At 66.0% G+C, this 107,371-nt stretch carries 113 protein-coding genes, 1 tRNA gene and 1 pseudogene (1 of these 115 cut by a window edge); 64 read left to right on the top strand and 51 right to left on the bottom strand.

The features are described from left to right. The 6 genes from mnmA to AC5Y4D_RS14465 form a co-directional block, all read right to left on the bottom strand. Nucleotides 1–1,017 carry the 5' portion of a tRNA 2-thiouridine(34) synthase MnmA gene (gene mnmA, locus AC5Y4D_RS14440; protein WP_500037504.1) on the bottom strand. Its footprint begins 57 nt before the window's first position, so only the first 1,017 of its 1,074 coding nucleotides appear in the window; its start codon is at nt 1,015–1,017; the stop codon falls past the left edge of the window. Beyond that, a complete protein-coding gene (locus tag AC5Y4D_RS14445) occupies nt 1,017–2,195 on the bottom strand; it encodes a cysteine desulfurase family protein (protein WP_500037505.1) in 1,179 nt (392 codons plus the stop codon). Before AC5Y4D_RS14445 ends, mnmA begins: the two co-directional genes overlap by 1 nt. 136 nt (nt 2,196–2,331) lie before the next feature. After that, nucleotides 2,332–3,180: a lysophospholipid acyltransferase family protein gene (locus tag AC5Y4D_RS14450; RefSeq protein WP_500037506.1), complete on the bottom strand. Its 849-nt coding sequence runs from the start codon at nt 3,178–3,180 to the stop codon at nt 2,332–2,334. Continuing rightward, nucleotides 3,177–4,016, bottom strand: coding sequence for a GNAT family N-acetyltransferase (locus AC5Y4D_RS14455; protein ID WP_500037507.1), 840 nt, complete (start codon nt 4,014–4,016; stop codon nt 3,177–3,179). Before AC5Y4D_RS14455 ends, AC5Y4D_RS14450 begins: the two co-directional genes overlap by 4 nt. 148 nt (nt 4,017–4,164) lie before the next feature. Next, complete coding sequence (locus tag AC5Y4D_RS14460) at nt 4,165–5,121, bottom strand: electron transfer flavoprotein subunit alpha/FixB family protein (protein WP_500037508.1); 957 nt, start codon at nt 5,119–5,121, stop codon at nt 4,165–4,167. Nucleotides 5,122–5,154: 33 nt separating this feature from the next. Further along, nucleotides 5,155–5,946, bottom strand: a complete 792-nt coding sequence (locus AC5Y4D_RS14465) for an electron transfer flavoprotein subunit beta/FixA family protein (protein WP_499941970.1) — start codon at nt 5,944–5,946, stop codon at nt 5,155–5,157. A 200-nt stretch (nt 5,947–6,146) separates the two neighbouring features. On the opposite strand from AC5Y4D_RS14465, the gene AC5Y4D_RS14470 reads away from it, so the two are divergent. From AC5Y4D_RS14470 to AC5Y4D_RS14480, 3 genes are all read left to right on the top strand, one after another. Further along, on the top strand, nt 6,147–6,956 hold the full coding sequence (locus tag AC5Y4D_RS14470; RefSeq protein ID WP_500037509.1) for a class I SAM-dependent methyltransferase: 810 nt from the start codon (nt 6,147–6,149) through the stop codon (nt 6,954–6,956). 26 nt (nt 6,957–6,982) lie between these two features. Beyond that, a complete protein-coding gene (locus tag AC5Y4D_RS14475; RefSeq protein WP_500037539.1) occupies nt 6,983–8,533 on the top strand; it encodes a 1,4-alpha-glucan branching protein domain-containing protein in 1,551 nt (516 codons plus the stop codon). A 94-nt stretch (nt 8,534–8,627) separates the two neighbouring features. Then, nucleotides 8,628–9,872, top strand: coding sequence for a glycosyltransferase family 4 protein (locus AC5Y4D_RS14480; RefSeq protein WP_500037510.1), 1,245 nt, complete (start codon nt 8,628–8,630; stop codon nt 9,870–9,872). A 60-nt stretch (nt 9,873–9,932) separates the two neighbouring features. On the opposite strand, the gene AC5Y4D_RS14485 is transcribed toward AC5Y4D_RS14480, so the two are convergent. Next, on the bottom strand, nt 9,933–10,910 hold the full coding sequence (locus AC5Y4D_RS14485; protein ID WP_500037511.1) for an SDR family NAD(P)-dependent oxidoreductase: 978 nt from the start codon (nt 10,908–10,910) through the stop codon (nt 9,933–9,935). Nucleotides 10,911–10,970: 60 nt separating this feature from the next. Between AC5Y4D_RS14485 and AC5Y4D_RS14490 the strand changes: the two genes are divergently transcribed. Next, nucleotides 10,971–12,323 (top strand): TIGR01777 family oxidoreductase, encoded by a 1,353-nt coding sequence (locus AC5Y4D_RS14490; RefSeq protein WP_500037512.1) that lies wholly within the window; start codon nt 10,971–10,973, stop codon nt 12,321–12,323. 20 nt (nt 12,324–12,343) lie between these two features. Here AC5Y4D_RS14490 and AC5Y4D_RS14495 read toward each other — a convergent pair whose 3' ends face one another. After that, nucleotides 12,344–13,063, bottom strand: coding sequence for an Rv1815 family serine proteinase (locus tag AC5Y4D_RS14495; RefSeq protein ID WP_500037513.1), 720 nt, complete (start codon nt 13,061–13,063; stop codon nt 12,344–12,346). A gap of 608 nt (nt 13,064–13,671) precedes the next feature. Here AC5Y4D_RS14495 and mbp1 point away from each other — a divergent pair. Further along, nucleotides 13,672–13,902, top strand: coding sequence for a microaggregate-binding protein 1 (mbp1, locus tag AC5Y4D_RS14500; RefSeq protein ID WP_499941960.1), 231 nt, complete (start codon nt 13,672–13,674; stop codon nt 13,900–13,902). A 57-nt stretch (nt 13,903–13,959) separates the two neighbouring features. On the opposite strand, the gene AC5Y4D_RS14505 is transcribed toward mbp1, so the two are convergent. Then, the gene (locus AC5Y4D_RS14505) at nt 13,960–14,640 is read right to left on the bottom strand and encodes a phosphodiesterase (protein WP_500037514.1); all 681 of its coding nucleotides are present in this window, start codon (nt 14,638–14,640) and stop codon (nt 13,960–13,962) included. A 98-nt stretch (nt 14,641–14,738) separates the two neighbouring features. Here AC5Y4D_RS14505 and AC5Y4D_RS14510 point away from each other — a divergent pair, with 98 nt between their 5' ends. From AC5Y4D_RS14510 to AC5Y4D_RS14570, 13 genes are all read left to right on the top strand, one after another. Beyond that, nucleotides 14,739–15,176, top strand: coding sequence for a hypothetical protein (locus tag AC5Y4D_RS14510; RefSeq protein ID WP_499941956.1), 438 nt, complete (start codon nt 14,739–14,741; stop codon nt 15,174–15,176). 264 nt (nt 15,177–15,440) lie between these two features. Continuing rightward, entirely contained in the window at nt 15,441–16,550 is a 1,110-nt protein-coding gene (locus tag AC5Y4D_RS14515) for a polyprenyl synthetase family protein (protein WP_500037540.1), read from the top strand. A gap of 16 nt (nt 16,551–16,566) precedes the next feature. Continuing rightward, nucleotides 16,567–18,084 (top strand): phytoene desaturase family protein, encoded by a 1,518-nt coding sequence (gene crtI, locus AC5Y4D_RS14520; RefSeq protein ID WP_500037515.1) that lies wholly within the window; start codon nt 16,567–16,569, stop codon nt 18,082–18,084. Then, nucleotides 18,081–19,043 carry a phytoene/squalene synthase family protein gene (locus AC5Y4D_RS14525; protein WP_499941952.1) on the top strand — a complete coding sequence of 321 codons (963 nt, stop codon included), beginning with the start codon at nt 18,081–18,083 and terminating at the stop codon, nt 19,041–19,043. The genes crtI and AC5Y4D_RS14525 overlap by 4 nt, the downstream gene beginning before the upstream one ends. After that, nucleotides 19,040–19,363 (top strand): lycopene cyclase domain-containing protein, encoded by a 324-nt coding sequence (locus AC5Y4D_RS14530; protein WP_499941951.1) that lies wholly within the window; start codon nt 19,040–19,042, stop codon nt 19,361–19,363. The genes AC5Y4D_RS14525 and AC5Y4D_RS14530 overlap by 4 nt, the downstream gene beginning before the upstream one ends. Continuing rightward, complete coding sequence (locus AC5Y4D_RS14535; RefSeq protein WP_499942342.1) at nt 19,360–19,680, top strand: lycopene cyclase domain-containing protein; 321 nt, start codon at nt 19,360–19,362, stop codon at nt 19,678–19,680. The genes AC5Y4D_RS14530 and AC5Y4D_RS14535 overlap by 4 nt, the downstream gene beginning before the upstream one ends. After that, on the top strand, nt 19,673–20,392 hold the full coding sequence (locus tag AC5Y4D_RS14540) for a class I SAM-dependent methyltransferase (RefSeq protein WP_499941949.1): 720 nt from the start codon (nt 19,673–19,675) through the stop codon (nt 20,390–20,392). Before AC5Y4D_RS14535 ends, AC5Y4D_RS14540 begins: the two co-directional genes overlap by 8 nt. Beyond that, nucleotides 20,389–21,912 (top strand): hydroxysqualene dehydroxylase, encoded by a 1,524-nt coding sequence (locus tag AC5Y4D_RS14545; protein ID WP_500037516.1) that lies wholly within the window; start codon nt 20,389–20,391, stop codon nt 21,910–21,912. The genes AC5Y4D_RS14540 and AC5Y4D_RS14545 overlap by 4 nt, the downstream gene beginning before the upstream one ends. After that, nucleotides 21,909–22,910 (top strand): Rieske (2Fe-2S) protein, encoded by a 1,002-nt coding sequence (locus AC5Y4D_RS14550; protein WP_499941945.1) that lies wholly within the window; start codon nt 21,909–21,911, stop codon nt 22,908–22,910. Before AC5Y4D_RS14545 ends, AC5Y4D_RS14550 begins: the two co-directional genes overlap by 4 nt. Before the next feature lie 52 nt (nt 22,911–22,962). Further along, entirely contained in the window at nt 22,963–23,328 is a 366-nt protein-coding gene (locus AC5Y4D_RS14555; protein WP_499941943.1) for a DUF2784 domain-containing protein, read from the top strand. Between the two features lie 69 nt (nt 23,329–23,397). Then, nucleotides 23,398–23,616: a hypervirulence associated TUDOR domain-containing protein gene (locus AC5Y4D_RS14560; protein WP_499941941.1), complete on the top strand. Its 219-nt coding sequence runs from the start codon at nt 23,398–23,400 to the stop codon at nt 23,614–23,616. Between the two features lie 13 nt (nt 23,617–23,629). Continuing rightward, nucleotides 23,630–23,965: a DUF3140 domain-containing protein gene (locus AC5Y4D_RS14565; RefSeq protein WP_499941939.1), complete on the top strand. Its 336-nt coding sequence runs from the start codon at nt 23,630–23,632 to the stop codon at nt 23,963–23,965. Nucleotides 23,966–24,111: 146 nt separating this feature from the next. After that, entirely contained in the window at nt 24,112–24,627 is a 516-nt protein-coding gene (locus AC5Y4D_RS14570) for a MarR family winged helix-turn-helix transcriptional regulator (protein ID WP_499942340.1), read from the top strand. Here AC5Y4D_RS14570 and AC5Y4D_RS14575 read toward each other — a convergent pair. Together AC5Y4D_RS14575 and fni are read right to left on the bottom strand one after the other, a co-directional pair. Continuing rightward, nucleotides 24,530–25,846 carry a glycosyltransferase gene (locus AC5Y4D_RS14575; protein WP_499941937.1) on the bottom strand — a complete coding sequence of 439 codons (1,317 nt, stop codon included), beginning with the start codon at nt 25,844–25,846 and terminating at the stop codon, nt 24,530–24,532. The genes AC5Y4D_RS14570 and AC5Y4D_RS14575 overlap by 98 nt on opposite strands. 4 nt (nt 25,847–25,850) lie before the next feature. After that, on the bottom strand, nt 25,851–26,897 hold the full coding sequence (gene fni / locus AC5Y4D_RS14580; RefSeq protein ID WP_499941935.1) for a type 2 isopentenyl-diphosphate Delta-isomerase: 1,047 nt from the start codon (nt 26,895–26,897) through the stop codon (nt 25,851–25,853). Nucleotides 26,898–27,487: 590 nt separating this feature from the next. On the opposite strand from fni, the gene AC5Y4D_RS14585 reads away from it, so the two are divergent. Continuing rightward, on the top strand, nt 27,488–27,925 hold the full coding sequence (locus tag AC5Y4D_RS14585; RefSeq protein ID WP_499941933.1) for an STAS domain-containing protein: 438 nt from the start codon (nt 27,488–27,490) through the stop codon (nt 27,923–27,925). A 161-nt stretch (nt 27,926–28,086) separates the two neighbouring features. Here the strand turns inward: AC5Y4D_RS14585 and AC5Y4D_RS14590 are convergent, their stop codons facing one another. Next, nucleotides 28,087–28,596, bottom strand: a complete 510-nt coding sequence (locus AC5Y4D_RS14590) for a MarR family winged helix-turn-helix transcriptional regulator (protein WP_499941932.1) — start codon at nt 28,594–28,596, stop codon at nt 28,087–28,089. 143 nt (nt 28,597–28,739) lie between these two features. Here AC5Y4D_RS14590 and AC5Y4D_RS14595 point away from each other — a divergent pair, with 143 nt between their 5' ends. From AC5Y4D_RS14595 to AC5Y4D_RS14605, 3 genes are read left to right on the top strand one after another with little or no spacing between them, the layout of a single operon-like run. Next, the gene (locus AC5Y4D_RS14595) at nt 28,740–30,740 is read left to right on the top strand and encodes an MMPL family transporter (RefSeq protein WP_500037517.1); all 2,001 of its coding nucleotides are present in this window, start codon (nt 28,740–28,742) and stop codon (nt 30,738–30,740) included. Continuing rightward, the gene (locus AC5Y4D_RS14600) at nt 30,737–31,216 is read left to right on the top strand and encodes a TspO/MBR family protein (protein ID WP_499992524.1); all 480 of its coding nucleotides are present in this window, start codon (nt 30,737–30,739) and stop codon (nt 31,214–31,216) included. The genes AC5Y4D_RS14595 and AC5Y4D_RS14600 overlap by 4 nt, the downstream gene beginning before the upstream one ends. Nucleotides 31,217–31,225: 9 nt before the next feature. Continuing rightward, the gene (locus AC5Y4D_RS14605) at nt 31,226–32,560 is read left to right on the top strand and encodes a cryptochrome/photolyase family protein (protein ID WP_499992525.1); all 1,335 of its coding nucleotides are present in this window, start codon (nt 31,226–31,228) and stop codon (nt 32,558–32,560) included. A 51-nt stretch (nt 32,561–32,611) separates the two neighbouring features. Here the strand turns inward: AC5Y4D_RS14605 and AC5Y4D_RS14610 are convergent, their stop codons facing one another. Further along, complete coding sequence (locus AC5Y4D_RS14610; protein WP_499992526.1) at nt 32,612–33,364, bottom strand: acyltransferase; 753 nt, start codon at nt 33,362–33,364, stop codon at nt 32,612–32,614. A 124-nt stretch (nt 33,365–33,488) separates the two neighbouring features. Here AC5Y4D_RS14610 and AC5Y4D_RS14615 point away from each other — a divergent pair, with 124 nt between their 5' ends. Beyond that, nucleotides 33,489–34,778, top strand: a complete 1,290-nt coding sequence (locus tag AC5Y4D_RS14615; protein ID WP_499992527.1) for an outer membrane protein assembly factor BamB family protein — start codon at nt 33,489–33,491, stop codon at nt 34,776–34,778. Between the two features lie 6 nt (nt 34,779–34,784). On the opposite strand, the gene AC5Y4D_RS14620 is transcribed toward AC5Y4D_RS14615, so the two are convergent. The 8 genes from AC5Y4D_RS14620 to ctaD form a co-directional block, all read right to left on the bottom strand. Continuing rightward, on the bottom strand, nt 34,785–35,477 hold the full coding sequence (locus tag AC5Y4D_RS14620) for an esterase (RefSeq protein WP_499992528.1): 693 nt from the start codon (nt 35,475–35,477) through the stop codon (nt 34,785–34,787). A gap of 69 nt (nt 35,478–35,546) precedes the next feature. Further along, nucleotides 35,547–36,719 (bottom strand): class I SAM-dependent methyltransferase, encoded by a 1,173-nt coding sequence (locus AC5Y4D_RS14625; RefSeq protein ID WP_499941859.1) that lies wholly within the window; start codon nt 36,717–36,719, stop codon nt 35,547–35,549. A gap of 2 nt (nt 36,720–36,721) precedes the next feature. Then, on the bottom strand, nt 36,722–37,705 hold the full coding sequence (locus tag AC5Y4D_RS14630) for a class I SAM-dependent methyltransferase (protein WP_499941858.1): 984 nt from the start codon (nt 37,703–37,705) through the stop codon (nt 36,722–36,724). Between the two features lie 10 nt (nt 37,706–37,715). Continuing rightward, nucleotides 37,716–38,483: an enoyl-CoA hydratase gene (locus AC5Y4D_RS14635; RefSeq protein ID WP_499941856.1), complete on the bottom strand. Its 768-nt coding sequence runs from the start codon at nt 38,481–38,483 to the stop codon at nt 37,716–37,718. Beyond that, nucleotides 38,480–39,298 carry an NUDIX hydrolase gene (locus tag AC5Y4D_RS14640; RefSeq protein WP_499941854.1) on the bottom strand — a complete coding sequence of 273 codons (819 nt, stop codon included), beginning with the start codon at nt 39,296–39,298 and terminating at the stop codon, nt 38,480–38,482. The genes AC5Y4D_RS14635 and AC5Y4D_RS14640 overlap by 4 nt, the downstream gene beginning before the upstream one ends. Further along, on the bottom strand, nt 39,295–40,146 hold the full coding sequence (locus tag AC5Y4D_RS14645) for an ABC transporter ATP-binding protein (RefSeq protein ID WP_499941853.1): 852 nt from the start codon (nt 40,144–40,146) through the stop codon (nt 39,295–39,297). The genes AC5Y4D_RS14640 and AC5Y4D_RS14645 overlap by 4 nt, the downstream gene beginning before the upstream one ends. 126 nt (nt 40,147–40,272) lie before the next feature. Next, a complete protein-coding gene (gene serB, locus AC5Y4D_RS14650) occupies nt 40,273–41,502 on the bottom strand; it encodes a phosphoserine phosphatase SerB (RefSeq protein WP_499992533.1) in 1,230 nt (409 codons plus the stop codon). A gap of 15 nt (nt 41,503–41,517) precedes the next feature. Further along, nucleotides 41,518–43,278 carry an aa3-type cytochrome oxidase subunit I gene (ctaD, locus tag AC5Y4D_RS14655; RefSeq protein ID WP_499946148.1) on the bottom strand — a complete coding sequence of 587 codons (1,761 nt, stop codon included), beginning with the start codon at nt 43,276–43,278 and terminating at the stop codon, nt 41,518–41,520. A 197-nt stretch (nt 43,279–43,475) separates the two neighbouring features. Between ctaD and AC5Y4D_RS14660 the strand changes: the two genes are divergently transcribed. The 3 genes from AC5Y4D_RS14660 (at nt 43,476) to AC5Y4D_RS14670 (ending at nt 46,213) form a co-directional block, all read left to right on the top strand. Further along, nucleotides 43,476–44,552, top strand: coding sequence for an iron-siderophore ABC transporter substrate-binding protein (locus AC5Y4D_RS14660; protein WP_499946147.1), 1,077 nt, complete (start codon nt 43,476–43,478; stop codon nt 44,550–44,552). A gap of 283 nt (nt 44,553–44,835) precedes the next feature. Beyond that, nucleotides 44,836–45,876, top strand: a complete 1,041-nt coding sequence (locus tag AC5Y4D_RS14665) for an NAD(P)-dependent alcohol dehydrogenase (protein WP_499946146.1) — start codon at nt 44,836–44,838, stop codon at nt 45,874–45,876. A gap of 112 nt (nt 45,877–45,988) precedes the next feature. Continuing rightward, entirely contained in the window at nt 45,989–46,213 is a 225-nt protein-coding gene (locus AC5Y4D_RS14670) for a hypothetical protein (protein ID WP_499946145.1), read from the top strand. Here AC5Y4D_RS14670 and AC5Y4D_RS14675 read toward each other — a convergent pair whose 3' ends face one another. Then, on the bottom strand, nt 46,214–46,618 hold the full coding sequence (locus tag AC5Y4D_RS14675; protein ID WP_499946144.1) for a hypothetical protein: 405 nt from the start codon (nt 46,616–46,618) through the stop codon (nt 46,214–46,216). Between the two features lie 72 nt (nt 46,619–46,690). Further along, nucleotides 46,691–47,023, bottom strand: a complete 333-nt coding sequence (locus tag AC5Y4D_RS14680) for a hypothetical protein (protein ID WP_499946143.1) — start codon at nt 47,021–47,023, stop codon at nt 46,691–46,693. A gap of 683 nt (nt 47,024–47,706) precedes the next feature. Here AC5Y4D_RS14680 and AC5Y4D_RS14685 point away from each other — a divergent pair. Together AC5Y4D_RS14685 and AC5Y4D_RS14690 are read left to right on the top strand one after the other, a co-directional pair. Continuing rightward, nucleotides 47,707–48,123 carry a hypothetical protein gene (locus AC5Y4D_RS14685; RefSeq protein WP_499946142.1) on the top strand — a complete coding sequence of 139 codons (417 nt, stop codon included), beginning with the start codon at nt 47,707–47,709 and terminating at the stop codon, nt 48,121–48,123. Between the two features lie 116 nt (nt 48,124–48,239). Continuing rightward, nucleotides 48,240–49,001 carry a DUF1684 domain-containing protein gene (locus tag AC5Y4D_RS14690; RefSeq protein WP_499946141.1) on the top strand — a complete coding sequence of 254 codons (762 nt, stop codon included), beginning with the start codon at nt 48,240–48,242 and terminating at the stop codon, nt 48,999–49,001. A 46-nt stretch (nt 49,002–49,047) separates the two neighbouring features. Here AC5Y4D_RS14690 and AC5Y4D_RS14695 read toward each other — a convergent pair whose 3' ends face one another. The 4 genes from AC5Y4D_RS14695 to AC5Y4D_RS14710 form a co-directional block, all read right to left on the bottom strand. Continuing rightward, on the bottom strand, nt 49,048–49,398 hold the full coding sequence (locus AC5Y4D_RS14695; protein ID WP_499946140.1) for a DUF732 domain-containing protein: 351 nt from the start codon (nt 49,396–49,398) through the stop codon (nt 49,048–49,050). A 345-nt stretch (nt 49,399–49,743) separates the two neighbouring features. Then, complete coding sequence (gene nrdF, locus AC5Y4D_RS14700; protein ID WP_499946139.1) at nt 49,744–50,718, bottom strand: class 1b ribonucleoside-diphosphate reductase subunit beta; 975 nt, start codon at nt 50,716–50,718, stop codon at nt 49,744–49,746. 109 nt (nt 50,719–50,827) lie between these two features. Further along, nucleotides 50,828–51,601, bottom strand: coding sequence for an alpha/beta fold hydrolase (locus tag AC5Y4D_RS14705; protein ID WP_499946138.1), 774 nt, complete (start codon nt 51,599–51,601; stop codon nt 50,828–50,830). Between the two features lie 50 nt (nt 51,602–51,651). Next, on the bottom strand, nt 51,652–52,716 hold the full coding sequence (locus AC5Y4D_RS14710; RefSeq protein ID WP_499946137.1) for a YncE family protein: 1,065 nt from the start codon (nt 52,714–52,716) through the stop codon (nt 51,652–51,654). Nucleotides 52,717–52,796: 80 nt separating this feature from the next. On the opposite strand from AC5Y4D_RS14710, the gene AC5Y4D_RS14715 reads away from it, so the two are divergent. Together AC5Y4D_RS14715 and AC5Y4D_RS14720 are read left to right on the top strand one after the other, a co-directional pair. Further along, nucleotides 52,797–53,243 carry an SRPBCC family protein gene (locus tag AC5Y4D_RS14715; RefSeq protein ID WP_499946136.1) on the top strand — a complete coding sequence of 149 codons (447 nt, stop codon included), beginning with the start codon at nt 52,797–52,799 and terminating at the stop codon, nt 53,241–53,243. After that, nucleotides 53,227–53,766, top strand: coding sequence for a TetR/AcrR family transcriptional regulator (locus tag AC5Y4D_RS14720; RefSeq protein ID WP_499946135.1), 540 nt, complete (start codon nt 53,227–53,229; stop codon nt 53,764–53,766). Before AC5Y4D_RS14715 ends, AC5Y4D_RS14720 begins: the two co-directional genes overlap by 17 nt. Here AC5Y4D_RS14720 and AC5Y4D_RS14725 read toward each other — a convergent pair. The 6 genes from AC5Y4D_RS14725 to AC5Y4D_RS14750 form a co-directional block, all read right to left on the bottom strand. Beyond that, entirely contained in the window at nt 53,756–55,312 is a 1,557-nt protein-coding gene (locus tag AC5Y4D_RS14725) for a flavin-containing monooxygenase (RefSeq protein WP_499946134.1), read from the bottom strand. The genes AC5Y4D_RS14720 and AC5Y4D_RS14725 overlap by 11 nt on opposite strands. 147 nt (nt 55,313–55,459) lie before the next feature. Next, a complete protein-coding gene (locus AC5Y4D_RS14730; RefSeq protein ID WP_499946133.1) occupies nt 55,460–56,203 on the bottom strand; it encodes a TetR/AcrR family transcriptional regulator in 744 nt (247 codons plus the stop codon). A 116-nt stretch (nt 56,204–56,319) separates the two neighbouring features. Further along, nucleotides 56,320–58,485, bottom strand: a complete 2,166-nt coding sequence (gene nrdE / locus AC5Y4D_RS14735) for a class 1b ribonucleoside-diphosphate reductase subunit alpha (protein ID WP_500037518.1) — start codon at nt 58,483–58,485, stop codon at nt 56,320–56,322. Next, complete coding sequence (nrdI, locus tag AC5Y4D_RS14740; protein WP_499946131.1) at nt 58,455–58,916, bottom strand: class Ib ribonucleoside-diphosphate reductase assembly flavoprotein NrdI; 462 nt, start codon at nt 58,914–58,916, stop codon at nt 58,455–58,457. Before nrdI ends, nrdE begins: the two co-directional genes overlap by 31 nt. A gap of 40 nt (nt 58,917–58,956) precedes the next feature. Continuing rightward, entirely contained in the window at nt 58,957–59,196 is a 240-nt protein-coding gene (gene nrdH / locus AC5Y4D_RS14745; protein WP_499946130.1) for a glutaredoxin-like protein NrdH, read from the bottom strand. A gap of 513 nt (nt 59,197–59,709) precedes the next feature. Next, nucleotides 59,710–60,267 carry an NAD(P)H-dependent oxidoreductase gene (locus tag AC5Y4D_RS14750; protein ID WP_500037519.1) on the bottom strand — a complete coding sequence of 186 codons (558 nt, stop codon included), beginning with the start codon at nt 60,265–60,267 and terminating at the stop codon, nt 59,710–59,712. Nucleotides 60,268–60,358: 91 nt separating this feature from the next. Here AC5Y4D_RS14750 and AC5Y4D_RS14755 point away from each other — a divergent pair, with 91 nt between their 5' ends. Both AC5Y4D_RS14755 and AC5Y4D_RS14760 read left to right on the top strand, forming a co-directional pair. Next, complete coding sequence (locus AC5Y4D_RS14755) at nt 60,359–60,973, top strand: TetR/AcrR family transcriptional regulator (protein WP_499946128.1); 615 nt, start codon at nt 60,359–60,361, stop codon at nt 60,971–60,973. Next, nucleotides 60,970–62,013: a DNA polymerase IV gene (locus tag AC5Y4D_RS14760; protein WP_500037520.1), complete on the top strand. Its 1,044-nt coding sequence runs from the start codon at nt 60,970–60,972 to the stop codon at nt 62,011–62,013. The genes AC5Y4D_RS14755 and AC5Y4D_RS14760 overlap by 4 nt, the downstream gene beginning before the upstream one ends. Here the strand turns inward: AC5Y4D_RS14760 and AC5Y4D_RS14765 are convergent. Together AC5Y4D_RS14765 and AC5Y4D_RS14770 are read right to left on the bottom strand one after the other, a co-directional pair. Then, on the bottom strand, nt 62,010–62,906 hold the full coding sequence (locus AC5Y4D_RS14765) for an SDR family oxidoreductase (RefSeq protein WP_499946126.1): 897 nt from the start codon (nt 62,904–62,906) through the stop codon (nt 62,010–62,012). The genes AC5Y4D_RS14760 and AC5Y4D_RS14765 overlap by 4 nt on opposite strands. Nucleotides 62,907–62,932: 26 nt before the next feature. Then, nucleotides 62,933–63,577 carry a TetR/AcrR family transcriptional regulator gene (locus tag AC5Y4D_RS14770; protein ID WP_499946125.1) on the bottom strand — a complete coding sequence of 215 codons (645 nt, stop codon included), beginning with the start codon at nt 63,575–63,577 and terminating at the stop codon, nt 62,933–62,935. 117 nt (nt 63,578–63,694) lie between these two features. On the opposite strand from AC5Y4D_RS14770, the gene AC5Y4D_RS14775 reads away from it, so the two are divergent. Further along, nucleotides 63,695–65,173: a cytochrome P450 gene (locus AC5Y4D_RS14775; RefSeq protein WP_499946124.1), complete on the top strand. Its 1,479-nt coding sequence runs from the start codon at nt 63,695–63,697 to the stop codon at nt 65,171–65,173. Between the two features lie 15 nt (nt 65,174–65,188). On the opposite strand, the gene AC5Y4D_RS14780 is transcribed toward AC5Y4D_RS14775, so the two are convergent. Both AC5Y4D_RS14780 and AC5Y4D_RS14785 read right to left on the bottom strand, forming a co-directional pair. Next, nucleotides 65,189–65,680, bottom strand: coding sequence for a homocitrate synthase (locus AC5Y4D_RS14780; RefSeq protein WP_500037521.1), 492 nt, complete (start codon nt 65,678–65,680; stop codon nt 65,189–65,191). Nucleotides 65,681–66,154: 474 nt separating this feature from the next. After that, nucleotides 66,155–67,345, bottom strand: coding sequence for a thiolase family protein (locus AC5Y4D_RS14785; RefSeq protein WP_500037522.1), 1,191 nt, complete (start codon nt 67,343–67,345; stop codon nt 66,155–66,157). 71 nt (nt 67,346–67,416) lie between these two features. On the opposite strand from AC5Y4D_RS14785, the gene AC5Y4D_RS14790 reads away from it, so the two are divergent. From AC5Y4D_RS14790 to AC5Y4D_RS14805, 4 genes and pseudogenes are all read left to right on the top strand, one after another. Then, the gene (locus AC5Y4D_RS14790) at nt 67,417–67,764 is read left to right on the top strand and encodes a Zn-ribbon domain-containing OB-fold protein (protein WP_499946121.1); all 348 of its coding nucleotides are present in this window, start codon (nt 67,417–67,419) and stop codon (nt 67,762–67,764) included. Nucleotides 67,765–67,893: 129 nt separating this feature from the next. Beyond that, nucleotides 67,894–68,873: pseudogene (cysD, locus tag AC5Y4D_RS14795) on the top strand (sulfate adenylyltransferase subunit CysD). Then, the gene (gene cysC, locus AC5Y4D_RS14800; protein ID WP_500037523.1) at nt 68,873–70,717 is read left to right on the top strand and encodes an adenylyl-sulfate kinase; all 1,845 of its coding nucleotides are present in this window, start codon (nt 68,873–68,875) and stop codon (nt 70,715–70,717) included. The pseudogene cysD and the gene cysC overlap by 1 nt, the downstream one beginning before the upstream one ends. A 38-nt stretch (nt 70,718–70,755) precedes the next feature. Next, nucleotides 70,756–71,235, top strand: a complete 480-nt coding sequence (locus AC5Y4D_RS14805) for an Rrf2 family transcriptional regulator (RefSeq protein WP_499941117.1) — start codon at nt 70,756–70,758, stop codon at nt 71,233–71,235. On the opposite strand, the gene AC5Y4D_RS14810 is transcribed toward AC5Y4D_RS14805, so the two are convergent. Both AC5Y4D_RS14810 and AC5Y4D_RS14815 read right to left on the bottom strand, forming a co-directional pair. Beyond that, a complete protein-coding gene (locus tag AC5Y4D_RS14810) occupies nt 71,232–71,618 on the bottom strand; it encodes a VOC family protein (RefSeq protein WP_499941116.1) in 387 nt (128 codons plus the stop codon). The two genes, AC5Y4D_RS14805 and AC5Y4D_RS14810, sit on opposite strands and share 4 nt — an antisense overlap. 54 nt (nt 71,619–71,672) lie before the next feature. After that, nucleotides 71,673–72,086 (bottom strand): VOC family protein, encoded by a 414-nt coding sequence (locus tag AC5Y4D_RS14815; protein ID WP_499941115.1) that lies wholly within the window; start codon nt 72,084–72,086, stop codon nt 71,673–71,675. A 38-nt stretch (nt 72,087–72,124) separates the two neighbouring features. Here AC5Y4D_RS14815 and AC5Y4D_RS14820 point away from each other — a divergent pair, with 38 nt between their 5' ends. Continuing rightward, nucleotides 72,125–73,003, top strand: a complete 879-nt coding sequence (locus tag AC5Y4D_RS14820; protein ID WP_499941401.1) for an LLM class flavin-dependent oxidoreductase — start codon at nt 72,125–72,127, stop codon at nt 73,001–73,003. Nucleotide 73,004: 1 nt separating this feature from the next. Here the strand turns inward: AC5Y4D_RS14820 and AC5Y4D_RS14825 are convergent, their stop codons facing one another. Then, entirely contained in the window at nt 73,005–74,738 is a 1,734-nt protein-coding gene (locus tag AC5Y4D_RS14825; RefSeq protein WP_499941113.1) for an NAD-binding protein, read from the bottom strand. A 245-nt stretch (nt 74,739–74,983) separates the two neighbouring features. Here AC5Y4D_RS14825 and AC5Y4D_RS14830 point away from each other — a divergent pair, with 245 nt between their 5' ends. Together AC5Y4D_RS14830 and AC5Y4D_RS14835 are read left to right on the top strand one after the other, a co-directional pair. Beyond that, nucleotides 74,984–75,520, top strand: a complete 537-nt coding sequence (locus AC5Y4D_RS14830) for an NUDIX domain-containing protein (RefSeq protein ID WP_499941111.1) — start codon at nt 74,984–74,986, stop codon at nt 75,518–75,520. 69 nt (nt 75,521–75,589) lie between these two features. Next, nucleotides 75,590–76,057 carry an Rv2253 family sensor-like surface protein gene (locus tag AC5Y4D_RS14835; RefSeq protein WP_500037541.1) on the top strand — a complete coding sequence of 156 codons (468 nt, stop codon included), beginning with the start codon at nt 75,590–75,592 and terminating at the stop codon, nt 76,055–76,057. A 54-nt stretch (nt 76,058–76,111) separates the two neighbouring features. Here the strand turns inward: AC5Y4D_RS14835 and AC5Y4D_RS14840 are convergent, their stop codons facing one another. From AC5Y4D_RS14840 to AC5Y4D_RS14870, 7 genes are all read right to left on the bottom strand, one after another. After that, a complete protein-coding gene (locus tag AC5Y4D_RS14840) occupies nt 76,112–76,447 on the bottom strand; it encodes a DUF732 domain-containing protein (RefSeq protein WP_499941109.1) in 336 nt (111 codons plus the stop codon). A 202-nt stretch (nt 76,448–76,649) separates the two neighbouring features. Beyond that, nucleotides 76,650–77,198, bottom strand: coding sequence for a M15 family metallopeptidase (locus AC5Y4D_RS14845; protein WP_500037524.1), 549 nt, complete (start codon nt 77,196–77,198; stop codon nt 76,650–76,652). A 33-nt stretch (nt 77,199–77,231) separates the two neighbouring features. Then, nucleotides 77,232–77,915 (bottom strand): thioesterase II family protein, encoded by a 684-nt coding sequence (locus AC5Y4D_RS14850; RefSeq protein ID WP_499941105.1) that lies wholly within the window; start codon nt 77,913–77,915, stop codon nt 77,232–77,234. A 108-nt stretch (nt 77,916–78,023) separates the two neighbouring features. Further along, entirely contained in the window at nt 78,024–79,010 is a 987-nt protein-coding gene (locus AC5Y4D_RS14855; RefSeq protein ID WP_500037525.1) for an alpha/beta fold hydrolase, read from the bottom strand. 182 nt (nt 79,011–79,192) lie between these two features. Beyond that, the gene (locus AC5Y4D_RS14860) at nt 79,193–80,083 is read right to left on the bottom strand and encodes an alpha/beta fold hydrolase (protein ID WP_500037526.1); all 891 of its coding nucleotides are present in this window, start codon (nt 80,081–80,083) and stop codon (nt 79,193–79,195) included. Next, complete coding sequence (locus AC5Y4D_RS14865; protein WP_499941100.1) at nt 80,080–80,808, bottom strand: DUF998 domain-containing protein; 729 nt, start codon at nt 80,806–80,808, stop codon at nt 80,080–80,082. The genes AC5Y4D_RS14860 and AC5Y4D_RS14865 overlap by 4 nt, the downstream gene beginning before the upstream one ends. Before the next feature lie 82 nt (nt 80,809–80,890). Next, on the bottom strand, nt 80,891–81,337 hold the full coding sequence (locus tag AC5Y4D_RS14870; RefSeq protein WP_499941098.1) for a hypothetical protein: 447 nt from the start codon (nt 81,335–81,337) through the stop codon (nt 80,891–80,893). A 242-nt stretch (nt 81,338–81,579) separates the two neighbouring features. Here AC5Y4D_RS14870 and AC5Y4D_RS14875 point away from each other — a divergent pair, with 242 nt between their 5' ends. After that, nucleotides 81,580–82,521, top strand: a complete 942-nt coding sequence (locus AC5Y4D_RS14875; RefSeq protein WP_499941096.1) for an alcohol dehydrogenase catalytic domain-containing protein — start codon at nt 81,580–81,582, stop codon at nt 82,519–82,521. Between the two features lie 2 nt (nt 82,522–82,523). Here the strand turns inward: AC5Y4D_RS14875 and AC5Y4D_RS14880 are convergent, their stop codons facing one another. Then, entirely contained in the window at nt 82,524–83,048 is a 525-nt protein-coding gene (locus tag AC5Y4D_RS14880) for an Rv2253/PknI dimerization domain-containing protein (RefSeq protein WP_499941095.1), read from the bottom strand. A gap of 152 nt (nt 83,049–83,200) precedes the next feature. On the opposite strand from AC5Y4D_RS14880, the gene AC5Y4D_RS14885 reads away from it, so the two are divergent. Next, a complete protein-coding gene (locus tag AC5Y4D_RS14885; protein WP_499941093.1) occupies nt 83,201–83,506 on the top strand; it encodes a hypothetical protein in 306 nt (101 codons plus the stop codon). A gap of 44 nt (nt 83,507–83,550) precedes the next feature. Here the strand turns inward: AC5Y4D_RS14885 and AC5Y4D_RS14890 are convergent, their stop codons facing one another. After that, nucleotides 83,551–84,057 carry a hypothetical protein gene (locus AC5Y4D_RS14890; RefSeq protein WP_499941092.1) on the bottom strand — a complete coding sequence of 169 codons (507 nt, stop codon included), beginning with the start codon at nt 84,055–84,057 and terminating at the stop codon, nt 83,551–83,553. Nucleotides 84,058–84,544: 487 nt separating this feature from the next. Beyond that, a complete protein-coding gene (locus AC5Y4D_RS14895; protein WP_499941091.1) occupies nt 84,545–85,033 on the bottom strand; it encodes a hypothetical protein in 489 nt (162 codons plus the stop codon). A gap of 248 nt (nt 85,034–85,281) precedes the next feature. On the opposite strand from AC5Y4D_RS14895, the gene AC5Y4D_RS14900 reads away from it, so the two are divergent. Continuing rightward, on the top strand, nt 85,282–85,494 hold the full coding sequence (locus AC5Y4D_RS14900) for a hypothetical protein (RefSeq protein ID WP_499941089.1): 213 nt from the start codon (nt 85,282–85,284) through the stop codon (nt 85,492–85,494). An 86-nt stretch (nt 85,495–85,580) separates the two neighbouring features. Here AC5Y4D_RS14900 and AC5Y4D_RS14905 read toward each other — a convergent pair. After that, nucleotides 85,581–85,653 (bottom strand) — tRNA-Arg (locus AC5Y4D_RS14905). A gap of 125 nt (nt 85,654–85,778) precedes the next feature. Between AC5Y4D_RS14905 and argS the strand changes: the two genes are divergently transcribed. From argS to AC5Y4D_RS15010, 21 genes are all read left to right on the top strand, one after another. Further along, a complete protein-coding gene (argS, locus tag AC5Y4D_RS14910) occupies nt 85,779–87,431 on the top strand; it encodes an arginine--tRNA ligase (protein ID WP_500037527.1) in 1,653 nt (550 codons plus the stop codon). Nucleotides 87,432–87,511: 80 nt separating this feature from the next. Next, nucleotides 87,512–88,846, top strand: a complete 1,335-nt coding sequence (gene lysA / locus AC5Y4D_RS14915; RefSeq protein ID WP_500037542.1) for a diaminopimelate decarboxylase — start codon at nt 87,512–87,514, stop codon at nt 88,844–88,846. A gap of 2 nt (nt 88,847–88,848) precedes the next feature. Beyond that, nucleotides 88,849–90,174: a homoserine dehydrogenase gene (locus AC5Y4D_RS14920; RefSeq protein ID WP_500037543.1), complete on the top strand. Its 1,326-nt coding sequence runs from the start codon at nt 88,849–88,851 to the stop codon at nt 90,172–90,174. After that, on the top strand, nt 90,171–91,247 hold the full coding sequence (gene thrC, locus AC5Y4D_RS14925) for a threonine synthase (protein WP_499941086.1): 1,077 nt from the start codon (nt 90,171–90,173) through the stop codon (nt 91,245–91,247). Before AC5Y4D_RS14920 ends, thrC begins: the two co-directional genes overlap by 4 nt. A gap of 2 nt (nt 91,248–91,249) precedes the next feature. Then, nucleotides 91,250–92,194 carry a homoserine kinase gene (thrB, locus tag AC5Y4D_RS14930; protein WP_500037528.1) on the top strand — a complete coding sequence of 315 codons (945 nt, stop codon included), beginning with the start codon at nt 91,250–91,252 and terminating at the stop codon, nt 92,192–92,194. A 255-nt stretch (nt 92,195–92,449) separates the two neighbouring features. Beyond that, on the top strand, nt 92,450–94,273 hold the full coding sequence (gene rho, locus AC5Y4D_RS14935) for a transcription termination factor Rho (protein WP_500037529.1): 1,824 nt from the start codon (nt 92,450–92,452) through the stop codon (nt 94,271–94,273). Nucleotides 94,274–94,363: 90 nt separating this feature from the next. Continuing rightward, the gene (gene rpmE / locus AC5Y4D_RS14940; protein WP_499941082.1) at nt 94,364–94,594 is read left to right on the top strand and encodes a 50S ribosomal protein L31; all 231 of its coding nucleotides are present in this window, start codon (nt 94,364–94,366) and stop codon (nt 94,592–94,594) included. An 87-nt stretch (nt 94,595–94,681) separates the two neighbouring features. Then, nucleotides 94,682–95,758: a peptide chain release factor 1 gene (prfA, locus tag AC5Y4D_RS14945; protein WP_499941080.1), complete on the top strand. Its 1,077-nt coding sequence runs from the start codon at nt 94,682–94,684 to the stop codon at nt 95,756–95,758. After that, on the top strand, nt 95,755–96,597 hold the full coding sequence (prmC, locus tag AC5Y4D_RS14950; protein ID WP_500037530.1) for a peptide chain release factor N(5)-glutamine methyltransferase: 843 nt from the start codon (nt 95,755–95,757) through the stop codon (nt 96,595–96,597). The genes prfA and prmC overlap by 4 nt, the downstream gene beginning before the upstream one ends. Continuing rightward, nucleotides 96,594–97,262 carry an L-threonylcarbamoyladenylate synthase gene (locus AC5Y4D_RS14955; protein ID WP_500037531.1) on the top strand — a complete coding sequence of 223 codons (669 nt, stop codon included), beginning with the start codon at nt 96,594–96,596 and terminating at the stop codon, nt 97,260–97,262. Before prmC ends, AC5Y4D_RS14955 begins: the two co-directional genes overlap by 4 nt. Before the next feature lie 134 nt (nt 97,263–97,396). Continuing rightward, nucleotides 97,397–98,590: a UDP-N-acetylglucosamine--decaprenyl-phosphate N-acetylglucosaminephosphotransferase gene (gene rfe, locus AC5Y4D_RS14960; protein WP_499941074.1), complete on the top strand. Its 1,194-nt coding sequence runs from the start codon at nt 97,397–97,399 to the stop codon at nt 98,588–98,590. 249 nt (nt 98,591–98,839) lie between these two features. Continuing rightward, nucleotides 98,840–99,334 (top strand): ATP synthase subunit I, encoded by a 495-nt coding sequence (locus tag AC5Y4D_RS14965; protein ID WP_500037532.1) that lies wholly within the window; start codon nt 98,840–98,842, stop codon nt 99,332–99,334. Further along, nucleotides 99,327–100,079 carry a F0F1 ATP synthase subunit A gene (gene atpB, locus AC5Y4D_RS14970; RefSeq protein ID WP_499941071.1) on the top strand — a complete coding sequence of 251 codons (753 nt, stop codon included), beginning with the start codon at nt 99,327–99,329 and terminating at the stop codon, nt 100,077–100,079. Before AC5Y4D_RS14965 ends, atpB begins: the two co-directional genes overlap by 8 nt. Nucleotides 100,080–100,123: 44 nt before the next feature. Beyond that, nucleotides 100,124–100,378, top strand: coding sequence for a F0F1 ATP synthase subunit C (locus AC5Y4D_RS14975; protein WP_463826618.1), 255 nt, complete (start codon nt 100,124–100,126; stop codon nt 100,376–100,378). Nucleotides 100,379–100,386: 8 nt separating this feature from the next. Further along, entirely contained in the window at nt 100,387–100,914 is a 528-nt protein-coding gene (locus AC5Y4D_RS14980) for a F0F1 ATP synthase subunit B (RefSeq protein ID WP_499941069.1), read from the top strand. Nucleotides 100,915–100,921: 7 nt separating this feature from the next. After that, nucleotides 100,922–102,262, top strand: coding sequence for a F0F1 ATP synthase subunit B/delta (locus AC5Y4D_RS14985; RefSeq protein WP_500037533.1), 1,341 nt, complete (start codon nt 100,922–100,924; stop codon nt 102,260–102,262). A 59-nt stretch (nt 102,263–102,321) separates the two neighbouring features. Next, nucleotides 102,322–104,040 carry a F0F1 ATP synthase subunit alpha gene (atpA, locus tag AC5Y4D_RS14990; RefSeq protein ID WP_499941065.1) on the top strand — a complete coding sequence of 573 codons (1,719 nt, stop codon included), beginning with the start codon at nt 102,322–102,324 and terminating at the stop codon, nt 104,038–104,040. A 6-nt stretch (nt 104,041–104,046) separates the two neighbouring features. Then, a complete protein-coding gene (locus tag AC5Y4D_RS14995; RefSeq protein ID WP_499941064.1) occupies nt 104,047–104,985 on the top strand; it encodes a F0F1 ATP synthase subunit gamma in 939 nt (312 codons plus the stop codon). 24 nt (nt 104,986–105,009) lie between these two features. Further along, entirely contained in the window at nt 105,010–106,473 is a 1,464-nt protein-coding gene (atpD, locus tag AC5Y4D_RS15000; protein WP_500037534.1) for a F0F1 ATP synthase subunit beta, read from the top strand. A 42-nt stretch (nt 106,474–106,515) separates the two neighbouring features. Then, nucleotides 106,516–106,881, top strand: coding sequence for a F0F1 ATP synthase subunit epsilon (locus AC5Y4D_RS15005; protein ID WP_499941060.1), 366 nt, complete (start codon nt 106,516–106,518; stop codon nt 106,879–106,881). 8 nt (nt 106,882–106,889) lie between these two features. Then, nucleotides 106,890–107,333, top strand: coding sequence for a DUF2550 domain-containing protein (locus tag AC5Y4D_RS15010; protein WP_500037535.1), 444 nt, complete (start codon nt 106,890–106,892; stop codon nt 107,331–107,333). Nucleotides 107,334–107,371 lie beyond the last annotated feature (38 nt).

Here is a 107,371-nt window from a genome sequence, read left to right on the forward strand (position 1 = left end):
GCGGTAGAGCACCAGCGTCTGACCGCGCGCCACGCCCCGCAGCGGGGAGCGCAACTGCACGGAGAGCTCGTCGCCGACCAATTCGGCTATCGCACTGGTGGTTTCGCCGTGCGCACGAACCTGGACTTCGCACTCGATCGGTCCGGACGGTGCCGCGCCGGCGGTGAAGATCGGCTGCCGGCCGGTCAGGGCGTGCACGTCGAGGTCGGCCAGGTCGCCGACGTGCACGGTCGCGGTATCGGCATCGATCGCCGTCACGTAACGCGGTCGACCGTCTGGCCCGGGCCCGGGGATACCCAATCCCTTGCGCTGGCCGATGGTGAAACCGTGGACGCCGTCGTGTTCGGCCAGTACCGCGCCGTCCTGGTCCACCACGCTGCCCGGACGAACGCCGATGTGAGCGCCCAGGAACGCCTGGGTATTCCCCGAGGGGATAAAGCAGATGTCGTGGCTGTCCGGTTTGTCGGCGACCGCCAGGCCGCGCCGGGCCGCCTCCGCGCGGATCTGCTCCTTGGCGGTGTCCCCGATCGGGAAAGCGGCGTGGCGTAACTGGGCGGCGCTCAGCACGGCCAGCACGTAGGACTGATCCTTGCCGCGGTCAACGGCCCGGCGCAGCCGGCCGTCGCAGAGCCGCGCGTAGTGGCCGGTGACCACCGTGTCGAAGCCCAGTGCCAGCGCGCGCGCCGACAGGGCCGAGAACTTGATCTGCTGATTGCAGCGCACGCACGGGTTCGGGGTTTCCCCGCGCGCATAGGACGACACGAAATCGTCGATCACGTCTGCTTTGAACTTCTCCGCGAAATCCCAGACGTAGAACGGTATTCCGAGGACGTCGGCCACCCGCCGCGCATCCGCGGCGTCTTCTTTCGAGCAGCATCCTCGGGAACCGGTGCGCAGTGTGCCCGGCGCGGTTGACAGTGCCAGATGCACACCGACCACGTCGTGTCCGGCATCGACCATGCGGGCGGCGGCGACGGAGGAATCGACACCGCCGCTCATCGCGGCCAGGACCTTCACTACGAAAGCCCCGCTGCGGCCAGGGCGGCGCGCCGCGCACGCGCCACGGCGGCGGGCAGCACCTGCAACGCCGAGTCGACGTCGGCGTCGACGCTGCTGTGCCCCAACGACAGTCGCAACGATCCGCGCGCGCTGGCGGGATCGGCGCCCATGGCCAGCAGCACATGCGACGGCTGCGCGACACCGGCGGTACAAGCCGACCCGGTCGAGCACTCGATCCCGTTGGCGTCCAACAACATCAACAATGCGTCGCCTTCGCAACCGCGAAAAGTGAAGTGCGCGTTGCCCGGAAGCCGTAACGGGCCACGAGCACCGTTGAGGTGGACATCGTCGATTTCGGTGAGCACACCGTCGACCAGGCGGTCACGCAAGGCGCGCAGCCTGGCGCTGTTGGCGTCCAACCCGTCGACGGCCAGTCGAGCCGCTGTGGCCATGCCGACGGTGCCGGCGACATACGGTGTGCCGGAACGGATATCGCGTTCCTGCCCGCCGCCGTGCAAGAGCGGCACACAAGCCGCGTCGCGGCGCAGCAGCAGCGCACCCATCCCCGGCGGGCCGCCGAACTTGTGCGCGGCCACGCTCATCGCCGACAAGTTGCTCGCCGCGAAGTCCACCGGCAGCTGACCGATCGCCTGCACGCCGTCGCTGTGCATGGGAACCCCGAACTCCGCGGCCACCGCGGCCAGCTCGGCGACCGGCATCACGGTGCCGACCTCGTTGTTGGCCCACATCACCGATACCAGCGCCACGTCGTCGTGAGCCGCCAGCACCTCGCGCAGGTCCGCCGCGGACACCGAGCCGTCGGATGCGGTGGGCAACCAACTCACCTCGGCACCTTCGTGCTCGACGAGCCAGTTCACCGAGTCCAGCACCGCGTGGTGTTCGACCTGGGTGGTGACGATGCGCCGCCGGGTCGGTTCGGCGTCGCGGCGGGCCCAGTAGATGCCCTTGACAGCCAGGTTGTCGCTTTCGGTGCCGCCTGCGGTGAACAACACCTCCGACGGACGCGCGCCCAGCTTGTCGGCGATCAATTCCCGGGACTCCTCAACCCGACGACGTGCCGCGCGACCCGTGGTGTGCAGGGAAGCCGCGTTGCCGACGGTGCCCAGGACGGCCGTCATCGCCTCGATGGCAACGGGGTGCATCGGGGTGGTGGCAGCGTGATCGAGGTAGACCATGACCCGCTTTACGATACCGGCACCCTCGAGCGACGATGCAGCCCGGAAACTGGGCCGACGCGAATGCGCCACCGCACGGAACAGTTGTGGCCACTGTGACAGGTCACGGGCAGGACGCCTGGTTCTCAGACCAGGGTTATGCGGTCAGCTCGAATGCGTGACCCGTCAAGTGCCCCGTCGACGGCGTCCCTATCCGCACGGCGGTCTGGCACCGGCTGGCCAGCTCCCGACGGTCCGCACCCGGCAACACCAGGGACTCGACGTGCACCTTGGCCACGGTGCGGCGCACCCGGACCACGCGGCACACCGAGCGCAGCAACGTGTCCCCGCCGACGTAGGCCGGCGCCGTCGACACGCTGCCGTCGACGTGGTGGTAGGTGAGCCGCAGCGGCTGCACCGGCCGGGCGGCGTCGATCGCGGCCTGGAACATTGCCGGGTAGAAGTTCCCGTAGGCCAGACCGCACCAGGTGGTGCCCTCCGGGAACGCCACCACCGTGTGGCCGGCGCGTAACCGGCGCGCGACGGCGTCCACCACTGCGGGCAGGCGCCGCAGACTCGTCCGTTCGATCGGGATGATTCGCAGCAGGCGTGCCACGAGCCCGGTCGCCGGTCCGGTGAACATGTCGGCACGGGCGACGAACGATCCGGGCAGGACGGCGCCGACGGCGAAGATGTCCAGCCAGGACATGTGACTGCTGACCACCAGCACCCCACGCAGATTACGAATGGGGTTGCCTGACACGATGATTCGCACCCCGAGGCTGCGCAGCGCCAACCGGCAGTAGGTGCGCTGGAGCTGGGTCCGGCCGGGCAGCGGCATTGCGAGCAGCGGTAGCCCGGGGGCCAGCAGCATCAATAACGTGAGCCGTAGCGTGACCCGCAGCAGCACTCGCGTCGACCGCAGCGCAACCGCGCCGTCTGGACCCGTGCAGCTGACGTCGCACGATGTGCGCGGCAACCAGGCGTGGCCGGCCAATGCGGTCACCTGCCGGTCTCACTGCCGATCTGCGCGACGGCCGAAACCGAGCGCAGACGCTTGAGATAGCGGGTATCAGCGTTGCTCTTGCTCAACAGCACGCAGAAATCCCCGACACCGAAGTCGGGGTCGTGGGCGGGTTCCCCGCAAACGCGCGCACCAAGGCGCAGGTAACCCCGCAGCAACGGCGGGACCGACGGCCGCGCCGGTGGCGCGATGTCGTCGAGGCCTCTGCCGTCGACGCGCACCGGCCGGTAGGGCCGGACCCGCCGACCGGCGGCGTGGCGCTGCAGCACGAAGTCGCGTATGCCGCGCAGCTGGCTACCGGGTGCGTCGCCGTCGGTTTGAACCGGCACCGACACGCAGCCAGTCACGTGGTCGTAGTCGAAGCGATCCAGGTAGGCCAGAATGCCCGCCCACATCAGCAGCACTACCGCGCCGTTGCGGTGACCGTCGCGCACCGCGGCACGGCCCATCTCGACCAGCGAAGGCCGCAGCGGGTCGAAGGCGCGAACGTCGAATTCCGTTGCGGTGTACAGACCTCCGGCCGCGATCGCACCGGCCGGCGGCAGCATGCGGTAGCAACCCACCAGCTGCCCGGTGGCGTCGTCGCGGACCAGCAGGTGGTCGCAGTACTCGTCGAAGCGGTCGGTGTCGCGGCCATCGCCGTCCGAAGGCAGGGTGAATCCGGGTGTGCCGCTGAAGACGTCGTAGCGCAGCCGCTGGGCGGCCTCGATCAGGGCGGGGTCACTGGAGAGCAGCAGGGAGTAGTGCGGTCCAACGGACGACTGTGTCGAGGGACCACGCGGTTTGTCGCTGGGTATGAGGACAGAAGCGATGCTCATGCCCCCAACGTGGCGCAGCCGGTCAGCTAATCGGCATCAACGCCCTGACATGTCGGTGCACGCCAGGTGACCAGTTGGCCGAGCAGACGCAAAAGCCCCTCATTTCCGCAGGAAATGGGGGCTTTTGCGTCTGCTCGCGCAGACAAACTCAGCCTTTGCGGGCCTTGATCCCCTCGGTCAGCTGCGGAGCCACCTTGAACAGGTCGCCCACCACGCCGTAGTCGGCGATCTCGAAAATCGGCGCCTCTTCGTCCTTGTTCACCGCGACGATGGTCTTGGACGTCTGCATGCCGGCCCGGTGCTGGATCGCGCCGGAGATACCCAGGGCGATGTACAGCTGCGGCGAGACCGTCTTGCCGGTCTGGCCCACCTGGAACTGGCCCGGGTAGTAGCCGGAGTCGACCGCGGCGCGCGAAGCACCCACGGCAGCACCGAGTGAGTCGGCCAGCTCCTCGACGACCTTGAAGTTCTCTTCGCTGCCGACACCACGTCCACCGGACACCACCACGCTGGCCTCGGTGAGTTCGGGCCGGTCGCCGGCCACCGCGGGCTCGCGTGAGGTGATCTTGGTGGCGTTCTCGGCGGGTTCGGGCACGTCGACGTTCACCACTTCACCGGCGCCGTCGGACGGCTCGGCGTCGATGGAACCGGCGCGCACCGAGATCACCGGGGTGTCGCCGTTGGCCTGCGACTCGACGGTGTAGGCGCCACCGAAGATCGAGTGCACCCCCTTGCCGCCCTCCTGCACGCCCACCACGTCGACCAGCAGACCCGACCCGATCCGCGCCGCGAGCCGTCCGGCGATCTCCTTGCCGTCGGCGTTGGAGGACACCAGCACCGCGGCCGGCGCCGAGGACTCGGCCAGCGCAGCCAGCACGTCGACATAGGGGGTGATCAGGTAGTTGTCGACCACATCGGACTCGGCAACGTAGATCTTGGCCGCACCGGCGGACTTCAGTCCCTCGATGAGCGGCTCGGCGGTGCCGGGCGCACCGATGACGACGGCGGCCGGCTCGCCCAATGCACGTGCGGCGGTGATCAATTCGGAGGTGACCTTCTTCAGCGCACCCTCGGCTTGCTCGACAAGCACCAATACTTCAGCCATGAGTTATTTCGCTCTCTCGTCTCTTCGAAGTGCTCAGATGATCTTCTGACCGACCAGGTACTTGACGATCTCGTTGCCGCCCTCGCCCTCGTCGGTGACCTTCTCGCCGGCGGTTTTCGGCGGCTTCGGGGTCGAGGACAGCACGGTCGACCCGGCGTTCTCCAGGCCTACCTCGTCGCCCTCGACGCCGATCTCGCCCAGCGTCAGCACGGTGACTTCCTTCTTCTTGGCGGCCATGATGCCTTTGAAGGACGGGAAGCGGGGTTCGTTGATCTTCTCGTTGACGCTCACCACTGCCGGCAGTGTGGCCTCGAGGGCGAACACGCCGTCGTCGGTCTCGCGCTCGGCGGTCACCTTGCCGTCCTCGACGGACAGCTTGCGCACGTGGGTGAGCTGCGGCAGACCCAGGTACTCGGCGATGACGGCGGGCACCGCACCACCGGTGCCGTCGGTGGCTTCGTTGCCGGCGATCACCAGCTCGGTGCCTTCGATGGTGCCCAGCGCACGGGCCAGCGCCCACGCGGTCTGCACGACGCAGGATCCCTTGAGGCCGTCGTCCTTGAGGTGGACGGCCTTGTCGGCGCCCATGGACAACGCCTTGCGGATCGCTTCGGTGGCGCGTTCGGGACCGGCGGTCAGCACGGTCACCGTTCCTTCGCCGCCCTCGCGCTCGCGGATCTGCAGGGCTTCTTCCACGGCACGCTCGTTGATCTCGTCCAGGACCGCGTCGGCGGCCTCGCGGTCCAGCGTGTAATCGCTGTCGGACAGCTTGCGCTCCGACCAGGTGTCTGGGACCTGCTTGATCAGGACCACGATGTTCGTCATGAGTGTGGTTTGTCCTCCTAGAAGGAGTCCGCAGCGGTCGACTGCAGGACTTTGCGTTATTGCGACCGCACAGGCATGTTACTCGGCGGTAACTTTTTGCGGTCTGCTCAAACACCATAGCGGGTAGTGCTGGGCATTCTTTCGCCTGGATCCGGTACATGGTTCGCGAATCGGCTGCTAGGCATTAGCCTGCCTTAGCAATGAGCGCATTCGTCCCCGGCGGACCCCCGCAGACGCACGCCGACGACCCGGCGGCGCTGGACGCCGTGTTGACCCTGACCGGCGAGCGAACCATCCCCGACCTGGACATTGAGAACTATTGGTTCCGTCGCCACGAGGTGGTCTACGAGCGGCTGGCCGCCCGCTGCGCCGGCCGCGACGTTCTGGAAGCGGGATGTGGCGAAGGTTACGGTGCGGATTTGATCGCACGTGTCGCCCGGCGGGTGGTGGCGGTGGATTACGACGAGGCCGCGGTGGCCCACGTCCGCACTCGCTACCCCCGGGTCGAGGTGCTGCAGGCCAACCTGACCGAGTTGCCGCTACCCGACGATTCGGTTGATGTCGTGGTCAATTTTCAGGTCATCGAGCATCTGTGGGACCAGGGCCAGTTCGTGCGCGAGTGCGCGAGGGTGCTGCGGCCATCCGGACTGCTGATGATGTCGACGCCGAACCGGATCACCTTCTCCCCCGGCCGCGACACCCCGGTCAACCCGTTCCACACCCGCGAACTCAACGCCGACGAGCTCACCGAGTTGCTCATGGACGGCGGGTTCGAAGAGGTGGCTCTGCTGGGCCTGTTTCATGGCCCGCGGCTGCGCGCGATGGATGCACGTCACGGCGGATCCATCATCGACGCGCAGATCGAGCGGGCGGTGGCCGACGCCCCCTGGTCCCCCGAGCTGGTGGCCGACGTCGCCGCCGTAACGACAACTGACTTCGAGCTCGTCGACCGACAGCAACGCGACATCGACGCAAGCCTGGACCTGATCGCAATCGCGGTGCGCCCTTGACGGGGCCGCAGCACCGGGTGCCGGGCATGTTCACCCTGGTGCTGCACACCCACCTGCCGTGGTTGGCGCACCACGGGCGTTGGCCGGTCGGCGAGGAGTGGCTCTACCAGTCGTGGTCGGCGGCCTACCTGCCGCTGTTCCGGGTGCTGCGCGCGCTGGCCGACGAGGACCGGCGCGGCCTGATCACGCTCGGTATGACGCCGGTGGTCAACGCACAGCTCGACGACCCGTACTGCCTGGACGGGATGTACCACTGGCTGGCCAACTGGCAGCTGCGCGCCGCCGAGGCCGCCAGCGTGCGGACCATCCCGGCGTCTAAGTCGGCCAACTACCAGTCGTGCACGCCAGAAGCGTTGCGCGCCTTCGGCATTCGCGAGTCAGCGGAGGCCGACCAGGCTCTGGAGGATTTCGCGTCACTGTGGCGGCACGGTGGCAGCCCGCTGCTGCGCGGCCTGATCGACGCGGGCACGGTGGAGCTGCTCGGCGGTCCGCTGGCCCACCCGTTCCAGCCGCTGCTGGCGCCACGACTGCGCGAGTTCGCGCTGCGCGAAGGCCTGGCCGACGCGCGACTGCGACTGCAGCACAACCCGACCGGGATCTGGGCGCCCGAATGCGCCTACGCCCCGGGCATGGAAGACGACTACGCGGCCGCCGGGGTCAGTCATTTCATGGTCGACGGGCCGTCGCTGCACGGCGACACCGCGCTGGGCCGGCCGGTCGGGCACAGCGACGTGGTGGCGTTCGGCCGGGATCTGCAGGTCAGCTACCGGGTCTGGTCGCCCAAGTCCGGCTACCCGGGCCACGCCGCATACCGCGATTTCCACACCTACGACCACCTCACCGGCCTCAAACCGGCCCGGGTCACCGGCCGTCACGTCGGCTCGCAGGACAAGGCGCCCTACGACCCGGAGCGCGCCGACCGCGCCGTCGACGTCCATGTCGCCGACTTCGTCGAGGTGGTGCGCAACCGGTTGCAGACCGAGTCGCAGCGCATCGGCCGGCCCGCCCACGTCATCGCCGCCTTCGACACCGAGTTGTTCGGCCACTGGTGGTACGAGGGCCCGACCTGGTTGGCGCGGGTGCTGCGCGCGTTGCCGGACGCCGGTGTGCGGGTGGGCACGCTGCGCGACGCCATCAACGGTGGATTCGTCGGCGGGCCGGTCGAATTGCCGCCCAGCTCTTGGGGTTCCGGCAAAGACTGGCAGGTGTGGAACGGCGAGCAGGTGGCCGATCTGGTCCAGCTCAACGCCGAGGTCGTCGACACCGCTCTGACCACGGTGGACAAGGCGCTGGCGCAGACAGCGTCGCTGGACGGGCCGATCCCTCGCGATCAGGTGGCAGACCAGATCCTGCGGGAGACGCTGCTGACCGTGTCCAGCGACTGGCCGTTCATGGTCAGCAAGGACTCCGCCGCCGACTACGCCCGCTACCGCGCCCACCTGCATGCCCACGCCACCCGGGAGATCGCCGGGGCGTTGGCGTCGGGCCGTCGGGACGCCGCGCAGCGCCTGGCCGACGGCTGGAACCTCGCCGACGGCCTGTTCGGCGCGCTGGACGCCCGCAGGCTGCCGCGATGAGCTCCCGCCGGCCGCGCGAGCGGCCCCATATGGACGGCGACACGCCGCTTCAGGTGTCATTTTCCGGACGCTCGCGCCGGTACGGACGCTTCGCATGAAGATCCTGATGATCTCCTGGGAGTACCCGCCGGTGGTGATCGGCGGCCTGGGCCGGCACGTCCATCACCTGTCGACGACGCTGGCCGCCGCGGGCCACGAGGTCGTCGTACTGTCCCGCCGACCCACCGGCACCGATCCCAGCACCCACCCGTCCTCGGACGAGATCAGCGAGGGTGTGCGGGTGATCGCCGCCGCGCACGACCCACACGAGTTCAGCTTCAGCACCGACATGATGGCTTGGACGCTGGCGATGGGCCACGCCATGATCCGCGCCGGGCTGTCGCTGAAGCGATACGGCACCGACCGCCCCTGGCGTCCCGACGTGGTGCACGCGCACGACTGGCTGGTGGCGCACCCGGCCATCGCACTCGCCCAATTCTATGACGTGCCAGTCGTTTCCACGATGCACGCGACCGAAGCGGGGCGGCACTCCGGCTGGGTCAGCGGATCCATCAGCCGCCAGGTGCATGCCGTGGAGTCGTGGCTGGTGCGCGAATCCGATTCGCTCATCACCTGTTCGGCGTCGATGAGTGAGGAGATCACCGAGCTGTTCGGGCCCGGGCTGGCCGAGATCTCGGTCATCCCCAACGGGATCGACGCGGCGCGTTGGCCGTTCGCGGCGCGGCGCCCGCGCACCGGTCCGGCCGAACTGCTCTACGTCGGACGCCTGGAATACGAAAAGGGTGTGCACGACGCCATTGCCGCGCTGCCCCGGATCAGACGTACCCACCCCGGTACCACGCTGACCATCGCCGGGGACGGCACCCAGCAGGACTGGCTAATCGAGCAGGCGCGAAAGCACAAGGTGCGCAAGGCCGTCCACTTCGCCGGGCACTGCGAGCACACCGAGCTGATGGAGCTGTTGCATCGCGCCGACGCGGCGGTGCTGCCCAGCCACTACGAACCGTTCGGGCTGGCTGCGCTGGAGGCGGCGGCGGCCGGCACCCCGTTGGTGACGTCGAATATCGGCGGGCTGGGTGAAGCGGTGATCGACGGTGTCACGGGGGTGTCGTGTCCGCCCCGCGACGTCGCCGGGTTGGCCACGGCGGTGCGCACCGTGCTCGACGATCCCGCTGCCGCGCAACGACGTGCCCGCGCCGCGCGCGAACGCCTCACTTCCGACTTCGATTGGCAGACCGTGGCCACCCGGACCGCCCAGGTCTACATGGCTGCCAAGCGTGCCGAACGACAACCGCAGCCCCGGCTACCCATCGTCGAGCACGCTCTGCCGGACCGGTAGCGCTGGCCGACCGCCGAGATTGAAATCTGCCGGCCAGCCAGGATCCAGTCCCGGTGTTCGCTATCCCGCTTCTTTCGCCCGCAAGCCGATGGCTTCAGAGCAGTAGTCCCACAACCGTTCTCGCGCGCCGTCCGGATAGCGGGTCGCCAGCAGATAGTGCTGCGGCCGGGACCGCCGGTCATGCCAGAAGCGTCCGGTCGGCGGTGCCGGCCGGGTCGCTGCCAGCCACACGGCCGTATCGGCGCCCTGCTGCGGTGACCTCAGCAGCGGGCCGGTGACCCGTCGGAAGCCCGGTAGCGCCTCGGCCACTCCGGGAGTGTCGGCCCAGCCGGGATGCATTGCGTAGACACGGATTCCGGCCCACCGGCGAGCCAGGATGGGGGTGAGCGCGACCTGCATCCGCTTGGTCCGGGCATACGCGATCGCACCGCGGTATCTGCCGTGCAGGTATTCGGGGTCATCGGCGGCCAGCGGCTGGGTGTACATCCCACCCGAGGACATCAGGATCACCCGCGGGTCGCCGGACGCGGCAAGCGCCGGACCCAGGCACTCGGTGAGCAGCACCGGGCCCAGCACATGGGTTGCCAGGGTGAGCTCGTGCCCATCGGAGGTTTCGGTGCGCGTCGCGGGCAGCACCCCGGCATTGTGGACCAGCACATCCAGCGCGGAGCCGCGCTCAGCCAGTTTGGCGGCAAAGGCGTGCACCGCCGTCAGGTCGGACACGTCGCACACCTCGACCGCGATGTCGGCCCCGGGATGGTCCTCGAGGATTTCGGCGCGGGCCCGCTCACCGCGTTCTCGGTCACGCACGGTCAGCAAGACGGTGGCGCCCAGCGCCGCCAGGCCCGACGAGATTGCCTTGCCGATACCGCGATTCGCTCCGGTCACCAACGCGGTCCGCCCCCGCAGCGCCTGCGGCTGAGGGTCGTCCGCCCAATGCAGGTTGCGCAGGCGATACCCGACATTGGTGTAGCCCGGGACGACCGTCCGGTCCATGGCGGTGTCCAACATGCCCCGCACACCACCGAGAACGTCCATGCAGTTCTGTTCCCGCAAACGGCTTCCTCATACCGGCAAACTCACGGGTAGCTTCGTGAGATGGGCCTCACTTATTCGAGTGTGATCAACGTGCCGCGCGACGAGGTGTTCGCCTGGCACACCCGACCCGGTGCGTTCACCCGACTTTCGCCGCCCTGGTCGCCGATGCGGCTGATCGCCGAGGCCGACTCGGTCGAGGACGGGCGCGCCATCCTCGGGCTGCCCGGCGGGCTGCGGTGGATCGCCCAGCACAGGGGCGAGTCCTACGATCCGCCAAGACGTTTCGTCGACGAGTTGACCAGCGACGGCCCCGCCTCGTTGCCGCCGCGCATCATCGGGCGGTGGCGGCACACCCATGACTTCGAAGAGGTCGACGCGTCCGCGACCCGGGTTGTCGACACGGTGGACACCCCGGTCCCGGCCCCGTTGTTGCGTTCGATGTTCGTCTACCGGCACCGCCAGTTGGCCGACGACCTCGCCGCCCATACGCGGGCGGCCGAGCAGAATCTGGGCTCGGTGACCGTGGCCGTCACCGGCGCGTCCGGGTTGGTCGGCACCGCGTTGGCGGCGTTGCTCAGCACCGGTGGCCATCGCGTCATTCGGCTGGTCCGCGGCAGTGCACAAGGTCCCGGCGAGCGACGGTGGAACCCCGAAGAACCCGATGCGGACCTGTTGACCGGGGTGGACGCCGTCATCCACCTGGCCGGCGCTTCGATCGCCGGAAGGTTCTCTGCGAAGCACCGAAAAGCCGTCTACGACAGCAGAATCGGGCCGACACGCCGGTTGGCGGAGCTGATGGCGCGCGCCACCGACGGTCCGAAGGTGCTGATTTCGGCCTCGGCGATCGGCTACTACGGCTACGACCGCGGCGACGAGTTCCTCACCGAGGACAGCGAGCGTGGCGACGGGTTCCTGGCCGATGTGGTCGCCGACTGGGAGGACGCCACAAAGCCCGCCGAGCAGGACGGCGCGCGGGTGGTGCTCGTCCGCACCGGCATCGTGCAATCACCGCGCGGCGGCACGTTGCGATTGATGCGCCCGTTGTTCAGCGCCGGACTGGGCGGCCGGCTCGGGAACGGTCGGCAATGGCTGTCCTGGATCGGTATCGACGATCTGGTCGACATCTACCACCGCTCGCTCTGGGACACGGGTCTGTCCGGCGCGGTGAACGCTGTTGCGCCACAACCGGTTCAAAACGAGGAATACACCCGCACCCTTGCCGAGGTGTTGCACCGGCCCGCACTGTTACCGGTGCCGCCGCTAGGTCCCCGGGTACTGCTCGGCGCCCAGGGGGCCCGCGAGCTCGCGCTGGCCAGCCAACGGGTGACCCCCACCCGCCTACTTCAGGCCGGTCACGCATTTCGTCAGCCCGGCCTCGATGCCGCGTTGCGGCATCTGCTGGGACGTTCTTGAGCCGAAGGCCACGGCGGGCGTCAGCGGACCACGACACTGGACTGCGTCGCACGACCGATCATGCGCACGCCGACAGTCGACTCGGTCGAGTCCGGCGCACGGCTTTCCAGATAGAGCTGTCGCATGATCGCTTGCCACGACTCCACCTGCGGCGTCGACCCGGCCATGCCCCCGAGCAACCCCACGATCACCGCGTGGTTGTCGGTCAGCGTGTAGACGGGCCCACCGAGATCGCGCCGGTCCGCTTTGACATCGCTTATGTCGAAACCGTTTTCGGCCAGGTTGGCGACATGCCCGCAGGACTGTCCGGTCGATGTTCCGAAAAGGCAGACCGGTAAGCCCGGTTGGGCCCGTAGCTGCGGCGTCGCCTGCAGTCGACGTCCACCGGGTAGCAACTCGCTGGCGGTCGCCTGATCGGCGAGCTTGATGACTTTGAACTGCGGCCCGGACGATCCGTCGGCGGGTCGGACCGAGTTGCGGCGGACCAGGACGACGGTGCCTACCAGCTGGCCGCGGGTGTCGGTGACCAGCGGGGTGTCGTCGCACTGCACGCCGGTCAACGCGATGCGCAGCTGAGGCTCGACGAACCCAATCACGCAAGCGCTGTCACCTTGGCGAACCTGCATACCCGGGTGCACGGTCACCCCCGGGTCGCCCGCTGCGGTGACCGGTGACTGAAAAGTGCACAGCGCCAAAAAGATTGCGATTGCAAACCCGCCAGTGCGTCTTGCCAATCCCATTGGGCCACCAACCCGAATTCGTTCAGTGGCGGCTTCGCGGAGAGTTTCTCTCAGCGCAGCTGCCGTCCGATGAGCCGCGGTTACCCGCTCGCAACCGGACCAAACAATGCTTTTCGGGTCAGTTCAGTTGCCCGACACCGGATGATGGGTCGACTCGGTCTGGTACCTCGACAGGGGTGTTCGGCGGCGCTTGGTCACTCGGACGGCCCTGCCTAGCTCTGCGCTGCCACAGCGACCATGCCGTTGCAACCGCCGCAATCGCGACGACGAGGGTGGTGGGCCAGAACAGCAGCTGCGCCAGCCACAGGCGCCGCTGCAGACGCACCACTTGTTGCTCCCCGCTTCGGATGCGTCGCAAGGTTGAGTTCACAGACACCCCTATACCCTCACCAAGCCGGTCGAAACACCGCCAGTCGCTCGCAGGCACGTTGCCGATACTGAGATTTCGGTCACTCCGCAACTGCGTTCAAACTGCTCACGGCCTTGTAGCGGTGTCCGCATCAAGCATCGACCTGTTTGCCGTGGTTGCTCGACGGCGGCATCGGGAACTCTTCTTCCAACGCGGTAAGTGCCGCGCAGTATGTACCCGAAAACACCGAGGGGTGGACATGGCTAAGAGTGGACCGATGGAAGCTTTCAGTGGCGTCGTCGAGGGCGTCAAGGGCCTGATCAAGCAGGTCATCGGCTTGGTCTTCGGTAACGAGAGGCTCGCCAAGGAGGCCAAGGCTCAGCAGGACAAGGCTGATGCTCAGCGCGAAGCGGCCAAGAAGGAAGCCGCTGCCGAAAGCGCGCGCGGCGGCGCCAAGGCCGCGGAAAGCCGGCAAAAGGCCAACCAGTAGCACGATCAACGAAAAAGACCCAGCCAAGCGGCTGGGTCTTTTGTCGTGCATCAGGTTTCAGTCAGCGTCTCGGCCTTCCCGGCTGCGGGCGTAGGCGCTTTTGCGCAGACCCGCCAACCACCCGGGATACAGGGCGACGCCGGGTGCGGTGTTGCGCACCGGGTCGAACGAGAAGTCGCGCTCCGATTCGGTCTCGAGGATCGCGTTCAACACCAGGCGACCAAGTGGAGCGAAATCTCCCGTCCCGCGCGCTTGATCGAGTCGCAGTTCGATCCCGCCGCTGCGGATCGTGTCGCGCACGTCTTCGAGTGACAATCCTTTTCCGGTGATTTCGGTGTCGATGCATGCCCGCAACCACCAGTTCGTGCCGTGATAGCGCAGCGGCATCAGACTGGTCATCGTCTGTGCCGACCACGAGGTGACGGGCCGCAGTCCCACGATGCGCGTCAGCGCGCCGGATCCGGCGGACACGAGCAGCACGTCCCACGCCCGGTCGGATTCGAGTTGCGGCGGGATCCGCAACGCCAGACCGATGGCGTCCGGCACCGAACCGGGCATCCCCACCGCTTTGGAGAACCGTGCGATCACCGGCGAGGTCGGCACCGGCAGTCCCTGATCCGCCGGAGCGACACGCTCGAGCGAGCCTTCGGCCAGCACCCCGGTGGGGTGGAAAACCTTGCGACCCCGCAAAGCGGCCCCCCATTGAAACGGCACGGAGAGGCGATCTGAGATGTCCATCCGCGCAGGGTTCCCCGCCCCTCTCCGGTGAAACCGACAGTTGCGGCGGCCGACTCGGCAATTACTGTCGATCTAAAGCCGCGACGGGGAGGTAACCGATGAGTCTGTGTGATCGCCGGCCGCCGGGTACCGACGATGCCGCCGTGGAGGCCGCAGGAAAGGTATCCGAAGCGCTCGAGACCATCGAGCGGGCGCGCGGTCACTTGTACTCGTTCCATCAACTGACCGGGCATGCTGATCTGCAACTCGACACCGCCGTGGAGCTGCTACGCGAGAACGGGCACGCTGAGCTGGCCGATTCCATCAGCAGGGAACTGATCGGGCGAAATGTGTTGCCCGGCAGATGGAGCTTCCAGGTCATCGAAGACTATGACGACGGCTACTACCGCTGTTTCCAGGACATGGAGAAGCTGGTGCGGCACCAGCTGACCGGCGGCAACCGGCATGTGTTCGAAGCCGAGATGAAGGAGAGCCGACGCACCTCCGGAAGCCCGGACCACGCCGCCGAACCCCGAGAAACCTCCAGCGAGGACTGAAAGACGCAGTCTGACAGCCGCACCCGCGGGATCGTCGTAATCGCTTCCACTCAGGACTGGCGCGCCGGTCGATCATTCATTAAATTAACGATTAAACTAATGAAGATAGTCGCCGGCCGACCGCACCGCCGGTAAGTCTGGGGCCGGACACCGGTTTGTTTTCTCGGTCAGGGGGTACCACGCGTGAATCTGAGCCGTTCTGGTCAGCGACTCGTCGACGTTGCAAAGGAGGCTTCGGTGGGAGGTGTGCATGAATTTCCGCGGGTGCGTCTCGCCGAAGTAGCTTCAGCGAGCGCGGCGAGCCTGCCCACGGTGGACCAATTCGACGTCTGGCGAACGGATCTGCGCCGGCAGGTCCTCGACGAGGTTGCCGCGTTCGTCGGCGCGCGTTGCGCCCAGGAGTTGGGTGACTGCGGAGTCGACGTCGCCGGCAACATCCTGCTCGAGTTCGTCAAGGGCGGGAAATGTCTGCGGTCGACGTTCATGTACCTGGGCTGGCTGTGCGGGGCACCGCCCAGCGAAGCTGCTCTATCGGCTACGGCGAGCCTGGAACTGCTGCACGCATTCGCTCTGCTGCAGGACGACGTGATGGACGACTCGCCTGCCCGTCGAGGCCGACCCGCTGCGCATGTGCAGTTCTCCGACTGGCATCGCAAGCGGGGAATGTCCGGTTCGTCGCGCCGGTTCGGCGAGTCGGCCGCGACGCTGCTCGGCGACATGTGCCTGATCTGGGCGGAGCAGATGTTACGCGACTCCGGTCTTGACCAGCATCATCTGCAGCGTGCCTGGCCCCGTTACGATGCCATGCGAACCGAGCTCGCAGTCGGTCAATTTGCTGATCTGGCAATGGATTTGCGTAAAATCCCGAACATCGACTCGGTGCTGGGAGTGGCCCGGCGCAAATCCGGCAACTACACGGTGCGCCGCCCGCTGGAGATCGGCGCGGCAATGGCCGGCTGTGACGACCAGACCCTGACCAGGCTCGGTCAATACGGATACGCCGTCGGCGAAGCCTTTCAACTGCGCGACGACATACTCGGCATCTTCGGATCCCCCGCCAGCACCGGCAAACCCAATGGCGGAGATCTGTTGGAGCGCAAGGCCACCAGCGTCGTCGTCGCGGCTTACGAGATGGCCGACATCTCCACCCGCCGAGAATTCGGCGAATTGATGAACGTCGATCAGCTCGACGAAGCCGCGGTCGACTACTGGCGCAACCTGATCTCTGCCACCGGAGCGGTGAAATGGGTCGAGGAGTTGATTGCCAAGCGGGTCAGAGATGCACTGGACTCGTTGGATCGCAGCGGAATCGACGGCTTACTCAAGGTCGCCTTGACCGACATGGCCGGCGTGTGCACGCAGCGCGCCGCATGATCTCCCGGGAGCGCTGATGCACACGGTCCGAGGACGGACGGAACGCGTTGTCGTCATTGGGGCGGGGTTTGCCGGATTGTCCGCGGCGCTGCACCTGGCCGGCCGCGGTCGGGAAGTCACGGTCGTGGAACGCGAGCCGTGGCCCGGCGGGCGCGCGGGCCGCCGCGACATCGACGGTTACTCGATCGACACCGGCCCGACCGTGCTCACCATGCCCGACATCATCGACGAGGTGTTCGCCGCGGTCGGTGAAACGAGCGCGCGGCACGTGGAGCTGATGCCGGTCGAGCCCTGCTACCGGGCGATGTTCGCCGACGGCAGCACCATCGACGTGCACAGCGACGCAGACCGGATGGCCGCCGCGGTCGAAGAATTCGGCGGCCCCCGCGAAGCGGCGGGCTACCGCGCGTTGCGCGACTGGCTGGAAGGCTTGTACCGGACCGAGTTCGCCGGCTTCATCGACGCGAATTTCGACTCACCGCTGTCCATGCTGACTCCCCAATTGGCCAAGCTGGCTGCCATCGGCGGGTTCCGGCGGTGGGAGACGATGGTCAAGCGGCACATCAGCAACCCCCTGCTGCGAAGGGTATTCACCTTCCAGTCGCTTTACGCCGGGGTCGCCCCGCAGCACGCGCTGGCGGTGTATGCGGTGATCGCCTACATGGACACCGTCTCCGGGGTGTTCTTCCCTCGCGGCGGCGTGCGTGCGCTCCCGGACGCACTGGCAGCGGTAGCCGAACAAGCCGGCGTCCAATTCCTTTACAGCTCAACGGTTACCGATCTCGAACGCAGCGGCGACCGGGTCACCTCGGTGCTCACCGAGGGCGGCGAACGCATCCCTTGTGACGCGGTGGTGTTGACCACCGAACTGCCACTCACCTACCGACTGCTGGGTCGGAAGCCGAGACGGCTACTGCCACTGCGCGCGGCACCCTCGGCGGTGGTCATGCATGCGGGCTGCCGCGCCACACCCGCCCAGACGGCACACCACACCATCCTTTTCGGTGACGCCTGGGAGCACACCTTCACCGACATCATCCGCGACGGCCAACTGATGCGGGATCCTTCGCTGCTGGTGACCCGCCCGACCGCCAGCGACGCCAGTCTGGCGCCGGCCGGGCGAGATCTGCTGTATGTGCTGGCTCCGGCGCCCAACCTGTCCCGGCGCCGGGTCGACTGGTCCACGGCGGCGAAGCCCTATGCGGAGAACATGCTGGACGCGGTCGCAGAGCGACTGTTGCCGGAGGTGGGCGACGGGGCCGAATTGTTGCATCTCGACACCCCCGCCGACTGGGCCCGCCAAGGGATGACGGCCGGGACGCCGTTCGCCCTCGCCCACACCTTTGCCCAGACCGGCCCGTTCCGTCCGGCCAACCTGGTGCGCGGAATCGAGAACGCGGTGCTGGCCGGATCGTCGACCGTACCTGGTGTGGGTGTGCCGACGACCCTGATCAGTGGACGGCTTGCCGCCGACCGCATCACCGGGGTCCTCGACCGCTCCCCCACATCCATTGTGAGAGCCCGATTGCCGTGATTCGCACCGAATTAGACGCCGCCGGTATCGACAGCCCTGCGCTGCGCGCCGCGTATCGCCTGTGCCGGCAGATCGCCGCCGCGCATGGTCGCACCTATTTTCTAGCCACCCGGTTGCTTGCTCCCGACCAGCGACCGGCTGTTCATGCGCTCTATGCCTTTGCCCGCCACGCCGATGACATCCTCGACGAGTTCAATCCGGATCTCGACGTCTGCGCCCGCGCCGACCGCTTGCAGTGCCTGTCCGACAAGTTCTTCGCCGGTGGAGCCCGCCCGGACGAACCGATTCTTGCCGCCGTCGACGACACCGTCCGCCGCTACCGCATTCCGGCGGATCTGTTCGAGGACTTCCTCGCGTCGATGCGGATGGACCTCACCGTCACCGACTATCCCGACCGGCCCGCGCTCAACCGCTACATGCGCGGCTCGGCGGAAGTCATTGGGCTGCAGATGCTTCCGGTACTGGGCACCCGCGACACCGACGAGGCCACACCGTACGCCGCCGCACTGGGGCAGGCGTTCCAGTTGACGAACTTCCTGCGCGACGTCGACGAAGATCTGATGCGTGACCGGATCTATCTGCCGGCCGACGAACTCGCCGCACACGGGGTGGATCGCGAGTTGTTGATGTGGTGCCACCATCATCGTCGCACCGATGAACGGGTGCGCAGCGCGTTGCAGGCCCAACACGAAATCACCCGGGAGATCTATCGATTCGCCGCCGGCGGGATCCCGATGCTGGCGCGGCGGTCACAGCCCTGCGTGGCGACGGCCTTGACGTTGTACTCCGAAATCCTGGATTGCATTGAGGACAGCGACTTCTCCGTCTTCAGTCACCGCGCCACGGTTGGTACCACCCGCCGGATACAGGTCGCCGGTGGTGCCCTGCTGCAGTCGTGGCGGGTTCGTTTCTCGCATCCCGCCGGAGGGGCCCAGCACCGAAAGCCTGGTGCGGCGTGAGCGATCGCTGGCAGTATTTGATTGTGCTCGGCTTGTGCCTGCTGATCACAGCGCCACTGGAATTGTTCGGCAGCGGCGTCTACCGTCAAGCCCGCCGTCTCGTCCGCGCGGTGGCGCCGGTCGCGGCGGTGTTCCTGGTGTGGGATGCGGTGGCCATAGCGGCTGGGGTGTGGTGGTACGACGGCAAGTACCTCACCGGCATCGAGATCCCGCCGCGCATCCCGATCGAGGAAGTGCTGTTCTTCCTGGTGATTCCGTTGTGCGGATTGCTGACGTATAACGCGGTGTCCACGATTCTGGCGTGGAGCAGGCGCCGATGACCGGTCTGGGCTACACACTGCCGGCCGTGGTCGCGGTGTTGGGCGTGTGCGCGCTGGAGCTGATGTTGTTGCGCACCGGCCTGTTTCGCCGGCCCGCCTACTGGCTGTCGATGGTGATCGTGCTGGGCTTTCAGGTTCCGGTGGACGGCTGGTTGACCAAGCTCAGTGCACCGATCGTCAGCTACGACGAGCGGCACACCAGTGGGCTGCGGTTTCCGTTCGACATTCCGGTCGAGGACTTCCTGTTCGGCTTCGCGCTGGTGACCGGGGTGCTGTTGTTGTGGGAGTTCCAACCAGAGCGTGGCAGCCATGAATAGGACGGGCTTGGCGCGCGGCGACGTTCCAGCGGCATTCGACGAGGGCGCAGCGGCCTATGACCGGCTGGTGGGCGCCAACCCCGGCTATCACAGCAACCTGCGACGGTCGGCGCGCCGGATGGGCCTGCCGGACCGCGGACGGGGGTTGCGGCTACTCGATGCGGGTTGCGGCACGGGCGCCTCGACGGCCGCACTGCTCAGCGCGGCGCCGGAGGCCGAGATCGTCGCTGTCGACGCGTCGCGCGGCATGCTGGATGCGGCACTGGCCAAGTCGTGGCCCGCCACGGTCCGGTTCGTGCACTCGCGCATCGAAGACCTCGGCGAGCACGGCATCACCGGACCGTTCGATGCCATCTTCGCCGCCTATTTGTTGCGCAATCTGACCGATCCGGACAGCCAGCTGCGCACCTTCGCGACGTTGTTGCGGCCCGGTGCAACCCTGGCGCTGCACGAGTATTCGGTGCGGGACTCGGCCGCGGCCACCCGCATCTGGCACGCGGTCTGCTGGGGCATCATCATTCCCGCCGGGTGGTGGCGGACCCGCAACACCACGCTTTACCGCCACCTGTGGCGCAGCGTGCTGACCTTCGACGGCGCGGCGGGGTTGCGGCAACGGATGTCCGACGCCGGCTTGCGCGGCGTACGCAGTGAAACCATGCCGGGGTGGGAACGCGACATCGTCCACACCTTCCTGGGGACGGCGCCGCAATGACCGACCGCCGCCAGCACATCCATCCCGCGTCGCCCGGGTTGCCCGACGCCGGCGCGCTGTCGTCGCAGCCGCGCGCGGTGGTCGTCGGTGCCGGCATCGCCGGGCTCACCGCCGCCACCGGGCTGGCCGAGCGCGGCATCGCCGTCGAGGTGGTGGAAAAAGAGCACTACCTCGGCGGGCGCGTCGGGGGGTGGACCGAACCGCATGACGGCACCGACTTCGCGCTGAATCGTGGCTTCCACGCCTTCTTCCGCCAGTACTACAACTTGCGGGAGTTGTTGCGTCGTGTCGATCCCCAGTTGCGGATGCTGACGCCGGTCGAGGACTACCCGCTGATCGACGGCGCCGGCCGGCGCGACAGCTTCCGGGGGTTGCCCCGCACGCCACCGTGGAATGCGTTGTTGTTCGCGCTGCGCAGTCCCACGTTCCGGCTCGCCGACCTGGTGCGCATCGACGCGCGCGCGGCGGCGCCGCTGGCAGCCGTGTCGGTGCCCGACATCTACCACCAGCTGGATCACATCGACGCCGAAACCTTCTTGAAGAGCATCAATTTCCCCGAATCGGCGCGCCACCTCGCGTTCGAGGTCTTCTCCCGCAGCTTCTTCGCCGAACCATCGCAGCTCTCGGCCGGTGAGTTGGCGACCATGTTCCATATCTACTTCCTGGGCTCCAGTGAGGGGCTGATCTTCGACGTCGCGAACGCGAACTTCGATGCGGCGCTGTGGAATCCGATGCGTGACTATCTGGACGAACGTGGAGTGCGGTTCCGAACCGGCACACAGGTGCACCGCATCGACACCGACGGCCCGAATGCATTTCGCGTGCATGTCGATTCGGGTGACCCGCTCGACGCGGACGCCGTGGTGCTGGCCGTCGACGTAGGCGGGCTGCAACACATCGTTGCCGAATCGAGCGGTCTGGGCAGCGACCTGTGGCGCAGCCAGATCCGGCGGCTGCGCACCGCTCCCCCGTTCGTCGTCCATCGCCTTTGGCTGGACCGGCCGGTCAACGCCGAGCGACCGCCCTTCCTGGGCACCGCCGGACACCCGCCGCTCGACAACATCAGCGTGCTCGAGCGTTATGAAAGCGAAGCGGCTGACTGGGCGACGCGGCACGGCGGATCCGTCGTCGAATTGCATTGCTATGCAATGGATTCCGCGTTCGGCGTGGAGGATGCCATCCGGCAACTGCACCAGCTTTACCCGGAAACCGCGTCGGCGAACGTGGTGCATCAACGCGTACTGCGCCGCGCCGATTGCCCGCTGTTCACCCCCGGCACTTACACGCGGCGCCCGACGGTTGCGACTCCACAGCCCGGACTGGCGCTGGCCGGTGACGGGATCCGGGTAGACCTGCCGGTGGCGTTGATGGAGCGCGCGGCCACCACCGGCTGGATGGCTGCCAACCTCTTGCTGGCCCAGTGGGGTCTGCACGGCCACGAGCTACGCACCGTTCCCGTCCGCGGACGATCCGCGCTACTGCGTTCGCTGGCGCTTCGACAGAGGCGCAATCTGCCATGAGCGCCGGTGACCGGCTCCGCCGTCGATGGCCGAAAGACTGGCCGCTGCAAGTTGTTCCACCCGTGCCGTGGACGCGGCAACGCCCGACCTACGGCCAGGCCCAGCCGAGCATCATCGATGAAGCGCTGGCCCGGTCGCAGCGCCGGCCCACCGGCAACTGGTACGCCTTCGCCGCCAGTCGTGCCGTGCGCGGCGGACGTCCTTTCGGCACGCGCGTCGCCGGCGTCGAACTCGTCGCCTGGCGCGACCGGCTCGGTCTGCTACGCGTCGGCCCGGGCAGTTGCCCGCACCTCGGTGCCGATCTGGCCACCGGGACCGTTTCCGATGGCGTGTTGTTCTGCCGCTGGCATGGACTGGCGCTCGACGGCACCGGTTGCAAGCTCGGTTGGGCGCCCCTGCCCAGCTACGACGACGGTGTGCTGGCCTGGGTGCGACTCGATCAGGTCGGCGGGGAGCCGCCGCTGGACATGCCGGTGCTGGCCGAGCGACCAACCGGAGACACGTTGCCGGCCGTCACCCGGCTGGTCGGCGTCTGCGAGCCGTGCGACATCCTCGCCAACCGTCTGGACCCCTGGCATGGCAACTGGTTTCACCCGTATTCCTTCACCCGCCTCGAGGTACTCACCACACCGACCGAAGATGATGACCGGTTCCTGGTCTCGGTCACCTTCCGGATCGGCCGCTTGGGGGTACCGACGATCGCGGAGTTCACCTGTCCGGACGCACGCACCATCGTGATGCGCATCGTGGAGGGCGAGGGCGCCGGCAGCGTCGTCGAAACCCATGCCACCCCAATCGGTCCGGGTCCGGACGGCAGGCCGACGGTCGCGGTGATCGAAGCCATCGTCGCGCAGTCTCAGCGTCCCGGGTTCAAGGCGGCGCTCAACGTCGCGCCTCTGATCGCGCCGTTGATGCGCCATGCCGCGAACCGGTTGTGGCGCGACGACCTGGCCTACGCCGAACGACGCTATAAGTTGCGCCACGGAAGCGGGACGTGATCAACAGCCGGCCGGTGCGCCGTCGAAGCACATCTTCTACGCTGAATCTGCGATGAGGAAACCATGTTTCGCCGTCGTCGTCGCCAGCGTGGTCGCTCATCTGGCGTATCTGGTCTACCTGCCGAGCGGCGGCTTTCTGGCGCTGCGGTGGCGGCGCACATTGTGGCTGCACGTGCCGACCGTGTGCTGGGGAATCGGCGTCGTCACCCTGAAGCTGCCGTGCCCGCTGACCAGTCTGGAAGCGTGGGCCCGCGCGCGAGCCGGGATGGAACCTCTGCCGAACGACGGTTTCGTCGGCCGTTATGTCGCCGGCGTGGTGTACCCGGCCGACCGTACCGGCACCGCGCAACTTCTCGCCTTCATCGCCGCCGCAGTGTCGTGGGTTGCGCTGGCTGTCCAGCGAATTCGGGACCGGTAGGTGTTTTGCGCTGGACCGCAGCCGGGTCCCCGACCCTGGGGCCGGATGTCACGAGGAAGGTGAACCGAATTGAGCGACAAGGAATTACGTAAAGGCGACAGCGTGGAGTGGAAGAGCCACGGCCAAACCGTGAAAGGGAAGGTCGAGAAGAAGATCACCTCCGACACCGAGACGGCCGGTCGAAAGGTCAAGGCATCCAAAGACGAACCGCAGTACAAGGTGCGAAGCGACAAGACCGGGAAAGACGCGGTACACAAACCGAGCGCGTTGAAGCGCACCGGCAAGTGAAGAGGACTGATAGATGCCCAAGACCGACAGCGACGCGACCTGGAGAGAATTCAAGAACACGGTCAACATGACCGCGCGCGAACTCGAGAAGTGGCTCGCGACAGACGAATCGCGAGGCGTCGGCCAAAAGCGCGGCGGCAAGGAATCGACGGGACACGCCAGCGGTCGGCGCATTGTCGATATCCTCAGAACCAAACGGGCGGACCTGGACGACGACGACTACAAGCACATGCGCAAGGTGCTCGGCTACGCCAAACGGCACCTCGCTCAGCGCCCCGAAGGCGACATCGAGAACACCTCGTGGCGCTATTCGCTGATGAACTGGGGTCACGACCCGGCCAAGGCGTAAAGCGTTGCCGAAACCGGACGTTGCGCTCGCGCCCCCTTTCTGAACGCGTACCCTGCATCTGATGGAGGTACCGGGTAGTGAGCAGACGCCGCGCTAGTGAACCCGCGCATGGACGGGCAGAGCTGGAAAAGCTGCTGTCGGCCGATATGCGCGCGATCACGGCGAGATCGGATCGGATCGGACGGCATTTCGCGCGCGTGAACAAGGTGAGCAGCAGCGACTTTCACGCCCTGCTGCACATCATGGTGGCCGAAACGGCCGGAGGACCTCTGACGTTGGCCCAATTGCGCCATCGCATGGACGTTTCGCCGCCGGCCATCACCTATCTCGTCGACCGGATGATCGAGGCCGGCCATATACGCCGCGAGCCCGACCCCGAAGATCGACGCAAGTGGCTGTTGCGTTACGAGGATCAGGGCATGGACTTGGCGCATTCGTTCTTCAGCCCACTCGGAACCCATCTGAGCGACGCGATGGCCAGCCTGACCGATAAAGATCTCGCGGCCGCGCACCGGGTTTTTCAAACCATGATCGGGGCCATGTCGACCTTCGAAGAGGAGTTGGTCAACCGTCCTTCGGCTGCGTCGGCGAAGCCGGAGCGAGGCGCACAGGCGCCGCGACGGCGTCAGGGATCATCTCGGTCGAACGCCTCGCGAAGTTGACGACGCGGGCTTCGATCAGTTCCGCCCCTCGCGTCACCCCACCGGTAGCGGCGAAACCGGCGGCCACCCGGCGGGCTGCCGGCACCTTGGTCGCTGCTTCAAGCACACATCGGCGCAACCGTGCCGGGTTCAGCTTGCGGGACGGTAGCCGAACCCCGCAGTCGGCGACCTGCACCCGGCGCGCCACTTCGGCTTGATCGCGGGCAAACGGCACGACGCACACCGGGACACCGCGGTCGAGAGCCTTGACCGTCGTTCCCATTCCGCCGTGGGTGATGACACAGACCGCGCGATCGAGCACCGGTCCGTGCGGCAGAAACCGGCACACCGTCGCGTTGGAAGTCCGCGGCAAACCGGCAGGCACACCGGCCGGGAAGGTCGCGACGACGTGTACCGGTTCATCGGCCAACGCGCGCAACGCCATCTCTCCCAGCTTGGCGTCGCCTTGCGCGATAGAGGACGTGTTGACCAGCACCACCGGCCGGTCGATTTCGTCCAGCCAGTGCGGGGCTCGCGTGTCGGGCCGCTCGAAGACACACGCTCCGATGAAGTGCACCACATCGCTCCAGTCCGGGTGCGGGTACTCGAAGGGCTCGCCGCCGACCGCCAACAACAGCGGCGCCCGGCGCATCAACTCATCCACGGAGTTGACGGCGGGTACGCCGAGTTCTGCGCGAAGGGCGTTGACGCGGGGCAACATCGGGCGGTCGAACAGATAGCGAACCACGGCTCGCAGCCCGGCGTCACGCACCGCGCCCGCGACACCCGGAAGCGGCCGCATACCCGGGCCGAACGGCGGCGTCCCGCGGGAGCGCAGGTACGGGGTGAACGGCGAAAACACCGACCAGCCAATGCCGTCCGCCTCAGCGGCCGAGATCGCGCCCCAACAATTCGCGTCGACGATGATTGCGTCGGGCTGTACCTGGGCGACCGCGCGCCGCAGGTCGTCGACCTCGATCACCGCCCGGCGGCACAGTACGTCTATCGACCTGTTCAGTACACCGAAAGCCCCACGCGCAGAACAGTCGTCACCGACGATGGCCTCGATGCGCGGGTCGACCGCCTCGGCGGTGACACCGACCTGCCGCATGGTGTCGACCTCGCTCGCCATCGTGCGCAGGTGCACCCGGTGACCGCGCGCGACCAACTCCACGAGCAGTGCGCCCAACGGGTAGACATGACCCAGCGCCGGTGCGCCGTAAGCGAGAATTACCGCCATAGCTCTAGCTGACAGATGCCACGCCGAGTCCACGCAGCGCGGGCAGATCTGCGGCACCGCATCCGTGCAGGCAGATGCGAAGCTCGTCGACGAAGCGTTGCAGCCAGGCCGTTGCGGCGTCGGCGGATTCGATCGCGGCGGCAAGCAACGGGCGCGCAACCGCCACCACGTCAGCGCCCAGGGCGAGTGCCTTGGCCGCGTCCATGCCGGTCCGGATTCCGCCGGAAGCGACCAGCGGGAACGCCGGCAGCTGCGCGCGAACCTCCGAAAGTGCCTGCGCGGTAGGAATTCCCCAGTCGGCCAGATCCGGATAGCGAAGCTCGCCGTGACGGACCAGCTGCTCGACGCGCGACCATGACGTGCCGCCGGCGCCGGCGACGTCGATAGCCGCCACCGGTGGCGCGCCTGTCAATCGCAGCAGCTCGGCGACGGCCGCGCCACCGATGCCGTGCCCCACCTCCTTGAGCAGCACCGGATGATCGAGCATCGGGACTACGTCGTGCAGACGGTCGAGCGACCCGGAAAAGTCGGTGTCCCCATGCTGCTGCATGGCCTCCTGCAGCGGATTGGTATGTACCGCAAGCACATCGGCTCCTACCCGGTCTAGCACCCGGGTGATGTCCGGCACCGCGTCCTTGGTGAACTGGGACAAGCCGATGTTGCCGAACAACAACACGTCGGGTGCTAGCTCGCGTACGGCGAAGCTGGCGGCGGCGCGCTCGCCCAGCGCGCTGTCCAGCATCACCCGCTGCGAGCCGAGCATCATGCCGATCCCGAGCCGCTGCGCGGCGGTGGCCAGGTTTCGGTTGATCGTTCCCGATAGCTCCGCTCCCCCGGTCATCGCGCCCACCAGGACCGGCGCACGCAGTTGCTTGCCGAGGAATTCGACGGACAGGTCCACATCGCCGAGATTCGTCTGGGTGAGTGCGTTGTAGGGCAGGCGGTAGCGCTCGAGTCCGGTACTGACGCCGTGAAAGTTCACGTCCCCGTCCAGGCACACGTCGATGTGACGCCTTTTGCGCGTGGTCATTTCGGCCCGGTCACCGGTCATGGGTGTGCGGACCGTCCGGCGCCGGGGCTGACAGGAACGGCGATTTCGCGGTAGCCCACCACCGAACCGAGACTATCGACGGTCTTGCCGGGCATGGTCACGATCTCTCTCGATCCATCGTCTGGTAGTACCCACTCCAGGAACAAACAGGCACGATCACGGCGCCCGCGACGCGGGTCCACTTCCTGTCAGCCTACGCGAGACGGACAGTGTTGTTAACTTTCTGAATGATTAAAGTGATTAAGCTAAACTAGAGCATGACCGCAGCGGCCGGGAGTCCAACCGTCGAGCGCTCGGTGAATCCGAGACGTCCGCCGCGGCACCGTTCCCCGACTTTCTGCCGCGGCGGGCGTCTCCCCGTTCCGTGGCGTCCGTTCGGCCGAGGCGGCCTATCCGCGAAACGAAAACTTTGCACGCTGGACCGCTGTTTCCGGACGGTACGCGACCACGCTGATTTTTTCCCTGCGCCCAGCTGGGCTTATCCGGCTAGGCTATGCATCAGTTGAGTAGCCAGCTGCCATCTCAGCGAAGCGACACGAGAAAGGTCGTTCTTCGCCCCGCTTCAGAACCACTTGATAGGCCACGTTGTGATGCACGCTGTAGATTCACCTGACCAGACCCACCCCCGCTACCGCTACGTCATCGACTGCGGTAAGGCGCACATTTTCGTCTATGCCCGCAGCCTGGCCACCGTCTTGCGGATAGACGGGGAAATCGACGCGGCAAACGCCGGGCGCGTCGCCGCGGAGCTCGGCCGATTCACCAAGGTGGGAACTCCACTCATAATCGACCTGACCCACTTGAAGTTTCTCGGCATCGACGGTTTCCAGGAACTGCTCGCGCTACACCACCGGCAGCACACCGCGGGACTGTACTGCGGAATCGTCACCGGCAGCGCCATGCGTCCGCTGCTGCGCATCGTCACCGATCACGGCCTCCCGCTGGTCAAGTCGGTGCCGGAAGCCCTTCAGCTCGTCGAAGACGCGCTGGTGGGCCGCCGGCAACTGCTGCTGCGCCTCGCGAGATAGTTCCAGCCAGCGGTGATCCCACGACCGCCCGCACCGGCTGAACTCACGGATCCGGTTGCGCTGCAGTCGATTCCGTTCTCCATCGCACCATGGCCGAGGGCATCGACGGGCCATCGGCAACCGATCGAAAGAGTCGACAAGGCGACGGCATGACCGCGACCTCAGGGCTCGGCGCTGCCCAGTTCCGTCTGATAGTGGCGCATAGCGGCAATCAGCGCGGTGAAAACCCGGTGGGCAGCGGCCAGATCAGCGTCGGGGAGATCACGGAGCGCAGAGGTGGTGTGTTGGCGCAGCGGAGTAAAGAACGACCGGGCGGTCGCCAGTCCGGGATCGGAGTAACGCAGGATGACCTTTCGCCGGTCGGCCGGATGGGAGTCACGACGGATGTGACCGGAGTCGATCAACCGGTCCACCAGATAGGTGATCGCCGCACCCGACAGACCCATCCGCTGACTCAGATCGCCCGATGTCATCGGTTGCCCAGCGGTTTCGGCGACCATGATGTGCAACAGCGCACGAAAGTCGGTGGGCCGCACGTCTTGGGACACGGCGAAATGCCGGCCGATCTGGTCGGACGCAGTGGACAACTCCCGCAGATCGGCAGAGATCTGCGACTCCAGCGCATCGCGGCCCGCCCCCTGCTGCTCAGGATCCATTGTGATTCGCAGCATATCGCTGATCCGCGGTCATTTCAGTTGATTAATGGTTAAACGACTGAAATGCTTGCACTGTGTGGGAGGGATTCGCCGCGAGGCTCAGCGCCCGGCGCTCGTGGGTTCTTGCTCTGGGAGTTTTTCTGCTGGGGACCGGTTTCATGACGTTGATCGGTGGGAACGCAGCCGCAAGCCAGGCGCCGTTGTCGGTGCCGACGGATGCCGATTCAGCGAAGGTGCAGCAGCTGTCCGCCCAATTTCCCGGTGGCGACCTCAACCCCCTGATCGTCGTTGTCAGCAGTAGCGGCGGGGCGGACGTCGACGCCGCCGCGCTCCAACGCGCAACCGAACAGGCCCGAGATCGCATGCAGGCCATCGCGCAACGGGGATCTGGGCCGGGGCCCGTCTTCGTCTCGGCCGACGGCAGGGCCGGGATCGGGGTGGTACCGATCAGTGGTGAACTGTCCGGTCTGGCGTTGCACGACGCCGTTGCCGCACTGCGCGATGCCGCGGGCTCCGGCTTGCCGGACGGCCTTTCGGCGCATGTGACCGGCGGGCCGGCATTCGGCGCCGATATCGCGAACGCGTTCAGTGACGCCAACGTCACCTTGCTGATAGTGACCGCGTCGGTGGTGGCGCTGCTGCTGATCGCCACCTACCGTTCGCCGGTGCTGTGGCTGGTTCCGCTGGTGGTGATCGGATTCGCCGACCGGGTAGCGGCCTCGGTGGGTACCGCGGTGGCCTCGTTGACCGGCCTGAGCTTCGACGGCGCGACTTCGGGCATCACCAGCGTGTTGGTGTTCGGCGCGGGCACCAACTATGCGCTCCTGCTGATTTCGCGCTACCGCCAAGAACTTCGACTGCACCGCGAGCACCGTGACGCGCTGCGCCAAGCCGTCCGGATGGCCGGGCCCGCAATCGTTGCCAGTAACGCGACCGTGGTCTTGGCGCTGCTGACGCTGATCTTCGCGTCCACTCCCAGCACCCGCAGCCTGGGCGCGCTTGCGGCGTGCGGACTGATCGTCGCCGCACTGTCGGTGCTGGTGCTGTTGCCGCCGCTGCTGGCTTTGTTCGGACGACGGTTGTTCTGGCCGTTCGTCCCACAACCGGACGACACCCAGACCATCAAGACCGGCCTCTGGCACTCCATCGCCGAACGCGTGGCACGGCGCCCAGCGGTCGTCGCGTCGGTCACGATCGTGTTGTTGGCGGCCCTGGCGACCGGCCTGCTCGGTGTCCGGATCGGGCTGTCGCAGACGGAACAGTTTCGGGTCAAGGCAGATTCGGTGACCGGGTTCGAGATCGTGGCCGCCCATTTTCCCGCCGGTTCGGCGAACCCGACCGAAGTGGTCGCCCCCACCACCCACGCAGCGCAGGTACAACAGGCCATCATCTCGACACCCGGTGTCGTGTCGGCGAACCCCGCAGGCACTTCGTCGTCGGGACTCACCAAGTGGTCGGTGGTCATCGATGCCGCACCGTCGTCCCCGCAGGCATTCAATACCGTTGGTGCGTTACGTCTTTCGACCAAGGCCGCCACACCCGAGGCTCTGGTCGGCGGACCCGACGCGCAGGCGCTGGATGTGCGCGACGCCGCCGTGCGTGACCGGACGCTGTTGATCCCGGCGATCCTCGCGGTCATCCTCGTCGTCCTGGCGGTGCTGTTGCGATCCGCGTTGGCACCGCCCACGCTGCTGGCGGCGACGATCCTGGGTGCGCTGGCCGCGTTAGGTCTTGGCGGCTGGGCCAGCATGCACGTGTTCGGTTTCCCCGCCCTGGACAATTCCACCCCGCTCTACGCCTTCCTGTTCCTGGCCGCACTGGGCGTGGACTACACCATCTTCCTGGTCACCCGGGCGCGTGAAGAGTCCGCCGATCATGGTGCGCGGGACGGAATGATCCGCGCGGTGTCGGCCACCGGTGGAGTGATCACAAGTGCGGGAATCGTTCTGGCCGCGGTCTTCTGCGTTCTCGGCGTGCTGCCCCTGATCGTGATGACTCAACTGGGCATCATCGTGGGCCTGGGTATTTTGTTGGACACTTTCGTGGTGCGGACACTCGTCATTCCCGCGCTGTTCGCCGTGATCGGTGATCGCATCTGGTGGCCCAGTCGACTTTCCACCGCGGCGTCCACCGCGCAAAACCGAACGGAGTCAACGTGAACAGATCGACCCTGGCAGGCACCGGTCTGGCCGTCGCCGCCACCGCCGTCGCCGGAGGTGCCGCCAACCCGGGCCGCACCCCGCTCTGGTACGCGCGCATCCGCAAGCCGCCCTATCAGCCGCCCAGCGCCGCATTCCCGGTGGCCTGGACCACCCTGTACACCGACATCGCCGCCACCTCCGCGGTGGTCATCGACAAATTGCGTGCCGCGGGTCACGACGACAAGGCGCGTCGCTACATCGCCGCATTGGGAGGCAATCTCGTCCTCAACGCAAGCTGGAGCTGGCTGTTCTTCCGTTACCACAAACTGGGCGCCTCCGCGCTCGGCGCCGCGGCACTCACGGCCAGCAGCGCCGATCTGGCCAGAAGGGCCGCCGAGGCCGACCCCCGCGCCGGCGCGGCGCTCGCGCCCTACCCGTTGTGGTGTGCATTCGCCACCGTGCTGTCGAGCCACATCTGGCGACTCAACCGTTAGGGGCCGATCATGCCTTCCCTGTTGTGGTTTCGGCGCGATCTTCGGGTGCGCGACCACCCGGCGTTGATCGCCGCCGCCGAGAGCGACGGGCAGGTGCTTGGCTGCTTTGTGCTCGATCCGCGACTGGAAGCGTCGTCAGGACCGCGACGGTTGCAGTTCCTGGGTGATTCGCTGCGGCAACTCAGCGCCCAGCTCGACGGTCGTCTGCTGGTGGTACGCGGGCAGCCGGAGAAGCGAATCCCGGAGTTAGCCAAGCAGGTTGGTGCCTCGGCGGTACACATCTCCGAAGATTTCGCGCCGTACGGCCGCAAACGCGACGAACGGGTGCGCACCGCGTTGGGTCGAGTGCCGTTGGTGGCGACCGGATCTCCGTATCTGGCCTCACCCGGACGTGTCACCAAGGACGACGACACCCCCTACAAGGTGTTCACACCGTACTTTCGTCGCTGGCGTGAGGTGGGTTGGCGGGCGCCCGCCAAGTCGGACGCCGGCTCGGCACAGTGGGTCGATCCGGCGCAACTCGGCGTCCAGCCGTGCAAGATCCCCGACCCCGGCGTCGAACTCGACGTGAAAGCCGGTGAAGCGGCGGCAGTTTCGCAGTGGGCGACGTTCGTCGACGATGGGTTGTCCCGCTATGAGCAGGACCGCAACCGGCCCGACCTGCCCGGCACCAGTCGGATGTCGGCACACCTGAAGTTCGGCACCATCCATCCGCGCACGTTGGTCTCCGATCTCGACCCGCAGCGCAAAGGCGACTCGGTGTACCTGCGGGAGTTGGCTTTTCGCGACTTCTACGCCGCGGTGTTGTATCACTGGCCGCACAGCGTCTGGTGGAACTGGAACCGCGACTTCGACGCCATCGAGACCGACACGGATGCCGAGGCCACGCGCCGCTTCGAGGCCTGGAAAGCCGGACAGACGGGATACCCGATAGTGGACGCCGGGATGCGGCAACTGCGCGAGACCGGGTTCCTGCACAACCGGGTACGGATGATCGTCGCCTCTTTTCTGGTCAAGGACCTACACCTGCCGTGGCAGTGGGGAGCGGGCTGGTTTCTCGAGCAACTCGTTGACGGCGACATGGCCAACAACCAGCACGGCTGGCAGTGGTGCGCCGGTTCCGGCACCGACGCGGCACCCTACTTCCGGGTGTTCAACCCCGTCACGCAGGGCGAAAAGTTCGATCCCACAGGAGATTACATTCGGCGCTGGGTGCCTGAACTGCGTGAGGCGAGCGACGTGCAGCTACGAAAAGGCCACCGCCCGCCCGGATATCGCGACCCGATCGTCGACCATGCAGCCGAACGCACCGAGGCTCTGCGCCGCTACAGCGACATCAGCTGAAGGCTTCGGCGAACCCGCGTGACGTGCCACTATCAGCCGACACACGGGCGGCTAACCGATGCCGGACTGGTTCGCCGCCTTCTTGCGTTCGATGTCGGCCAGCGCGGCGGCCAGTTCGGCGCGCTGGGCGGCTGAGGTCTCCCAGGACAGTTTGCGGTTCTTGACCACCTTCGCCGGCGCGCCCACCGCGATCGAATAGTCCGGTATGACGCCGCGCACCACGGCGTGCGAGCCCAGCACACAACCCCGTCCGACCGATGTGCCGCGCAGCACCGACACCTTGACCCCGACCCACGTGTCCGGTCCGATCCGCACCGGCGACTTGATGATGCCCTGGTCTTTGATCGGCAGCGTGATGTCGTCCATGCGATGGTCGAAGTCGCAGACGTAGCACCAGTCGGCCATCAGCGCCGAATCGCCGAGCTCGATGTCCAGGTAGCAGTTGATCACGTTGTCGCGACCGAGAACCACCTTGTCGCCGAAGCGCAGCGAACCTTCGTGCGCGCGGATCGTGTTCTTGTCGCCGATGTGCACCCAGCGGCCGATCTCCAGCTGCGCCAACTCGGGAGTGCAATGGATTTCCACGCCCTTGCCCAGGAACACCATGCCGCGGGTGATGATGTGCGGGTTCTGCAGCTTGAACTTCAGCAGCCGCCAGTATCGCACCAGGTACCACGGCGTGTAGGCCTTGTTGCGCAGCACCCACTTCAACGACGCCAGGGTGAGGAAATTGGCCTGGCGCGGGTCCCTGATTCGGGAGCCACGCCACCGGCGATGCAGCGGAGCACCCCACATGCTCGTCATGGCCCGAAAGCCTAGTCCGCCGACGATGCGCGGCGGAACGGCGGGCTGTGGGGTCGGGCAATCAGACGTAACGACGAGGCGGCGGGTTACCCTCACCTGTACTCGAAAGCCTCGAAAGGAAACCGTGTTCGCCCGACGTCTGCTGGCAGCCGTTTCGGCGGCCGCGCTCACCGTCGGGCTCGGTGGTTGCGGCAATACCGACTCCTGGGTCGACGCGGTGGCCGCGCCGGGCTGGCCGGCGCAGTACGCCGACGCCGCCAACAGCAGCTACACGGCGACGGCGGGTGCCAGCAAGCTCAGCCTGCGCTGGACACGGTCGGTCAAAGGGACGCTGGCGGCCGGCCCGGCCCTGGGCGCGCGCGGCTACCTCGCGCTGAACGCGCAGACGCCGGCCGGTTGCTCCTTCATGGAGTGGGAGATCGGCAACGGACGGCAGCGCTGGTGCATCCGGCTGGTCCAGGGCGGCGGCTTCGGCGGTCCGGTCTTCGACGGCTTCGACAACCTCTACGTCGGCCAGCCCGGCGCGATCATCTCGTTCCCGCCGACGCAGTGGACCCGGTGGCGTGAGCCCGTGATCGGAATGCCGACGACGCCAAGGTTTCTGGGCGACGGACACCTACTGGTCAGCACGCACCTGGGACAGATACTGGTGTTCGACACCCACCGCGGTGCAGTCGTCGGCAGCGCCCTGGACCTGGTGGAGGGGGTGGATCCCGCCGATGCGACGCGGGGGCTGGCCGACTGTGCGCCGGCCCGCCCGGCGTGCCCGGTCGCGGCGGCTCCGGCGTTCTCGCAGACCACCGGAACGGTGGTGATCGGTGTCTGGCAACCCGGGGCGCCGGCCGCCGGGCTGGTCGGGCTGAAGTATCAAGGGGGACAGCTCGCCCGCGAGTGGACCAGCGATGCCGTCGGCGCCGGCGTGCTGGCCAGCCCGGTGCTCTCGGCCGACGGGTCCACGATCTACGTCAACGGCCGCGACCAGCGTCTCTGGGCGTTGCATGCGGCCGACGGTAAGCCCAAATGGTCTGCGCCACTTGGTTTCTCGGCACAGACACCACCGTCGGTCACGCCGCAGGGGCTGATTTTGTCCGGTGGTGGCCCCGACACCCGGCTCGCCTCGTTCCGTGACGCCGGCGACCACGCCGAGGTGATCTGGCGGCGCGAGGACGTCACGCCGTTGTCCACGTCGAGCCTGGCCGGCGGCGGCGTCGGTTACACGGTGGTGGCCGGTCCCCCGCACGACAACGCACCGGGCATGTCGCTACTGGTGTTCGACCCGTCCAATGGCCGCACCACCGAGAGCTATCCGCTCCCGGCCGCCACCGGCTTTCCCGTGGGGGTTTCGGTCGGCAAGGACCGCCGGGTGGTGGTCGGTACCAGCGACGGCCAGGTCTACAGCTTCGACCCGGCCTGACAGGACTCAGAGAGCCAGCGGCGGGATGGCGCTGCGGGGCACCTGGACCTGAGTGGCTCCCGCGAACGACGGCAGCAACTCGCCCTGGGCGAAGTAGAAGATCAGCGCGTCGTCGGTGATCGCGAAGTTCTGATAGTTGGTCGGGTCGTGGCCGGCCCCGGCCGACACACCCACCCCCACCCCACTCTGGTGTTCCAGTTCGCGCTGCACGATCGGGAAGATGGCGTCCAGCGGATTGGAGTTGGGCGCGAACAACGTGTCGAAGGTGATCGGCTGCTTGGCGGTCACGTTGTAGTTGAAGGCCTTGTACCAGCTCGAGGGGCGGGCCCCGCCGAGATCCTGGAAGAACTTGAGCACCACACTGCGCGTGTTGTGCGGCTGGCCGGAACTGTGTTGCTCGTTGGTGGCGTCCATCTGATACGGCTGGTCGCGCCGACCCGATCCCTGCGCGACGTTGACGAACCCGTCGCGGTTCTGCGCGATGTAGTCGGTCAGCGCCTGCTGGTCGGGATAGTCGACCGGGAACGTGATGTCCAGCGTGTAGGTGGTGCTGGATTGGTGGATATGGCAGATCTGGGCGGCCTCGACCGAGCCGCCGAGACTGGCGCAGGACGGCGGCGCGGCCGTCGCCGTGCCAACAGCCGGCAAGCCCGAAACAAGCACAGCAGCCGATAGAGCGGCCGCCATCAGAAAGCGCATCGTCGAAATGTCCTCGCAGACCAAGAAGGCATGTGTCTTATATAGGATTCGCCGTCAGCGTACCCGGCGTTACCGCGAGGGCCGGCAAACGTAGGCCAGGGCCTGACTGGCGGCGCCCGTGCCGATGCGGGCGATGACCACCGAAAGTGGCCGATCCCCGCGCAGCCGCAGCCGGCGGCGCAGCGCATCGGGGTCCACCGCGATCCCGCGCACCAGGATCTCCAGCGCGCCGCAGTTCAGCGCGGACAGCGCCTGACGCAACCGCCGCTCGTCGAAAGCCGTCTGCTCGAGCACCTCGAAGCCACGCACCCCCGCCGGCAGGTGGTCACCGGACAGGTAGGCGATGTCGGGGTCCAGTTGCCACAATTGGTGCCGCGCGGCGTATTGACGGACCAATCCGGCGCGTACGACGGCGCCGTCGGGGTCGACGATCCAGCGCCCGGCGCCACGTACCGGACAGTCGTCGGGGTCGGATGAGGTGAGCTGCTCGTCGCGGTCCAGGATGCTGGCGCGTCGGCGCACGCCCGGCTCGGCCAGCCCCGGTGACCACAGACACGCTTCGCGGACGGAGCCGCGGTGCGACGTGACCTCGATCTCACCGGCGAAACCGAGCCGCCTGACCTGATCGAAATCGATTCCCGGAGCGCACTTCACGACCAGATCCCGGCCGCGGTAGCAGCCCAGCACTGCGTCCAGCGCTGGTTGATAGTCGCGCGGGTCGAACCGGCGGCGCCCACCGCTGCGCCGTGCCGGGTCGACGACGACGGCGGCGTCGCGGGTCACCGGCGCCAACGCATCGGCGCGGCACAGGTCGGCATCCGCCCCGAGGTTGTGGCGTGCCATCGCCAGCCTGACCGGGTCGATGTCGCTGCCGACGGCGCGGGTCGTCACCGCGCGCAGCGCGGCCAACTCGGTGCCGATGGAACAGGTCACGTCGTGCACGACGCGCCCGGCCAACCGGCGGGCGCGGTGGCGCGCGACGGGTGCGGCGGTGGCCTGCTGCAGCGCCTCGCCGGTGAACAGCCAGCGCGAGACGTCGCCGAGCGCACCGAGCTTCTCCTGCGCTTTCCGGCGTAGCAACGTGGTTTCCACCAACACCGAAGCCCGATCGCCGAACCGGGCGCGGACCGCTGCGACGTCGGCTATCCGGCTGGCCTCGCTCAACTCGAACTCGTCGACCGCCGCCAGCGCGGCGGTACCCGGGTCGGACCGCAGATAGCTGACGGCGTCCGAGTCGAACAAGCTCAGGACGGTTTGACCCCGGTGACCATGACGTTGTAGAACCAGCCCTTCGGGGCGACGTGCCGCCAGACGTTGGCGTCCACCCAGCTCAGGGCCTTCCAACCGTTGAAGGCGAACTTCGCCCAGCCCCAACCCAGACGCCCCGGCGGCACCGATGCTTCGAAGGTACGCACCGGCCAGCCGAACATGGCGGCGGTGAACTCTTCGCTGGCGGTCTCGACCTGCACCGCGCCGGCGTTGGCCGCCATCCGCTCCAGATCTTGCGGCGAGAAGGTGTGCAGGTCGACGACGGCTTCCAGGGCCGCGGCGCGGGACGATTCGTCGAGCTCTTCCTGCGGTCGCCGCCAGCTGCCCAGCCCGGGCAGCTTGGTGACGTTGGTGGCGACCCGCCAGGTCAGGGTGGACAGCTCACGCGCGTAGACATTGCCGACCGAGGTGGGCTCGCCGGCGAACACGAACCGGCCACCCGGCTTGAGCACCCGGATCACCTCACGCAGCGACAGTTCGACGTCGGGAATGTGGTGCAGCACCGCATGACCGACCACCAGGTCGAAGGTGTCGTCGTCGTACGGGATGCCCTCGGCGTCGGCGACGCGGCCGTCGATGTCCAAGCCCAGCGACTGCCCGTTGCGGGTGGCGACCTTGACCATGCCCGGCGAGAGGTCGGTGACCGACCCGCGCCGGGCGACTCCGGCCTGGATCAAGTTGAGCAGGAAGAAGCCTGTGCCACAACCCAATTCGAGGGCGCGATCGTAGGGCAGTTCGCGGATCACCTCGTCCGGCACGATCGCGTCGAACCGGCCCCGCGCGTAGTCCACACAGCGCTGGTCGTAGGAGATCGACCACTTCTCGTCGTAGTTCTCGGCTTCCCAGTCGTGGTAGAGCACCTGGGCGAGCTTGCTGTCGTGCCGCGCGGCTTCCACTTCTTCGGCGGTGGCGTGCGGGTTGGGAGCGGCGTCTGCGGGGATTTGCGTGGTCCTCGTCATGGAGGGCAGCCTATCCGCCGTGCCGATCGCCGTCGGTCCCGCCGTCCTGAGCTGCGGCGAACACGTCGACGTAACGCCGTTGTTCGGCGTCCGCCCGCTCGGTTGCCGTCGCCGCCCCGTACACGTCGTTGATGCCGGCCTTGGCTGCCGCCAGCGCCGGTGCGGGACCGTCCAGGAAGCGCCTGGCCCACGTCGCCGCGGCGTCGTAGACGTTGTCCGGGGCCACCATGTCGTCGATCAGGCCGAGCGCCAGTGCCTCCTCGGCGTCGAAGAAGCGGCCGCTGAACACCAGTTCCTTGGCCCTGCTGGAACCCACCACATGAGTGAGCCGGGCCATTCCGCCGCCGCCGGGAATCAGTCCGGCCAGGATCTCGGTCGCGCCGAACTTGACGTTGTCGCCGCTGACCCGCCAGTCGGCGGCCAGCGCCAGCGTCAGACCGGCGCCCAGCGCGTACCCGGTGATGGCCGCGACGGTGGGCTTGGGGATCGCTGCCACAGCGTCGATGGCCTCGCGACGCACCTGCGCGGCGACGCCGGCCTCGGTGGCGGTCAAGGTGCGCAGTTCGGGCATGTCGTCGCCGGCGGAGAAGATCTCGTGGCCGCCGAACAGGATGACCGCGGCCACGTCATCGCGGCGGCCCAATTCATCGGCGGCGGCGACGATTTCGCGGTAGACCTGGCGCGTCAACGCGTTGGTGGGGGGACGGGACAGCAGCAGCATGGCCAGGCCGGCGTCCTGCGTGCCGTCGCTGACGACGACGCTGACGAACTCGCTCAAAGCGGCCAGTCCATGAAGCCACCCGCTTTGCGGGCCTCGTGGTAGCGGTCGGAGTCGAAGAACTCGAACACCCAGTTGTCGCCCCGCTTCTCCAACAGCGGCTGGACGGCGTCGATCTGGCGCTCGACGGCCAGCACGTCGGCGACGGTGCGGCCGGCCAGCGCGTCCAGCTGTGTCCACGTCGGCGGCAGCAGCACGTTGCGGCCGGCCTCGAACTCGGCGATGGTGTCCTGCGGCAGTGCCCATTCGGCGCGGTCGGATTCGGTGTTGTCCCCGTCGGCGCGCTGTCCGTGCGGCAGCGCCGCGACGAAGAAATAGGTGTCGTACCGGCGGGTGCGCTCGGCCTCAGGGGTCACCCAGTTCGCCCACGGCCGCAACAGGTCGCTGCGCAACACCAGGTTCTCCTGGCGCAAAAAGTCGGCGAAGGACAGTGTGTGGTCGGCCAGGGCGCGGCGGGCATCGCCGTACACCGAGGCATCGCTGATGATGCTGTCCGGGTCGTCGGCGGGCCCGGCGAACAGCACACCGGATTCCTCGAACGTCTCCCGCGCGGCCGCGCAGACCAGCGCCTCGGCCAACCCGACGTCGATGCCGAAGCGCTGCGCCCACCACTGCGGCGGCGGCCCGGCCCACCCGATCTCGGCGTTGCGGTCGCGGTCGTCGACACCGCCGCCGGGGAACACGATCACTCCCGGCGCGAACTCCATCTGCGAATGCCGGCGCATCAGGAACACCTGCAAGCCGCCGGGCGCGTCCCGGACCAGCATCACCGTGGACGCCGGGCGCGGCGTCAGGGGGACGTGCGGTTCGTTCATGCCTGCCTCCGATGTGCCGCCCGGGCGCGAACCCGCCGGGCGAAGTACCGTCCGTCGACCACGTCCAGCGCGATCCGCTGCCCGAACGCCGCCGAAAGGTTCTCGGCCGTCAGGACGTCGGGCAACAGGCCGGAGGCGACCACCTGAGCCTCCGACAGCAGCAGGCAGTGGCTGAAGCCCGGCGGCACCTCTTCCACGTGATGGGTGACCAACACCAGCGCGGGAGCGTCGGGGTCGGCGGCCAGGTCGGCCAGGCGCGCCACCAGCTCCTCGCGGCCACCCAGATCCAGGCCGGCGGCGGGCTCGTCGAGCAGCAGCAGCTCGGGGTCGGTCATCAGCGCGCGGGCGATCAGCACCCGTTTGCGCTCACCCTCGGACAGCGTGCCGTAGAGGCGGTCGGCGAGGTGCTCGGCCCCCAGGCTTTCCAGCATGTCCAGCGCCCGCCGGTAGTCGACGTCCTCGTAGCTCTCCCGCCACCGGCCCAGCACCGAATAACCGGCCGACACGACGAGGTCGCGCACCACCTCGTTGTCGGGCACCCGCTGGGCCAGCGACGACGAACTCAGGCCGATCCGCGACCGCAGCTCGCTGACGTCGACCCGGCCCAGCCGCTCCCCCAGCACGAACGCGACCCCGGAGGACGGGTGCTCGGATGCGGCGGCGATGCGCAGCAGCGATGTCTTGCCGGCGCCGTTGGGGCCGATGATCACCCAGCGTTCGTCGAGTTCGACGGCCCAGTCCAGCGGTCCCACCAATGTGCGCCCGCCCCTGCGCAGCGACACGTCCCTGAAGTCGATCAGCAGGTCGGGATCGGCTTCGAGTTCGGCCACCCGACCATCGTGCCGCACCCCATGCCTGCGAGCGCTGCCGGGTCACGTACACCGGTGCGTCGCCGCGCCCGGCGCGGTCAGCAGACGCAGAATCGCACTGAAATCGCAGATTTCGTGCGATTCTGCGTCTGCTCGCGCCCAGGCTCAGGGGATCTCGACGCGGCGCATCACGCCGTCCACCGCGTCGGCCGCCTCGATCTCGCCGCGGGTCACGCCCAGCAGAAACAGCACGGTGTCCAGGTACGGATGGCTCAAGGACGCGTCGGCGACCTCGCGCAGCGCGGGTTTGGCGTTGAACGCCACGCCCATGCCTGCCGCGGCGAGCATGTCGATGTCATTGGCGCCGTCGCCGACCGCGACGGTCTGTTCCATCGGCACGCCGTACTGCGCGGCGAACGCGCGCAAGGCTGTGGCCTTGCCGGGCCGGTCCACGATCGGTCCCGCAACCCGCCCGGTGAGCGTGCCGTCGACGATCTCGAGATCGTTGGCGGCGACGAAGTCCAGTTTCAGATCCTGCGCCAGCGGCTCGATGATGCGCCGGAAACCGCCGGAGACCACACCACACCGAAAACCCAACCGCTGCAACGTCCTCAGCGTGGTCCGGGCGCCGGGCATCAGCTCCAGTTGTTCGGCGACTTCGTCGATCACCGACGCCGGCAGGCCCGCCAATGTGGCCACCCGCTGCTCCAGCGACTCGGCGAAGTCCAGTTCGCCGCGCATGGCCGCCTCGGTGATCGCCGCGACCTGGCCCTGGGCGCCGGCGCGAGCCGCCAGCATCTCGATGACCTCGCCTTGGACCAGGGTGGAGTCCACGTCGAACACGATCAGCCGTTTGGTGCGCCAGGCCAGTCCGTAGTCCTCGAGGGCCACGTCGACGTGCTCGTCGGCGGCGACCTTGGTCAACGCGGTCTGCAACGGACCGTAGGCGCCGGGGGGCACCGAGACCCGCAGCTCCAATCCGGTGACCGGATAGTCCGAGACCCCGCGGATGAAATCGATGTTGACGCCCAGCGTGGCCGCCTCGCGTGCCACCGCCCCGAACGCGCCCGCCGTGATCGGCCGGCCCAGCACGAAGATGATGTGGGTGGACGGCTTGCCGATGATCGGCACGTCGCCGCTGCGCTCGACCGTCGCGTCCAGGCCCATCCCGTGGACGGCCGTCTGCACGTCGTCGCGCAACGAAGTGCCGTCGGCGACTTCCGGCAGGCAGGACACCAGGACACCCAGCGTCAGCCGGTTGCGGATCACCACCTGTTCGACGTTGAGCAACTCGACGCCGTGTCCGGACAACACCTCGAAGAGCGCGGACGTCACGCCGGGCTTATCGATGCCGGTGACCGTGATCAGCACCGACACTTTGGGTGAGGAATTCACCCGCGACTGCCGCCGCTACTGCTCACTAGTCCCGCGATCGGGTTCGGTGCGTGGACCGAATCCCTTCGGGGACTCGCCGGCCGTGGCGTGCCGGCCGATGTGTGCTTCGTTGCGCATCCGTTCCACCATGTACGGGTAGTGCAACTCGAAAGCCGGCCGCTCCGAACGGATCCGGGGCAGTTCGGTGAAGTTGTGCCGCGGCGGCGGGCAGCTGGTGGCCCACTCGAGGGAGTTGCCGTAACCCCACGGGTCGTCGACGGTGACGACCTCGCCGTAGCGCCAGCTCTTGAAGACGTTCCAGACGAACGGGAACATCGACGCACCGAGAATGAAGGCCCCGACCGTCGAGACGACGTTGAACGGCTGGAACCCGTCGATGGACAGGTAGTCGGCGTAGCGGCGCGGCATGCCCATGTCACCGACCCAGTGCTGGACCAGGAACGTGGTGTGGAAACCGATGAAGGTCAGCCAGAAGTGCACCTTGCCCAGCCGCTCGTCGAGCAGCCGGCCGGTCATCTTCGGGAACCAGAAGTAGATGCCGGCGTAGGTGGCGAACACGATCGTGCCGAACAGCACGTAGTGGAAGTGCGCGACGACGAAGTAGCTGTCGGTGACGTGGAAGTCCAGCGGCGGGCTGGCCAGCAGCACTCCGCTGAGCCCGCCCAACAGGAACGTGACCAGGAAGCCGACCGAGAACAGCATCGGTGTCTCGAAGGTGAGTTGCCCCTTCCACATGGTGCCGGCCCAGTTGAAGAACTTGATTCCGGTGGGCACCGCGATCAGGAACGTCATGAACGAGAAGAACGGCAACAGCACCGCGCCAGTGGCGAACATGTGGTGCGCCCACACCGCTACCGACAGCGCCGCGATGGCCAGCGTCGCGTACACCAGCGTCGTGTAGCCGAAGATCGGCTTGCGGGAGAACACCGGCAGCACCTCGGTCACGATCCCGAAGAACGGCAACGCGATGATGTACACCTCGGGGTGACCGAAGAACCAGAACAGGTGCTGCCACAACAGGACTCCGCCGTTGGCCGGGTCGTAGATGTGGGCTCCCAGGTGCCGGTCGGCAGCAAGCCCGAACAACGCCGCGGTCAGCAGCGGGAACGCGATCAGCACCAGGATCGACGTCACCAGGATGTTCCAGGTGAAGATCGGCATCCGGAACATCGTCATCCCGGGCGCGCGCATGCACACCACGGTGGTGATCATGTTGACGCCACCGAGGATGGTGCCCAGACCGGCGACGGCCAGTCCCATGATCCACAGGTCGCCGCCGACACCGGGTGAGTGGATGGCGTCGGTGAGCGGGGTGTAGGCGGTCCAGCCGAAGTCGGCGGCGCCTCCCGGGGTGATGAAGCCGGCCGTCGCGATCAGAGCGCCGAACAGGAACAGCCAGAACGAGAAGGCGTTCAGCCGCGGGAACGCCACGTCGGGCGCGCCGATCTGCAACGGCAGCACCAGGTTTGCGAAACCGAACACGATCGGCGTGGCATAGAACAGCAGCATGATCGTGCCGTGCATGGTGAACAGCTGGTTGAACTGCTCATTCGACAGGAACTGCAGACCCGGACTTGCCAACTCCGTGCGCATCAGCAGCGCCAGCAGCCCGCCCACCATGAAGAAGATGAAGCAGGTGACGCAGTACATGATGCCGATCAGCTTGTGATCGGTCGTGGTGATCAGCTTGTAGATCAGGTTTCCCTTGGGACCCGTCCGGGCCGGGTAGGGACGGACGGCCTCGAGTTCTCCCCGCGGGGGCGCTTCGGCTGTCAACAGCTCCTCCAAACATCCATCCGGACAGGGGCGCACAACGGTACCGAGGTGGAATCCCAGTACATGTTTCTGAATCTTAGCCCCCGATCAGGTTCGCGGAAGGTCTGGTCCTACAAACTGTCGTAATCGCCGCGTGTGACGCCGGTCGCCCGCCGCGATCGACGGGCCTGAGCTGGTCGGATGTTAACGTCGAAGGCGTGCGATCCGGCGGCCCGCGACACTGTCTGGGCGTCGTGTTCCTGGCCGCGGTCGTGCTGAGCGCCGGTGGCTGCGGATCCGACGACCCGTCCGCGGCGACGTCGCGTTCGCTGATCAGCCCCACCACCCAGATCGCCGGTGCCGGGGTGCTGGGCAACGACCGCAGGCCCGACGAGTCGTGTGCCCCCGAAGCCGCCGCGGTCGATCCCGGACCGCCGACCCGGTCAGCGCGCAACGTCGCGGGTGTCACCCCCGCCGAAGCCAAGGTGCCCGCCGACCCGCAGCGCATCGTGGTGCTCTCCGGTGACCAGTTGGACGCACTGTGCGCGCTGGGCCTGCAATCCCGCGTCGTCGCGGCCGCAAGTCACCCCTCCTACTTGGGGAAAGCGCTGCACGACGCACCCAACGCAGGCTCGAGCGACTCGCCGGATCTGGCGGCCGTGGCCGGCGCCCGCCCGGATTTGATCCTGGGTTCGGTGGCGCTGACGCCGACCTTGTACCCGCAGCTGGCGGCGATCGCGCCGACGGTGTTCACCGCGGCACCGGGCGCGGCCTGGATGGACAATCTGCGCGGCGTCGGCGCAGCGACCGGGCGGGCGGCTGCCGCCGCGGCCCTGATCGACAGCTTCAACCAGCGCGCCGGCGACTTCGCGGCCAAACACGACGCGCCACATTTTCAGGTCTCGGTGGTCCAGCTGACGGAGACCACTTTGCGGGTCTACGGTGCCGACAACTTCCCGGCCAGCGTGCTGACCGCTGCCAAAGTGGACCGACCGGGACCTCAGCGGTTCACCGACAAGCCCTACCTGGAGTTCGGCAGCACGGACGCTGACCTGGCCAGAAACCCGGACTTCTCCGCAGCCGACGGCGACATCATCTATGTGTCATGTGCGACCCAGGCCGCCACCGACCGCGCCGGCACCATCCTGGACAGCGGCCCGTGGCGCAAGCTGGGCGCCAACCGGGACAACCGGGTCTTCGTCGTCAACGACGAGATCTGGCAGTCCGGCAGAGGGCTCGTCGCCGCCCGAGGCATCCTCGGCGACCTGCGCTGGATCAACGCCCCGATCAACTAGTCGGGGGCCCGGGTACCCGCGTCCGGGTCATCGCGATGCCGAGCACCGGAACACTCGGCCCATGCCGCCCTCGCCGAGGACTTCCAACAGCAGGTAGGGACCGAATTCGGCGTTCACGCGACCACCCAACCTCCCACAACCAGCAGAAATCCGACTCACAGATTACGGGCTGAGCGCTGCGTTTCGCGCGTGGCCGCCGGGGCCGTGGAATAAGCGTTTGGCCCCCGACCGTTACCTTAGCTAAGCTTTTATATAGCGAACCAATCGAAAAAGGGATCTACAGATGAGCACTGTGCAGGCCTACGCCGCCACCTCGGCCACCGAGCCGCTGACCAAGACCACCATCGAACGCCGCGAACCGGGGCCGCACGACGTGGCCATCGACATCAAGTTCGCCGGGATCTGCCATTCCGACATCCACACCGTCAAGGCCGAATGGGGCGTGCCCAGCTACCCCGTCGTCCCGGGCCACGAGATCGCGGGCGTGGTGAGTGCTGTCGGCTCCGAGGTGACCAAGCACAAGGTCGGCGACCACGTCGGGGTGGGCTGCATGGTGAACTCCTGCCAGCAGTGCAGCCGTTGTAAGGCCGGACTCGAGCAGTACTGCAAGCGGGGCGCGACCATGACCTACAACGGCATCGACAAGGACGGCACCCGCACCTACGGCGGGTACAGCCAGGCCGTCGTCGTCGACGAGAATTTCGTGGTCCGGATTCCCGAGTCGTTGCCTCTGGACAAGGCGGCGCCGCTGCTGTGCGCGGGCATCACGCTGTTCTCGCCGCTGCGGCACTGGAAGGCCGGCCAGGACACCCGGTTGGCGATCATCGGCCTGGGTGGATTGGGTCACGTGGGCGTCAAGCTGGGCGCGGCGATGGGCTGCCAGGTGAGCGTGCTGTCGCAGTCGCTGAAGAAGATGGAAGACGGATTGCGCTTGGGGGCAAGCGATTACTACGCGACCGCGGACCCGGAGACCTTCAAGAAGCTGCGCGGCAGCTTCGACCTGATCCTGAACACCGTGTCCGCCAACCTCGACCTGAGCAAGTACCTCGGTCTGCTCGACGTCGACGGCACGCTCGTCGAACTGGGCATTCCCGAGCACCCCATGCCGGTGCCGGCCTTCGCGCTGGCGCTGGCGCGCCGCAGCCTGGCCGGGTCCAACATCGGCGGCATCGCCGAGACCCAGGAGATGCTCGACTTCTGCGCCGAACACGACGTCACGCCCGAAATCGAAGTCATCGCACCCGATTACGTCAACGAGGCCTACGAGCGGGTGCTGGCCAGCGACGTGCGCTACCGCTTCGTCATCGACATCTCACGCATGTGAGGCTGCCGCCCCGGCGGCTTCCCCGTGCTCGTCGGTGCCGGCGACGGCAGGCCGGAACGCGCCGTTCGTGGGCCGAACACCTGCTGCCGGAATTCGGAGCAAGATGTAGGGCGTGAGTTGGGCGAGATACGACGGAAAGGCGCTCGCCGGCGCCGCTCTGGCCGGCGATGCGTTGCATGCCGCACTCGAAGACGCTGTGCGCGCGCAGAATCCGCACCTGACCGACGTTCGGTTGGAGCGCGCCACTGCCACCGAGGAATACGAGAGCCCGCACCGGCGGTGGTTTGCAGTGACCTATTTGGCCGACAACGGTCTGGGCAGTGATAACCCCGCGTGATCAATTAATGCGATGGCCGCGACGAATTGCGTCGTTGACCAAATAGGTGTCCCTCGAAACGCTGCCGACCGTCATGCACAGAGTCACCACCCAGATCACCACCGCGATCGGAAGCAGAATGAAGAGCAGTAAGCCGAACGCGAGACCGATCGCGTTGGCAACGACATATGGGATCGCCTTTTGCGTCAAGCCTAGGTAGAGGTGTCCTCCGCCCGGCCACAGCACAGTGAGGAGCAAAGCGATCTCGCTCGATTTCTCCTGCGGAGGAAGTGTCACAGCCGGCGCAAATGGCGGCGCCGAATTCCAGGGCTGAGGGGCGTCCGGACCCCACGCCTGGCCGTCCCACCATCGTTGTCCTCGGCCATTCGGGGCGGGATACCATCCCGGCTTTGGTGCAGTAGTCATTGAGTTCTCCTTCGAAAGTCTTGAATGAGTCGACGCCAGGCGCCAGGGAGTGCCGATCTGCGATTGACTGCGCTAATCGACGTAGACGATCAATCCGGTGCCGTAAGAGTTCACACCCACACAGCGCTTCGCCTCGAGCCAATACGTTGTCGACGTCGGAGTGCATTGCATCGTGTACGTCTCGCGAGTGACCGGGCTGTATGCCGTGACGATGGTTCCAGGCTGCGCGTACCAGGCGAAGCGAACATTGTCGGCAAAAGCGCAGCTGGTGTCTTCGGTCGAAACTCCACTCATGCCCGAGGGGCACACGGTGAATACGTCGGCCTGCGCCGGCGCCGCAGCGAATAACATTGCGCCGGTTGCGGTTATGGCGGCGCCGATGCCGCCAATGATGGTTTTCTTCATTGCGTTCTCCGAGCAGGGGTCATTGATGAACCCCGACGATGGAGTCGTCGGGATACTTTGATGTGGTTTGTGCGCATGCCTCGTCCAAGGCGCACGACAAGTTATGACTGAATAGACCAGCGGTAACGCGCGATGCCCCCCGGCAATCTCCGCCCCGAACCCCGCAACGACATTAACTTTCGGCAGCCATCGGCGTGGCCGTTTCCCTGAATTGGGTCGTGGATTTTTGATTTTTCGTCGTCACAGCCCGAAATCTTTGTGACAGCTGTGACTATTGAATTCTGCGTTCCTGATGGGTCCAATGCGAAAGGAAATCGGACGCACTCAACTATTAAACAACGGCATCTGACTGGCGTGCTGCTGCAGCGACCATGATGGACGAGCAGTGCAAGGTGATGGGCTGCCCGTTGCCGCTGCCGTCCTGGGTCTGCGTTGGCGCCCTTCTCGCTAGCTGCGGACCTTGAAGCCGGCCCTGCGATTTGGCGCTGCGCTCGGTAACCAGCTCGGCCACCGTGTCGTAGTTGTGCGGCCGTTGCACCTATTACTTGCTGGCATGGCGCTCTCGGACGAATCCTTCCTGGACGCTTGATGCACGTCGACATATCCTCCGGTAATCAGCTTTAGAACTTGGGTTTTACTCGCCAGCGGCCCGTGCGGCGGTCGACCGATCCTGAGGGGATGTCATGCCTGTTAAACCCGCCGGATGGTATCCGGACCCCAATGACAATGATTCTGAGGTGTATTGGGACGGAAATCGCTGGCATGGACGGCGCGACAAGTTGCCGGATCCTGGAGGACCTCCCCCTCTTGGCGGCATGGGTAGCGTCGGAGCGTCCCCTTTGGACTCAATTTCTCAAAAATGGGCCGCCGCCTCGCCCGACTCAAAGAAAATGATGATTGCTTTCGGGGTTGCAGCTTTGGTCGTAATACTTATAGGTATTTTCTTCGTCGTGCTATCCACAAAGCCCTGGGAGTCTGAAACTCAGAAGCGCTGCCAAGCTACTATGCAGGCAGAAGGTTACCGAGGTGAACAACTCAAGGAAGCGATAAAGTTCTGCGTTAAATATGTTGAGGACTATGGCTCACCCCCGTCGCATTAATAATCTACGACGAGTAAACAATTACGTTCCCGAGACCGCTACGACGCGCCGGTGACCGGGATCAGCTCCGACTCGTACCCCACCTTCATGGACGCAACCAAAGGAGCAGGACGGTGATGACGACGCCTGTGCAAGCCGAGACATTCGAGGCGGCGTGGGAACGCTGGCACCGAGAACGCGAACAGTACTACCGCGACCCGCTGGGTTGGGTGAGTTTGACCGGATTGTATTGGCTAACAGAAGATTTCGACGAGGTGGCGGATCTTCCCGGTCGCTGGCGAGCGGACGCAGAGGCCGTCTATGTACAGGGCATCGACGGAACCGAACGGCTCGAACCCGTCGAAGGCGCGCCGGGGTTGCTGGTTGACGCCGGCGATCGCCGCATCGAGGTCATTCGCAGGACCGGTTCGGCCGCGCTGCGCGTGCACGACCCCAAGTCGCCGCACCTGCTGACCTACACCGGCATCCCCACCTACGCTCCTGATCAAAGCTGGTCAGTACCAGGCACATTCATCCGGTATGAGCGGCCCCGAACCGTGACGACGGGTGCTGTCGTCGAAGGGCTCGAACACCATCTGAACGCCGTCGGCGTCATCGAGTTCGAACTTTGCGGTGTCGCACTGCAACTCGTCGCGTTCGGTGCGGCCTCGGGCCCCCTGCATGTGTTGTTCACCGACGAAACCAGTGGCGTCACGACATACCCTGGCGGCCGGGCACTTTCGGTCGCCGAACCGGGTCCCGACGGCAGGGTGACGCTGGACTTCAATCGGGCGTCGAATTTGCCGTGTTCTTTCACCGACTACGCGACGTGCCCGGTGGCCCCGCCGGAAAACAGGCTGACGGTCGCTGTCGAAGCGGGCGAGAAGAACCCGCGCTAGGTCAATCGGACCCACCCGCCGGGGCCCACCGCCGCTATTGCGTGCCTTATGCGTTGACTCCGGGGCAGTAGACCTTGATGGCGGCGTTGATCACGACATCCTGTTGCTGTGGTGAGCCGTCCCCGGCAATCGAGCGAACCTGGTCGCGGGTCGCTCCCTTAGTCAGGCGGTCGCAAATGGCATGCGACGTGCTGATCGCATGGGGTATGTCGAACGGCGGTTGTAGGCCACCCTGCATGTAAAGAGAAGGCAACTGGAACTGGCCTTTGTCCACGCCACAGTCTTCTGTGCAATTGGGGTCGGCCTGAGCTGCTGGCGGGGCGCTAGTCGCGTAACCGGCGGCGCTGACACCGACAGCCATGAGCAGCACGAAGGCTGCCGTCTTGACAGTGTTCATGACGGGTCTTTCCCCTTAATGAGGTGTTGGCCTTCCATTCCTAAGCGGTTCCGACCCGCCAAGCTCGTACATTAGTGTGACTCCAGCGTCGCCGTGACACGTTTCGAGTCGGGTTAAGAAAGTCCTGCTGGCAGCAGCCGACGGGCGCAACAATCCACGGGGTGACGCGCCGACGACCCGGTAGCGCTTGCCTTGCTTGGTCTCATAAGCCTGCACGAGTGCCAGCTCACTAGAGCAGGTCGCAATGTGGGCAAGAAGTGCCGCCGCACTGATAGCAGCACCTGCGCAGTCCGTTAGCTGGCGTTGAACCTCGCGGCGGAAATTAACGCCCGCTGAGCTGCGCCTTTAGAAGTCCCAGTCCTCGTCCTCGGTGACCACAGCCTTGCCGATCACGTACGACGACCCCGACCCGGAGAAGAAGTCGTGGTTCTCGTCGGCGTTCGGTGACAGCGCCGAGAGGATCGCGGGGTTGACGTCGGTCTCGTCGCGCGGGAACAGCGCCTCGTACCCGAGGTTCATCAGCGCTTTGTTGGCGTTGTAGCGCAGGAACTTCTTGACGTCCTCGGTCAACCCGACGTCGTCGTAGAGGTCCTGGGTGTACTCGACCTCGTTGTCGTAGAGCTCGAAGAGCAGCTCATAGGTGTAGTCCTTGAGCTCCGAACGCTTCGCCTCGTCCTCCAGCGCCAGACCGCGCTGGTACTTGTAGCCGATGTAGTAGCCGTGCACCGCCTCGTCGCGAATGATCAGCCGGATCATGTCGGCGGTGTTGGTCAGCTTGGCCCGGCTCGACCAGTACATCGGCAGGTAGAAACCGGAGTAGAACAGGAAGCTCTCCAGCAGTGTGGAGGCCACCTTGCGCTTGAGGGGTTCGTCACCGCGGTAGTACTCCAGCACGATCTCGGCCTTGCGCTGCAGATTCGGGTTCTCCTCCGACCAGCGGAACGCGTCGTCGATCTCGGCGGTCGAGCACAGGGTGGAGAAGATCTGGCTGTAGCTCTTGGCGTGCACCGACTCCATGAACGCGATGTTGGTGTACACCGCCTCCTCGTGCGGGGTCAGCGCGTCGGGGATCAGACTGACCGCACCCACGGTGCCCTGGATGGTGTCCAGCATGGTCAGGCCGGTGAACACCCGCATGGTGAGCTGCTTCTCGTTGGCGGTCAGCGTGCCCCAGGACGGAATGTCGTTGGACACCGGCACCTTCTCCGGCAGCCAGAAGTTGCCGGTCAGCCGGTCCCACACCTCGGCGTCTTTTTCGTCCTGCAGACGGTTCCAGTTGATCGCTGAGACGCGGTCGATCAGCTTTGCATTTCCAGTCACGCCGAACTCCACTTCACCAGGCCGAATGGGGCTGTGTTGCTTAGGCCACAAACACTACCCCTGGGGTCCGACAAGCCCGTGCAACACAAGGGGTTGTGTTCGCGTGTCGCTATGTCGAGTCCAGGATCAGCTGGACAGCGCGCTCGGGCTGATCCCAGTGCGGGAAGTGCCCGCACCGCTCGAACCAGTGCAGCGTGGCGTCGGGAAACGCTTCTCGAGCGCGGCGGGCCTGGCTGGGCGGTGTCACGCGGTCGTTTCGGCCCCAGCCGATGACGACGCGACCGTTGAGCGACCCGGCCGGCGCGCCCTGCTGCTTGGGACCATGGACCAGCGCGTGCAGTGCTTCGTCGAGGCGCGTCGCGCGGTCGAAACTCCGCAGTTCCTGCAGCACCAGGTCGGGCGACAGGCGCCACGGTTGGGCCGAGAACTGCAGCAGCAGCGCGGTCCGGCCGGCGCTGCTGCGGGTCAGCGCCGGTAACAGCGGCTGGATGCGGCGGATCAGCGCGATCGATGCGCCGATGGTCGCGTGGAAGACCTTCTGTTGCGCGTCGGTCCAGAAGCCGCCGGGATCGAGCGCCACCACCGTCCCGGCGTGGCCTCGTCGCGCCAGTTCCAGGACCATCCGGGCGCCCATCGAACTGCCCACGATGTCGATATCACCGAGGCGGTGCGCGGCGATGAAGGCTTCGACGGCATCGGTCAGCGAGGCGATGGTGGTCTCCCCCGGCAGCGGCGCGCTGTCACCGAACCCCGGCAGGTCCACCGCGATCACGTCCCGGCGTGCCGTCAGCTGCGGCAGCACGGATTCCCAGTTGCGCCAATTGGATCCGAGGCCGTGCACCAGCAGCAGCGGTCGACCGGATCCCCGGCGGATGAACTTCATCGCTGCTTGCTCCCCCTCGTGTCGTGGCGGGGTACCCAGCGGCCGGCGGCTCAACCCGAGTCGATGATCTGCACCACCCCGCCGGACACTCCGGCGACGAACAACCTGCCGGTGGCCGGGTCGACTCCGAGCGTGTACGGATTCTGCACTGTCGGAAAGCGTTGCATCGGAACAGGATTCGGTCCGCTCATGTCGTAGCCGACGACTTCGTTGGTGCCCGACGACGCCACCCACAGCCGGTCACGCGACCAGTCGTAGGCGACCCCGTACGGGCCGCCGGCCTGGTCGAATCTGGCCACCTCGCGGGGTGTGGGTAGCGGCGTGAACAGTCGGACGGCGTTGCCGCGAGTGTCGATCGCGATCATCCGCCCATGTCGGTCGGCGACCAGGTGGGTGGGTCCCGCGCCGGCCGGGGCGGAACCGACGATGGTCAAGCGTTCGGCGTCGTAGACGGTGAGGTCGTTCTTGCGTACGTCCACCACGCCCATCGAGGTGCCGACCGCCGCGGTCCCGGCCGGCTGAACGCTGTCGGTGAAGACCTTCACGATCTGCTCGCCGCGCAACACGGCCACGGTGCCACCGAGTTCGTTGGCGACGAAGACGGTCCCGTTGGATGCCGCGGCGGCGTCGTGCGGTTCGGTGCCGGTGCGGATCGGCGCGTGCGCGGGCCCAGACGGCAGGTCGACACGCACCAGCGAATCGGCCGACTCGACCGGAACCAGTACCGGACCGCCGGCGGCCGCGAGCTGAAGATGACGAACTCTGCCCGGCAACGGAATTCGGCCCGTGACGGCACCGGAATCGGCGTTGAGGAACACCAGCTCGTTGGGATCATGGGTAGCGACGGCGACCGTCCGCGTCGGTGCATCGACCACGATTCCTTCCGGGGTATGCCCCACCGCGATGGTCCGCCCCACCGGCGCATCCGGCGCCGGCGCCTTGAGCGGTTCGGCGGCCGTCGGCAACTTCACGGCCGGCGGACGGCTGCCCTCGGTCGGCACCCCCGCCGGCAGCATGCCGGTCGTGGTCGACCCGGCAGCCGACGTCGCCGCGTCGTTGTGGCCGCAAGCCGCTAACGCGAGCAAAGCCAAACCGGCGCACAGCTTTCGAATCACACGCGGGTGATACCCACTGGTGGGCCACGCAATACCTGAGCCGTAGGCGAAGCTGCAATGAATCATGTACCATCTGGTACATGAATACGGAGCACAGCGCCGAGATCGATGCACCGCCGGAAACCGTATGGGAGGTGTTCAGCGACGTCCAACGGTGGCCGGAGTGGACCGAGTCGGTCACTTCGCTGGCCGCACTGGACGGGCCCGCTCTCGCCGTCGGTAAGCGGTTCGCGATCAAGCAACCCCGGATGGGCAAGCTGGTGTGGACGGTGACCGACATCGAGCCAGGCGTGTCCTGGACCTGGGAACAGCGCTCCCCCGGCGCCCTGGCGCGCGCACGCCACGACGTCATCCCCCGAACGGACGGCACCACGTTGGTCCGTCAACAGATCGAGCAGTCCGGCGTGCTGGGCGCGTTGATAGGCCGGCTGATGACCAACATGACTAGGCGCTACCTCGCCATGGAGGCCAGCGGCCTGAAGCGCCGGGCCGAGGAGCGCAGCCGCGCGCATGGTCCGCACGCCTGACCTTCAACGGCGCCAACAGCTGCTGGACGCCCTGGTCGAGGAGTTCGCCACGCGCGGTGTGGGTGACCGCTCGCTGCGCGATGTCGCCGCGGCCGTCGGTACCAGCCATCGAATGCTGTTGCACCACTTCGGTTCTCGGGAAAATCTGTTGGTGGCGGTGGTGGAGCAGGTCGAGCGCAGACAGATGGGGTTGCTGCCCGAACTGCCGCCCGGCCCGGCCGACAGTTTCGCCGCCATGTGGGCCGACGTCCGCCGACCCGAACTGCGACGGCTGGAACGGTTGTTCTTCGAGTGCTACTCGCGGGCGGCGCAGGGCGAAACCCCGTTCGGGCAGATGGTTCCCGGCGCTGTCGACGGGTGGCTTGCCGAGGCCGACGACGTCACCGCCGGAACCGCCGATCGTGCAATGGTGCGACTGGGGCTCGCCGTGATCCGCGGACTGTTACTCGACCTCGTCGCCACCGACGACGAAGCCGGCGTCGACGCGGCCGCGAAGGCCTTCGAGAACCTGCTCAGGCACTAGCCGAAAGTTCGCGGCGAGCGTCCTTGCCGACCCCGAAGAACTGGTACTCCTCGGGTTTGACCGATCGGGTGGCCCGCCAGTACTGCCAGGTGTATCCGCCCCACAACACGGTGTTCTTGCCGTGCTCGTCCAGATACCAGCTCGCGCACCCGCCGGTATTCCACACCGACTCGGACAACTTGTGTTGCAGCGCGTCGTTGAACCGGTCCTGCGCTTCGCGGGTGGGAGCCAGCGCCTGCGCGCCCTTCTTGTCGCACTTGGCGATCGCGTCGGCGACGTAGCGGATCTGGGACTCGATCATGAACACCACCGAGTTGTGCCCCAGGCCGGTGTTGGGTCCCAGCAGGAAGAACAGGTTGGGCACGTCGGCGACGGTGACACCGCGGTGGGCGCCGATGCCCTCGCGGTTCCAGCGGTCCACCAGGTCCTCACCGTGCTGGCCCTTGATGTCGACGTAGGTGTAGGAGTCGGTGACGTGAAAGCCGGTGGCGTAGACGATGACGTCCACTTTCCGCTCGCGGCCGTCGTGGGTGAGGATCCCGTCGCGAGTGATCTTCGCGATGCCATCGGTGATGACCTCGGCATTCGGGCTGGCAAGCGCTGCGTAATAGGTGGACGAGTTCAAGATGCGCTTGCAGCCGATGCGGTAGTTCGGGATCAACTTGCGGCGCAGTTCGCGGTCCCGCACCGACCGGAACACGTTCCACTTGCAGTACGCCTCGATGAATTTCAGGGCATTCGGCCGCTTGGTCATGCCGATCGCCAGCGCCTCCTGCCCCCAGTAGATGGCCAGACGCACCAGCGCACGCAACCCCGGAACGTTCTCCATTGCCGTCCGCAGCGCTTTGGGGATCTCCGGGTTCGAGCGCGGCACCACCCACGGCGGGGTGCGCTGGTAGAGCTGCAGTTCGGCGACGTCACCGACGATCTCGGGCACGATCTGAATGGCGCTGGCGCCGGTGCCGATGATCGCGACCCGCTTACCGGTCAGGTCGACGCTGTGGTCCCACTCCGCGGAGTGAAACGCCGGACCCAGGAATTCGTCGCGTCCGTCGATGTCGGGGAACGACGGGATGTGCAGCGCCCCCGCCCCTGACACCAGGAACTGCGCGACGTATTCGCGTCCGTCGGCGGTGAAGACATGCCAGCGGTACTCGTCGTCGTCCCAGTGGCCACGGTCGACCAGCGAGTTGAATTCAATGTGTCGACGCAGTCCGTACTTCTCGGTGACGCCCTTGAGGTAATCCAGGATCTCGGGCTGGAAGGAGAACGGATTCTTCCAGTCGGGCTTGGGCTCGAAGGAGAACGAGTACAGATGCGAGGGGATGTCGCAGGCGCATCCGGGGTAGGTGTTGTCCCGCCAGGTCCCGCCGATATCGGCGGCCTTTTCCAGGATGACGAAATCGACCCCTTGCTTCTGCAGCGCGATGGCCATGCCGAGCCCGGAGAACCCGGTGCCGATGATCAGGACCCGGGTGTGTACCGGCGGTTTGTCCGACCGAGGTTTGCCGGATTCTTCTACCGCCGGCGTCACGACGTCAGTCATGGTTACTGATCTCTCTTGTCGTGGCCGCCCCGAGACCGTCGGACGGCCCGGGTCGACCGCTGAAACGCAGATACCCAGTACCACGGGTATCGGTTAGTCCGAATCTTATCCTCCGCCTCCGCGATGTCAACGCGGGTGCGAGTCAGCTCACGGCAGAGCGGCGGGCAGCGCGTCGTGGATGGGCTTGTCCGGGTCCAGCGTGATGCCCATCGTTTCGGCGGTGCCGACGATGACGCCCATCATGATCGTGGTCAGTTGCGCCACGAACTGCTCGCGTGTCATGGCGCGGGGACTGTCGGGTCCGGGACCCAGCCACCACTCGGTGGCTGAGGCGGCGCAGCCGAACGCCGAGAACGCAGCCAGTTCCAACGCCGCCTTGTTCAGCTCCATGTCGCGCAGCTCGTTGTTGAACATCTCCGCGATGGTCAGCGTGATCTCCCGGCCCTCATTGAGGGTCTTCACCGTCGCGTTCGACTGCGCGCTGGAGCTGCCCGAGATAAACACCCGCATCACATTGGGATGCTGGTCGAGCAGGTTGACGAACTCTTCGACCGCGCGGTGGATCACCTCGCGCGCCGAGTCGGTGGCCAGGTTGATGGACGGGAAGATCGCCGCCCACAGCATGTCCCGCAGCCGCTCCCCGATGGCCAGGAACAAGTCGGACTTGTCGGTGAAATGCCGGTAGATCTTCGGCTTGGCGGTGCCCGCTTCTTCGGCGATCTCCCGCACGCTCAGCTCGGGACCGAGCCGGTCGATCGCCCGGAACGCCGCATCGACGATCTCGTTGCGTACCTTCTTGCGGTGTTCGCGCCAACGTTCGCTGCGCGCGTCGACTTTCACCGCCGGCTTGGGGCCGGGGTGAGGTAAAGAAGGTCGAGGCACTCGCACCACGTCAAGCACCTTACCGCTTGGGCGCCGCTGACCTGCCGTTCCTCGCTGCGCCGAGCGTGAATGTCACGACGCAACACGCGCTGATCCGTCGCGGATGACACACTCGGCGCGGGCGCTCACAGCATGCAGCTGACGCAATTTTCCACCTCAGTGCCTTGCAAAGCCATCTGCCGAAGCCGGATGTAGTACAGCGTCTTGATGCCTTTGCGCCAGGCATAGATCTGCGCTTTGTTGACGTCGCGGGTGGTCGCGGTGTCCTTGAAGAACAGCGTCAGCGAAAGACCTTGATCCACATGCTGAGTCGCCGCGGCGTAGGTGTCGATGATCTTCTCGTAGCCGATCTCGTACGCGTCCTGGTAGTACTCCAGGTTGTCGTTGGTCATGTACGGCGCTGGGTAGTAGACCCGGCCGATCTTGCCTTCCTTGCGGATCTCGACCCTCGACACGATCGGGTGGATCGAGGACGTCGAGTGGTTGATGTAAGAGATCGACCCGGTCGGTGGCACCGCCTGCAGGTTCTGGTTGTAGATGCCGTGCTGCTGCACCGACTCCTTGAGCCGCTTCCAGTCGTCCTGGTTCGGGATGCGAATCCCCGCGTCGGCGAAGAGTTGACGCACCTTCTCGGTCTGCGGCTCCCACACCTGTTCGGTGTACTTGTCGAAGAACTCCCCCGAGGCGTACTTGGACTTCTCGAAACCCTTGAAGTGGGTGCCACGTTCGATGGCGATGCGGTTAGAGGCCCGCAGCGCATGGTAGAGGACCGTATAGAAGTAGATGTTGGTGAAGTCGATGCCTTCTTCGGAGCCGTAGAAGATGCTCTCGCGCGCCAGGTACCCGTGCAGGTTCATCTGCCCCAAACCGATCGCGTGAGAGTCGTTGTTGCCCTTCTCGATCGAGGGCACCGAGGTGATGTGAGTCTGATCGCTCACCGAGGTCAGTGCCCGGATCGCCACCTCGATCGTCTGCGCGAAGTCCGGCGAGTCCATCGTCTTGGCGATGTTCAGCGACCCGAGGTTGCACGAAATATCTTTGCCCACTTTGGCGTAGGACAGGTCCTCGTTGAACAACGACGGCGTCGACACCTGCAGGATCTCCGAGCACAAATTCGAGTGGGTGATCTTGCCTTCAATCGGATTGGCCCGGTTCACCGTGTCCTCGAACATGATGTACGGGTAACCGGACTCGAACTGCAGCTCGGCCAGCGTCTGAAAGAACTCGCGCGCCTTGATCTTGGTCTTGCGGATGCGTGCGTCGTCGACCATCTCGTAGTACTTCTCGGTCACCGAGATGTCGGCGAAGGCCATCCCGTAGACGCGCTCGACGTCGTACGGCGAGAACAGGTACATGTCCTCGTTCTTTTTGGCCAGCTCGAAGGTGATGTCAGGGATCACCACGCCCAGGCTCAGCGTCTTGATCCGGATCTTCTCGTCGGCGTTCTCCCGCTTGGTGTCCAGGAAGCGGTAGATGTCGGGGTGGTGTGCGTTGAGGTACACCGCGCCGGCGCCCTGCCGCGCACCCAGCTGGTTGGCGTAGGAGAACGAGTCCTCCAGCAGCTTCATGATCGGGATGACACCCGACGACTGGTTCTCGATGTTCTTGATCGGCGCACCGTGTTCACGAATGTTGGTCAGCAGCAACGCAACTCCGCCGCCGCGCTTGGACAGCTGCAGAGAGGAGTTGATCGAGCGTCCGATCGACTCCATGTTGTCCTCGACGCGAATCAGGAAGCACGAAACCGGCTCTCCCCGTTGCTTTTTCCCCGAATTCAGGAACGTCGGGGTGGCCGGCTGGAACCGGCCGTCAATGATCTCGTCCACCAGCTTCTCGGCCAGGGCAGTGTCACCGGCCGCAAGGGTGAGCGAGACCATGACGACGCGGTCCTCGAAGCGCTCCAAATAGCGCTTTCCGTCGAAGGTCTTCAGTGTGTAGGACGTGTAGTACTTGAATGCGCCCAGGAACGTCGGAAAGCGGAACTTCTTGGCGTACGCGCGGTCCAGCAACGTCTTGACGAAGTTGCGCGAGTACTGGTCGAGAACCTCACGCTCGTAATAGTTTTCGCGGATCAGATAGTCGAGCTTCTCGTCCTGATTGTGGAAGAACACCGTGTTCTGGTTGACGTGCTCCAGGAAATACTGGCGGGCGGCCAGCACGTCCTTGTCGAACTGAATCTTGCCGTCGGCGTCGTACAGATTCAGCATCGCGTTGAGCGCGTGATAATCCGTTTCGTTCTGCAACGCGTGCGTGCCGGTGGTTACAGGCTCTGCAGTGACGGTTGGTGGCACGTCTGTTCCTTCCAGAATTGAGCCAGGCCCGCACGGACGGCGTCGACGTCGTCCTGGGTGCCCATGAGTTCGAAGCGGTACAGGTACGGAACACCGCACTTGCGGGACACCACGTTGCCCGCGTAGGCGAATTCGGCACCGAAGTTGTTGTTGCCCGCGGCGATGACTCCGCGGATCAGCGAGCGGTTGTGCTCGTTGTTCAAGAACGCGATGACCTGCTTGGGAACGTAGCCGCCGTCGTTGATATCTGGGGTGGCCCGCCCGCCGCCGTAGGTCGGCAGCACCAGCACATACGGCTCGTCGACCTCAATGCGGCCATGCAGGGGTATCCGCGTGGCGGGAACACCCAGCTTCTGCACGAAGCGGTGGGTGTTCTCCGACACGGACGAGAAGTACACCAGGTTGCGCCCGGGGATGTCCGAGATGTCCATCACGCACCGCAACCCTTCCTTACTTGTTCGTCTGCCCGCTCTAGGCGCTCAACGCCGAGTCGGCGAGTGCCTTGATGCGGTCGGGCCGGAAACCGGACCAGTGGTCGTGCTCGGTCACCACGACGGGCGCCTGCAGATAACCGAGCGCCATCACGTAGTCGCGCGCCTCGGTGTCCAGGGTGATGTCCACCTTCTGGTAGGCGACGCCCTGCTTGTCCAGCGCCTTGTAGGTGGCGACGCACTGCACGCAAGCCGGCTTGCTGTAAACGGTGATGCTCATGGGCGTACCGCTCCTTTGCGGGGGAAGTTCGACGGGATTGGCAACGACTCTGGTGGTACTTCTGCACTACTTTCAGCGCTCCGGCAGGCTCCCAGATTCCCGTGCTGCGGACTCCGGGTCGCCTGACCCTTCGACGCCGATTCCGGGAAGCTCATCGTGCCCTCGCTGACCTGTGGGGACCCGGTGAACCTGGGATCTGCCGGTCCTCGGAACACTACACCTAGGGGGTGATAACACAATGAGGTACAAGATGTTCGAAACAACATTCTTGAAATTCCCAGGTCGTAAGCCTGAGCCGGGCGTGTCGTCGGCGTGTCGCAGATCACATTCCGACCCAGGGGTGTACAGCGGCTTCGCATGGGACCCGGTATATCAGCGACCACCGACAACCCCGGATTCGCCAAGCCCTACGCCCAGCCACCAGCAAAGCCGCCGACACCCGTGTCGACGGCTTTGACTAGAGCTTTTGACGCACAGCAGGCGATCGGCTGACGCCCTCGGCGAATCGACGGCTCAGCCGACCTCGGTGGCGAGCTTGCCGACCACGTCCGCGACGCTGGCCGACAACTCCGCATTCTGGGCCGGGGGGTTGCCGCCCAACGACTTGAACGGCACCGACAGCTTGATGGCCTCGACAACGCGCGCCCCGGCGATCCCGAACGACTTGCGGGTGTCGTCGTGGGCCCAGACCCCGCCGTATTGCCCCAGCGACCCGCCGATGACCGCCAGCGGCTTGCCCTTCAGCGCGCCGTTGCCGAACGGGCGCGACAACCAGTCGATGGCGTTCTTGAGCACCGCGGGCATGGTGCCGTTGTATTCCGGGGTGACCACCAGAGCGGCGTCCGCGTCACTCGCGGCGGCCCGCAGCGCGGCGACCGCCGGGTGCTCGTCATTCTTCGCACCGACCGCGGGGTCGAAGTCCTCGTTGTAGAACGGCAGATCCGCCAATCCCTCGAACACCGTGACAGTCACGCCGTCGGGGGCCAGCTCTGTGGCGAGCGCAGCGATCTGGCGGTTGATCGATTCGGCGCGCAAGCTGCCCACCAATGCCACGATCTTGATATCGGTCATCACTACGTCCCCTTCTGGTCGGTTACATCCTCGCACGACAAAACCGGACTGTAGTCCGATTTATTCCGGCCGGCCGCGATACAGTGCAGAGGTGACCGGTATCGAGGTGTCCAGAGGGCTACCGGTACCCACCCTGCAACAGCCGCAACAAGTGCGCAGCGACGCCGCACGCAATCGCGCACTACTGCTGGCGGCGGCCCGCAAGCTCGTGCGGGAACGCGGTGCCGACGCGGTCACCATGGACGACGTCGCGGCTGCCGCGGGCGTGGGTAAGGGCACGGTGTTCCGCCGTTTCGGCAGCCGTGCCGGGCTGATGATGGAACTGCTCGACGAGGACGAAAAGGCCAGCCAGCAGGCATTCCTGTTCGGTCCGCCACCGCTGGGACCGGACGCGCCGCCATTGGATCGGCTCATCGCGTTCGGCCGGGAGCGGATTTGCTTCGTGCACACCCACCACGAGTTGCTGTCGGCCGCCAACCGCGACCCGCATACCCGCCGCATCGGCGCGGCTGCCGTGCAACGCCGCCATGTCCAGGTCCTGCTGCAGGCGGCCCACAGCACCGGCGACCTCGACGCGCAGACCGACGCGCTGCTGGCCCTGCTCGACGTCGACTACGTCGAACACCAACTCACCGACGGCGGCCACACCCAACAGACGTTGGGCGACGCCTGGGCGAGCCTGGCCGGCAAGCTGTGCGGGCGGTGACCACCCCCGGAAGCCACCGCTGGGTCCTGCATGTAGACCTCGACCAGTTCCTGGCCTCGGTGGAATTGCGTCGTCACCCTGAGTTGGTCGGGCTGCCCGTGATCGTCGGCGGCAACGGCGACCCGGCCGAACCGCGCAAGGTCGTCACCTGCGCCTCCTATGAGGCCCGCGAATACGGGGTGCACGCCGGCATGCCGCTGCGAGCCGCCGCCCGCCGTTGCCCGGACGCGACGTTCCTCCCCTCGGATTCCGCCGCCTACGACGCCGCCTCCGAGCAGGTGATGGGATTGCTGCGCGACCTCGGGCATCCCGTCGAAGTGTGGGGCTGGGACGAGGCGTACGTCGGAGTCGCCGGCGACCCGGCAACCGTCGCCGAGCAGATCCGCACCGTGGTGTCGTCGGAAACCGGCCTGTCCTGCTCGGTCGGCATCAGCGACAACAAACAGCGCGCCAAGATCGCGACCGGGTATGCGAAACCGGCTGGCATCTTTGCGCTCACCGACGCCAACTGGATGACGGTGATGGCCGAGCGCCCGGTCGACGCACTCTGGGGCGTGGGGCCCAAGACCACGAAAAAGCTTGCCGCTCTGGGTATCTCGACGGTCCGACAACTCGCTCATGCCGATGGCGAGCTGCTGACGTCGACGTTCGGGCCGCGCACCGGCCTGTGGCTGCTGCTACTGGCCAAGGGCGGTGGGGACACCGGCGTCAGCGCCGAACCGTGGGTGCCGCGCTCACGCAGCCACGTGATCACGTTTCCGCGCGACCTGACCGAGCGGGCTGAAATGGATTCGGCGATAGCCGATTTGGCGCGCCAGACCCTGACAGATGTGGTGAACGAGGGCCGCGTCGTCACACGCGTCGCGGTCACGGTGCGCACCGCGACGTTCTACACCCGCACCAAGATCCGCAAACTCGACGCACCGACCACCGATGCCGACGTCATCGTCACCGCCGCCCTGCGCGTCCTGGATCTGTTCGAACTGGATCGCCCCGTCCGGCTGCTCGGGGTGCGCCTAGAACTCCAGATGCCGCACTAGGCGCCCGATTCGAGCCCGCGGGTCGGCGGACCAGGCCGCAGCGCCCGCGTGAAGATCGAATTGACCTGGCGCATCGCCACGCTGTAAGGCCACCACGCCAGCCGTTTGAACGCATACAGCGCCCGGATGTCCGGCGAGGTGTAGATGAGATACCGGTTCTTGGCGACCCCGGCCAGGATTTTCTCGGCTGCCCGTTCCGGTGAGACGGCATGGCCGCTGAATCGGTCGACCCAGCGGGCGACCTGCGGGTCCTCGCGGTCCACCCCGGCGATTTCGACGGTGTTGACCAGCGGCGTCTTCACCGCACCCGGCACCACGACCGACACCCCGATGCGGTGGCGGGCCAGGTCGAAGCGCAGCACTTCGGATAGTCCGCGCAAGCCGAATTTGCTTGCGCTGTAAGCGGCATGCCACGGCAGCGCGACCAGTCCCGCCGCCGAGGACACGTTGACCACATGTCCGCCCCGGCCGGCCGCGACCATTTGCGGGACGAACGACTCGATCACGTGGATGGGACCCATCAGGTTGATCGCGACCATCTTGTTCCATTGTTGGTGCGACAACCGGTCGACGGTGCCCCACGCCGAGACGCCGGCGATGTTGAGCACCACGTCCATGCTGCCGTGCGTGGTATGGATGTCGACGGAGAACGCCGACACCTGCTCGTAGTCGGAGATGTCCAGGACGCGATAGGCGGGCACCTCCGCGCCCAGCGCCCGAGCGTCGGCCACCGTCTGAGTCAGGCCGTCCGCGTCGCGGTCGGTCAGATACAGCTCAGCCCCCTGCGCGGCCAGTCGCAACGCCGTGGCACGGCCGATACCGCTGGCCGCACCCGTCACGAAGCACCGCTTCCCGGCGAAATACCGCTTTGCTGCTGAATTCTGCTGCGCCATGGTCGAGACGATACGGCGCGGGAACCCTACCGACTGGGACCGCCCCACAGCGCGTTCAGCCACAGCTGTTCCAGCACCCGCACCCGACGTTCCACATCGTCGTCCCGGCCGACGAGTATCGGGTCCCCGGTGAGCATCAACGCGGTGGTCCCCGCCAGGGTACGAATCAAGATCGGCAGGTCGTCGCTGATCGGTTGCGCTGTCCCGGCTTTGACCTCGGCATCGACGATGTTCACGATCTGGCCCAACAGCGTTTCGAACTGCTTGTCCAGAATTTCGCGGATCTCGACGTCGGTTTGACGGGCCGCGTTGCACGCGGTCATCACCGGATCGTTGTTCGCGTAGACCACCGCTGCGCTGCCGACCATTCGCTTGGCGAATTGTTCCGGCGACTCACCGGGCTGGCGGGGCGCGAAATACTGGGTGAGTTCCTCGAGTTCTTCGGCGGCCTCGGCCAGGATCTGCGCGAGCACCGAATACTTCGAGTCGAAGTAGAAGTAGAAGCCGGAGCGGGCCACACCCGCGCGCAGGCTGATGGTGCTGACCGACAACTCAGCGAACGGCCGCTCTTGCAGCAGCTCACGGACCGCCTGCATGATCGCCACGCGGTGCTTGTCACCGCGTCGCCGCAGTGGGGCGCCGTCATCCCGACTCGCTGCGTTGCTATTCACTCCCGATCACCACCTGACCATTGCACCATGCCGTCCGCAACAAAACTTGACAGCCGTCAACTTCATCCCGAGGATGGACGGTAGTGACGGCCGCCACAGCCGCGAAGGAGCGTGTCAATGACGACAATCAGCACCCCCGCTTATCTGCTCGATCAGGCGCAGCGGCGGTTGACCCCGTCGTTCAACAATTTCCCGGGTATGGCCCTGGTCGAGCGCAAGCTGCGAGACGTCCAATTCCCCGAGACGCGGCTCGCCGATCCCCCGCCGGACAGTGGCCTCAAGCCGGTAGTCGGCGACCGCGGGCTGCCGATCCTGGGGCACATGATCGAAATGCTCCGCGGTGGCCCGGACTACCTGATGTTCCTCTACGAGAACAAGGGGCCGGTGGTCTTCGCGGACTCGCCGGTGATGCCGTTCGTCGTGGCGCTGGGTCCAGATGCCGCGCAGACCATCTACTCCAACCGCAACAAGGACTATTCGCAGCAGGGCTGGACGCCGGTGATCGGCCCGTTCTTCCGCCGCGGACTGATGTTGCTCGACTTCGAAGAGCACATGTTCCACCGGCGGATCATGCAGGAGGCATTCATCCGGTCCCGGCTGGTCGGCTACGTCGAACATATCGACCAGGTGGTGTCGAAGGTCGTCAGCAACGACTGGGTGACCAACGACCCCCGGTTCCTGCTCTATCCGGCGATGAAGGAACTGACCCTGGATATCGCATCCATGGTCTTCATGGGTCACGAGCCGGGTAGCGACCGCGAGCTGGTCACCAAGGTGAACAAGGCGTTCACCACGACGACCCGCGCCGGCAACGCCGTCATCCGGGCCGGGGTACCGCCGTTCACGTGGTGGCGGGGGCTCAAAGCCCGCGAGTTGCTGGAGAACTATTTCGAGGAGCGGGTCAAGGAGCGCCGCGGCAAAGATGGCAACGACCTGCTGACCGTGCTCTGTCAGACCGAGGACGAGGACGGCAACAAGTTCTCCGACGAGGACGTCGTCAACCACATGATCTTTTTGATGATGGCCGCCCACGACACGTCGACGTCCACGGCCACCACGATGATCTACTACCTGGCCGCCAATCCCGAATGGCAGCAGCGTTGCCGCGACGAATCCGACCGACTCGGCGACGGGCCGTTGGACATCGAATCGTTGGAGAAGCTGGAGTCGTTGGACCTCGTGCTCAACGAATCGATCCGGTTGGTGACGCCGGTGCAGTGGGCGATGCGCCGCACGGTCCGCGACACCGAGCTGGTGGGTCACTATCTGCCCAAGGGCACCAACGTCACGGCGTTCCCGGGGATGAATCACCGGTTGCCCGAATTCTGGACGGACCCGATGAAGTTCGACCCGGAGCGTTTCACCGAGCCCCGCAACGAGCACAAGCGGCACCGGTATGCGTTCACCCCGTTCGGCGGCGGCGCGCACAAATGCATCGGGATGGTGTTCGGCCAGCTCGAGGTCAAGACGATCCTGCACCGGCTGTTGCGACGCTACCGCCTGGAACTCCCGTACCCGGGTTACCAGCCGCGCTGGGACTACGGCGGCATGCCCGTCCCGATGGACGGCATGCACATCGTGTTGCGTCCGCTGTAAGTCCGCCTGACACCGTCAGGCCAGCAACCGGTTGGCGCAGGCGATCACCGCCCGTAGCGCCGACTGTGTCGGATCATCCGCCCAGCCCATGGCCCACTCGGCGCCGACGCCGTCGGTGCCGCGGACGAACGTCATGGTGCGACCGGCCGCATGCATCTGGTGAAACTTCTGAATTTCCAACAAGATTCCGCGCTCGTGCAGCATCGCGGTGAGCGCCGCGATGGGCCCGCTGGCCGATGCGGTCAACGCGCCGATGCGATCGCCGAAGGCGAGCACCGCACGGAAATTCCGGGCCTGTGGACCCAGCCGGGTGGCTGGCCGCTGGGGGTCGGTACATGCCCAACGACCCAGCCGCAGCGGCCCGTTGGCTCGGCCGTACGTCGCGACGAACCCTTCCCAGGTCATCGCGGCGGCAGGGGCGCGCAGGCCCTGCGGCAGGTCGACACCGAACTGGCGTCCGAACCAGACGTCGGCGGTGCAGTCGAGGTCGTGCGGGGAAAGGATCATGGTGCCGGTCTTCTCTGGCTCGAAGGAGCGACCGACGGTAATAGCTTCCGACCCACAGCGGGGGGTCGGTCTGGATCAGACCCCGCTGCGGGTGCTGGCTACTACGGCACGATCGAGAAGACGCACGATCGGAGACGTTAGACCGCAGCTGTGGTCAGGCGCAAGTGCATTTCCTGTGCAATATCGCGAAACGGCTCGCCCCGTTCAATCGCGGCGATAACATCACGGCACTGTTCGCAACCCAACGCGTTCAGGTGCGAGGAAGGCGAGTCCGAATGAAAGCGAAGAGCAAGACTTTCAAAACCGTCGCTGCGATCATCTTTGCCGCATTCGCGTTGTTCTCCGTGGGTTGCGGCAGCACACTTCGTGACACCCCGCTTCCGGATGTAGGCATAGAACATCCGCAGTGAGCGGTTGGCGGTATGGCCGGCATCCCGCAACCGGTAGTGGCCCTGCCCACCCCCGTGACGCGCCTCAGCAGGTCAGCAACATGCATCCTGCGACCGGGCCGCCGCCCACCGATACCACGCCGACCTCGGGGCGTTGCGAAACCTGGCGCTCGCCGGCGTCACCGCGCAGTTGCAGGCACCCTTCGTGCAACGCCCAATAGCCGTGCATGCGGCCGGCCGACAGCTGCCCGCCGTAGGTGTTCAGCGGCAGCTGCCCGTCACGCGCGATCCGAACACCGCCTTCCACGAACGGGCCGGCCTCCCCGTCACCGCATATCCCGATGGCCTCCAGCCAGGCGAGCGTGAGATAGGTGAACCCGTCGTACAACTCGGCGACCTGAATGTCGTTCGGCGTCAACTCCGTTCGCGACCACATCTGCGCGGTGGCGTCCGACATCGCCATCTTCGGATAGTCATCGCGGTGGAACCACCCGCCGGCACCGTTGGAACCGCCGATCGCCTCGACCCGCACGGCACGGTGCGGGCAGTCGTCGGCGTAATCCGCGTGCGAAACCACCACTGCAATCGAGCCGTCAATGGGCACATCGCAATCGAGCAATCCGAACGGTGTGGACACCAACCGCGCACCCAGGTAATCGGACATCGTCATCGGGTCCCGGTAGACCGCGCGGGGATTCAGTGCGGCGTTGCGCCGGCCATTGAGGGCGATCCAGCCCAGTTGTTCCTTGGTGGTCCCGTACAGGTCCATATGCCGACGACAATGCAGGGCCAACCAGTTCGCAGCCGAATAGGCATGCGCCGCAATCAGATCGTTGATGTCGTCCATCGCGCCGACCGCGGGACGCTCTTCACCCTCGGGGGTGGAGAACATCCGCGCGAGCGGCGGAGCGGGCGCGTTCTTGTCCTGGGGCAGCACGGTGCCGCCGAGCATCTGGATGGTCCGGTAGACCACCACATGCCGTGCCCGCCGTTCGGCGACCGCCCGGCACGCCGACATGACCGGACTCAGCAGCCCGCCGGTGCCGAAACCGCTGCCACAGTCACTCGCATCGATCCGCAGCGCGGCGTTGACCTCCGCCGCCGGGGTGTCACCCAAGGTGGCGATTCCGTCGACATCGGCCGGCGCCAATCCCGCGTCGTCGATGGCGGCGCGCACCGCCTCCATGGTGAGATCCCGTCCCGGGATGCCGGTTCGACGACCGATCCGCGAGATGCCGACGCCGGACAGGACCGCATCTTTTTCGAAGAACTCCACTTGCACCGTCCGTAGCATCTACGCGCCGCACACGTCTAAGAAGGGATCCGGTAGAGCGTACTGTATTGGTCGTGACAACCGAGTCGGCCACCTCCCCACTGCTCGTGGAGCATTGCGACACGTGCGCGCGGTGGGTGCACCCCGCCACCGGTACCTGCCGCGATTGCGCAGCCGAATTGACGGCCAAGCCGGTCTCGGGACGTGGGACGGTGTTCACCTACACGGTCAACCACCACCCGTACAACCCGGAGATCCCCACGCCGTACGTCATCGCGCTGGTCGAACTCAGCGAACAGAGCGGACTGCGTGTCGCAGCCAATATCGTTGACTGCGAGCCGGATTCGGTGACCTGCGGAATGCCCGTCCAGCTTCGGCCGGAGAAGGGTTCCAGCGGAGCACCGCTGTTCGCGCCCGCCTGAGCCCGAGGCGCGAGCAGACGCAAAAGCCCCCGTTTCGTCCCGAAACGGGGGGCTTTTGCGTCTGCTCGCCCCAAGAAACGCGCCAGAAACGCGCCATTGACACCCACCGGCCGAGCCTGGTTCTATGTAATGACCATAAATATGGTCAATCCAACCAACTTTGCCAGAAATGAAAGCCGATGACGACTGACCTGTCTGCCGGTCCTGCTGCCGGCCAGTACGAGCTGAGCCATCTGCGCTCGCTGGAGGCCGAGGCGATCCACATCATTCGCGAGGTGGCCGCCGAGTTCGAGCGGCCGGTGCTGCTGTTCTCCGGTGGCAAGGACTCGATCGTGATGCTGCACTTGGCGCTCAAGGCGTTTCGTCCCGGGCGGTTGCCGTTCCCGGTGATGCACGTCGACACCGGTCACAACTTCGACGAGGTCCTCACCACCCGCGACGAGTTGGTGCAGGAGTCCGGGGTGCGCCTGGTGGTGGCCTCGGTGCAGGAGGACATCGACGCCGGGCGCGTCGTTGAGACCATCCCGTCGCGCAATCCGCTGCAGACCGTGACGCTGCTGCGGGCCATCGGCGAGAACAAGTTCGACGCCGCGTTCGGGGGCGCCCGCCGCGACGAGGAGAAGGCACGCGCCAAGGAGCGGGTGTTCAGCTTCCGCGACGAGTTCGGCCAGTGGGACCCCAAGGATCAGCGGCCCGAACTGTGGAACCTCTACAACGGACGGCATCACAAGGGCGAGCACATCCGGGTGTTCCCGCTGTCCAACTGGACCGAGTTCGACATCTGGTCCTACATCGGCGCCGAGCGGGTCAAGCTGCCGTCGATCTATTTTGCGCACCGCCGCAAGGTGTTTGAGCGCGACGGCATGCTGCTGGCGGTGCACCGGCACCTGCAGCCGCGAGCCGACGAGCGAGTGTTCGAGGCATGGGTGCGGTTTCGCACCGTCGGCGACGTCACCTGCACCGGCTGCGTGCTCTCCGAGGCCCGCACGGTCTCGGAAGTCATCGCCGAGACCGCGGTCTCCCGACTCACCGAGCGGGGCGCAACCCGCGCCGACGACCGCATCTCCGAAGCCGGAATGGAAGACCGGAAACGGCAGGGGTACTTCTGATGACCACCCTCCTACGGCTCGCGACCGCCGGATCCGTCGACGACGGCAAGTCCACCCTGATCGGGCGTCTGCTGTATGACTCCAAGGCAGTCATGGAGGACCAGTGGGCCGCCGTCGAGCAGACCTCGAAGGACCGCGGCCACGACTACACCGACCTGGCGCTGGTCACCGACGGCCTGCGGGCCGAGCGCGAGCAGGGCATCACCATCGATGTGGCCTACCGCTATTTCGCCACTCCCAAGCGGAAATTCATCATCGCCGACACGCCGGGCCACATTCAGTACACCCGCAACATGGTGACCGGGGCGTCCACCGCTCAGCTGGTGATCGTGCTGGTCGACGCGCGCCACGGTCTGCTGGAACAGTCCCGGCGCCACGCCTTCCTGGCGTCGCTGCTGGGCATCCAGCACATCGTGCTCGCGGTCAACAAAATGGACCTGATCGACTGGGACCAGGAAAAATTCGAGGCAATTCGCGACGAGTTCCACGCCTTCGCCGCACGCCTGGACGTGCAGGATGTCGCGACCATCCCGATGTCGGCCTTGCACGGCGACAATGTGGTGACGAAGTCGGACAAGACACCGTGGTATGAGGGGCCGGCGCTGCTCTCGCACCTGGAAGAGGTGTTCATCGCCGGCGACCGCAACCTGGTCGACGTTCGCTTCCCGGTCCAGTACGTCATCCGCCCGCACACCCACGAGCACCAGGACCACCGCAGTTACGCGGGCACCGTGGCCAGCGGGGTGATGCGTCCCGGCGACGAGGTCATCGTCCTGCCGATCGGCAAGACCACCCGGATCACCGCCATCGACGGCCCCAACGGGCCTGTCGCAGAAGCCTTTCCGCCGATGGCGGTGTCGGTGAGCCTGGCCGACGACATCGACATCTCCCGCGGGGACATGATCGCCCGCACCAACAACCAGCCCAGGGTCGCCCAACAGTTCGACGCCACCGTGTGCTGGATGGCGGACACGTCGGCGCTCGAACCGGGCCGCGACTACGTCATCAAGCACACCACCCGCACCACCCGCGCCCGCGTGACCGCGCTGGACTATCGGCTCGACGTCAACACCTTGCACCGCGACAAGACGGCAACAGCGTTGAAGCTCAACGAACTTGGCCGTATCACGGTGCGTACCCAGGTGCCGCTGCTGCTGGACGAATACTCGCGCAACGCCAGCACCGGCTCGTTCATCCTGATCGATCCCGACACCAACGGGACGGTCGCTGCCGGCATGGTGCTGCGTGACGTCGCGGCGCAGCAGGCCAGCCCGAACACGGTGCGGCACAAGTCACTGGTCACCGCCGCGGATCGGGCGATCCAGGGCCGGACGGTGTGGCTCACCGGACTCTCAGGAGCCGGTAAGTCGTCGGTGGCGATGCTGGTCGAGCAGAAGCTACTCGAAAAAGGCGTTCCCGCATACGTTCTCGACGGTGACAACCTGCGCCACGGCCTGAACGCGGATCTCGGTTTCTCCATGTTCGATCGAGCGGAGAACCTGCGTCGGCTGGCGCACGTGGCCACGCTGCTGGCCGACTCCGGCCAGATCGTGCTGGTGCCGGCCATCAGCCCGCTGGCCGAACACCGTGAGATGGCACGGAAGGTCCACGCCGACGCGGGATTTCAGTTCTTCGAGGTGTTCTGCGACACCCCCCTGCAGGAGTGTGAGCGACGTGACCCCAAGGGGTTGTACAAGAAGGCCCGCGCCGGCGAGATCACCCATTTCACCGGCATCGACAGTCCGTATCAACGGCCGAAGAACCCCGATCTGCGGCTGAGCGCCGATCGCAGCATCGAGGAACAGGCGCAGAGCGTGATCGACATGCTCGAGTTGGGCGCCTAGTCACCCCGGGACACGGCGAGTGGCACAATCGGTAAACCATGCGGATGTCGGCCAAAGCGGAGTACGCCGTGCGGGCGATGGTGCAGCTCGCCACGGTCCCGGTCGGCACCCTGGTCAAGACCGAAGATCTGGCCCAGGCCCAAGGCATCCCGTCGCAGTTCCTGGTCGACATCCTGACCAACCTGCGCACCGATCGTCTGGTCCGAAGCCAACGGGGTCGCGACGGCGGCTACGAGTTGGCCCGACCCGGCACCGAGATCAGCATCGCCGACGTCTTGCGCTGCATCGACGGCCCGCTGGCCAGCGTCCGCGACATCGGGCTCGGTGACCTGCCCTACTCCGGGCCGACGGTCGCGCTGACCGACGTGTGGCGGGCGCTGCGCGCCAGCATGCGCTCGGTGCTCGAAGAGACGACGATCGCCGACGTCGCCACGGCAACCCTGCCCGATCATGTGGCAAAGATGGCCGACGATTACCGGGACCAGGAGAGCCACCGGCACGGTGCGACGCGGGACTAGCCGGAGCCGTAGGGCCGGGTGAGGATCTCCAGCGCGTGCCCGTCCGGGTCCTTGAAATAGACTCCGCGACCGCCGTCGCGGGTGTTGATCTGACCGGGCCGACCTGCGCCAGGATCGGCCCAGTGCGGGAGCCCGCGCGAGGTGATCTTGCCGTAGATCGTGTCGAATTCCTCTTCGGAGACCAGGAACGCATAATGCTGCGGCCGGATCTCGTCGCTGTCGGCAACATCGGCGTAGTCCAGGGAGGCGCCGTGTTCGAGCGTGACGACCAGGAACGGACCGTACGGCGTCGGGCTGGGCAGGTCGAACAACTCGGTCAGGAACTCGGCGGACTTGCGCTTGTCCCGGGCCGCGACGATGGTGTGGTTGAAACTGATTGGCATCTTTCCTCCCGCGCGAGCGGGCACCGCTGTACGCCAGCATGCCCTGACCCCACCCTACTTCGGCGCGGTCAGCTCCAGCGCAATGTTGTCCGGGTCCCGGAACTCCAGGATGTAGGACGGACCGATGTCCTTGATCGGCTCGTGTGCGATCCCCAGCTCGTCCAGATGCGCTGCCGCAGAATCCAATTCGTCTTTGCTGCCCAACCGGAACGCGATGTGATCCAGACCGGTGCGATCTTCGTGGAACTCATCGGTGCCCACCGGTCGCAACCCCAGCAACCCGCCGCCCAGGTCGTAGATGACGCCACCGAACAGGAAGCCGAGTCGCGCGCGGGTGGCTTCGTCGGCGTTCTCCGGTATTTCGATGAGTACCGGCCAGCCGAACACGCTCTCGTAGAACTGCCGGGACCGCTCGATGTCGGTGACGGTCAGCCGGACATGCGCAATCGACGTGCTGCTTAAGGCCATCCGCCCCATGCTGCCAGAATCGTCGTGTGCAAGTAGGTATGACCATGCCGGTGATGGAGCCCGACCTCGATGCGACCGTGCTCAAAGATTGGGCAACAAGCATCGACGAGGGCCCGTTCTCCTCGTTGTGCTGGGGCGAGCGGATCGCCTTCGACAACCCCGACAGCCTGACCCTGCTCGGCGCGGTGTCGGCCTGGACCGAGCGGGTGCGGCTGGTGACGACGGTGATCGTGCCGCAGCTGCACGACCCGGTGATGTTGGCCAAAGCGCTGGCGACCGGTGACGTGCTCAGCGGCGGTCGCTTGACGGTAGGCATCGGGGTGGGCGGACGCCACGAGGACTACAACGCCGTCGGCGCCGACGTCAAGACGCAGACCATGCGGGGGATGGCCGAGAGGGTGGCGGTCATGAAGCGCGTGTGGGCTGGTGAGAAGACCACCGACTCGGTGCGCCCGGTGGGGCCGTTGCCGGTGCAGCAGGGCGGTCCGCGCCTGATGGTCGGCACCATCGGACCCAAGACCGTCCGCAGCGCCGCAACCTGGGCCGACGGGCTCGCCGGGACCACCCTGGACCTCGACGTCGCCAGACAGGACGAGCTTTTCGACGTGGCCCGCGACGCCTGGGCCGAGGCCGGTAAACCCAAACCGCATCTGGCGACCTCGTTCTGGTTCGCCTTCGGCGACCCGGAGGAGGCCCGCGCGCAGGTGCATCGTCATTTGCGCCGTTACATGAACTGGATACCTGCGGAGTTCGTCGACGCCATGGCGCCGACGACCGGCTGGGCCGGCACTGAAGACGAGCTGGTCGCGGTACTACGCAGGTTCGCGGACATCGGCACCGACGAGGTGCATCTGATCCCCACCAGCTCGAACATCGAGCAACTGCGACGGGCGGCCGACGTCGCAGCGGCCTTCTGAACTATCCCGCCTCCGACAGCATGTCGGACTCCATGGCCTGCCCTTTCCGTAGCGCCGTCAGCAGCTCCCGGTACGGCCCGACGAGATAGACGGTGTCCCCGCCCTGCAACCGGGCGTCGCGGCGCGGATGCAGTTTCACCTGGCCGTCGGGCTCGGTGATCGCGATGACGCGGGTCTGGGTGGACAGTTCGTGCATCGGGACGCCGTCGAGTTCGCTGCCCGCCGACACGTGCATCCCGCCGACCATGAACGAACGCTGCCCGACCGAGAATGTCCCGAGCACATGCAAACCCATGGCGGCGCCGATGAACCACGGCGCGGCCAGATCGACGGTCGAGCGTACGGTTTCGAAGCCGAATCGCTGCGCCACCGCAGACCCCAGCGAGCGGTCGTAGACCCGCAGCACCAGCGGGACATGTGGTCGTTCGACTCCCGATTCGGAACGGACGCTGAGCATCTCGCGCAAGACGATACCGATCTCGATGTTGACCATGTCGTCCTTCGTCAGCACCGCCACCGCACGGGCCTGCTCGATGTTGGCGGACTCCAAGGTCTGGCGCAGGGTGGCGTCTCCGAAGATCACCGGCACGTCGAGTTCGGCCGCGGTCGACAGGAAGCGGTTGTTCTCGTCGCGTTCGATGACCGCCACGTCGTATCCGGCGGTGGTGAGGTCGCTGGCCACCCGGATGCCGAACGAGCCGAGCCCGACGACGATGACGTGGTTGCTCAGGTACCGGACCTTGCGCGGGCCGGCCGAACTGAGCAGGCGGCGGGTGATCATCAGCTCGGCGAGGAACGCGACCAGCACCGCGGTGGTGATCACGCCGGCGAACATCAGCAAGATGCTGAACAGCCGCAGCCAGGTGGGTTGGTTGATGAAGCTGAAATCACCGTAGCCCACGGTCGCGACGGTCTCGGTGCTGAAGTACAGCGCGTCGACCCACGTCATTCCGGGTGGAAGCCGGTAGGTGTAGCGCAGCAGGACCGTCGATCCGACCAACAGCACCACTAACGCCCATAGCGAGCGGTAGAACATCGGGTTCACGTCGTTGCGCAGGGCACGTGCGGTATCGGCGACCTGACGCCATCGCGACCGTCGGGTCCGCCGGGGCGGGGGATACGGGACCGTGATGCCGCGGGCGGCCAGCTCGTCGGCGCTGCCGATCATCGCCGTACAGTCGCCGGCGTGCACGGCTTGATCCCGTCCCGGGCATGCCACCACCTCGCCCGGGTCGGGTGACGCCTTGCCGTGGATCACCGCCACCGGTGCCAGGTCGCCGTAGATCTCCCGCAGGGTCGCGTCGCGTGGGGCCTCAGCCGCCGAGACGACGAACTCCATGCCGGCCGCCTCGAAGGCATGCGCGGTGTGCCCCAGACAGGCTTCGACTACCGAGGGCGCTGCGAGATCGGCGACGTCCAGAATGGCGCCCGGTCCGTTGTCGGCCGCCACCGCTTCGCGGAGCACGTCGTTGGCAAGTCGCGCCACGACCCGCACGCCAGGGTTGATCGTCCTTGCCAGCAAAGCGATTTCGAGGTTGTGTGCGTCGTCGCTGCCGGCGCAGACGATGGCTTCGGCGTCGTCGAGCATGGTGCTGCCCAAGTCGTGATCGTCGAGCATGACGACGTTCGCACCGACTTTGTTGAGCTCTTCGATGATGGTCAGGGCCAGTGCATTGTCACCGCTGACGATGATGTGTCGCGCCGTGTCCCGGCCAGTCCGCAAGTCGTCCGGCATCGACACCCACCCTCTGGTAACTGGAGCGTTCGCCGGCTGAACGTGACAACCGGCCACCGTGCCGGTCTGAGCCGTCCGAACGTGCTTCTGGGCGAGATGATATGACCGTTGTGCCTGCCCCGGAAGACCGGCAACCGGATCGTCATCCGACGGGTGACCAATCTCGATGTGCCGCAACCGGAGTCGAGTAAAGGGATTGCGCCCGTCGCTTGTCCCGATTCAGGGACCGCGGCGATACTGGGCGAGTGCCTTACATCGAGTCTGTCGCTTCCCGTGAGATCTACCGCAACTCGTGGATGGTGTTACGCGAAGACGAGATCCGCCGCCCCGACGGCAGCCCCGGCATCTACGCCGTGGTGGACAAGCCGACCTATGCGCTCGTAATACCGTACGACGGAACGCGTTTGCGGCTGGTTGAGCAGTTCCGGTACCCCCTCGGTGCGCGCCGCTGGGAGTTTCCGCAGGGAACCGCTCCCGGGCTTGCGGACTTGGACCCGGCCGCCCTGGCAGAGCGGGAGCTGCGCGAGGAGACCGGTTTGCGCGCAGCCTCTTTCGAGGTGCTGGGTCAGCTCGACGTCGCGCCCGGGATGAGCAGTCAACGCGGCTGGGTGTTTTTGGCCACCGGGATATCCGAAGGAGAAGCCGAGCGCGAGCACGAAGAACAGGACATGCGCAGTGCCTGGTTCCCGCGGCCCGATGTCGAGGGCATGATCCGCGACGGCGTCATCGCCGACGCTCAGTCGATCGCCGCCTACGGACTGTTTCTGTTGCGGGGTCGATGACGCGCCGATACCTCGCTGCGTCGTGCATGCGCCAGCATCGACACGGTGCGTCTGGGACCAGCATTGGCAATGCTCGCCGTTGCCGCGATGCTCGGTGCTCATACGGCACATTCCGCGACGCCGTCGTGGACGGGAAAATACTCCCTGGTGCGATATGCCGTCGAAAAACACGGCACCAGCGTCGCCGCAAGTCAGGCCGAGCCGACCTTCAGCGCCGACTATCTCTTCTCGACGGCGTGCTCGGCCACCACCTGTGTGGCCACCGCCAACGACGGGCCCACCCCGAACAATCCGACGATCACCGTGCCCTCGCACTACACCTGGGACGGAACGAGATGGGTCGAGCGATTCGACTTCCAGTGGGATTGCTATATGGGAGAAGGGGTTTCCAAAATTTGGGCGCCCGCGAAGTCGTGGGCCTACTACACACCGCAACCGGACGGGTCGTTGCGCGGCACCTGGCACACCGACATCCTGAACGGCCCGTGCCGGGGCAGCGTGGAGATGCCGGTTGCGGCGTTCCGGGCGAAAACCTGAGCGCAACAAGACAATGCGGGGATCCGAAGATCCCCGCATTGTGAGTGGTCGTGCTCAGGTGGTGGTGACGTACTGCGGGCAGTAGGCATTGGCGGCGTCGACGGCGAAGGTGTTGGCGCCGCTGTTGCTCAGACCGGTGCGCTGCGCGACGTTGGCGATGACCTGCTTGCTCGGCTTTCCGGCGTTGAGTTCGCTGCAGACGGTGTGTGCTTCGCTGATGGCGCGCGCGACACTCGGCGCTTGGATGCCGTCGGCCTCGATCTGGGCGATGAACGCGTCGTCGACTGAGTTGGCACTGGCGGTGCCGGCGAGGCCGAGGGCGGCCAGTCCAAAGGCGGCGGCGGTCAAGGTGGTGCCGGCCAGGGATGCGGTGAAGCGGCGAGTGAACATTTGGTACTCCGTTTGTGCTGCTGGTGGTGGTGGACGCTGGTTGCGCTATCCAAATACTCAGCACTGCGCCTTGACGGATTCTTGATGGATCCTTGGCGTGACCGAGATGACCTTCACCAACGCTCGGACGGGCGAAGGAGTTGCGCCCGTGCTCGAACGAACCGCTGAAATCACTTGCGGCGCAGCGGTTTTGACAGGCAGGTCAACCGGCGGCGTTGGGCCGCAAAGGCGGACACGCGCCGCCGTAGTCGGACGCCAGTTCGAAGTGCCAGATCTCGTTGGCGTAGATCTGACACAACCCGTACGCCGAGCCGTTGGCAATCAGCCAGGAGTCGGCGGCGCCAGGACCGACGTCGACCGCCTTGCCGATCACGTGCTTGGAGACACTCGGCGAGGCGACGTACTGGCTGGCGACGGCGGCGCTGCCGTAGGTGACGACGGCGTCGTCGAAGAGTTGCTGCTGGAACTGCGGTGAGCGCCATCCCGAGGTGAGACCGACGGTGATGCCGTCGGCCGCGGCTGCGCGGGTGGCCCGCTCGAGAGCATTGAGCAGGGCGGGGTCGAGCCGGCTGACGGCCGGGTCGGACAGATCGAACGGGCTGAGCCGCTGGCCGTCGGGGATCCAGCCGCCGGAGACGGGACCGGCCGGGGCCGGTTGGTCGGAATTGTCACCAGGCGCGGCCGCGGCAGGTGCCGCCAGCGCGACGCCGGCAGCCACTGCTGCCGCCAGCAACGGATAGGAAGCACGCATCGACCCAGTCTGACCGATGCGGTCGACAACCACTCAAGCGGCCGCGATCGTCGACATCAACGGCTGCAGCGTCTCGAACAGCGGTTTGCGGTTGCGCAGGTAGAAGTGGTCGCCACGCAACATTCGCACCGAGAAGTCCGCCTTGGTCCGGGACCGCCATTCGTGCAGGTCGGTTTCTTTGACGATGGGGTCCTCGCTGCCCCCGAAGACGTGGATCGGGCAGGACAGTTCGGGTGCGTCGGTCTCCTGGTCGACCGTCACGAGCAGCTTCAAGTCGTGCCGGGTGATCGTCAGCGCCTGCTCGTGCAGAGTCGGCCAGCGCGTCAGACCGGCGGGCATCAAGCCCATCTCGGCCAGGAACGCCGCGAGCTGCGTGTTGTCCAGCTGGTCCACCACGTGCAGCGGCAGCTGGCGGTTCGGCGGGGCGTAGGCCGACAGGAAGATCGCCCGCGGTTGCTCAGCGCCGGCCGCGGCACGCACGCAGGCCAGCCGGTAAGCCAGCATGGCGCCGAAGCTGTGACCGAAGAACATGTGCGGTTCGTCCAGCAGTGGGCCGAGTTTGGCGATCACCTCATCGACGAGTTCGCGCATGGTGGCGAACCGCTCGCGGTTGGGGATCTCGACCGGGACCACCTCGACGGCTGGCCGCAGCGCCTTGACCCAGGCGTTGAAAACCAACGCGCCGCCGCCGGCGTGGTGAAAGCAGAACAGCCGCATGATCGTTGCCTTTCGTCTCAATGTCGGACAAGGTCAGCTTCGGTGATCGGGCTTGGCGGATCCTCTACGAATCCTTGGAGGCTTCTTGCGTTCGGTCTGGCCTAACACCTAGGCCAGGTCCTCGGCAGCCTCGAAGTCGGCGTACTGACGGACACCGGTCTGCAACGCCTTCTGCATCAGCTCTTGGTCGTAGGCAAACGGTTCGGTCGAGTCGATGAACTGCTCGACGGTCGCCACGAAACGGTCCGGGTGATCGTCATGCGGCATGTGGCCGGACTCCTCGAAGATCTCGAGACGCGAACCGGGGATCTGCTGGTGGGCCAGCCGAGCGTGGCTCACCGGGATGATCATGTCGTCTTCGCCCCAGATGATCTGTACCGGAAGGTCCTGCATGAGATAGGTGCGGTCCAGCATCGTGACGAACTGGCCTCGCGTGTCGACGACTGCGCGCAGCGTCCGGGCGAACGCGGCCACGGCGCCGGGCTTGGCCAGCCCGCGGGCCAAGCGCGGCAGGCTGGACACGTCCCGGGTGAATCGCGTTGAGCCCACGACGTTTTCGATGGTGCGGCCAACGAGTTCCAGGGCGGGCAGCGCACCGGGCACCTGCAGCATGGACAGCGCTTCGGCGCCCAAGGGCATGGCGGCAAAACGCAGTGCGATGCTGACGTCCTTGGTGACACCGCCGGCGCTGACCAGGATGACGCGCTCGACGAACTCCGGGTACTGGTAGGTGAACTGTGCGGCGATGCCGCCACCCAGGGAATGCCCGACGAGGGTGACGCGGTCGACGTCGAGCACGGTGAGCAGGTCACGTAGACCGTTGGCGAAGGCCGCCAGCGAGTAGTCGGCGTGCGGCTTGTCCGACTCGCCGTGGCCCAACAGATCGGGCGCGATGACGGTGAATCGTTGCGCAAGCTTGGCGTGCACCGGGCTCCAGGTGGTGGAGTTGTCGCCGACGCCGTGCAGCAGCACGATCACCGGGCCGGAGCCGGCGATGCGGTATGCGCGGCGGTGACCGTGGATGGTGCGGAACCGCAGTTGCGGCTCGGTGATGTCGCGGACGGGCCGCAGGTGGCGGCGGTTGCGGTTCGACATGGTGTCCCTCCCTGGCGTATGTCTCCTCCGCCGAAGCGGGGTGTTGCAGACAACAGTCCAGGGCAGCCCTTGGGGAGTTCTTGAGAAATCCTTGGAGGAGGGTTTGCGGGAGGCCGGTTACGAATCCCGGTGGTCGTGCAGACCGCAGGACACGGAGCTGTCCAGGAAATCCACTTCGCCGGTCAGCGTGACCGGATCCCCCCGCTGGAAGACGTTGACGGCGCGCTCGCGCCTGCGATCAGGCGGATGAGATCGGCGGTGCGACGCGGTCGCTCGACCATCACATGGTGTCCCGCGGGAGAAACCGTGACATGTTCTGCTCCAAGGGTTTTGGCCAAACGGATCTGCTTGTCGCGCCACCAGCGGGTGCGCCAACCCGTGTGGGCCGTGACGACCATGCGCGGCACCGGCGGCAACGGGTAGCGAGGCCGCAGCGAGCACAGTTCGACCGCCAGCTCGTGGTAGGTGGCGTGTTCGGCGAGCAACGCGACCGCAACTTCGGGTTGCCGTGCGGCTTCGCGTATCTCGCACATCATCTCGGCATCCAGTCCGCCGGGCCGCCTCCGCTGCAGGAGCATCAGTGCGGTGCGGGTCAGTGGTTCCTGCAGGTGCAGTCTGCGCAGCACCGTGGCGGTGGCACGCGCGGCGAGCAGCTTGGGCCGCAGCGGCAGCGCCGGGCGCCACGGGGGATCGGCGGCGATGCTGGAGTCGAGCAGGAGCAGCGCGCGGGTGCGGTCTGGATACAGGCGGGCGAACGCTTCGGCGTAGAAGCCGCCGACCGAGTGCCCCACCACCACAACTGGCTCGGACTTGCGCACCCCCTCGAGTACGCCCGCGATCCGGTCGGCTTCGCCTCGGATCGTGTAACGCCCTTCGGCCCCCGGTGCTACCGGAATACCGGGCCGGTCGAATCGCACGACGGTGTGGTCTTCGGCGAGTTCGGCGACGGTGTCCCGCCAATGCAATGCGCGACCCCCGAGGCCACTGCACAACACCACGACCGGACCGCTGCTGCCGTCGACGAGGACCTGCACCCAGTGGCCGGCGGCCTCGACCTCGAAGCGGCCGGTCATGGGCCGTTTCCGATGCGGACACGGGCGGTGCGTAGCGCAACGTAGATCAGCCAGCCTGCGAAGGCGACCAGTTCTGCGCGCTGGGCGATCCCTACCGCGCCCACGACGTCGGCGCTGTCGATCACGATGGCGACGCCGGTCAGGATCGCGGTTCCGCTGAGGGCGGCCAGCATGAACAGTCCGAGGCGACGCACCGATGTCGGCGCGTTTTCGCGGCGATCGGCCACCGCGAAAGCCAACAGTGATGCTAAGGCCGCGGCCAGGACCACGCCGCTGCTCAGCCAGTGCAGTTGATGTCCGATCGGGACCGTGCCCGTCGCCTCACGGGCTTTGCAGCTGGCGTTCGAGCTGGGAGCGCACACCAGCACCCACACGGTGCTGTCCAAGACGGTCGCAAGGGCGAAGACCACCAGGGCCCACCATCCTCTGGTGCTCCAACGGGTGGCCGGGACGCCGAGCATGGCGGCGGTCGCCGCGAGCACCAGGACGGCGGCGGCGGCCAGATCGCCGGCGCGGAACCATTCCCCGAAAGGTTGGTCGGCGGCGGCCAGTTCGCTGATGTAGAGGTCGGGGTCGGGCAGCGTGTGGGTGAAGACGACCTCGAGCACCCAGTTGGAGTACAAGACCGCGCCAGCCACGGTGCCGGCAACGGCGACCCACCGCAGCACGGGCAACAGCGATCGGCGCTTGGTTGCCACCAGGTCAGGGCGTTGCCGCAGGGCCATAAAGCCATCATGCCGTGCTTGTCGCTGCGCAGACGTGATTCGTCAACGGGTCGCGCCCACGTCGATCACGGGGGCGCGAGGGCTACGCGATTTTGGTGAGCGTGAACGTGTCGTGCGCGTCCGGAATACCGCAGGGCGCCGAGCTTTCCACGAAGTGCGCCTCGCCGGCCAGGGTGCGCGGGTCCCACCACTGATGGACGGTGACCGGATGCGTGCCGCCATCCCAAAGCGAGCCGTTGTCTCCGAGGTAGTACGAGGGGCATGTCACGCCGTCCGGAATCATCCGCGTCACGGTGTGGCGACCATTGACCAGCGGAGCGGAGAAGCCGTGGCCCGGTTCGGTCGTCACATGGGCGACGCATTGTGGCGTGCAGGTGGTCGTGATGGTCCACGTTGCGGTGTCGCCGTCGTCGTCCAGGTAACGGTAGGCGCCGTTCATCGCGGAACCCTCGGCTTGGGCAAGCGGCGCTGTGCCAGCGCAAATCGCGAATGATAACGCAAGCGCTGCGATCGGCAAGTCGAGTTTCATGCTCCCGCCTCGGGCCAGAGTTTAGTTGCCTAGGGACAATATCGCCGAAGTGTATCAGTAAACTCCCAGCTGACGAACGGAGTTCGGCGGTTTACGTGGCAGGCATTGGCTCGTGACGGTCGTTCGGCGCGCTGGCCTGGCGGATTGCACTCATCATGCGTGAAATTGGCCGCGGCGCGGTGGTACCGCCCCGGGCGCAGTCGTCTGCGGCATAGTTGTCTGCGTCGAACCGGGAGAACGCGATGAAAGCCTGGCAACTAGTCGGCGCCAACCAGCCCCTGCAACTCGTCGAGCGTGAGGACCCGCGACCGGGACCGGGGCAAGTCGTCCTCGACGTGCGGGCGGCGGGACTCTGCCACAGCGACGTCGGGTTCCTCGACGGCACGCTGACGCCGTTGTTGCCCAAATTGCCGATCATTCCTGGGCACGAGGTGGCGGGGGTGGTCGCGGCGGTCGGCGCCGACGTCGCCGGATTCGATGTCGGCGAGCGCGTCGTCATCGAGTCGGGCAAGGCAGGCGCGCCGGGGTGGTCGAGCGACGGAGGCTTCGCCGAAAAATGCCTCAGTTCCGCCAAGGCCCTGATCGCACTGCCCGACCAGATTGATTTCGCCCAAGCCGCTACCGCCACGGATGCGGGCCAGACGGCCTACGGCGCCGTGATGGGCGTCGGGCAAGTGCGGGCCGGTGAGAAGGTGGGCATCGTCGGATTGGGCGGTTTGGGTCTGACCGGGGCGCGCATCGCCGTGCTGGCCGGCGCGCAGGTGTACGCGGCCGAACCCAAACGCGACGTATGGGACCTCGCCCGACAGCAGGGTGTTCTCGAGGTGGTCGAAGACGTCCGTCAGTTGGCATCGCACCAACTCGACGTGATTGTGGACTTCGCCGGCTTCGGCACCACCACCGCCGGTGCGATCAGCGCGGTTCGGGTGCATGGCCGGGTAATTCAGGTCGGGCTCGGGCTCAACGAGGCAACGATTTCGACTCCGGAACTGGTGCTCAAGGAAGTGACCTTGCGCGGTGCACGAGGTGGTCATACCGGTGCCCTGGCAGCGGTGCTGAGGCACATGGCCGCGGACGAACTCACCATCCACACCGAAACGATCACTTTCGACGAGATTCCCGCCGCCATCGAGCGACTCCGAGCCGGCGACGTCGTCGGCCGGTTGGTCGCTGAAATACCCTGAGCTCAGGCGGTATTGGGATCGGCCACCTGGACGTCCGGCGACAAGTCACCCACCCGCGTCGCGGTGAACGGTACGACTATGGGAGCGCACGGTGCCTCCAACTGGGTACTGACCCCGACGAACGTCCCGTCCGACTTCACTTGGAAGGCAAGGGTTTCCGTGCCCTGCTTGGTGGTGCTGTTGCAGGTGAACATCTTCCATCTGGTCGCCACCCACTGGTCTCTGTTCTCCCGGAACACCAGGGCGCCCTCCTCAGGCGGTTGCAGCCAGGTGGGGCCGATCGAGGTGTCCCATGCGGTCGCGACGCACCCGCTGGCCCGGCACGCCGAACGGATGGCGATCAACCTGGAATACGGGGCGGACGGCTTCGGTACGCCGTCGACCGTCTGCCTGGTGCCGTCGAAGTCGAACTTGTAGGTGCCGTCAGCTAATGCCGACGCGGCGGCGGTGCCGGGCAACGCCGTCGCGACCAACGGCCCTGCGGCGATTGCGAATATGGCCGCTGAAAGTACCCGACAGATGGTCATGGCGTCGACTCTCATTTCGTTGGCACGCCACTGATCGTGTGCTTGTGAGCTGACAATTGCAAGAGCGTCTTGTTGGGATCGGTAGTCGTTCTTGGAGTGTGCACTGACTGCACCGCCGTCAACGCGGCGGCCGGTCCAGGAAAGGAACCTCCATGAGGAAGACATTCATCGCAGGGCTGGTGACAGCCGCCTTGGTGTCGAGCGGCGCTGTGGCCCCTGCGGGAATCGCACACGCCGACAACCAGGGCCCATACCAATGGTGTCCAGGGCAGGACATGGCGTTTCCGCCGGGGCCGGGTCGGGACATGGTGTGGGACATGACAATCTGCCACACCTTCTATTTCGTCGACTACGGCAAGGGCAACGTTCCGCGTAACACTCCCGGCCCTCCGGAACCTTGGGTCTGGGACGGCGCCAACCCGCCGCCGAGTAATCGGTGCTATCCCTGGTGCCTGTAGAAGGGGAACCGAGCTAGTCCAGGTCGTTGGGCAATAAGGCCAAGCTATCCCGAGAAGGTGACGACATTGCCTGGGAACAGCTGGTTGCCCGGTTGAGACGGTCGGGGATCGCACGATCGGTCCCTGCTCGCCCAGCAGTTCACCGAGCTGGTCCAAACGTCATTGCCGCCCGCGTCGAACGCGATGTCCATTGTCGCGGTGCCGGCCGGGCTGTCAGTTCCGTTCGTGTCGTAATGAAAGTTGGCCACGATCGTGGTGCGCCCCTTGTTCCGCTTGTCGGACCGGCTGCCCTCCATCTGTAGAAGAGCAAAGGTGAACTTCTGTCCAGGCTTGACGTGGTCGTTGTGATTAGGGCCTGACTGCGGGTATTTGGCAGTGCTGTTGTAGTCCCAGAACACCAGGTCGAACTTGGTGTTGTTCACGATCTCGAAGGGGCTCGTGTTGCTAGCAGGGTCAGCGCCGGCGTTTCCGAAAACGCTTGTGGCCGAAGCAATAACGACGACAGTAGCGACAGCGCCCACTCGCATCATCTGGGTGATCGAGGATCTCATCGTTGTCCTTCAACGTAGTTGGAACGCAATTGGCGAGACGAGTCCTTAGCCTAACTGCGAAGGTGCCGATCTTGTGGTGATATGCATCGGTTGGCGCTCCTATGGCCCTGCGGCAAGGCGGTTTTCGATCGAGTTGATGAGGATGCGCCGGCTGCACGGCGAGTGCGCCTCTTGCGGCTGCCGGAGCTAAGTCGGCCGGCCGAAACCAGACGTGGGTCTTTGCTTTATGCGCTGATGAAGTGTGTTGACCGTTCTCCACTGGTGGTGCTCTGTCGGAGAGCTTTACGGGGACGTCTGGAGTTCCCGGGTAGCTTCCTCGAGTTTTCTGAGCAGACGCTTCTGACTCCTCGGCAAGGTGCGCGCATAAACTGGTTCGACCATGGCGAGTCTGCCGCGAAAGCTCACGGCCAGTGTCCAACGCAATTTGCAACGCCCAGCCGGCATGGGCGTGACTTTGTAGACCTATTTCCGACCCTCTGAACTTGCTTCACCGTCCTGGAAACGACGCCGGCGACATGTAGGCAAGTCCACCGTTCGACTCATAGACGTCGACCCGGCTGGGCGGCGTGACGAACTTACGCCAACCTCCGCCCGCCACTGGTTCACCTGCTGCCTCCGCGAAGTTGTAAACACCCCGCGCGACTTCCTCCCCGAACTTGTAGTAGTCCCTCTCGTTGGTTTTCGATATCCACATTTGCTGAGGTTGCAACGTCACCTTGACGCTGCCGGGCGCCTCGGACTCGATCTTGGCAATAGCGCATGCCCACGCGACAGGTGTTTGGCACATATCGGTGAACGACGTTGCCATGCCATCGTCAGTCGACAAGCCACTAAGGACCGCGTCTGATACTTGCTTCGCATATGCCGTGCCGTCATAGGGGGGCGACGAGGTGCCGCCGGGTGCTGCTGACCTGCTCGGGTCGGCCGCGCAACCGGTGAGCGCCAAGAGCAAAACCGCGATGAAGTGCCACCTCATGCACCGAAACCCTATAGCTAGCGTTTCCCGGTCGAGGCCAAATAGATGATACGAGGGGGACTCTAATCTGCGTGTCAGCTCGGCGAATTGGCTGAAAAGCACGCGCGATTGAGGCATGGCTGTGCGTCTCTGCTTTCGCACCATTCATGCACCTGGTCGCGGTTCTCAAGCGCGTCCGTTGCTATGCGTAGGAAGCGGCTATCGTTGTGGCCGGCGCACGCCGACAGCGGCTACGTCGCGGTAAACCAGTGGGACAGCCGAACGCGGCCCACACCCTCACGCGGATCTGGCTCAAGCTGGCCAAGGCGACCGGTGTGCGTTCGCACCGGCTGCACGATGCCCGCCACTCCCGCGGGACTGCGCTGCTCGGGCACGCTGACGCCTCTATCACTGCCCGCCTCTACGCCCACAGCCAGGACGACGCGCTCCGCTCCGCTGGACAGAGTTTGGCGCAGTTGTGACATCGTCGTCACGCTGAACGCAGTTTCGCGGGGCAGCCGATCGAGGGTGTTGCGATAAACCGCAGGTGAAAGCTGGTTTCTCCCTGTGCCCCCGGCAGGATTCGAACCTGCGGCCTTCTGCTCCGGAGGCAGACGCTCTATCCCCTGAGCTACGGGGGCGCACGAACAGCATGTTGCGCCATAGGGCATAAACAAGCCCCGCCAGAGTAGCGCATCCCGGTGACCGCCCGACCACCGGTAATGGATTCGAAGCCAACGCGCCCCAGCCAATAGGATGGACGCTCGTGACCCCCGCCGACCTCGCTGAGCTGCTCAAAAACACCGCCACCGCGGTGTTGGCCGAGCATGGCCTCGACGTGTCGTCGTTGCCGGCGACGGTCACCGTGGAGCGCCCGCGCAACCCCGAGCACGGTGACTACGCCTCCAACTTGGCCTTGCAGCTGGGCAAGAAGGTCGGCGCAAACCCGCGTGAGCTGGCCGGATGGCTCGCCGGCGCGCTCGCCCAGACCGACGGCATCGCCGCAGCCGAAGTGGCCGGACCGGGTTTCATCAACATGCGCCTGGAGACCTCGGCCCAGGCCAAGATCGTCAACGACGTCATCGACGCCGGCGCAGGCTACGGCCACTCCGACGCCCTGAAGGCCCTAAAGGTCAACCTGGAGTTCGTCTCGGCCAATCCGACCGGACCCATCCACATCGGCGGCACCCGCTGGGCCGCCGTCGGCGACGCACTCGGCCGGTTACTGACGACGCAGGGCGCCGACGTTATCCGCGAGTATTACTTCAACGACCACGGCGCGCAGATCGACCGCTTCGCTCAATCCCTGGTTGCCTCAGCGAAAGGCGAGCCCCCTCCCGCCGACGGCTACGCAGGCACCTACATCACCGAGATCGCCGCGCAGGTACTGCAGAAGGCGCCCGAGGCGCTGGACCTGCCCGACGGCGAGATGCTCGAAACGTTCCGGGAAATAGGCGTCGATTTGATGTTCGCCCACATCAAGGACTCGCTGCACGAGTTCGGCACCGACTTCGACGTCTACACCCACGAAGACTCGATGCACACCAGCGGCCGGGTCGAGCAGGCGATCAACAAGTTACGCGAAACCGGCAATATCTACGAGAAGGACGGCGCAACTTGGTTGCGCAGCAGCGCTTTTGGTGACGACAAGGACCGCGTCGTGATCAAGAGCGACGGCATTCCGGCCTACATCGCCGGGGATCTGGCGTACTACCTGGACAAGCGGGAGCGCGGCTTCGACCTGTGCATCTACATGCTCGGTGCCGACCACCACGGCTACATCGCCCGGCTCAAAGCGGCCGCCGCCGCGTTCGGTGAGGACCCGGCCACGGTCGAGGTGCTGATCGGGCAGATGGTCAACCTGGTGCGCGACGGTCAGCCGGTCAAGATGAGCAAGCGCGCGGGCACCGTGATCACCCTTGACGACCTGGTCGAGGCGATCGGCGTGGACGCCGCGCGTTACAGCCTGATTCGTTCCTCGGTGGACACCCCGATCGACATCGACCTGGCGCTGTGGTCGTCGGCGTCGAACGAAAACCCGGTCTATTACGTGCAGTACGCCCACGCTCGGCTTTCGGCGCTGGCCCGTAACGCCGCCGAACTCGGCCTGATCCCCGACACGGCGCACCTCGAGCTCCTCGGTCACGACAAAGAGGGCACGCTGCTGCGCACCATCGGCGAGTTCCCGCGGGTATTGAAAACGGCTGCGTCGCTGCGAGAACCGCACCGCGTCTGCCGCTACCTGGAAGACCTCGCGGGCGACTATCACCGGTTCTACGACTCGTGCCGGGTGCTGCCGCAGGGTGACGAGCAGCCGACCGACCTGCACACCGCGCGGCTGGCGCTGTGCCAGGCCACCCGCCAGGTCATCGCCAACGGACTGGCCATCCTCGGAGTCAGCGCGCCGGAGAGAATGTGAACGTCCATCCCGCCGGACCCCGGCACGCCGAGGATGCCCGGCACGCAGGTAGCCCGCCCCGCCCGCAGTCAGCCGAGGAGTTGCTGCGCCTGGCGCCAAATGTCTGGCCGCGCAGCACTTCTCGTAACGAAAGCGGAGTGGCTTCGATCGCCGGGGTCACGGTCACCGACCTCGCGCAGCAGTACGGGACCCCGCTGTTCGTCGTCGACGAGGACGACTTCCGCTTCCGCTGCCAAGAGACCGCCGCGGCCTTCGGCGGGGGAGCCAACGTGCACTACGCCGCCAAGGCATTTCTGTGCAGTGAGATAGCCCGCTGGATCGAGGAAGAGGGCCTGTCCCTGGACGTGTGCACCGGTGGCGAATTGGCCGTTGCTCTGCACGCTGACTTTCCGCCGGAGCGAATCACGTTGCACGGCAACAATAAATCGGTTGCCGAGCTGACCGCGGCGGTAAAAGCCGGTGTCGGGCACATCGTGCTGGACTCGGTGACCGAGATCGAACGGCTCGACACTATCGCCGGCGAGGCGGGCATTGTGCAGGACGTGTTCGTGCGTCTCACGGTCGGTGTCGAGGCCCACACCCACGAGTTCATCTCCACCGCGCACGAAGACCAGAAGTTCGGCCTGTCGGTCGCCAGCGGCGCGGCCATGGCCGCGGTGCGGCAGGTGTTTGCCGCCGACCACCTGCGCCTGGTCGGCCTGCACAGCCACATCGGGTCCCAGATCTTCGACGTCGCCGGCTTCGAGATCGCCGCACACCGGGTCATCGGGCTGCTGCGCGACATCGTCGCGGAATTCGGGGTCGACAAGACCGCGCAGGTGTCAACGATGGATCTCGGTGGGGGACTGGGCATCTCGTACCAACCGTCCGACGATCCGCCGCCCATCGCCGACCTGGCGGCCAAGCTGAGCGCCATCGTCGGCCACGAGTCCGGCGCCGTCGGACTGCCCACGCCCAGGCTGGTGGTCGAACCCGGCCGCGCCATCGCTGGACCGGGCACCATCACGCTGTACGAGGTCGGCACCGTCAAGGACGTCGACGTGAGCTCGACCGCGCACCGCCGCTATGTCAGCGTCGACGGTGGCATGAGCGACAACATCCGTACTGCCCTCTACGACGCGCAGTACGACGTGCGGATGGTGTCCCGCCTGTCCGACGCGCCCGCCACCGCGGCCCGTCTGGTCGGAAAGCACTGCGAGACCGGCGATATCGTCGTTCGCGACACCTGGGTGCCGGACGACATCCGGCCCGGTGACCTCGTTGCCGTGGCCGCGACCGGCGCCTACTGCTATTCCTTGTCGAGCCGTTACAACATGGTGTGCCGTCCCGCCGTGGTGGCCGTGCGTGACGGAAAGTCCCGGCTGATCCTGCGCCGCGAGACGGTCGACGACCTGCTGAGTTTGGAAGTGAGGTGACCGTGCCCGATAACGAGAAAGTCGTAGGCGTAGCGGTACTCGGGTTGGGCGTAGTCGGCAGTGAGGTCGTACGCATCATCGAGGAGAGTGCCGAGGATCTGGCGGGCCGCATCGGCGCCCCGCTGGTGCTGCGCGGCGTCGGGGTGCGCCGAGTGGCCGAGGACCGCGGGGTGCCCGTCGAACTGCTCACCGACGACATCGATGAACTCGTCTCCCGCGACGACGTCGACATCGTCGTCGAAGTGATGGGCCCGGTCGAACCGGCCCGCAAGGCGATCCTGGCCGCGATCGAACACGGCAAGTCCGTGGTGACGGCGAACAAGGCATTGCTGTCCACGTCAACCGGAGAATTGGCCAAGGCCGCCGAAACCGCCGTCGTGGACCTGTATTTCGAGGCAGCGGTCGCCGGGGCGATCCCGGTGATCCGCCCGCTGACCCAATCGCTGGCCGGGGACACGGTGTTACGGGTGGCCGGCATCGTCAACGGCACCACCAACTACATCCTGTCCGAGATGGGCAGCACCGGAGCCGATTACCAGCAGGCGCTGGCCGATGCGAGTGCGCTCGGCTACGCCGAAGCCGACCCCACCGCCGACGTCGAAGGTTATGACGCCGCGGCCAAGGCGGCGATCCTGGCATCCATCGCCTTTCACACCCGGGTGACCGCCGACGACGTGTACCGCGAGGGCATCACCAAGATCACCCCGGCGGACTTCGAGTCCGCGAAATCCCTGGGCTGCACCATCAAACTGCTGTCCATCTGCGAGCGCATCACCACCGACGAAGGCCAACAACGCGTTTCGGCGCGGGTCTACCCGGCGTTGGTGCCGCTGGACCATCCGCTGGCCTCGGTGAACGGAGCGTTCAACGCGGTCGTGGTGGAGGCCGAGGCGGCCGGACGGCTGATGTTCTACGGGCAGGGGGCCGGTGGTGCGCCCACCGCCTCGGCGGTCACCGGCGACCTGGTGATGGCCGCCCGTAACCGGGTGCTGGGCAGTCGCGGGCCGCGTGAATCCAAGTACGCCCAACTTCCGGTGGCGCCAATGGGTTTCATCGCCACCCGCTACTACGTCAGCATGAACGTCGCCGACAAGCCCGGCGTGCTGTCGGCGGTGGCCGCGGAATTCGCCAAGCGCGAAGTGAGCATCGCCGAGGTCCGTCAGGAAGGCGTGACCGACGACGGCGGTCAACGGATCGGGGCCCGCATCGTCGTGGTCACCCACCAGGCAACCGACGCCGCACTGTCGGAAACCGTTGAGGCGCTTGCCGACCTGGACGTGGTACAGGGAGTGGCAAGCGTGTTGAGACTGGAAGGAACGGACCTATGAGCCGGACGGTCGTCCACCAACCCTGGCCGGGGTTGATCGCGGCCTACCGGGACCGACTCCCGGTGGGCGACGACTGGACCCCGGTCACTCTGTTCGAGGGCGGTACCCCGCTGATCCCGGCGCCCCGGTTGTCCGAAAGAACCGGTTGCACTATCCATTTGAAGGTCGAAGGCCTCAACCCCACCGGCTCCTTCAAGGACCGCGGCATGACGATGGCCGTCACCGACGCGCTGGCCCGCGGCCAGCAAGTGGTGCTGTGCGCGTCCACCGGCAACACCTCGGCATCGGCCGCGGCATATGCCGCCCGGGCCGGCATCACCTGCGCGGTGCTGATCCCGCAGGGCAAGATCGCGATGGGCAAGCTGGCGCAGGCGGTCATGCACGGCGCCAAGATCATCCAGATCGACGGCAATTTCGACGACTGCCTGGAACTGGCCCGCAAGATGACCTCCGACTTCCCGACCATCTCGCTGGTCAACTCGGTCAACCCGGTGCGTATCGAAGGCCAGAAGACTGCGGCGTTCGAGATCGTCGATGCGCTGGGCGTCGCGCCGGACGTGCACGCACTGCCGGTCGGCAACGCGGGCAACATCACCGCGTACTGGAAGGGTTACACCGAATACCACCGCGACGGGGTGATCGATCGGCTGCCGAGGATGCTGGGCACCCAGGCCGCCGGTGCGGCGCCGCTGGTGCACGGCGAGCCGGTCAAGAATCCGGAGACCATCGCCACCGCCATTCGCATCGGCGCCCCAGCGTCGTGGACGGCCGCCGTGGAAGCCCAGCAGCAATCCGACGGCCGGTTCCTGGCGGCCACCGACGAGGAGATCCTGGCCGCATACCACCTGGTGGCCAGCCTCGAAGGCGTCTTCGTCGAGCCTGCGTCGGCGGCCAGCATCGCCGGTCTGCTCAAGTCTGTCGAGGACGGTTGGGTGCCGCGCGGCTCGACAGTGGTGTGCACCGTGACCGGAAACGGCCTCAAGGACCCCGACACCGCCCTCAAGGACATGCCGGCGGTGTCTCCGCTACCGGTCGATCCGGTCCTGGTGGTCGAACAACTGGGGCTCGGATAGCGGTGACGAAGACGCTGCCCGCGGGGTTGGTTGCGAGCGCCGTAGTCTCGGCGTCCAGCGCCAACCTCGGCCCGGGTTTCGACAGTCTGGGCATGGCGTTGAGCCTGTGCGACGAAATCGTGCTCGAGACAACGGATTCGGGCCTGGAGGTGACCGTCGAGGGCGAAGGTGCCGGTCAAGTGCCGCTGGGTCCCGAGCATCTGGTGGTACGCGCCGTTCAGCGCGGCCTGCAGGCCACCGGTTTCCGTGCCGACGGGCTGGTGGTGCGCTGCCGCAACGACATTCCGCATTCCCGGGGTCTGGGTTCCTCGGCGGCGGCTGTGGTGAGTGGCCTCGCCGCAGTCAACGGCCTTGTTGCCCAGACAGATTCGCCACCGCTCAGTGAAGTTCAGTTGATTCAGCTGGCCTCGGAGTTCGAAGGGCATCCCGACAACGCGGCGGCCGCGGTGCTGGGTGGCGCGGTGGTTTCCTGGGCGGACCACCGCGGTGACCGGACTACCTACTCCGCGGTGCCGCTGCGCCTGCATCCCGATATCCATCTGTTCGCTGCCATCCCCGAGGAGCGATCGTCGACCGCGGAAACGCGAGTCCTGTTGCCCGCCCAGGTCAGCCACGAGGATGCGCGGTTCAACGTCAGTCGCGTCGCATTGCTGGTGGTCGCGCTCACCGAACGGCCCGATCTGTTGATGGCTGCCACCGAAGATGTTCTCCACCAACCGCAACGCGCTCCCGCGATGTCGTCGTCGGCGGAATATTTGCAGCTGCTGCGACGTCATAACATTGCGACAACCCTGTCCGGGGCCGGGCCGTCGCTCATCGCGCTCGGCACCAAACCGGAGTTACCAGGTGAAGCGGTCGAATACGGGGCCGCAAACGGATTCGTCATCAAGAAGATGACGGCGGGCGACGGAGTTCGCTGGAAGCCGGGTGTCACGGTCGCAGGATGATCCACAGTGCGGCGGCGGGTTTTCTTGCTTCCCGCCAGGAAGCGGGCTATTCTCGGAGCCGTCCAGCAATCGCAGCATCTGCATCCATACTGCCTTGACGCTAGGACAACCACCAATTCTTCTCGTGATTCGTCGCCAATCCTGGCGATCACCGTTTCAGAGTCGATGATTGGGCGCACTCGGCACTTGCCTGAATAATCGTCCGATGCAGGAAACCCCCGCTTGACGTGAGCAGCGGGGCAAGAAAGGAAATCCGTGACTGATACGGACCTCATCACGGCTGGCGAAAGCGCCGACGGCGGAAAGCTGTCGGACGTCGTGACCACAGACTCTCCAGAGGTCAAGAGCAACGCGCCGGGCGGGTCGCTAGCCACCATGGTGCTGCCCGAATTGCGCGCTCTGGCCAATCAAGCCGGTGTCAAAGGGACATCGGGCATGCGCAAGAACGAGTTGATCGCTGCGATCAAGGAAAGCCGGGGACAGGCCAACGGCACGTCGTCGGAACCGCCGGCCGCCAAGGCCGCGCCGGAAGCCGACCAGGCCGATGCGCCGCGCCAGAAGGACGCCACCGACACCGCCACGGCGCAGACGGCGCCGCCGGCCGAAGGCGCCGTGCAGGACGAGCAGAAGAACGACGCACCGCGGCGGGAGCGTCGCGGCGCCTCCCGCGACGCTGGAGCGGCCGCCAGCAAAGAGAACGGCGACGACACTTCCACCGGTCAGCGCGACCAGAAACCGCCGAAGAACGAGGAGCGCTCGTCGGATTCGGGCAACGACCAGAACGGTGACCAGCAGGGCAACAACCAGCGGGGCGGCGACGACGACGGCGACGGGCGTCAGGGTCGCCGGGGCCGCCGGTTCCGGGACCGCAGGCGCCGTGGGGAGCGCACCGGCGAAGGCGGGGGCGGGGAAACCGAGCTGCGCGAAGACGACGTCGTCCAGCCCGTGGCCGGCATCCTCGACGTCCTGGACAACTACGCCTTCGTGCGCACCTCGGGCTACCTGGCCGGTCCGCACGACGTCTACGTCTCCATGAACATGGTGCGCAAGAACGGCCTCCGGCGCGGTGACGCGGTCACCGGCGCGGTTCGGGTGCCCAAAGAAGGCGAGCAGCCCAACCAGCGGCAGAAGTTCAACCCGCTTGTCCGCCTGGACAGCATCAACGGCGGCTCCATCGAGGACGCCAAGAAGCGTCCCGACTTCAGCAAGTTGACGCCGCTGTACCCCAACCAGCGACTGCGCCTGGAAACCACGCCCGACCGGTTGACCACCCGGGTGATCGACCTGATCATGCCGATCGGCAAGGGTCAGCGCGCGCTGATCGTGTCGCCGCCCAAAGCGGGCAAGACGACCATCCTGCAGGACATCGCCAACGCGATCACCCGCAACAACCCGGAATGCCACCTGATGGTCGTGCTCGTCGACGAGCGGCCTGAAGAGGTCACCGACATGACCCGCTCGGTCAAGGGCGAGGTCATCGCCTCGACCTTCGACCGGCCGCCGTCAGATCACACCTCAGTCGCCGAGCTGGCCATCGAGCGCGCCAAGCGCCTGGTGGAACAGGGCAAGGACGTCGTGGTGCTGCTGGACTCCATCACCCGGCTGGGCCGCGCGTACAACAACGCCTCGCCGGCGTCGGGCCGCATCCTGTCCGGTGGTGTCGACTCCACCGCGCTGTACCCGCCCAAGCGGTTCCTGGGTGCCGCCCGCAACATCGAGGAAGGCGGGTCGCTGACCATCATCGCCACCGCGATGGTCGAGACCGGCTCCACCGGTGACACCGTCATCTTCGAGGAGTTCAAGGGCACCGGTAACGCCGAGCTCAAGCTGGACCGCAAGATCTCCGAGCGCCGGGTGTTCCCGGCGGTCGACGTGAACCCGTCCGGCACCCGTAAGGACGAGCTGCTGCTCTCGCCGGACGAGTTCGGCATCGTGCACAAGCTGCGCCGGGTGCTCTCGGGTCTGGACTCCCACCAGGCCATCGACCTGTTGATGTCGCAGCTGCGCAAGACCAAGACGAACTATGAGTTCCTGGTCCAGGTGTCCAAGACGACACCGGGCAACATGGACAACGACTGACCCGGCAGGAATACCGGCCTTGCCCCCACTGTTTTGGGGAGCAGGGAGTTGACCTGGCATAATGGGCGCTCGACCAGCGAAGAGGACAGCATGAAAACTGACATTCACCCCGCCTACGAGGAGACCACAGTCCACTGTGGTTGCGGCAACACGTTCACCACCCGCAGCACCAAGCCGGGTGGCCGGATCGTGGCCGAGGTCTGCTCGCAGTGCCACCCGTTCTACACCGGTAAGCAGAAGATCCTCGACAGCGGCGGACGCGTGGCCCGCTTCGAGAAGCGTTACGGCAAGCGCAACAAGACCGAGGCCGGCGACAAGTAGCTGGCTCACCGACGCCCGAACTGTGCACCACGAGCGCAGGCCGGGCGTCGGTTCGCGTTCGGGGCAGGGACCGCTTGAGGAGGTGAGATGACGCAGCCGGTGAAGACGATTGACGTCCTGCTCGCCGAGCACGCGGAGCTCGAGCGGGCGTTGGCCGATCCCGAACTGCACAGCAAAGCCGACGAGGCGCGCAAAGTGGGCCGCCGGTTCGCCCGGGTGGCCCCGATCGTCGCGACCCACCGCAAACTGGTGTCCGCACGCGAGGATCTGGAGACCGCGCGCGAGCTGGCCGCTGACGACGCGTCGTTCGCCGACGAGGTCCCCGAGTTGGAGGCCCGGGTCGCCGAACTCGACACCCAACTCACTGACATGCTGGCACCGCGCGACCCGCACGACGCCGACGACATCGTGCTCGAGGTGAAATCCGGTGAGGGCGGCGAGGAATCGGCACTGTTCGCCGCCGACCTGGCCCGGATGTACATCCGCTACGCCGAACGGCACGGGTGGACGGTGACGGTGTTGGGGGAGACCACGTCGGATCTGGGTGGCTACAAGGATGCGACGCTGGCCATCGCCAGCAAGGGCGACAGCGCGGACGGCGTCTGGTCACGGTTGAAGTTCGAAGGCGGCGTGCATCGCGTGCAGCGCGTGCCGGTGACGGAATCGCAAGGGCGCGTGCATACTTCGGCAGCCGGAGTGCTGGTCTATCCGGAGCCCGAAGAAGTCGGCGAGGTGCAGATCGACGAGTCAGATCTGCGCATCGACGTGTACCGGTCGTCGGGCAAGGGCGGCCAGGGCGTCAACACCACCGACTCCGCGGTGCGGATCACCCACCTGCCCACCGGCATCGTCGTCACCTGCCAGAACGAACGCTCCCAGTTGCAGAACAAGACCCGAGCGTTGCAGGTGCTGGCCGCGCGCCTGCAAGTGCTGGCCGAGGAACAGGCGCTTGCTGACGCCTCCGCCGATCGGGCCAGCCAGATCCGCACGGTGGACCGCAGCGAACGCATCCGGACCTACAACTTCCCGGAGAACCGGATCACCGACCACCGGATTGGCTTCAAGTCCCACAATCTCGACCAGGTTCTCGACGGCGACCTCGACGCGTTGTTCGATGCGCTGAGCGAGGCCGACAAACAGTCCCGGCTGCAACAGGCGACATGAACTCGCTGCGGCAGGCAATCGATTGCGCTACGACGCTGTTGGCCGAAGCGGGAATCGATTCTGCGCGTTGCGATGCCGAGCAACTGGCCGCACACATCGCCGGCACCGACCGCGGCCGGCTGGCCCTGCTCGAGGCCCCGAGCGGGGAGTTCTTCGGACGCTATGACGACGCCGTCGCCGCCCGGTCGCGCCGCGTGCCGTTGCAGCATCTGATCGGAACCGTGGCATTCGGCCCCACGCTGCTGCACGTGGGTCCGGGTGTGTTCATTCCGCGACCGGAGACTGAGGCGATGTTGGAATGGGCGATGGCGCAACCACTTCCGGAGCGTCCGGTGATCGTCGACGCGTGCACCGGATCCGGCGCGCTGGCGGTTGCGCTGGCCCGGCACCGGCCAGCGGCGCGGGTGATCGGTATCGACGACTCCGAGGCGGCCCTGACCTACGCACGACGCAATGCAGAAGGTGCCAACGTGGAATTGGTGCACGCGGACGTCGGTGCGCAGGGACTGCTACCCGAATTGGACGGACAGGTGGACCTGTTCGTCGCGAATCCGCCCTACGTGCCGGATGACGCTGTGCTGGAACCCGAAGTCGCGCAGCACGATCCGCACCACGCGGTATTCGGTGGACCGGACGGCATGGCGGTGATCCACGACGTCGTCGGCCTCGCCGGCCGGTGGCTGCGGTCGGATGGGCTGTTCGCCGTCGAGCATGACGACACCACGTCGGCGTCGACGGTCGAATGCATCGACAGCACAGACCTTTTCGACGACATCGTGGCACGGAACGATCTGACCGGCCGGCCGCGGTTCGTCACCGCCCGCAGGAGGCCAAGGTGAGCGACGTCTTCGACTGCGCCGACCCGGACCAGCGCGCGCGCGGCATCACCGCCGCGGTGGACGCGCTCAAATCCGGTCGCCTGGTCGTGATGCCGACCGACACCGTGTACGGCATCGGTGCCGATGCGTTCGATCGCGGCGCGGTGGATGCGCTGCTCGCGGCCAAGGGCCGGGGCCGCGACATGCCAGTCGGCGTTCTGGTCGGATCCTGGCACACCATCGAGGGCCTGGTGTACGGCATGCCCGACGGCGCACGCGACCTGGTGCGCGCGTTCTGGCCGGGGGCGCTGAGCCTGGTGGTGAAGCAGGCTCCCTCGCTGCAATGGGATCTCGGCGACGCGTACGGCACCGTGATGCTGCGGATGCCGTTGCACCCGGTGGCCATCGAGTTGCTGCGCGAAGTCGGACCGATGGCGGTGTCCAGCGCCAACATCTCCGGTCAACCTGCCGCCGGCGACGTCGACGAGGCGCGCCGCCAACTCGGCGACCTCGTCGACGTATACCTCGACGGTGGACCCGCCGCACAGCAGGCCGCGTCCACAATCCTCGACCTGAGTGGGAACACCCCACGCATCCTGCGTGAAGGGCCGGTCAGCGTTGCGCGGATAGCCGAGGTGCTCGGCGTCGACGCCGAGATCCTCGCCGGCGACTCGCCCAACGTGTAACCACTGCGAAATTCTCGGTCGATTTTCGCAGTCATTGCACGCTCGACGAAGGCGAACCCGGGTCGCATGCACCGGCACACGTTCGGCGAGCGAAAGGCCGCGGCACGAGACTCAGGTTGGTGACGTAGCCTCTCGTGGTGTCCAGCGACGTGACCAGCCTTGCCGGTGGTTTGCTCGCTCTTGCGCCGCGGACCGCCGGCGTTCCACTACGTGAGTTGGCCCTGGTCGGCCTGACCGCGGCGATCATCACCTACTTCGCGACCGGGCCGGTACGCGTGCTGGCCACCCGTCTGGGCGCGGTCGCCTATCCGCGCGAACGCGACGTGCACGTGACGCCCACTCCCCGGATGGGCGGGCTGGCGATGTTCCTCGGCGTGGTCGCCGCGGTGTTCCTGGCCTCTCAGTTGCCGGCTCTCACCCGCGGATTCGTCTATTCCACCGGCATGCCCGCGGTGCTGGTCGCCGGCGCGGTGATCATGGGTATCGGCCTGATCGACGACCGCTGGGGCCTGGACGCGCTGACGAAGTTCGCTGGGCAGATCACCGCCGCCAGCGTGCTGGTCACCATGGGCGTCGCCTGGAGCGTCCTCTACATCCCGGTCGGCGGCGTCGGGACCATCGTGCTGGATCAGGCCTCCTCGATCCTGCTCACCTTGGCGCTGACCGTGTCGATCGTCAACGCGATGAACTTCGTCGACGGCCTGGACGGGCTGGCCGCCGGACTGGGGCTCATCACCGCGCTGGCCATCTGCGTGTTCTCGGTGGGCCTGCTGCGCGACCACGGCGGCGACGTGCTCTATTACCCGCCGGCGGTGATCTCGGTCGTTCTCGCAGGTGCCTGCCTGGGCTTCCTGCCGCACAACTTCCACCGTGCCCGGATCTTCATGGGCGATTCCGGGTCGATGCTGATCGGCCTGATGCTGGCTGCGGCGTCCACCACCGCCGCCGGTCCGATCTCCCAGAACGCCTACGGCGCCCGCGACGTGTTTGCTCTGCTGTCACCGTTCCTGCTGGTGGTGGCGGTCATGTTCGTGCCGATGCTGGATCTGCTGCTGGCGATCGTGCGACGCACCCGGGCGGGCCGCAGCGCGTTCACACCCGACAAGATGCATCTGCACCACCGGTTGCTGCAGATCGGGCATTCGCATCGACGGGTGGTCCTGCTCATCTACTTGTGGGTGGGCATCGTCGCATTCGGCGCCGCCAGCACCATCTTCTTCGACCCGCGGCACACCGCTGCGGTGATGCTGGGCGCGATCGTCGTCGCCGGTATCGCGACGGTGATTCCGTTGTTGCGGCGCCGCGACGACTACTGGGACGAGGACTGAGACCGACTACGACAGCCGGTAGTAGCTGTCGCTACTTTGTGATACGGTGCTGGTAGAACCCCGAAATAACCATCGCGGGTTGCCGGCCCCCCGGCCTGTCGGATGTGTATCCGGCCGCGCCGCTCGACGACCGACACAGGGAGCTACCCCTTGGGAAAGTCCAGCGCGAGCCTTGCGATACGCTCGGCGGGCCACGAATCAGCAAGTGATGTGGTTCACGCTCCATCAACCCGGGATTGAGGTGCTGCAGTGACGACACCAGCGCAGGACGCGCCGTTGGTGTTTCCCGCTGTTGCTTTCCGCCCCGTGCGCCTCTTCGTCATCAGCCTGGTCCTGACGGCGGTCGCGACGGCGATAGCCGGCTACGTGGGCAACCCGATGGTCGGGGTGTACTTGGGCGTCGGGTTGCTGCTGGGTTTGCTCAACGCTCTTCTGGTGCGGCGTTCGGTGGAGTCGATCACCGCGCGCGACCATCCGCTGAAGAGGTCGATGGCGATCAACTCGGCGTCCCGAGTCGCGGTCATCACCATCCTGGCCCTGATCATCGCATTCATCTTCCGCCCCGAAGGACTGGGCGTGGTGTTCGGACTGGCGATCTTCCAGCTGCTGCTGGTGGCATCGACCGCGCTGCCGGTGTGGAAGAAGCTGCGGACCGCAAACCTGAATGAGCAGCATGAAACGCCGCCGAGCGGGGTATTGACCGGATCGGAACGGACTGAGGAAAGGGGCACCGGTGATGACTGAGTCGATCTTGGCCGCCGCCCAGATCGAGGTCGGCGAGCACCACACGGCCAAATGGCTGGGCTTGACCGTCAATACCGACACCATTTACTCGACGGCTATCGCCGCGGTAATCGTGCTTGCGTTGGCGTTCTGGTTGAAGTCGAAGGTCACCTCCAGTGATGTTCCGGGCGGCGTGCAGCTGTTCTTCGAGGCCGTCACCATCCAGATGCGCAACCAGGTCGAGTCCGCTATTGGGATGCGGGTCGCCCCCTTCGTGCTGCCGCTCGCGGTGACAATCTTCGTCTTTATCTTGATTTCGAACTGGCTCTCGGTCCTTCCGCTGCAGTACAAAGACGGTGAAAAGCCGACCGAGTGGCTCTCGGCAGCGGCATCGGACATCAACTACGTGCTGGCGCTAGCCCTCTTCGTCTTCGTTTGCTATCACGCCGCAGGGATCTGGCGGCGCGGCATCATCGGCCACCCGGTCAAGGTGCTCAAGGGGCACGTGGCAATCCTGGCGCCGATCAACGTCGTCGAAGAATTGGCCAAGCCGATCTCGTTGTCGCTGCGACTCTTTGGCAACATCTTCGCCGGCGGCATCCTGGTCGCACTGATTGCGATGTTCCCGCCCTACATCTTGTGGCTGCCCAACGCGATTTGGAAATCCTTCGACTTGTTCGTCGGCGCGATTCAGGCGTTCATCTTCGCGCTGTTGACAGTCCTGTACTTCAGTCAATCCATGGAACTGGACGAAGACCACCACTAGAAAAATCCTGGTAGACCGCTACCAGTTATCAAGGAGGAGAAACAATGCCAGCAGCTCCCGAAATTCTTCAGGGCGCCCTTATCGGCGGTGGGCTCATCATGGCCGGCGGCGCCATCGGCGCGGGTATCGGCGATGGTATCGCCGGTAACGCACTGATCGCCGGTGTTGCGCGCCAGCCCGAGGCGCAGGGACGGCTGTTCACGCCGTTCTTCATCACCGTCGGTCTGGTCGAGGCCGCCTACTTCATCAACCTGGCCTTCATGGCGTTGTTCGTCTTTGCCACTCCAGGTGCCCAGTAATCGTTGTGATGGGTCCTGAAGGCGAAGTGCGCCTTCTTGCTTCGGCTGTCGACCTCGTAGCAGAAGGCCAGAAGAACTTCCTCATCCCGAACGGCACCTTCTTCTTCGTGCTGGCCATCTTCCTGGTGGTGTTGGGCGTGATCAGCACCTTTGTCGTGCCGCCGATACTGAGAGTGCTTCGGGAACGCGACGCGATGGTCTCGAAGACGCAGGCCGACAACAAGAAGTCGTCCGAGCAATTCGCCGCCGCCGACGCCGACTACGAGGAAGCGCTGAAGGAGGCCCGGGTCCAGGCGGGATCCTATCGGGACGACGCCAGGACCGAAGGTCGCAAGGTCATCGACGAGGCGCGCTCGGAAGCCGAGCGGCATGTGGCAGACACGTTGGCGCAGGCCAACGAGCAACTGAAGCGGGAGCGCGACGCCGTGGAAATGGATCTGCGCGCCAACGTCGGTTCCATGTCGGCAACGCTGGCCAGTCGGATCGTCGGCGTCGAGATCACTCCTACAGCTACGACTTCAGAAGCGACTAGGTAGCCAATACATGTCGACATTTATCGGACAGCTGATCGGATTCGTTGCCATCGTGCTGCTCGTCTGGCGTTACGTCGTGCCGCCGGTGCGCCGGATGATGAAAGACCGGCAAGAGATGGTGCGTCAGCAGCTGAAAGACTCGAAAGAGGCGGCCGAGCGCCTCGAGCGGTCCGAACGCGCGCACACCAGGGCGGTGGAATCGGCCAAAGACGAGTCCGAGCGGCTCATCGAAGAAGCCAAAGCCGACTCCGAACGCATCGCCGAACAGCTGCAGGCGCAGGCCGAGTCCGACGCCGAACGCGTCAAAGCGCAGGGCAGCCGACAGATCGGTGTGCTTCGGGCACAGATGATCCGGCAGCTCCGTCTGGAACTCGGGCACGAATCGGTGCGTCAGGCAAGGGAATTGGTGCAGAACTTCGTCGCCGACGAGCAGCAGCAGGCCTCCACCGTCGACCGCTTCCTCGACGAACTCGACGACATGGCGCCCGAGCCGAGCGACGTGCAGTCCCCGGTGGCGGCCAAGATGCGCTCCGCCAGCCGGCTGGCCCTGAAGAACTCCGTGGACAAGTTCGAGTCGCTCGCCAAGGACCTCGACAAGAAAGGCCTGACGACGCTGGCCGACGAGCTCGTCTCGGTGGCCAAGTTGCTCGGCCGCGAAGCGGTCGTACTCCGGTATCTGAGTGTGCCGTCCGAGGATTCGGCGCCGCGCGTCCAGCTCGTCGAGCGACTGTTCGACGGCAAGGTCGGTGACCCCACTCTGGAGCTGCTCCGTGCGGCGGTGTCCGAACGCTGGTCGGCCAACGACGATCTGGTCGACGCGATCGAGCAGGTGTCCCGGCAGGCGTTGCTCGCGGTCGCCGAAAACGACGACAAGATCGACGAGGTCGAAGACCAGCTGTTCCGGTTCTCCCGGATCCTCGACACTCAGCCGCGGCTGGCCATCCTGCTCGGGGATCAGCGAACCCCGGTCGAAGGTCGGGCCGAGTTGCTGCGCAAGGTGCTCGACAGCGCCAGCGGCCGCGTCAATGCCGTCACCTCCGCGCTGTTGTCGCACACCATTGAGCTGTTGAGAGGCAAGCCGGCCGACGAGGCGGTGCTGTTCCTGGCTGAGGTGGCGGTGGCGCGCCGCGGCGAACTGGTCGCGCAGGTCACCGCAGCGGCCGAACTCAGCGATGCGCAGAACCAGCGGCTCGTGGAAGTGCTGAGCCGCATCTACGGGCACCCGGTTGCCGTGCAACTGCAGATCGACAAGGAGCTGCTGGGCGGACTGTTGATCACCGTCGGTGACGAGGTCATCGACGGCACGCTCAAGTCTCGTCTTGCCGCCGCCGAGGCGCAGCTACCGGACTAACCGCCCAGCCCGACCGAAGACACGAACTAGTCAGAACCCAAGTAGGAAGACGAAACGTTATGGCCGACTTGACAATCTCCGCCGACGACATCCAGAGCGCGATCGAGGAGTACGTAAGTTCGTTCACTTCCGACACCTCTCGCGAGGAGGTCGGCACTGTCGTCGATGCCGGTGACGGTATCGCCCACGTCGAGGGATTGCCGTCGGCGATGACCCAGGAACTGCTCGAGTTCGAGGGCGGTGTGCTGGGGGTGGCCCTCAACCTGGACGAGCACGACATCGGCGCGGTCATCCTGGGTGACTTCGAGCAGATCGAAGAGGGCCAGCAGGTCAAGCGGACCGGCGACGTGCTGTCGGTGCCGGTCGGGGACGGCTTCCTGGGCCGCGTGGTGAACCCGCTCGGGCAGCCGATCGACGGCGGCGGCGACATCGACACCGACGACCGGCGGGCTCTGGAGTTGCAGGCGCCCTCGGTGGTGCAGCGGCAGGGCGTGAAGGAGCCGTTGCAGACCGGGATCAAGGCCATCGATGCGATGACTCCCATCGGCCGTGGGCAGCGTCAGCTGATCATCGGCGACCGCAAGACGGGCAAGACCGCGGTGTGCGTCGACACCATCCTCAACCAGCGCAAGAACTGGGAGACCGACGACGAGAAGCTCCAGGTTCGCTGCGTCTACGTGGCGATCGGGCAGAAGGGCACCACGATCGCCGCGGTCCGCCAAGCGCTGGAAGAGGGCGGCGCGATGGACTACACCACCATCGTCGCGGCTCCTGCCTCGGAATCGGCCGGCTTCAAATGGCTTGCGCCGTACACGGGTTCGGCGATCGCGCAGCACTGGATGTACCAGGGCAAGCACGTACTGATCGTGTTCGACGACCTGACCAAGCACGCCGACGCCTACCGGGCCATCTCGCTACTGCTACGCCGCCCGCCCGGCCGTGAGGCGTTCCCGGGTGACGTGTTCTACCTGCATTCGCGGCTGCTGGAACGTTGCGCGAAGCTGTCCGACGATCTCGGTGGTGGGTCGCTGACCGCCCTGCCGGTGATCGAGACCAAGGCCAACGACATCTCGGCCTACATCCCGACCAACGTCATCTCGATCACCGACGGCCAGTGCTTCCTGGAGTCCGACCTGTTCAACCAGGGTGTCCGACCGGCTATCAACGTGGGTAGCTCGGTGTCCCGCGTCGGTGGTGCGGCTCAGATCAAGGCGATGAAAGAGGTGGCCGGCTCGCTGCGGCTGGACCTTTCGCAGTACCGCGAACTGGAGTCCTTCGCCGCCTTCGCCTCCGACCTCGACGACACGTCGAAGAAGCAGCTGGCCCGGGGTGAGCGCCTGGTGGAGCTACTCAAGCAACCTCAGTACGAGCCGATGCCCGTTGAGCAGCAAGTGGTTTCGATCTTCCTGGGCACTGGCGGTCAGATCGACTCGGTGCCGGTACAGGACGTGAAGCGGTTCGAAGCCGAGTTGCTGGACCACATGCGCGCGTCGGAAGAGTCGTTCCTGGAAGGCATCCGCTCGAGCGGCAAGTTCGGTGACGACGAAGAAGAAAAGCTCACCGCGATCATCAAGAAGTTCAAGAAGGGCTTCGCGGCCAGCGATGGCGAATCGGTGGTGCCTGACGAACACGTCGAGGCGATGGACGAGGACGACGTAGAGAAGGAGTCGGTCAAGGTCCGGAAGGAAAAGCCGAAGGAAGAGAAGAAGGATTCCAAGGACTCGTCCGGCAAGGCGACCAAGAAGGAATCGGTGGACTCCAAGAAAAACAAGAAGTAGCGGACAATGGCTGCCACACTTCGCGAACTCCGCGGCCGGATCCGCTCGGCGGGTTCGATCAAGAAGATCACCAAGGCCCAGGAACTGATTGCCACGTCGCGCATCGGCAAGGCGCAGTCCCGGCTGCAGGCCGCCCGGCCATACGCCTTCCAGATCACCTCCACGCTTCTCACGTTGTCCGCCGAAGCCGCCCTCGACCACCCGCTACTGGTGGAGCGGGAGAACCCGAAAAAGGCTGGCGTGCTGGTGTTGTCGTCTGACCGTGGCCTGTGCGGCGCCTACAACTCCAGCATCTTCCGTCGCTCGGAAGAGCTGTTCTCGCTCCTGCGCGAGGAAGGTAAGCAGCCGGTTCTCTTCACTGTCGGCCGCAAAGCGCAGAACTACTACTCGTTCCGGAACTGGGACATTCAACAGTCCTGGTCGGGTTTCTCCGAGCAGCCCCAGTACGAGAACGCCGCTGAGATCGGCGACACGCTGGTCGACGCCTTCATGAAGGGCACCGGCGAGGAATACGACGATTCCGGCATCGAGGTCGACAGTGATGTGCAGGGCGTCGACGAATTGCACATCGTCTATTCGGAATTCAAGTCGATGATGTCGCAATCGGCTGCCGCGCACCGGATCGCGCCGCTGGTCGTCGAATACGTCGGAGACGATGACGACGACGAACCGCACACCCTGTATTCCTTCGAGCCGGACGCCACCACGCTGTTCGACGCACTGTTGCCGCGGTACCTGACCACTCGGGTGTATGCGGCGCTGCTGGAATCGGCGGCCTCCGAACTGGCTTCGCGCCAGCGTGCGATGAAGTCGGCCACCGACAACGCCGACGACCTCATCAAGGACCTGACGCTGCAGGCGAACCGTGAGCGGCAGGCCCAGATCACCCAAGAGATCAGCGAAATCGTCGGTGGCGCCAACGCGCTCGCCGACGCCGCCAAGTAAGCACCACGAGGAAGCGATAGACATATGGCAGCTACATCAGACACGACAGAGAAGTCCGGCAAGAAGTCGAACGGCTCCGACACCAACGGTCGCGTGGTCCGTATCACCGGACCCGTTGTCGACGTCGAGTTTCCGCGTGGTTCCGTGCCGGAGCTGTTCAACGCGTTGCACGCCGACATCACCTACGAGTCGATGAAGAAGACCTTGACTCTCGAGGTGGCTCAGCACCTCGGTGACAACCTGGTCCGTGCCATCTCGATGCAGCCCACCGACGGACTGGTGCGCGGCGTCGACGTCACCGACACCGGCAAGTCGATCTCGGTCCCGGTGGGTGAGGAAGTCAAGGGCCACGTCTTCAACGCGCTGGGCACGTGCCTGGACGAGGAGGGGTACGGAGAAGACTTCGACCACTGGTCGATCCACCGCAAGCCGCCGACCTTCGAAGACCTGGAGCCTCGCACCGAGATGCTCGAGACCGGTCTGAAAGTCGTGGACCTGCTCACGCCGTACGTGCGTGGTGGCAAGATCGCACTGTTCGGCGGTGCCGGCGTGGGCAAGACCGTGTTGATCCAGGAGATGATCAACCGCATCGCCCGAAACTTCGGTGGTACTTCGGTTTTCGCCGGTGTGGGCGAGCGCACCCGTGAGGGCAACGACCTGTGGGTCGAGCTCAAGGAAGCCGACGTGCTCAAGGACACCGCGCTGGTGTTCGGTCAGATGGACGAGCCGCCCGGCACCCGTATGCGGGTGGCGTTGTCGGCGCTGACCATGGCGGAGTGGTTCCGCGACGAAGCCGGCCAGGACGTGCTGCTGTTCATCGACAACATCTTCCGGTTCACCCAGGCCGGTTCGGAGGTCTCCACGCTGCTCGGCCGGATGCCGTCCGCGGTGGGTTACCAGCCGACGCTGGCGGACGAGATGGGTGAGCTGCAGGAGCGCATCACTTCCACGCGAGGCAAGTCGATTACGTCCATGCAGGCCGTCTACGTGCCCGCCGACGACTACACCGACCCGGCACCGGCGACCACCTTCGCGCACCTGGACGCCACCACCGAGCTGTCGCGGTCGGTGTTCTCCAAGGGCATCTTCCCCGCGGTGGACCCGCTGGCCTCGAGCTCGACCATTCTGGACCCCAGCGTCGTCGGCGACGAGCACTACCGCGTGGCGCAGGAGGTCATCCGAATCCTGCAGCGCTACAAGGACCTTCAGGACATCATCGCCATCCTCGGTGTCGACGAGCTGTCGGAGGAGGACAAGCAGCTGGTCAACCGCGCGCGGCGCATCGAGCGGTTCCTGTCGCAGAACATGATGGCCGCCGAGCAGTTCACCGGCCAGCCCGGTTCGACGGTGCCGGTCAAGGAGACCATCGAGGCCTTCGACAAGCTGACCAAGGGTGATTTCGACCACGTGCCCGAGCAGGCCTTCTTCCTGATCGGTGGACTCGACGACCTGGCCAAGAAGGCCGAGACCTTCGACGTCAAGCTGTGAGGCGTGCGGTCCTGACTCGAAAGATATGGAAGGTGGTGTGGCATGGCTGAATTGAACGTGCAGATCGTCGCGGTCGACCGTGAGATCTGGTCGGGGGAAGCGACGTTTCTGTTCACCCGCACCACCGTCGGGGAGATCGGCATCCTGCCGCACCACATCCCCCTGGTCGCGCAGCTGGTCGACGACGCCATGGTCCGGGTGGAACGGGAAGGCGAAGACGACCTGCGGATCGCAGTGGACGGCGGCTTCTTGACGGTGACCGAGGACGGCGTCAGTGTCCTCGCGGAATCGGCCGAGTTCGAGAAGGACATCGACGAGAGTTCGGCCAGGCAGGATTCCGAATCAGACGATCCCGCAACCGCCGCCCGGGGCCGCGCCAGATTGCGCGCCATCGGCGCGATCGACTGATCCGTAGGATGAGCGCGCCCATGGTCGGCATGGTCGTGCTCGTTGTCCTGCTGGGTGCGGCTGTTCTGGCCCTGAGTTTCCGGCTGTGGAAACTGCGTCAGGGAGGAATGGCGGCCATCATGCGCGACATCCCCGCGGTGGGTGGTCATGGCTGGCGGCACGGGGTGATCCGTTATCGCGGTGGCGAAGCCGCGTTCTATCGACTGTCCAGTCTGCGGTTGTGGCCTGATCGCCGGCTGAGCAGGCGCGGAGTGGAGGTCGTGGGCAGGCGTGCGCCCCGCGGCGACGAATTCGACATCATGAGCGGTGAGATCGTGGTGCTGGAACTGCGCGACACCACCCAGGAGCGTCGGCTGGGATATGAAATCGCCTTGGACAGAGGCGCTTTGACGGCTTTTCAGTCATGGTTGGAGTCTCGGCCGTCACCCCGCGCCCGTCGCCGCAGCGTCTAGCCCCCGAGCAGGGGGTCACCTTACCCTCGCGAGCAGAC

The organism is Mycobacterium sp. NGS67 (assembly GCF_059812185.1).

Coding starts and splice junctions, on each gene's coding strand:
- AC5Y4D_RS14445 (WP_500037505.1), bottom strand. CDS start 2,195: ATGGTCTACCTCGATCACGCTGCCACCACCCCGATGCACCCCGTTGCC.
- AC5Y4D_RS14455 (WP_500037507.1), bottom strand. CDS start 4,016: ATGAGCATCGCTTCTGTCCTCATACCCAGCGACAAACCGCGTGGTCCC.
- AC5Y4D_RS14460 (WP_500037508.1), bottom strand. CDS start 5,121: ATGGCTGAAGTATTGGTGCTTGTCGAGCAAGCCGAGGGTGCGCTGAAG.
- AC5Y4D_RS14465 (WP_499941970.1), bottom strand. CDS start 5,946: ATGACGAACATCGTGGTCCTGATCAAGCAGGTCCCAGACACCTGGTCG.
- AC5Y4D_RS14470 (WP_500037509.1), top strand. CDS start 6,147: ATGAGCGCATTCGTCCCCGGCGGACCCCCGCAGACGCACGCCGACGAC.
- AC5Y4D_RS14475 (WP_500037539.1), top strand. CDS start 6,983: ATGTTCACCCTGGTGCTGCACACCCACCTGCCGTGGTTGGCGCACCAC.
- AC5Y4D_RS14480 (WP_500037510.1), top strand. CDS start 8,628: ATGAAGATCCTGATGATCTCCTGGGAGTACCCGCCGGTGGTGATCGGC.
- AC5Y4D_RS14485 (WP_500037511.1), bottom strand. CDS start 10,910: ATGGACGTTCTCGGTGGTGTGCGGGGCATGTTGGACACCGCCATGGAC.
- AC5Y4D_RS14490 (WP_500037512.1), top strand. CDS start 10,971: ATGGGCCTCACTTATTCGAGTGTGATCAACGTGCCGCGCGACGAGGTG.
- AC5Y4D_RS14495 (WP_500037513.1), bottom strand. CDS start 13,063: ATGGGATTGGCAAGACGCACTGGCGGGTTTGCAATCGCAATCTTTTTG.
- mbp1 (WP_499941960.1), top strand. CDS start 13,672: ATGGCTAAGAGTGGACCGATGGAAGCTTTCAGTGGCGTCGTCGAGGGC.
- AC5Y4D_RS14505 (WP_500037514.1), bottom strand. CDS start 14,640: ATGGACATCTCAGATCGCCTCTCCGTGCCGTTTCAATGGGGGGCCGCT.
- AC5Y4D_RS14510 (WP_499941956.1), top strand. CDS start 14,739: ATGAGTCTGTGTGATCGCCGGCCGCCGGGTACCGACGATGCCGCCGTG.
- crtI (WP_500037515.1), top strand. CDS start 16,567: ATGCACACGGTCCGAGGACGGACGGAACGCGTTGTCGTCATTGGGGCG.
- AC5Y4D_RS14535 (WP_499942342.1), top strand. CDS start 19,360: ATGACCGGTCTGGGCTACACACTGCCGGCCGTGGTCGCGGTGTTGGGC.
- AC5Y4D_RS14540 (WP_499941949.1), top strand. CDS start 19,673: ATGAATAGGACGGGCTTGGCGCGCGGCGACGTTCCAGCGGCATTCGAC.
- AC5Y4D_RS14545 (WP_500037516.1), top strand. CDS start 20,389: ATGACCGACCGCCGCCAGCACATCCATCCCGCGTCGCCCGGGTTGCCC.
- AC5Y4D_RS14550 (WP_499941945.1), top strand. CDS start 21,909: ATGAGCGCCGGTGACCGGCTCCGCCGTCGATGGCCGAAAGACTGGCCG.
- AC5Y4D_RS14555 (WP_499941943.1), top strand. CDS start 22,963: ATGAGGAAACCATGTTTCGCCGTCGTCGTCGCCAGCGTGGTCGCTCAT.
- AC5Y4D_RS14565 (WP_499941939.1), top strand. CDS start 23,630: ATGCCCAAGACCGACAGCGACGCGACCTGGAGAGAATTCAAGAACACG.
- AC5Y4D_RS14570 (WP_499942340.1), top strand. CDS start 24,112: ATGCGCGCGATCACGGCGAGATCGGATCGGATCGGACGGCATTTCGCG.
- AC5Y4D_RS14575 (WP_499941937.1), bottom strand. CDS start 25,846: ATGGCGGTAATTCTCGCTTACGGCGCACCGGCGCTGGGTCATGTCTAC.
- fni (WP_499941935.1), bottom strand. CDS start 26,897: ATGACCGGTGACCGGGCCGAAATGACCACGCGCAAAAGGCGTCACATC.
- AC5Y4D_RS14585 (WP_499941933.1), top strand. CDS start 27,488: ATGCACGCTGTAGATTCACCTGACCAGACCCACCCCCGCTACCGCTAC.
- AC5Y4D_RS14590 (WP_499941932.1), bottom strand. CDS start 28,596: ATGCTGCGAATCACAATGGATCCTGAGCAGCAGGGGGCGGGCCGCGAT.
- AC5Y4D_RS14595 (WP_500037517.1), top strand. CDS start 28,740: ATGACGTTGATCGGTGGGAACGCAGCCGCAAGCCAGGCGCCGTTGTCG.
- AC5Y4D_RS14605 (WP_499992525.1), top strand. CDS start 31,226: ATGCCTTCCCTGTTGTGGTTTCGGCGCGATCTTCGGGTGCGCGACCAC.
- AC5Y4D_RS14610 (WP_499992526.1), bottom strand. CDS start 33,364: ATGACGAGCATGTGGGGTGCTCCGCTGCATCGCCGGTGGCGTGGCTCC.
- AC5Y4D_RS14620 (WP_499992528.1), bottom strand. CDS start 35,477: ATGCGCTTTCTGATGGCGGCCGCTCTATCGGCTGCTGTGCTTGTTTCG.
- AC5Y4D_RS14630 (WP_499941858.1), bottom strand. CDS start 37,705: ATGACGAGGACCACGCAAATCCCCGCAGACGCCGCTCCCAACCCGCAC.
- AC5Y4D_RS14640 (WP_499941854.1), bottom strand. CDS start 39,298: ATGAACGAACCGCACGTCCCCCTGACGCCGCGCCCGGCGTCCACGGTG.
- AC5Y4D_RS14665 (WP_499946146.1), top strand. CDS start 44,836: ATGAGCACTGTGCAGGCCTACGCCGCCACCTCGGCCACCGAGCCGCTG.
- AC5Y4D_RS14675 (WP_499946144.1), bottom strand. CDS start 46,618: ATGACTACTGCACCAAAGCCGGGATGGTATCCCGCCCCGAATGGCCGA.
- AC5Y4D_RS14680 (WP_499946143.1), bottom strand. CDS start 47,023: ATGAAGAAAACCATCATTGGCGGCATCGGCGCCGCCATAACCGCAACC.
- AC5Y4D_RS14685 (WP_499946142.1), top strand. CDS start 47,707: ATGCCTGTTAAACCCGCCGGATGGTATCCGGACCCCAATGACAATGAT.
- AC5Y4D_RS14690 (WP_499946141.1), top strand. CDS start 48,240: ATGACGACGCCTGTGCAAGCCGAGACATTCGAGGCGGCGTGGGAACGC.
- AC5Y4D_RS14695 (WP_499946140.1), bottom strand. CDS start 49,398: ATGAACACTGTCAAGACGGCAGCCTTCGTGCTGCTCATGGCTGTCGGT.
- AC5Y4D_RS14705 (WP_499946138.1), bottom strand. CDS start 51,601: ATGAAGTTCATCCGCCGGGGATCCGGTCGACCGCTGCTGCTGGTGCAC.
- AC5Y4D_RS14715 (WP_499946136.1), top strand. CDS start 52,797: ATGAATACGGAGCACAGCGCCGAGATCGATGCACCGCCGGAAACCGTA.
- AC5Y4D_RS14720 (WP_499946135.1), top strand. CDS start 53,227: ATGGTCCGCACGCCTGACCTTCAACGGCGCCAACAGCTGCTGGACGCC.
- AC5Y4D_RS14725 (WP_499946134.1), bottom strand. CDS start 55,312: ATGACTGACGTCGTGACGCCGGCGGTAGAAGAATCCGGCAAACCTCGG.
- nrdI (WP_499946131.1), bottom strand. CDS start 58,916: ATGGACATCTCGGACATCCCCGGGCGCAACCTGGTGTACTTCTCGTCC.
- nrdH (WP_499946130.1), bottom strand. CDS start 59,196: ATGAGCATCACCGTTTACAGCAAGCCGGCTTGCGTGCAGTGCGTCGCC.
- AC5Y4D_RS14750 (WP_500037519.1), bottom strand. CDS start 60,267: ATGACCGATATCAAGATCGTGGCATTGGTGGGCAGCTTGCGCGCCGAA.
- AC5Y4D_RS14765 (WP_499946126.1), bottom strand. CDS start 62,906: ATGGCGCAGCAGAATTCAGCAGCAAAGCGGTATTTCGCCGGGAAGCGG.
- AC5Y4D_RS14775 (WP_499946124.1), top strand. CDS start 63,695: ATGACGACAATCAGCACCCCCGCTTATCTGCTCGATCAGGCGCAGCGG.
- AC5Y4D_RS14780 (WP_500037521.1), bottom strand. CDS start 65,680: ATGATCCTTTCCCCGCACGACCTCGACTGCACCGCCGACGTCTGGTTC.
- cysC (WP_500037523.1), top strand. CDS start 68,873: ATGACCACCCTCCTACGGCTCGCGACCGCCGGATCCGTCGACGACGGC.
- AC5Y4D_RS14805 (WP_499941117.1), top strand. CDS start 70,756: ATGCGGATGTCGGCCAAAGCGGAGTACGCCGTGCGGGCGATGGTGCAG.
- AC5Y4D_RS14810 (WP_499941116.1), bottom strand. CDS start 71,618: ATGCCAATCAGTTTCAACCACACCATCGTCGCGGCCCGGGACAAGCGC.
- AC5Y4D_RS14815 (WP_499941115.1), bottom strand. CDS start 72,086: ATGGCCTTAAGCAGCACGTCGATTGCGCATGTCCGGCTGACCGTCACC.
- AC5Y4D_RS14820 (WP_499941401.1), top strand. CDS start 72,125: ATGACCATGCCGGTGATGGAGCCCGACCTCGATGCGACCGTGCTCAAA.
- AC5Y4D_RS14825 (WP_499941113.1), bottom strand. CDS start 74,738: ATGCCGGACGACTTGCGGACTGGCCGGGACACGGCGCGACACATCATC.
- AC5Y4D_RS14835 (WP_500037541.1), top strand. CDS start 75,590: ATGCTCGCCGTTGCCGCGATGCTCGGTGCTCATACGGCACATTCCGCG.
- AC5Y4D_RS14840 (WP_499941109.1), bottom strand. CDS start 76,447: ATGTTCACTCGCCGCTTCACCGCATCCCTGGCCGGCACCACCTTGACC.
- AC5Y4D_RS14845 (WP_500037524.1), bottom strand. CDS start 77,198: ATGCGTGCTTCCTATCCGTTGCTGGCGGCAGCAGTGGCTGCCGGCGTC.
- AC5Y4D_RS14850 (WP_499941105.1), bottom strand. CDS start 77,915: ATGCGGCTGTTCTGCTTTCACCACGCCGGCGGCGGCGCGTTGGTTTTC.
- AC5Y4D_RS14855 (WP_500037525.1), bottom strand. CDS start 79,010: ATGTCGAACCGCAACCGCCGCCACCTGCGGCCCGTCCGCGACATCACC.
- AC5Y4D_RS14860 (WP_500037526.1), bottom strand. CDS start 80,083: ATGACCGGCCGCTTCGAGGTCGAGGCCGCCGGCCACTGGGTGCAGGTC.
- AC5Y4D_RS14865 (WP_499941100.1), bottom strand. CDS start 80,808: ATGGCCCTGCGGCAACGCCCTGACCTGGTGGCAACCAAGCGCCGATCG.
- AC5Y4D_RS14870 (WP_499941098.1), bottom strand. CDS start 81,337: ATGAAACTCGACTTGCCGATCGCAGCGCTTGCGTTATCATTCGCGATT.
- AC5Y4D_RS14875 (WP_499941096.1), top strand. CDS start 81,580: ATGAAAGCCTGGCAACTAGTCGGCGCCAACCAGCCCCTGCAACTCGTC.
- AC5Y4D_RS14880 (WP_499941095.1), bottom strand. CDS start 83,048: ATGACCATCTGTCGGGTACTTTCAGCGGCCATATTCGCAATCGCCGCA.
- AC5Y4D_RS14885 (WP_499941093.1), top strand. CDS start 83,201: ATGAGGAAGACATTCATCGCAGGGCTGGTGACAGCCGCCTTGGTGTCG.
- AC5Y4D_RS14890 (WP_499941092.1), bottom strand. CDS start 84,057: ATGAGATCCTCGATCACCCAGATGATGCGAGTGGGCGCTGTCGCTACT.
- AC5Y4D_RS14895 (WP_499941091.1), bottom strand. CDS start 85,033: ATGAGGTGGCACTTCATCGCGGTTTTGCTCTTGGCGCTCACCGGTTGC.
- thrC (WP_499941086.1), top strand. CDS start 90,171: ATGAGCCGGACGGTCGTCCACCAACCCTGGCCGGGGTTGATCGCGGCC.
- rpmE (WP_499941082.1), top strand. CDS start 94,364: ATGAAAACTGACATTCACCCCGCCTACGAGGAGACCACAGTCCACTGT.
- prfA (WP_499941080.1), top strand. CDS start 94,682: ATGACGCAGCCGGTGAAGACGATTGACGTCCTGCTCGCCGAGCACGCG.
- prmC (WP_500037530.1), top strand. CDS start 95,755: ATGAACTCGCTGCGGCAGGCAATCGATTGCGCTACGACGCTGTTGGCC.
- atpB (WP_499941071.1), top strand. CDS start 99,327: ATGACTGAGTCGATCTTGGCCGCCGCCCAGATCGAGGTCGGCGAGCAC.
- AC5Y4D_RS14975 (WP_463826618.1), top strand. CDS start 100,124: ATGCCAGCAGCTCCCGAAATTCTTCAGGGCGCCCTTATCGGCGGTGGG.
- AC5Y4D_RS14980 (WP_499941069.1), top strand. CDS start 100,387: ATGGGTCCTGAAGGCGAAGTGCGCCTTCTTGCTTCGGCTGTCGACCTC.
- AC5Y4D_RS14985 (WP_500037533.1), top strand. CDS start 100,922: ATGTCGACATTTATCGGACAGCTGATCGGATTCGTTGCCATCGTGCTG.
- atpA (WP_499941065.1), top strand. CDS start 102,322: ATGGCCGACTTGACAATCTCCGCCGACGACATCCAGAGCGCGATCGAG.
- AC5Y4D_RS14995 (WP_499941064.1), top strand. CDS start 104,047: ATGGCTGCCACACTTCGCGAACTCCGCGGCCGGATCCGCTCGGCGGGT.
- atpD (WP_500037534.1), top strand. CDS start 105,010: ATGGCAGCTACATCAGACACGACAGAGAAGTCCGGCAAGAAGTCGAAC.
- AC5Y4D_RS15005 (WP_499941060.1), top strand. CDS start 106,516: ATGGCTGAATTGAACGTGCAGATCGTCGCGGTCGACCGTGAGATCTGG.
- AC5Y4D_RS15010 (WP_500037535.1), top strand. CDS start 106,890: ATGAGCGCGCCCATGGTCGGCATGGTCGTGCTCGTTGTCCTGCTGGGT.